Annotated in this window: 77 protein-coding genes (2 of these 77 running past the window's edge); 56 read left to right on the top strand and 21 right to left on the bottom strand. The window is 64.5% G+C overall.

What is annotated here, in order from left to right:
- The 4 genes in view from CH294_RS01450 to CH294_RS01435 are tightly spaced (at most 28 nt apart) and all read right to left on the bottom strand, a layout consistent with a single transcriptional unit that may run on beyond the window.
- On the bottom strand, positions 1 to 1,049 hold the 5' portion of the coding sequence (locus tag CH294_RS01450; RefSeq protein WP_094736774.1) for an extracellular solute-binding protein. Its footprint begins 73 nt before the window's first position; 1,049 of the gene's 1,122 nt are visible here — the first part of the coding sequence; its start codon is at positions 1,047 to 1,049; the stop codon falls past the left edge of the window.
- The gene (locus CH294_RS01445; protein WP_249304974.1) at positions 1,050 to 2,813 is read right to left on the bottom strand and encodes an iron ABC transporter permease; all 1,764 of its coding nucleotides are present in this window, start codon (positions 2,811 to 2,813) and stop codon (positions 1,050 to 1,052) included.
- On the bottom strand, positions 2,810 to 3,925 hold the full coding sequence (locus CH294_RS01440; protein ID WP_094736773.1) for an ABC transporter ATP-binding protein: 1,116 nt from the start codon (positions 3,923 to 3,925) through the stop codon (positions 2,810 to 2,812). The genes CH294_RS01445 and CH294_RS01440 overlap by 4 nt, the downstream gene beginning before the upstream one ends.
- 28 nt (positions 3,926 to 3,953) lie before the next feature.
- Complete coding sequence (locus CH294_RS01435) at positions 3,954 to 4,988, bottom strand: Ldh family oxidoreductase (protein ID WP_094736772.1); 1,035 nt, start codon at positions 4,986 to 4,988, stop codon at positions 3,954 to 3,956.
- Between the two features lie 173 nt (positions 4,989 to 5,161).
- On the opposite strand from CH294_RS01435, the gene CH294_RS01430 reads away from it, so the two are divergent.
- The gene (locus tag CH294_RS01430; protein ID WP_094736771.1) at positions 5,162 to 6,079 is read left to right on the top strand and encodes a LysR substrate-binding domain-containing protein; all 918 of its coding nucleotides are present in this window, start codon (positions 5,162 to 5,164) and stop codon (positions 6,077 to 6,079) included.
- 49 nt (positions 6,080 to 6,128) lie between these two features.
- Here the strand turns inward: CH294_RS01430 and CH294_RS01425 are convergent, their stop codons facing one another.
- Both CH294_RS01425 and CH294_RS01420 read right to left on the bottom strand, forming a co-directional pair.
- The gene (locus CH294_RS01425) at positions 6,129 to 7,157 is read right to left on the bottom strand and encodes a Glu/Leu/Phe/Val dehydrogenase dimerization domain-containing protein (protein ID WP_249304980.1); all 1,029 of its coding nucleotides are present in this window, start codon (positions 7,155 to 7,157) and stop codon (positions 6,129 to 6,131) included.
- 258 nt (positions 7,158 to 7,415) lie between these two features.
- Positions 7,416 to 7,895: an Lrp/AsnC family transcriptional regulator gene (locus CH294_RS01420; RefSeq protein ID WP_032376573.1), complete on the bottom strand. Its 480-nt coding sequence runs from the start codon at positions 7,893 to 7,895 to the stop codon at positions 7,416 to 7,418.
- Positions 7,896 to 8,029: 134 nt separating this feature from the next.
- Between CH294_RS01420 and pdhA the strand changes: the two genes are divergently transcribed.
- From pdhA to CH294_RS01400, 4 genes are read left to right on the top strand one after another with little or no spacing between them, the layout of a single operon-like run.
- On the top strand, positions 8,030 to 9,112 hold the full coding sequence (pdhA, locus tag CH294_RS01415) for a pyruvate dehydrogenase (acetyl-transferring) E1 component subunit alpha (protein WP_032404769.1): 1,083 nt from the start codon (positions 8,030 to 8,032) through the stop codon (positions 9,110 to 9,112).
- Entirely contained in the window at positions 9,109 to 10,128 is a 1,020-nt protein-coding gene (locus CH294_RS01410; protein WP_037176488.1) for an alpha-ketoacid dehydrogenase subunit beta, read from the top strand. Before pdhA ends, CH294_RS01410 begins: the two co-directional genes overlap by 4 nt.
- A 44-nt stretch (positions 10,129 to 10,172) precedes the next feature.
- Positions 10,173 to 11,474 (top strand): dihydrolipoamide acetyltransferase family protein, encoded by a 1,302-nt coding sequence (locus tag CH294_RS01405; protein ID WP_094736769.1) that lies wholly within the window; start codon positions 10,173 to 10,175, stop codon positions 11,472 to 11,474.
- Between the two features lie 60 nt (positions 11,475 to 11,534).
- Entirely contained in the window at positions 11,535 to 13,682 is a 2,148-nt protein-coding gene (locus CH294_RS01400) for a thiamine pyrophosphate-dependent enzyme (protein WP_249304973.1), read from the top strand.
- 1 nt (position 13,683) lies between these two features.
- On the opposite strand, the gene CH294_RS01395 is transcribed toward CH294_RS01400, so the two are convergent.
- Positions 13,684 to 15,153 carry an MDR family MFS transporter gene (locus tag CH294_RS01395; RefSeq protein ID WP_094736767.1) on the bottom strand — a complete coding sequence of 490 codons (1,470 nt, stop codon included), beginning with the start codon at positions 15,151 to 15,153 and terminating at the stop codon, positions 13,684 to 13,686.
- A 148-nt stretch (positions 15,154 to 15,301) separates the two neighbouring features.
- On the opposite strand from CH294_RS01395, the gene CH294_RS01390 reads away from it, so the two are divergent.
- Positions 15,302 to 15,919, top strand: coding sequence for a TetR/AcrR family transcriptional regulator (locus tag CH294_RS01390; protein WP_094608126.1), 618 nt, complete (start codon positions 15,302 to 15,304; stop codon positions 15,917 to 15,919).
- Between the two features lie 68 nt (positions 15,920 to 15,987).
- Here the strand turns inward: CH294_RS01390 and CH294_RS01385 are convergent, their stop codons facing one another.
- Both CH294_RS01385 and CH294_RS01380 read right to left on the bottom strand, forming a co-directional pair.
- On the bottom strand, positions 15,988 to 17,133 hold the full coding sequence (locus tag CH294_RS01385) for an FAD-dependent oxidoreductase (protein ID WP_094736766.1): 1,146 nt from the start codon (positions 17,131 to 17,133) through the stop codon (positions 15,988 to 15,990).
- Positions 17,130 to 17,636: an Lrp/AsnC family transcriptional regulator gene (locus CH294_RS01380; RefSeq protein ID WP_052058303.1), complete on the bottom strand. Its 507-nt coding sequence runs from the start codon at positions 17,634 to 17,636 to the stop codon at positions 17,130 to 17,132. The genes CH294_RS01385 and CH294_RS01380 overlap by 4 nt, the downstream gene beginning before the upstream one ends.
- 170 nt (positions 17,637 to 17,806) lie before the next feature.
- Here CH294_RS01380 and CH294_RS01375 point away from each other — a divergent pair, with 170 nt between their 5' ends.
- The 3 genes from CH294_RS01375 to CH294_RS01365 are packed head-to-tail and all read left to right on the top strand — an operon-like array spanning position 17,807 to position 19,735.
- Positions 17,807 to 18,379, top strand: a complete 573-nt coding sequence (locus CH294_RS01375) for an antibiotic biosynthesis monooxygenase (protein ID WP_094616422.1) — start codon at positions 17,807 to 17,809, stop codon at positions 18,377 to 18,379.
- 46 nt (positions 18,380 to 18,425) lie between these two features.
- Positions 18,426 to 19,193 carry a tyrosine-protein phosphatase gene (locus CH294_RS01370; RefSeq protein WP_094736765.1) on the top strand — a complete coding sequence of 256 codons (768 nt, stop codon included), beginning with the start codon at positions 18,426 to 18,428 and terminating at the stop codon, positions 19,191 to 19,193.
- Between the two features lie 17 nt (positions 19,194 to 19,210).
- Positions 19,211 to 19,735 carry a peroxiredoxin gene (locus CH294_RS01365; protein ID WP_032404779.1) on the top strand — a complete coding sequence of 175 codons (525 nt, stop codon included), beginning with the start codon at positions 19,211 to 19,213 and terminating at the stop codon, positions 19,733 to 19,735.
- A 15-nt stretch (positions 19,736 to 19,750) separates the two neighbouring features.
- On the opposite strand, the gene CH294_RS27960 is transcribed toward CH294_RS01365, so the two are convergent.
- The gene (locus tag CH294_RS27960; protein ID WP_254925592.1) at positions 19,751 to 19,873 is read right to left on the bottom strand and encodes a hypothetical protein; all 123 of its coding nucleotides are present in this window, start codon (positions 19,871 to 19,873) and stop codon (positions 19,751 to 19,753) included.
- An 81-nt stretch (positions 19,874 to 19,954) separates the two neighbouring features.
- Here CH294_RS27960 and CH294_RS01360 point away from each other — a divergent pair, with 81 nt between their 5' ends.
- Positions 19,955 to 21,082, top strand: coding sequence for a methyltransferase (locus CH294_RS01360; RefSeq protein WP_094736764.1), 1,128 nt, complete (start codon positions 19,955 to 19,957; stop codon positions 21,080 to 21,082).
- Between the two features lie 3 nt (positions 21,083 to 21,085).
- Here the strand turns inward: CH294_RS01360 and CH294_RS01355 are convergent, their stop codons facing one another.
- Positions 21,086 to 21,511: a hypothetical protein gene (locus tag CH294_RS01355; protein ID WP_032376583.1), complete on the bottom strand. Its 426-nt coding sequence runs from the start codon at positions 21,509 to 21,511 to the stop codon at positions 21,086 to 21,088.
- Between the two features lie 197 nt (positions 21,512 to 21,708).
- Between CH294_RS01355 and CH294_RS01350 the strand changes: the two genes are divergently transcribed.
- Complete coding sequence (locus tag CH294_RS01350; RefSeq protein ID WP_032404782.1) at positions 21,709 to 22,557, top strand: Bax inhibitor-1/YccA family protein; 849 nt, start codon at positions 21,709 to 21,711, stop codon at positions 22,555 to 22,557.
- A 64-nt stretch (positions 22,558 to 22,621) separates the two neighbouring features.
- On the opposite strand, the gene CH294_RS01345 is transcribed toward CH294_RS01350, so the two are convergent.
- On the bottom strand, positions 22,622 to 23,842 hold the full coding sequence (locus tag CH294_RS01345; RefSeq protein WP_037149544.1) for an acetyl-CoA C-acetyltransferase: 1,221 nt from the start codon (positions 23,840 to 23,842) through the stop codon (positions 22,622 to 22,624).
- A 71-nt stretch (positions 23,843 to 23,913) separates the two neighbouring features.
- A complete protein-coding gene (locus CH294_RS01340; RefSeq protein ID WP_032404784.1) occupies positions 23,914 to 24,927 on the bottom strand; it encodes an SGNH/GDSL hydrolase family protein in 1,014 nt (337 codons plus the stop codon).
- A 96-nt stretch (positions 24,928 to 25,023) separates the two neighbouring features.
- Here CH294_RS01340 and CH294_RS01335 point away from each other — a divergent pair, with 96 nt between their 5' ends.
- Entirely contained in the window at positions 25,024 to 26,409 is a 1,386-nt protein-coding gene (locus CH294_RS01335) for a cystathionine beta-synthase (protein ID WP_032376587.1), read from the top strand.
- Positions 26,410 to 26,502: 93 nt separating this feature from the next.
- Here the strand turns inward: CH294_RS01335 and CH294_RS01330 are convergent, their stop codons facing one another.
- Entirely contained in the window at positions 26,503 to 27,675 is a 1,173-nt protein-coding gene (locus CH294_RS01330; RefSeq protein WP_032376588.1) for an acyl-CoA dehydrogenase family protein, read from the bottom strand.
- Between the two features lie 81 nt (positions 27,676 to 27,756).
- On the opposite strand from CH294_RS01330, the gene CH294_RS01325 reads away from it, so the two are divergent.
- From CH294_RS01325 to CH294_RS01270, 12 genes are all read left to right on the top strand, one after another.
- Positions 27,757 to 28,929, top strand: coding sequence for a cystathionine gamma-synthase (locus tag CH294_RS01325; RefSeq protein WP_032376589.1), 1,173 nt, complete (start codon positions 27,757 to 27,759; stop codon positions 28,927 to 28,929).
- On the top strand, positions 28,926 to 29,702 hold the full coding sequence (locus CH294_RS01320; protein ID WP_094705542.1) for an aspartate/glutamate racemase family protein: 777 nt from the start codon (positions 28,926 to 28,928) through the stop codon (positions 29,700 to 29,702). Before CH294_RS01325 ends, CH294_RS01320 begins: the two co-directional genes overlap by 4 nt.
- Before the next feature lie 75 nt (positions 29,703 to 29,777).
- Positions 29,778 to 31,010 carry an MFS transporter gene (locus tag CH294_RS01315; RefSeq protein ID WP_094736763.1) on the top strand — a complete coding sequence of 411 codons (1,233 nt, stop codon included), beginning with the start codon at positions 29,778 to 29,780 and terminating at the stop codon, positions 31,008 to 31,010.
- 197 nt (positions 31,011 to 31,207) lie between these two features.
- Entirely contained in the window at positions 31,208 to 32,479 is a 1,272-nt protein-coding gene (gene mdo, locus CH294_RS01310) for an NDMA-dependent methanol dehydrogenase (RefSeq protein WP_032376592.1), read from the top strand.
- A gap of 83 nt (positions 32,480 to 32,562) precedes the next feature.
- Positions 32,563 to 33,600 (top strand): MoxR family ATPase, encoded by a 1,038-nt coding sequence (locus CH294_RS01305; protein ID WP_094608105.1) that lies wholly within the window; start codon positions 32,563 to 32,565, stop codon positions 33,598 to 33,600.
- Positions 33,597 to 35,114 carry a VWA domain-containing protein gene (locus tag CH294_RS01300; protein ID WP_094736762.1) on the top strand — a complete coding sequence of 506 codons (1,518 nt, stop codon included), beginning with the start codon at positions 33,597 to 33,599 and terminating at the stop codon, positions 35,112 to 35,114. The genes CH294_RS01305 and CH294_RS01300 overlap by 4 nt, the downstream gene beginning before the upstream one ends.
- Before the next feature lie 178 nt (positions 35,115 to 35,292).
- Positions 35,293 to 36,480, top strand: a complete 1,188-nt coding sequence (locus CH294_RS01295; protein ID WP_052057986.1) for an iron-containing alcohol dehydrogenase — start codon at positions 35,293 to 35,295, stop codon at positions 36,478 to 36,480.
- Entirely contained in the window at positions 36,477 to 37,832 is a 1,356-nt protein-coding gene (locus tag CH294_RS01290; RefSeq protein WP_037176504.1) for a histidine kinase, read from the top strand. The genes CH294_RS01295 and CH294_RS01290 overlap by 4 nt, the downstream gene beginning before the upstream one ends.
- A gap of 23 nt (positions 37,833 to 37,855) precedes the next feature.
- The gene (locus CH294_RS01285) at positions 37,856 to 38,509 is read left to right on the top strand and encodes a response regulator transcription factor (RefSeq protein WP_032405004.1); all 654 of its coding nucleotides are present in this window, start codon (positions 37,856 to 37,858) and stop codon (positions 38,507 to 38,509) included.
- Between the two features lie 120 nt (positions 38,510 to 38,629).
- Positions 38,630 to 40,810, top strand: coding sequence for a molybdopterin-dependent oxidoreductase (locus CH294_RS01280; RefSeq protein ID WP_094736761.1), 2,181 nt, complete (start codon positions 38,630 to 38,632; stop codon positions 40,808 to 40,810).
- Positions 40,811 to 40,844: 34 nt separating this feature from the next.
- Complete coding sequence (gene fdxA, locus CH294_RS01275) at positions 40,845 to 41,159, top strand: ferredoxin (protein WP_094736760.1); 315 nt, start codon at positions 40,845 to 40,847, stop codon at positions 41,157 to 41,159.
- Complete coding sequence (locus CH294_RS01270; RefSeq protein ID WP_032404637.1) at positions 41,156 to 42,145, top strand: NAD(P)/FAD-dependent oxidoreductase; 990 nt, start codon at positions 41,156 to 41,158, stop codon at positions 42,143 to 42,145. The genes fdxA and CH294_RS01270 overlap by 4 nt, the downstream gene beginning before the upstream one ends.
- Before the next feature lie 18 nt (positions 42,146 to 42,163).
- Here CH294_RS01270 and CH294_RS01265 read toward each other — a convergent pair whose 3' ends face one another.
- On the bottom strand, positions 42,164 to 43,189 hold the full coding sequence (locus tag CH294_RS01265) for a helix-turn-helix domain-containing protein (protein WP_080737350.1): 1,026 nt from the start codon (positions 43,187 to 43,189) through the stop codon (positions 42,164 to 42,166).
- A gap of 255 nt (positions 43,190 to 43,444) precedes the next feature.
- Here CH294_RS01265 and CH294_RS01260 point away from each other — a divergent pair, with 255 nt between their 5' ends.
- The 8 genes from CH294_RS01260 to CH294_RS01225 all read left to right on the top strand — a co-directional run bounded on the left by CH294_RS01260 (position 43,445) and on the right by CH294_RS01225 (position 52,917).
- On the top strand, positions 43,445 to 43,972 hold the full coding sequence (locus tag CH294_RS01260; protein ID WP_094736759.1) for a molybdenum cofactor biosynthesis protein MoaE: 528 nt from the start codon (positions 43,445 to 43,447) through the stop codon (positions 43,970 to 43,972).
- Positions 43,969 to 45,006, top strand: a complete 1,038-nt coding sequence (moaA, locus tag CH294_RS01255; RefSeq protein ID WP_249304971.1) for a GTP 3',8-cyclase MoaA — start codon at positions 43,969 to 43,971, stop codon at positions 45,004 to 45,006. The genes CH294_RS01260 and moaA overlap by 4 nt, the downstream gene beginning before the upstream one ends.
- An 18-nt stretch (positions 45,007 to 45,024) precedes the next feature.
- Positions 45,025 to 45,267, top strand: a complete 243-nt coding sequence (locus CH294_RS01250) for a MoaD/ThiS family protein (protein ID WP_032404638.1) — start codon at positions 45,025 to 45,027, stop codon at positions 45,265 to 45,267.
- Between the two features lie 41 nt (positions 45,268 to 45,308).
- Complete coding sequence (gene glp / locus CH294_RS01245) at positions 45,309 to 46,526, top strand: gephyrin-like molybdotransferase Glp (RefSeq protein ID WP_170944546.1); 1,218 nt, start codon at positions 45,309 to 45,311, stop codon at positions 46,524 to 46,526.
- Positions 46,527 to 46,658: 132 nt separating this feature from the next.
- Positions 46,659 to 47,669, top strand: coding sequence for a helix-turn-helix domain-containing protein (locus CH294_RS01240; RefSeq protein WP_094736757.1), 1,011 nt, complete (start codon positions 46,659 to 46,661; stop codon positions 47,667 to 47,669).
- Between the two features lie 153 nt (positions 47,670 to 47,822).
- Positions 47,823 to 49,088 carry an acyl-CoA dehydrogenase family protein gene (locus CH294_RS01235; protein ID WP_032404639.1) on the top strand — a complete coding sequence of 422 codons (1,266 nt, stop codon included), beginning with the start codon at positions 47,823 to 47,825 and terminating at the stop codon, positions 49,086 to 49,088.
- Positions 49,089 to 49,321: 233 nt separating this feature from the next.
- The gene (trpS, locus tag CH294_RS01230) at positions 49,322 to 50,362 is read left to right on the top strand and encodes a tryptophan--tRNA ligase (RefSeq protein ID WP_094736756.1); all 1,041 of its coding nucleotides are present in this window, start codon (positions 49,322 to 49,324) and stop codon (positions 50,360 to 50,362) included.
- Between the two features lie 206 nt (positions 50,363 to 50,568).
- Positions 50,569 to 52,917 (top strand): HNH endonuclease signature motif containing protein, encoded by a 2,349-nt coding sequence (locus CH294_RS01225; protein ID WP_170944545.1) that lies wholly within the window; start codon positions 50,569 to 50,571, stop codon positions 52,915 to 52,917.
- A 72-nt stretch (positions 52,918 to 52,989) separates the two neighbouring features.
- Here the strand turns inward: CH294_RS01225 and mftM are convergent, their stop codons facing one another.
- Entirely contained in the window at positions 52,990 to 53,817 is an 828-nt protein-coding gene (mftM, locus tag CH294_RS01220; RefSeq protein WP_094736815.1) for a mycofactocin oligosaccharide methyltransferase MftM, read from the bottom strand.
- A 294-nt stretch (positions 53,818 to 54,111) separates the two neighbouring features.
- Between mftM and mftA the strand changes: the two genes are divergently transcribed.
- The 5 genes from mftA to mftD (CH294_RS01195) are packed head-to-tail and all read left to right on the top strand — an operon-like array spanning position 54,112 to position 58,164.
- Entirely contained in the window at positions 54,112 to 54,225 is a 114-nt protein-coding gene (mftA, locus tag CH294_RS01215) for a mycofactocin precursor MftA (protein ID WP_080734238.1), read from the top strand.
- 2 nt (positions 54,226 to 54,227) lie between these two features.
- Positions 54,228 to 54,521: a mycofactocin biosynthesis chaperone MftB gene (gene mftB / locus CH294_RS01210; protein WP_032404642.1), complete on the top strand. Its 294-nt coding sequence runs from the start codon at positions 54,228 to 54,230 to the stop codon at positions 54,519 to 54,521.
- A gap of 34 nt (positions 54,522 to 54,555) precedes the next feature.
- The gene (gene mftC / locus CH294_RS01205) at positions 54,556 to 55,791 is read left to right on the top strand and encodes a mycofactocin radical SAM maturase (RefSeq protein ID WP_032404643.1); all 1,236 of its coding nucleotides are present in this window, start codon (positions 54,556 to 54,558) and stop codon (positions 55,789 to 55,791) included.
- 16 nt (positions 55,792 to 55,807) lie between these two features.
- Positions 55,808 to 56,986, top strand: a complete 1,179-nt coding sequence (gene mftD, locus CH294_RS01200) for a pre-mycofactocin synthase MftD (protein ID WP_094736754.1) — start codon at positions 55,808 to 55,810, stop codon at positions 56,984 to 56,986.
- Positions 56,983 to 58,164, top strand: a complete 1,182-nt coding sequence (gene mftD, locus CH294_RS01195) for a pre-mycofactocin synthase MftD (RefSeq protein WP_094736753.1) — start codon at positions 56,983 to 56,985, stop codon at positions 58,162 to 58,164. Before mftD (CH294_RS01200) ends, mftD (CH294_RS01195) begins: the two co-directional genes overlap by 4 nt.
- A gap of 13 nt (positions 58,165 to 58,177) precedes the next feature.
- Here mftD (CH294_RS01195) and CH294_RS27715 read toward each other — a convergent pair whose 3' ends face one another.
- Positions 58,178 to 58,504 carry a LuxR C-terminal-related transcriptional regulator gene (locus CH294_RS27715; protein ID WP_249304969.1) on the bottom strand — a complete coding sequence of 109 codons (327 nt, stop codon included), beginning with the start codon at positions 58,502 to 58,504 and terminating at the stop codon, positions 58,178 to 58,180.
- A 222-nt stretch (positions 58,505 to 58,726) separates the two neighbouring features.
- Between CH294_RS27715 and CH294_RS01185 the strand changes: the two genes are divergently transcribed.
- Complete coding sequence (locus tag CH294_RS01185) at positions 58,727 to 62,500, top strand: AAA family ATPase (RefSeq protein WP_094736752.1); 3,774 nt, start codon at positions 58,727 to 58,729, stop codon at positions 62,498 to 62,500.
- A 26-nt stretch (positions 62,501 to 62,526) separates the two neighbouring features.
- The gene (locus CH294_RS27160) at positions 62,527 to 62,721 is read left to right on the top strand and encodes a hypothetical protein (RefSeq protein WP_141215763.1); all 195 of its coding nucleotides are present in this window, start codon (positions 62,527 to 62,529) and stop codon (positions 62,719 to 62,721) included.
- Positions 62,722 to 62,724: 3 nt separating this feature from the next.
- Here CH294_RS27160 and CH294_RS01180 read toward each other — a convergent pair whose 3' ends face one another.
- The 3 genes from CH294_RS01180 to CH294_RS01170 all read right to left on the bottom strand — a co-directional run bounded on the left by CH294_RS01180 (position 62,725) and on the right by CH294_RS01170 (position 65,858).
- Positions 62,725 to 63,456, bottom strand: a complete 732-nt coding sequence (locus tag CH294_RS01180; RefSeq protein WP_037147786.1) for an aspartate/glutamate racemase family protein — start codon at positions 63,454 to 63,456, stop codon at positions 62,725 to 62,727.
- 10 nt (positions 63,457 to 63,466) lie between these two features.
- Complete coding sequence (locus CH294_RS01175) at positions 63,467 to 65,020, bottom strand: NCS1 family nucleobase:cation symporter-1 (protein WP_094608118.1); 1,554 nt, start codon at positions 65,018 to 65,020, stop codon at positions 63,467 to 63,469.
- Positions 65,021 to 65,132: 112 nt separating this feature from the next.
- Positions 65,133 to 65,858: a GntR family transcriptional regulator gene (locus CH294_RS01170; protein ID WP_032404649.1), complete on the bottom strand. Its 726-nt coding sequence runs from the start codon at positions 65,856 to 65,858 to the stop codon at positions 65,133 to 65,135.
- Positions 65,859 to 65,929: 71 nt separating this feature from the next.
- Between CH294_RS01170 and mftE the strand changes: the two genes are divergently transcribed.
- The 13 genes from mftE to CH294_RS01110 all read left to right on the top strand — a co-directional run bounded on the left by mftE (position 65,930) and on the right by CH294_RS01110 (position 81,979).
- The gene (mftE, locus tag CH294_RS01165) at positions 65,930 to 66,616 is read left to right on the top strand and encodes a mycofactocin biosynthesis peptidyl-dipeptidase MftE (RefSeq protein WP_094736751.1); all 687 of its coding nucleotides are present in this window, start codon (positions 65,930 to 65,932) and stop codon (positions 66,614 to 66,616) included.
- A 125-nt stretch (positions 66,617 to 66,741) separates the two neighbouring features.
- Complete coding sequence (gene mftF, locus CH294_RS01160) at positions 66,742 to 68,139, top strand: mycofactocin biosynthesis glycosyltransferase MftF (RefSeq protein WP_032405014.1); 1,398 nt, start codon at positions 66,742 to 66,744, stop codon at positions 68,137 to 68,139.
- Positions 68,140 to 68,172: 33 nt separating this feature from the next.
- A complete protein-coding gene (mftG, locus tag CH294_RS01155) occupies positions 68,173 to 69,666 on the top strand; it encodes a mycofactocin system GMC family oxidoreductase MftG (RefSeq protein WP_094736750.1) in 1,494 nt (497 codons plus the stop codon).
- 50 nt (positions 69,667 to 69,716) lie between these two features.
- Positions 69,717 to 69,854 carry a hypothetical protein gene (locus CH294_RS27335; RefSeq protein WP_165712752.1) on the top strand — a complete coding sequence of 46 codons (138 nt, stop codon included), beginning with the start codon at positions 69,717 to 69,719 and terminating at the stop codon, positions 69,852 to 69,854.
- Between the two features lie 108 nt (positions 69,855 to 69,962).
- Positions 69,963 to 71,258, top strand: coding sequence for a transcriptional regulator (locus CH294_RS01150; RefSeq protein ID WP_032376613.1), 1,296 nt, complete (start codon positions 69,963 to 69,965; stop codon positions 71,256 to 71,258).
- Positions 71,259 to 71,380: 122 nt separating this feature from the next.
- Positions 71,381 to 72,904 (top strand): aldehyde dehydrogenase family protein, encoded by a 1,524-nt coding sequence (locus tag CH294_RS01145; RefSeq protein WP_032376614.1) that lies wholly within the window; start codon positions 71,381 to 71,383, stop codon positions 72,902 to 72,904.
- Entirely contained in the window at positions 72,904 to 73,443 is a 540-nt protein-coding gene (locus CH294_RS01140; RefSeq protein ID WP_052057939.1) for a DUF779 domain-containing protein, read from the top strand. Before CH294_RS01145 ends, CH294_RS01140 begins: the two co-directional genes overlap by 1 nt.
- 84 nt (positions 73,444 to 73,527) lie before the next feature.
- The gene (locus CH294_RS01135) at positions 73,528 to 74,511 is read left to right on the top strand and encodes a cation transporter (protein WP_032404652.1); all 984 of its coding nucleotides are present in this window, start codon (positions 73,528 to 73,530) and stop codon (positions 74,509 to 74,511) included.
- 135 nt (positions 74,512 to 74,646) lie between these two features.
- Complete coding sequence (gene eat, locus CH294_RS01130) at positions 74,647 to 76,101, top strand: ethanolamine permease (RefSeq protein WP_032376616.1); 1,455 nt, start codon at positions 74,647 to 74,649, stop codon at positions 76,099 to 76,101.
- Entirely contained in the window at positions 76,098 to 77,510 is a 1,413-nt protein-coding gene (locus CH294_RS01125) for an ethanolamine ammonia-lyase subunit EutB (RefSeq protein WP_094736749.1), read from the top strand. Before eat ends, CH294_RS01125 begins: the two co-directional genes overlap by 4 nt.
- Positions 77,507 to 78,331, top strand: a complete 825-nt coding sequence (gene eutC, locus CH294_RS01120) for an ethanolamine ammonia-lyase subunit EutC (protein ID WP_080737352.1) — start codon at positions 77,507 to 77,509, stop codon at positions 78,329 to 78,331. The genes CH294_RS01125 and eutC overlap by 4 nt, the downstream gene beginning before the upstream one ends.
- A 53-nt stretch (positions 78,332 to 78,384) precedes the next feature.
- Positions 78,385 to 80,001: an AMP-binding protein gene (locus CH294_RS01115; RefSeq protein WP_094736748.1), complete on the top strand. Its 1,617-nt coding sequence runs from the start codon at positions 78,385 to 78,387 to the stop codon at positions 79,999 to 80,001.
- A 31-nt stretch (positions 80,002 to 80,032) separates the two neighbouring features.
- Complete coding sequence (locus tag CH294_RS01110; RefSeq protein ID WP_094736747.1) at positions 80,033 to 81,979, top strand: acetoacetate--CoA ligase; 1,947 nt, start codon at positions 80,033 to 80,035, stop codon at positions 81,977 to 81,979.
- On the opposite strand, the gene CH294_RS01105 is transcribed toward CH294_RS01110, so the two are convergent.
- Positions 81,955 to 82,389: a thioesterase family protein gene (locus CH294_RS01105; RefSeq protein WP_094736814.1), complete on the bottom strand. Its 435-nt coding sequence runs from the start codon at positions 82,387 to 82,389 to the stop codon at positions 81,955 to 81,957. The two genes, CH294_RS01110 and CH294_RS01105, sit on opposite strands and share 25 nt — an antisense overlap.
- 73 nt (positions 82,390 to 82,462) lie before the next feature.
- On the opposite strand from CH294_RS01105, the gene CH294_RS01100 reads away from it, so the two are divergent.
- From CH294_RS01100 to CH294_RS01085, 4 genes are all read left to right on the top strand, one after another.
- The gene (locus CH294_RS01100) at positions 82,463 to 83,920 is read left to right on the top strand and encodes an amidohydrolase family protein (protein ID WP_094705510.1); all 1,458 of its coding nucleotides are present in this window, start codon (positions 82,463 to 82,465) and stop codon (positions 83,918 to 83,920) included.
- Positions 83,921 to 84,015: 95 nt separating this feature from the next.
- Positions 84,016 to 84,441 (top strand): PPOX class F420-dependent oxidoreductase, encoded by a 426-nt coding sequence (locus CH294_RS01095; RefSeq protein ID WP_032376623.1) that lies wholly within the window; start codon positions 84,016 to 84,018, stop codon positions 84,439 to 84,441.
- A gap of 283 nt (positions 84,442 to 84,724) precedes the next feature.
- The gene (locus CH294_RS01090) at positions 84,725 to 105,634 is read left to right on the top strand and encodes a non-ribosomal peptide synthase/polyketide synthase (protein WP_249304967.1); all 20,910 of its coding nucleotides are present in this window, start codon (positions 84,725 to 84,727) and stop codon (positions 105,632 to 105,634) included.
- Positions 105,635 to 105,726: 92 nt separating this feature from the next.
- A protein-coding gene (locus CH294_RS01085; protein WP_094736746.1) for a non-ribosomal peptide synthetase crosses the window boundary here: on the top strand, positions 105,727 to 115,343 show its 5' end (the start). Its footprint extends 12,154 nt past the window's final position; the window shows 9,617 of its 21,771 coding nt (coding positions 1-9,617); it begins with the start codon at positions 105,727 to 105,729; its stop codon lies beyond the right edge, outside the window.

Genomic DNA, 115,343 nt, shown 5'->3' with positions numbered 1-115,343 from the left:
GTGATCCGGTGCACCTTGGGATCGGTGAAGTCGGGGAGCTGAGCACCGAGAATGTTCGGCGGATCGACATCGGTCCGTACCGAGTACTCACCGAGGTCGGTGAACACCCGCTGGCCGCGGGTGGAGAGGTTCCAGTTCATGAATACCTCTGCGGCAGCAAGATTGCGTGCGGTGTCGGCCACTCCCGTGTAGTAGTCGTACGAGGTGACTCCCTCGTCCGGTACGACGAAATCGACAGGAGCGTTCTCGTTGTTCGCAATGTTCACGCTGCTCACAACGACGGTGCCCGCGTTGATCTCGCCGCGGGCCAAGGCGTCGAGCTGGGCCCCGATGGAGTCGAACACTCGTGCCTCCGAGGAGTATCGGCGGAGGTAGTCGTCGCCCAGGACATCGCGCTGAAATCGAGTCAGAGCGAGCGCGCTTCCGCCCGAACCGGCCTGCGCGATACCGAGTTTGTCGTTCCAACGATCCTCGAGAAGAGAATTCCACGACGTCGGCGCGTCGGTGGGATCGACGACTGCGCGGTTGTACCCGAAGGTGTAGATCGGGTTGAACGTGCGGAAATATCGGTTGTCGTCGAACGAGACGTCATCCTGGAGATTGTCCGCAGTATCGGGCAGGTAGGGCTGGAACAGTCCGCGCTCGGCCAAACCCCGAACGAAACCCGGGTCGGAGATCCGGATGACGTCTGCATCGAGGCGACCGGTGCTGTATTCGGCCGTGAGGCGTTCGTAGAGCCGATTGGACGTCAAGCGAACGAGTTTCACATCGATACCGGTGTCGGCCTCGAACTGTTCGAGCACCTCGGATTCGGTGTCCTGCGTGTATCCGCTGTACAGCGTGATGGTGCCCTCGGATTCTGCGCGCGACCACAGATCCGGGTCTGCGATCTGCTCGCCGTCGATCACCAGAGCCCCACCTGGTTCGGTGATGGACGCGGCCGGCCGTGCCAGCGATGGGGCCTGCGGTGGTGGACTGCATGCGGTCACCGCGGCGACTGCGATGGCGCACACTGCGGCACCGAACCGCCGGATCGTCGATGTGGTCATCTACTTGGACTCCTTTGCGCCGAATCGGCGGGACAGTGCAGAAAGAACGCCGATCACGACGCAGTAGAGCAACCCGAGTTCGGCGGCCGATCGGATGGATCCGTTGTCGTAGGCGTCGAAGATCGCTATGGACAGCAACCTCGTGTCCGAAGTGAACAGGAAGAGAGCTGCCGTCAATTCGCGCATCGACAACATGAGCAGCAGCAGAAAGGTCGAGGACAGCCCGATTCGGAGCAGGGGCACTGTCACGAATCGGATGGCCTTCGCTCGGCTCGCGCCGAGCATCACTGCGCTGTCCTCGAGGTCCTGGTCGAGCTGAACGATGGAGGAGGACACTCCGCGGTATCCCTGCGGCAGGAAGACTGCGATGAATGCGACGACGAGGACGGCGAGAGTTCCGTAGATCGGCACGGGCAACGCCAACCAGGTCCAGAGCAAACCCAGCCCGAGCACGATCGCGGGAACTGCCAACGGCAGCATGGCCACGTACTCCAGCACCGATCGTCCGGGCGACCTGGTCCGGTACCGGGTGTACGCCAGCGCGAAGCAGAAAGTAGTGCCGATGGCCGCGGTCGACACACCGACGATGACACTGTTGAGTACAACGTTGTGGAAGTCCGGGTCCTGAACTGTTTGCCCCAGGCTCCACAAGGACAACGCGCCGGCATCGAACAACTCCCCGAATCGAGCCAGGTACGGGCTGGTCTGGAGCGACGCCACCACGAGTGCTCCCATCGGGAGTGCCACGGCGAGAACGAAGTACAGCCATGCGAGAGCGGCGGCCGGCCAACGCCAGCCCCGAAGCGGCACTTGCCGTGCGCGCACTCCCTTACCGCTCACAGTGGTGAATTCCTTGCTGCCGGTCACTCTGTTCTGCAAGGCCACGACGACCACGAGCAGAACGGTGAGGACGACGGCGATGGCTGCCGCGTCGTTACTGCGAGCAGGCGCAGCGTTCATGAGTCGATAGATGAGGGTGGGCAGGGTGTCCACGCCGCCGGGTACACCGATGACCTGTGCGACGGCGAAGTTCTCGACGGTCAGAGCGAATACGAGTATGCCGGATCCGATCGTGGCAGGAAGCACGAGCGGAAAGGTGATCTTGCGGAGCATCTGGGTGAGCCCTGCCCCGTGGAGGCTGGCCGCATCTTCCAGATCCGGACTCATCAAAGACAACGCCGAGTGAATCATCAGGAACGGATAAGGAGCGTAATACAGGCCGAGAACGAAGATCATTCCGGCGAAACTGTAGATGTCGACGAATCCGGGGAGTCCGAGTGCAGTCAGGGCCAGATTGAGGTAGCCGGTTGCGGGGCCGGCGAGCAGAGCCCACGCCAGCGCACCGACGAGCGACGGCAGAAACAGCGGGGCAATCCCGATGCCGTAGATCAACTTTCGACCCGGGATGTTGGTTCTGGCGGCCAAGAACGCCAGTGTCGCACCGATGAGGAGGGCGAGAATCGACGATCCGATTCCGACGATCGCGGAGCTCCACATCGCCTCCTGAGCCGACGGGCGTCCCAGTAGAGCGAAATTGTCGAAGGTGAAATTACCGAAGTCGAAGACGTTGCTGCGGTCGGGATTGTCGGTGAAGGCACCCATGACGATGAAGAACATCGGGCACAGGACGATGAGCGTGAGAAGCGCGAGTTGGACGAGTGTCGGAAGGCTTCGCCGGAGCCGTGGGTTGCGTGTGCGTGACACCGAGACACCCGGCGTCGGTGCCGGTGCTTGCCGTGGACGGTCGGTGGTCGGGGCGCTCACGAGAGAGCCCCGACGAGCTGCGTGCGGTCGTCGACGAGAAGCTGTGCGGCTCCTGGTGTGACGTCGACGTCGACTCGTTCTCCGACGTGCAGCGCCCGTTTCGAGGCTCCGGTGGCGAGCGCCTCGATATTCGGCCCTCCGTCGAGAGTGATGCGGTAGCGAATGGACGCGCCCTGGTAGCTCGCGACGTCGACACGCCCCGCCCAACCCACTCCCGCAGACGTGTCGTCGTGCACAGGCGTGACGGTCAGGTCCTCGGGACGCAGACACACGAGCAGTCGGTCCGCATTGTCGGGCACGGTGGCATCGACTCTGATCGTGAAATCGTGGTCGGTGAGCGTCACTGCTCCAGACATGCCAGGAGTGGGTGAGCACGCGAACAGGTTGCCCACGCCGAGGAACTCTGCGATCGACCCGCTCGCGGGCGCAGTGTAGATCTGATCGGGTGCGCCGCTCTGGACGATGCGACCGTTCTGCATCAGCGCAATGCGGTCGGCCAGGGCAAATGCTTCCACCTGATCGTGAGTGACGTAGATCGTGGTGAGGCCGAGTCGCAGTTGCAGTTCACGCAGTTCCATTCGCAGGCGTTCGCGCAGGCGCGCATCGAGATTGGACAGCGGCTCGTCGAGCAACAGGACGTTGGGGCGCATGACCAGACTCCGTGCGAGGGCTACCCGCTGCATCTGCCCACCGCTCAACAGGCTGGCTCCGCGCTCGGCCAACTCACGCAGCCCGACCAGATCGAGTGTCTCGTGCACGCGAGAGACGAGTTCGTCCTTACCGACTTTCTGCATCTGCAGCGAGAACGCGACATTCTCGAACACGGTGCGATGAGGCCATACCGCGTACGACTGAAACACCATTCCGACGTTGCGCTTGTTCGGGGGTACGGTTCGACCGCTGGAAGAATCATGCATCACGTTGTCGCCGATTGTGATTCGGCCTTCGTTCGGACTTTCGAGACCTGCGACGCAACGCATGGTGCTGGTTTTGCCGCAGCCCGATTGACCGAGCAACACGAGGGATTCTCCGTCGGCAATCTCGAGATCGAGGTCCCGGACGACGGTGTTCTTGCCGTAGGCAAGGGTCAAATTCTCTATCGATACTTTCATGGAAATTCCTTCGGCTTGTCGGTTCTTCTCAGACCCGAGACTCGACGAGCTGATGCAACGCTCGAATATCACTGTCGTCGAGCGTGATCCCGTCTCGGATCTGCTCGTGGTACCGCGCCATCTCGTATTCGCCCGGTAGTCGAACGGGATCGGCGGGATCCGTCGCCGGAACCGAATGCAACCGATCACCGAAGTCCTGGACGCGCTCGTGCAACCCGGGCCCGGAGAGCAACAGTTCGGTGTTGACAAGGATGAAGAAATGACCCAGGTTCTGGGCCCGCTCGGGTGAGACACTCCATGAGCTGACCTTGTCCAGATACGCTGCACCGGAGAGTAGTCCGGCAAACAGGTCGACCATCACCGCCAGCCCGTATCCCTTGTGGCCCGCGATGGGTTGCAGGAACCCCGAGAGCGCAGCGCTCGGATCGGTCGTAGGTCGGCCTTCGCTGTCGGTGGCCCAGGTGGCGGGAATGGAGCGGCCATCGTTTTGGGCGGCTCGAATCTTTGCTCTCGCTGCGACGCTCAACGCGATGTCGAGAAAAATGGGGTCGCCTCCCGGATTGGGGACGCCCCATCCCATCGGGTTGTTGCCCACTCGCGTGGCCTTCCCTCCGGACGGTGCGATCGTGGTCGTGGCATTGCTGGCGATGATCGCCGCGAATCCCTCCGAGGCAGCCTTGAAAAGATAGGGCATGACCGGGCCGAAATGGTTGCTGTGCCTAGCGAAAGCCGCTCCCACGCCGCATGTTCGGGCACCGTCCATGGCTGCAGCGAGTGCAGCACTACCGACCAGAGGTCCCACCGCATTGGCGCCGTCGACCAAAGCCAGAGCCGGTGCCGGCCGGGTGGTGGTCACCACCGCGCACGGATCGATGCCCCCTACGGTGGCGCGATCGAGGTACTGCGGGACCCGTTGTATTCCGTGCGTATGAATGCCGAACAGGTCGGCCAAGACGAGGACTTCTGCGATGGTCCGAGCTGACGCCTCGGACATACCGCAGGTGATCAGTGCTCGCGATGCCAGATCTTCGAGGTGGGCGGCGGGAACCGTAACTGTCGACATGGTGCCATGGCTTTCTGTGCAGTCGAGGGAGTGCCGAGGACGTTCACGGAACAGGTCCGGCGAACGGTGGCCTATGGCCTGGATCACTCTCGAAAGTCACTATGGCAGCGCCAGCCGATAAGTAGTAGTCAAGGTTTCTTGAGTCTGACATAAGAGATGCTAAAGTGAGGTCGATGAAGGCGGACTTGACCCGGTTGCAGATCTTGTCGGCTGTCGGACGACACGGATCGATGGCCGCTGCAGCCGACGAGCTGAGCTACACGTCTTCAGCTGTCTCGCAGCAGATCAGCAAGTTGGAGTCCGAACTCGCCGTCGAGCTCGTCGAGCGACATGCCCGCGGTGTGCACTTGACCGAGGCCGGGCGAGCGGTTGTCGCGAGGGCGCGCGCCATCGACGAGCAACTCGACGGGATGAGAGACGATCTCCGTGAGCTCGCCGGAGGCTTCACCGGGACTGTTCGCTTCGGAGTCTTTCCCACGTTTGCCGCGTCGTTGTTGCCCGACGTCGTCATCGGTCTGCGTGAGACCCACCCGGGAATTCGCTTGTCGGTACACTCGAGCCGAATCGCGCCCCTGCGGGAGTTGCTCGAGACGCGGCAGCTCGATCTGGCGCTGACGTGGGACTATCCATGGAATCGAACCGTGGACGAAGGTCTGACAGTTCGCGAAATACTCAGCGACCCAACGGTGTTGATCGTTCGACGCGATCACGAACTCGCGCACGCGGATACGGTCGAGCTCTCGGATCTGAGTGACGACGACTGGATCGTGCGAGCGGGTGGTCACCCCACTGCAGAGCATCTCTGGCGCTGCGCCCGTACTGCCGGCTTCAGACCGACGGTGGTGGTGGAAGCGAGCGACTACCAGGAAACGCAGGCCATGGTCGCTGCAGGTCTCGGAGTCACGTTGTGCCCCCAACTGGCCACCAGCTACGTACGCGGCGAGGTCGTCGTCAAGCGACTCGCCGCGTCCGTGCCGGCACGGCGTATCTGTACGGCCCGTCCGTCGGACGTCACACCGTCCGTTGCCAGTCTCCGCTTGGAGGCGCTGCTTCATCAGGTCGTGAAGGGATACAACGCTTCTCGGGGGTAGGCGTCCGACGGTTCGGCGTCGGTGCAGGATGTCGGAGTGATGCCTCCGCTCAGCCCTGGGCAGCCGCGATCCGGTCCTCGGCCAGACGATCGGCTGCGGCTCCCAGCAGAATGCCCTCGGTACGCGCGATGGCGAAGATGCCGGAGACGGTGTCGCGGATCTTCCCGATCGTGGCCATCACCTGGGCCGAATCCTTACCGCGCAGTTCGCCTTCCACCTGGATCAGTCCGCCGGCGTTGGCTACGTAATCGGGTACCCAGACGATTCCGCGCGCCGCCAACATCTCTTCGACGTCGGGTGTGAGCAGCTGATTGTTGGCCGCGCCGCAGACGATGGACGCCGTCAATCGGGCTACCGAGGAGGCGTCGAGGGTGGCACCCATGGCGCACGGTGCGTAGACGTCGATGTCGGCACCGATGATGTCGGATTCGATGGTGACCCCGGGGAAGTCCAGGGCGATGCGCTCGAGTGCGGGTGCATAGGAGTCGCTGACGATCACGTCGGCACCGGCATCCCGAAGAAGGGCGACGAGGTTGTATCCGACCTTTCCTGCACCTTCGACGGCGACACGCTTACCGGTCAGATCATCTGAGCCCCAGACCGATTCGGCTGCCGCACGGAGCGAAAGAAGGACCCCGAGTGCGGTCTGCGGACCGCTGTCGCCGGTGCCGCCTGCAGTGGTGTTCTTGCCGACGACGTGCGCGGTCTCTTCGGCGATGATGTCGAGATCGTTGCTGTTGGTGCCCACATCGCCTGCGGTGACATAGGTTCCACCGAGCGACTCGACGAACCGGCCGTATGCGTTCAGCAGCGTCGGGGTCTTGATGGCGGTGGGATCGCCGATGATCACGGCCTTGCCGCCGCCGAGGTCGACGCCCGCGACGGCTGCCTTGTAGGTCATCCCGCGGGAGAGCCGCAATACATCGGTCAACGCATCCTGCTCGGATGCGTAGGGGTAGAAGCGAGTTCCGCCGAGGGCCGGCCCGAGAACGGTGGAGTGGACGGCGATGATCGCGCGCAGCCCGGTATCGCGGTCCTGGCAGAACACGACGCGTTCGTGTGCGGAGTCGCGCGGCATGTCGGGACGGTCGAAGACGCCTGCCGTCGAGGAGAGGGAGCGGGGCGGGGTGCTGGCTACGGCGGCGGGGTGGTCGGCAACGACGGACACAGGCGGTCTCTTTCGGTGATGAGGCGGCGGTACCCGGAAATGGGTGGTATCCGGGAACATGTCCGTCGAAGAGTGCCGTGAACGTGCACGCTGGTCAACCGCCGTCGCCGAGATCATGCATCTTGCACGGTGGAGGCTGAATCGGTCTGGCAGAGCTGGTCTGCCTGCTCAGCGTCGGCCGTCTTCGGCGAGCTGTTCGAGCAACGGCTTGGTGCGGTACTGGATCAGTTCCGACATGGCGATGGACATGTTGGTGCGCTCGACTCCTGGTATCTCGAGAATCAGACCGGCGATGCGGTACAGGTCGTCGGCGTCGACGGCGGCGATGCGGATGTGCATGTCTGCAGCTCCGGACAGCCCGAACACCTCGAGTACCTCAGGGATGGTGCGGAGATTCTCGGTGACCGCCGCCAGCATGTGCTGATTGACCCGTGCGGTGACGAACGCCTGCAGCGGTCGCCCCAGCGACTTCGGCGGGATGCGGTGATCGATCGGAGTGAGTGAGCCTTTGTCGTCCCATCGGCCGAGACGCGCCTGGACGGTGTTTCGCGACAAGCCCAGTGTCGTGGCGAGTTCGACCCCGGTGGCGCGAGGCTTCGAGCAGAGGGCGAGGAGAAGCTTGGCGTCGGTCTTGTCCAAATCGGTCATTGCGCACTTCCTGTAGCTCGGTCGTTAATCAATATTGTGCACGTTGCGCAGTTTCGAAGTCATCACTTGTGCAGTCTGGATGTCGGTGGTGTCCTTGTGAAGGACATCACATCAGGACGGAGAGTGCCAGGACCATGAACACCAACTCGCTGGTTCAGCTGATCAAAGAATCGGGAACCGTGGTGCGCAACGAGACCTACTCGCCTCTCGTCGCCGATATCGACACGGCCGCGATGATGGAGATGTATCGCGATCTCGTCGTCGTCCGGCGCATCGATTCCGAGGCCACCGCGTTGCAGCGGCAGGGCGAACTGGGTCTGTGGGCACCGCTGCTCGGTCAGGAAGCGGCGCAGGTCGGATCCGCTCGTGCACTCGACACCGAGGACTTCGTGTTCGCCAGCTACCGCGAGCACGGCGTCGCTTACTGTCGCGGGGTAGACCCCACTCAGATGCTGCGGTTCTGGCGCGGATCGACGCTATCGGGCTGGGACCCGTACGAGTACCGGATGACCACACCGGCGATCATCGTCGGATCGCAGGGTCTGCACGCGACCGGGTACGCCATCGGCATGCAGCTCGAGGGTGCCGAAGGTGCGGCCATCACCTACTTCGGTGACGGCGCGACCAGTCAGGGCGACATCTCCGAAGCGCTCGGTTTCGCCGCCAGTTTCCATGCGCCGGTGGTGTTCTTCTGCCAGAACAATCAGTGGGCGATCTCCGAACCGGTGACGGTACAGACCAAGACGACGATCGCGGCCCGCGGCGAGGGCTTCGGTATTCCGTCGGTGCGCGTCGACGGCAACGACGTTCTGGCCGTCCTGGCGGTGACCAGAGCAGCGCTGGCGCGCGCCCGCGAGGGTAGTGGCCCGACGCTCATCGAGGCCGTCACCTACCGGATGGGCCCGCACACCACGTCCGACGATCCGACGCGATACCGCTCGGGTGCCACCGACGACGAATGGCGTGCGAAGGATCCGATCGATCGAATCGAGAAGCTGCTCCGTCGAATCGGCGTGTACGACGACGCGTTCGCCGCTTCGGTGAAGCGCACCGCCGACGACGTCGCGGCGGAACTCCGCCGTGGGTGCCTCGAGACCGTCGAGCCGGAAGCGATGTCGGTGTTCGACAACGTCTACGCCGATCCACACCCCCTCCTGGACGACGAGCGAGCCCAATTTGCCTCGTACCAGGCCGGATTCGAAGGAGCCACGTCATGACCACCATGGAAAGTATTGCGCCGCAGCGGCCCACGAGTCTTCCGTTGGGCAAGGCCATCAATGCAGGTCTGCGACGAGCGATGGAGAACGATCCCAAGGTTCTCCTCATGGGCGAGGACATCGGCAAGCTCGGTGGCGTCTTCCGCATCACCGACGGCCTGCAGAAGGACTTCGGACCCGGTCGTGTTCTCGATATGCCGCTGGCCGAGTCCGGCATCATCGGCACCGCAGTCGGACTCGCGATGCGGGGATTCCGGCCGGTGTGCGAAATTCAGTTCGACGGCTTCATCTATCCGGCCTTCGACCAGATCGTCTCGCAGGTCGCCAAGCTGCACTACCGCACGAGTGGCAACGTGAAGATTCCGATGACGATTCGCGTGCCCTACGGCGGCGGAATCGGTGCCGTCGAGCATCACTCTGAGTCGCCCGAGGGCTACTTCGCGCAGACCGCGGGCCTTCGCGTCGTCACCTGTAGCAATTCTGCAGACGGCTACTCGATGATCCAACAGGCTATTGCCAGCGACGACCCCGTGTTGTTCTTCGAGCCGAAGCGTCGGTACTGGGAGAAGAGCCCGATCGACCTGGACTCCACCGATCCGGGCGCGTCGTACCCGCTGCACCGGGCGCGGGTGGTCACCGAGGGCACCGATGTCACACTCATCGCCTACGGCCCGCTCGTCGCCACCGCCCGCAAGGCCGCCGAAGTGGCTGCCCACGAGGGAATCTCGATCGAGGTCATCGATCTGCGCTCGCTGTCCCCGATCGACTTCGAGACCATCGAGGCCTCTGTGCGCAAGACCGGACGTCTGGTCGTCACACACGAGGCACCGGTGTTCATGGGTATCGGCTCCGAGATCGCCGCACGGATATCCGAACGGTGTTTCTACAACCTGGAGGCACCGGTGCTGCGCGTCGGCGGCTTCGGGACCCCGTACCCCGCGTCGAAGCTCGAGAAGTTCTACCTCCCCGACGTCGACCGGATCCTCGACGCCGTCGACCGCTGCCGCTCCCACTGAATTTTCGCTCACTGCCTACGACAGACACCGAACAGGATTCGACGATGCCCACCATCCAGAGTTTTCCGTTGCCCGACCTCGGGGAGGGTCTCACCGAGGCCGACCTGCTGACCTGGCTCGTCGCCGTCGGTGACACGATCGAGTTGAATCAGAACATCGCCGAGGTCGAAACGGCCAAGGCTGCCGTCGAACTTCCGTCACCGTTCGCGGGGGTGGTTGTTGCGCTGCATGTCTCGGAGGGCGACACCGTCGAGGTCGGGGTCCCGATCATCGACATCCGAGTAGGCGGCGACACCCAGGAGGAGGTGACTGCCCCGCCGAGTGTCGAGACAGCCACCGACACGGACGAGGCAGCCCCCGGAGAAGACAACGACGAACGGATTCCGGTTCTCGTCGGCTACGGCGTGGCGAAGGAAGGATCCAGTCGACGCGGCGGCCGGGGACCAGCTCCGGTCACCGCGACATCGAGTGGTCGGAACGGCAAGCCGTTGGCCACACCGCCGGTGCGAAAGATCGCCAAGGACAACGCCGTCGACCTGGCCGAGGTGCCCGCAACCGGAAGCCACGGTGACGTCACGCGTGAGGACATCGAGACTTACCTGAAGGGTGAGGAGCCGGCGGAGGCGCGGGCCCCGCACCGGACCGGCCGCGAAGAGCGCACGCCGATCAAGGGGGTGCGCAAACATACGGCGGATGCGATGGTGCGCAGTGCATTCACCGCTCCGCACGTCACCGAATTCGTGACCGTGGACGTCACCGAGACCCTGGCTCTGCTGGAATCCCTCCGGTCCTCGACCCACTTCGCGGACGTGCGGCTGACTCCGCTGGCGTTGGTTTCCAAGGCAGTTCTGGTAGCACTGAGATCGAACCCGTCCCTCAACTCGTCCTGGGACGAGGCGGCTCAGGAGATCGTCACCAAGCACTACGTCAACCTCGGCATCGCCGCAGCGACCCCGCGCGGCCTGATGGTGCCGAACATCAAGGACGCGCACGAACTTTCGTTGGTGGACATCGCGCGTGCACTGGCAGATCTGACGCGGACCGCGAAAGAAGGCAAGAGCAGTCCGGCCGACCTCGCCGACGGCACGATCACGATCACCAACGTAGGAGTGTTCGGAGTCGACGCCGGGACGCCCATTCTCAATCCCGGTGAAGCGGCCATCTTGTGCTTCGGTTCGATCCGCCGTATGCCCTGGGAACACGAGGGTGCCATCGCACTGCGTTCGGTGACGACGCTGTCACTGTCGTTCGATCACCGTCTGGTCGACGGCCAGCAGGGATCACAATTCCTCGCCCTCGTCGGTCGGCTGCTCAGCACTCCGATGGATATGATCGCCCTGAGCTGATTCCGCGGCTCGATGGAGACAGGTCGATGGAGACAAGTCGATAGAGACAAGGGTGCGCGCGTGGCCGAGGCAATCGACGAGTACTTCCTGAAGCAGGTTCGCTTCGCCCGGCCCGGTGGGTCGGTCGTCGCGGATCCGGATCGACTGCTTCGGTACTTCGACGCGCAGCTCGCCAGCAGGCATCTCGACTTCGCGGCCCGTTGGTTGCAGTCCGAGGGCTTCGGTTACTACACCATCGGATCGTCGGGGCACGAAGCCAACGCAGCCGTCGGGGCAGCGACCGAGGTCACCGACCCGGCGCTGCTGCACTACCGCTCCGGTGGTTTCTATGCCGCACGCGCACAACAGCATTCGGACTCGAACCCGATCCGGGACGTACTGGCGAGTCTGGTCGCCTCGACTCGAGATCCCATGTCCGGCGGCCGCCACAAGGTGTTCGGGCATCCGGCTCTGGGCATCGTCCCGCAGACGTCGACCATCGGGTCCCAGGTTCCGCGGGCGGTCGGTCTGGCGTTCGCGCTCGGTCGGGCGAAGGCGATGCGTCATCGAACCCCGTGGCCCGAGAACGCCGTTGTGGTGTGCAGCTTCGGCGACGCCTCGGCCAACCATTCGACGACGGTGGGTGCGCTCAACTCGGCTGCTTATTGTGCGCATCAGTCCGTTCCGATGCCGATCCTGTTCGTCTGCGAGGACAACGGCATCGGGATCAGTACCCGATCGCCGCGGGGGTGGATCGCGCAGTCGCTCAGCCGATTACCGTCGATCGAGTACGTGCGGGCCGACGGCAACGATCCGATCGCACTGATGCGCACCGTCGACGCCGCCGTCGCTACAGTGCGCAATCGGCGGCGTCCGGTAGTGCTCCACCTCGAGACGGTGCGGCTGATGGGTCACGCCGGATCGGATGCCGAACTCGCCTACCGCTCCAGCGCAGACATCGTCGGTGACTACGAGCGAGATCCGTTGGTGGCCAGCGCTCGTGCGTTGGTCGGCGCCGGGATCTTGACTGCCGCCGACGTCGAAGGCCGATACCAGGCGATGCGCGAGACCGTCATGGGCGAGGCCGAGGCGACGGTCGACTCGCTGCGCTCCGGGGAATCGTCGCGCCTCGCTACCGCAGAGGCGGTGATGGCTCCGCTCACCGATAGGCGACCGACCGCCGTGGCTGCTACCGAGAGCAGTCTGCGAGGTGCTCACAACGAAGGTCGGCTCACGCTGGCCGCGATGATCAACCGAACTCTCACCGACATCATGACGACGCGACCGGACGTGCTCGTGTTCGGCGAGGACGTTGCCGTCAAAGGCGGCGTCTACGGCGTCACGAAGGGCTTGCGTAAAAAGTTCGGCGCAGCACGAGTTTTCGACACTCTGCTCGACGAGCAAACTGTGCTCGGCACCGCCCTGGGTGCGGCGCTCGCTGGATTCGTCCCGATACCCGAGATTCAGTATCTGGCGTACCTGCACAATGCCGAGGATCAGCTGCGTGGTGAGGCCGCGTCGCTGAAGTTTTTCTCCGACGCCCAGTACACCAACGGGATGGTGGTACGCATCGCTGGTTTGGCGTATCAACGCGGTTTCGGCGGACACTTTCACAACGACAATGCGGTCGCTGTTCTGCGCGATATTCCGGGCATCGTGGTTGCGGTTCCGAGTTCGGCGGCCGAGGCCGCCGGTCTCTTGAGAACCTGTGTGGCACTGGCCGCGGAGGAGGGGCGAGTGTGCGTGTTTCTGGAGCCCATTGCGCTCTATCACCGCACCGATCTGCTCGACGGCGACGGTGCACTGCGCTGTGCCGACAATTCATCGGGCGATTTCGGCACCGTCGCAAGCCATCTCGACGGAGATGATCTGGTGATCGTCACGTTCGGTAACGGAGTGGTGATGAGTCGACGCGCCGCGTCGCGGTTGAGCGAACGCGGGATCGCGGTGACGGTCGTGGACCTACGTTGGATAGTTCCCCTGCCGGCCGAGGATCTGTTGCACCGGCTGGCACGCTTCGATCGAGTGCTGATCGCCGACGAGACCCGGCACGACGGGGGAGTGGGTGAGGGCGTCGTGACCGCTCTCGTCGAGGGCGGCTACGACGGTGCCATCGCGCGAGTCTCCAGCGCGAATTCGTTCGTCCCCCTCGGCGGCGCGGCCGATCTCGTCCTTCTGTCGGAAGACGAGATCGTCGACGCGGCCGTGCGGATGATGGACGCCGGGTGACCTAGTGAACCGGTTGTGCGGGGGCGAGCGCCTCGCTGTCGGTTCGTGCCGGTGCCCGGATGAAGAACGACGCCGCCACTGCGACCAACGACACGGCCCCGCCGTAGAGGAAGGCTGTGTGTATTCCGGCCTCCGAGCCGCCCACAGCAGTTGCGCCGTCGGCGATTCTGGCTGCTGCGGTGTTGGACATCACGGTGACGAACAGTGCGGTACCGGCAGCACCGGCCAACTGCTGGACCGTGCTGAAGATGGCACTACCGTGCGAGTACAGCTGGGTGGGAAGCGATCCCAGCGACGAGGTCATGAGCGGCGTCATGATGAGTGCCAGGCCCGCCGAGAGCAACATGTGGATACCGATCACGAGCGGCAGTGCAGTCTGCGCGTCCAGCACGGTCATCGACCACAGCGCGCCGCTCACCACCACGGCACCGGGAATGACCAACGGACGCGGCCCGATTCGGTCGAAGATGCGTCCGACGAACGGGGCGAGCAGACCCATCAACAGTCCGCCGGGAAGCAACATCAGTCCGGTGTCGAGAGTGTCGAGTCCGCGGACGTTCTGTAGGTACATCGGTAGCAGGATCAGTGCGCCGAACAGGGCCATCATCGAGATCGCGATCATACCGAGTCCGATACTGAAGGTGGGAGTGCGGAACGGACGCATGTCCAGCAGAGCGCCGCCGCGATCCTGACGCGAGATCTGCCGGAGAACGAACACCACGAGGGCGACGGTACCGACGACCAGCGGCAGCCATACCGGCACCATGGACTCCTCGGCCGAATGCCCCAGGCTGCTCAGGCCGTAGACGATGCCGCCGAAAGCCAACGCGGACAACACGACCGATACAGGATCGAACGACGGCCGACTGGTCTCGGTCACGTTCTTCACCAGAGTTGTGCCGATGGCGAACGCGATGAGTGCGATCGGAAGGACAAGCCAGAACATCCAACGCCAGTTGAGCGAATCGAGGATGATCCCCGAGATCGTCGGACCGATCGCGGGTGCCACAGCGATGACGATGGAGATCACGCCCATCATCGCGCCGCGTTTGTGCGCTGGAACCACGGTCAGCACCGTGGTCATCAACAGCGGCAACATGATCGCCGTGCCGCTGGCCTGGGTGACGCGCCCGAGCAGGAGCATCTCGAAGCCCGGAGCGGAGGCAGCGAGCAGCGTGCCGACGGTGAACAGGGTCATGGCTGCCACGAACACCTGACGCAGAGTGAAGCGCTGGAACAGGAATCCGGTGATGGGGATTACCACCGCCATCGTGAGCAGAAATCCGGTGGTGAGCCACTGTGCGGTGGTCGCCGTGATGCTCAGGTCGACCATCAGGGTAGGCAGCGCCACGCTCATGATCGTCTCGTTGAGGATCATGACGAAAGCCGCGATGACGAGGATGCCGATCAGTAACTTGCTGCCCGGCGCGAGCTGCGCGTCGGGTGCGTGGTCGGTCTCAGGTGTGGTCATGTGTCGAGAACTTTCGGGTATCGGTGCAACGTGTGGAGCAATTCTTGTGTGTAGACAGCTTGAATCATAATGACAGTGACTGTCAACTTGAATCTTGCTGGTATGTTGACAGTCAGACGTTAGAGGAGTGACCGATGGATGGAGGACGATGAGCGATCGAGTACCGGATCTGCGAGAGCGACGTCGTCGGGAAACCCTCCTCGACATCACCCGTGCTGCGCTCGATCTGTTCGAGACGCAGGGCTGCGCCGCAACGACGGTCGACCAGATCGCACGTCGGGCCGGTGTATCGCCCAGCACGTTCTTTCGTAGCTTCGCATCCAAGGAAGAATCGGTTCTCGGGCTCGCCCCGGAGTTCGAGCTCGATATCGACGCCTGGCTGGCATCGACGGCCCCCGCGGACATCACCCTCGCTGCTATCGAAGCACTGTACGAGCGATCCGTCGAACGATTATCCGCTGCACCGCACGAGGCGCGAGATCGACTCCTGCGTACCCGACGGCTGATCGGGCGCGACGACCACCTGCGGGCCGCCGCCTTCGCGACCGACGCCATGACGCTCTGTCGCGTCACCGACTCGGTTGCCGCCAAGCTCGGTGGTCACGAATCACGTTCGTACGCACGGTTGCTGGTCGAGGGTGCCGGCATGGCCATGCGGATCGCCTTCGACGACTGGGCCGAGCGCATCGACGCCGGGCAGGACGCCGACCTGGTGGACATCTACCGAACTACGCAGCGCGATCTACGACGCGTGGTCGCCGGATGACTGCACACGTCGTGCGCGGAACTTCGTAGCAGGGGTCGAGTTTTCGTGCACGTGGCGCGAAGCGCCTCTCACCTGAAGCGGCTGGGCGACAGGTCCGCTTCGTCGAGCCCGCGCAGGGTCACATCGACCGGAAGTTGTTGCCGCCGTGCCAGAGACGCGCCGACCCGGGCCAGCGCTGCGCACGTCTGGATTCCGTACCCACCCTGACCGGCGCACCAGAAGAAACCCTCGATATTCGGATCGAATCCGACGACCGGAGTTCGGTCGGGCACGAAGCTGCGCAAACCGGCCCAGGACGACCGGACGTGCCGCGCCGTCAACGTGGTCGCCTCGGCAATGTCGTCGAACGCTCGGGCGATCTCCAACTCGTCCGGGCGGGCATCACTCGGCTCGGTGGGCGTCTCGTCCGCAGGCGAGCACAGTAGTTGTGTGCCTTCGGGTTTGATGTAGAACTTCTCGTCGATGTCGCTCAATGTCACCAGGTGCGCGGTATCGAGGTCGTCGGGTGCGGCCACCATGAACACCGAGCGACGCATGGGCACGAGTCCGGTGGGCTCGGCTCCCGCCATTGCCCCGAGAACATCCGCCCATGCGCCCGCGGCGTCGACGACGAGTGGAGCAGTGTGTGTCGACCCATCGGTGGTGTGCGCGTGCCACAGTCCGTCGATGCGCCTCAGTGACCTCACCCCGGTCCCGGTGTGGACGCGCCCGCCCCGCGCACGGAGCCCTCGCACGTAGCCCTGATGCAGGGCGTGCACGTCGACTTCCATCGAATGCGGCTCGTACAGAGCGCAATCGATCAATTCGGGGCGCAGCGGCGGAAAGAATGTGCGCGCGTCGGCAGGCGAAACCAGTTGTGCGTCGGGCGTCAAGCGGCTGACGTCGGCGTACATCGCTTCGAGCGCGTCGCCTCGTCCGGTGGACGCGAACTGGAGCAGGGGGCGCGGGGCGAGCAGTTCGGATCGAAAGTGCTCCGGCGGGTTCTCCAGGAAGTCTCGGCTGGCCGTCGTCAGAGCACGAATCGTGTTGTTGCCGTAGGTTTCCAGAAACAGCGCGGCCGAGCGTCCGGTGGTATGGAAGGCCAGGGTCTTCTCGCGCTCGAGCAGGGTGACTCGGTGATCGCTCGCGAGTTCGTATCCGAGCGAGACACCGCCGATTCCGCCGCCGACAACTATTACATCGGTGGTAGGCGTGTCGTGAACGGATGTGCTCATGGAGTTCTCCCGTTCCTCGGCTGGGTGATTTTCGGCTGGGCGGTCCATTGAGCGCCGGGGCCGACCGCCTCGTCGAAAATCAGCCAGGTTCGGGTCGACAGTATCCCGTCCAGCCCCTGCAACTTGTCCAGCACCAGATGCCGCAGCGCCGATGTGTCAGGAGCACGGACCAGAACGAGCGCATCGAAATCACCGCCCATCAAGCTGACGTGCTCGACGAACGGATAGGTACTCAGGTCGTCGGCGACGGCACGCCACGAATCCTGCCGAATGGACAGAGCCACATAGGCGGATGCGCCGACTCCGGCCTTCTCGTAGGCGATGCGTGCGGTGAACCCCTCGATGACGCCCTCGTCGAGGAGGCGGTCGACGCGTACGTAGGCGTGTGCCCGGGAGATGTGGGTTGCCTCGGCCAATGCGCGCATGGACATTCGGCCGTCACGGCTCAGCTCGGTGACGATGCGTCGATCCACGTCGTCGAGCTCGTACTCGGTCTGTGCCATCCGTCCACTCCAGGTCGTTCACGAGAGGTCTGTATGGACAGACTGTCACATCAGTCGCGCTTGGGGGCCATACATCTACATCTGGGCCCCTGATTTGAAAGCTGGTCCACTGGCCCGCACTCTGTGTAGAACAGAAAGGCCGAGACGAACACGTGCAGAAGGGGTACCGCATGACCACGACGGACACGCTCGATCACGTCACGACCTCGGTCGCACGGCGCGTTCGCGAGGGGTACGAAGCAGATTTCGTCGAATGGACCGATCGCGGTATCGATCTCGTCCGAACTTTCCCCGGCTTTCTCGGTGGCGGCTGGCTGCGCAGTTCCGGCGGATCCAACGACTACCACGTGGTGTACCGGTTCGAGACCCACGACAACCTCGACGCGTGGCTGCACTCGGATTCTCGACGCCGCTGGCTCAGCAGCGGCAGGCCCATCGCCGACGACGTTGCAACACATCGTCTTTCCGGCGTGGAGGGATGGTTCGAGCCGCAGTCCAACCTGACCGACGCTGTTCGAGTGATCGGCGGCCCGCCACCCCGGTGGAAGCAGGCGATCTCGATCGGTGTGGCGTTCTATGCCGTCAGCTTGCTGGTCAACATCGTTCTCACACCACATTTGACGGGGTTGAACGTCGCCCTGCGAACGGCGGTCGTGGTGATGATGTGCACGCCGTTGATGGTTTACGTGGTGATGCCGTTCGTCACCTCCCGGCTGCGGAAGTGGCTCGTACCCCGCGTCTGAGCCCAGCCTCGCTTCTCCACAACCTCGCTTCTATACAGTCGGGATCATGCCCGACGCCCGTGTGCACAACCAGTTCGCTCTCGACGGGGCCTGGAACTTTCGAGACCTCGGCGGTGTTCGCACTGTCGACGGCTCGAGGATTCGGCCCGGAAAGTTTTATCGCGCATCGGAATTGAGTGCTCTCACCGAGCGTGGTCAACGCGCCGTGGTCGATCTCGGGATACGCACGGTGTTCGATTTTCGCAGTGACTCCGAGATCGCACGAAGTGGTGTCGACAGAGTTCCCGACGGCGTGCAGTCGATCTCGGTGCCGTTCCACAACGACATCGGTGAGCGCGCTCCGCACGAGGTACCGACCCACGAAGAACAGAGTCAGGTCGACTACCTGCTACGCGCGTACGCGTCGTTTCCGGTGCTGGATGGGGCGGCGCACGCGATCAAGCAGGTGGCGGAGGCTATTGCCGCTCGACGAGGCGGAGTTCTGGTGCACTGCGCCGCGGGTAAGGATCGGGCGGGGTGGACCGTCGCGACTGTGCTGCGTGCCGCCGGAGTGAGCGAGGACGAGATCCTCGCCGACTACCTCGCCAGCAATGCTGCAGTGGAGCCGCTGCTCGCCCATGTGCGCCGGATATGGGCAGGTACCGATGACGTCGAAGAGCCCGGGGAGGCGTTGTTGGGAGTCCGCGCGTCCTATCTGGAGCGCGGAATGCAGGCTGTGACGTCGAATCACGGGTCGTTCGAGGCGTACCTGAGTCACTTGGGTATCGATGAACATCTGCGCGGACGGCTCGTGGCCGAATTGGTTCAGGACTGAGCGGTAGCCTCTGCGTCATGCGAATCGGACAGACGGCCCCGGATTTCGAGCTCCCCGATCATTCGGGTGAATCCCGTGCGCTCTCCGAGCTGACGGCATCGGGCCCGGTGGTGCTGTTCTTCTATCCTGCGGCCAACAGCCCCATTTGCACCGCCGAGGCCTGCCATTTCCGGGACCTCGGAACAGAATTCAGCAGATTCGGCGCGCAGCGAGTAGGGATCAGCACCGACACACGCGACAAGAATCAGCATTTCGCTCTGCAGAGGTCCTTCGACTTTCCACTGCTGTCCGATTCCGACGGCGCGGTGGCCGAACAATTCGGAGTGCGGCGAGGTGGGTGGTTCACCCGGCGGCGTCGGCTTCGTGAGCTCGAACGCGGGCGGGCGCATGCGGCCAACCGTGGGTACCTGCGGCAGCTACTGTCCGTGAAGCGGACGACATTCGTGATAGATCGGCACCGAGTGGTGCGGATGGTGGTGCAGAGCGAACGCGGTCACGTGCACGCGACCAAGGCCTTGGAATACCTGCGTTATCTGTCTTGACGCCGAAGTGCGCCGCTATTCGTTCGCGCCGCTGAACAGGGCGGTGTAAACGGCAGGCTTGGAAGCCTCGGCATGCGCATCGGTCGACGCGTCGTCGGGATGGCTGAAGAGTGCCTCGTTCTTGTCCTTGTGTTCCATTCCCCGAGCATGCCCCTAGTCGACCGCAATAGCCACTCGCCGCGCGGAACGCATGCGTGTGACGGGTGGGATACTGCTCGGGTGCCTGATGAAACTCTGTTCGACACCTTGCGTCGCGAGCCCGACGCCGAGGCACCCAACCTCCATGCCGTCGACGCCGCGGACCGTCTGGTACTCGACACCGTCGACGAGCGTCCGGGAGTCGAGAGAACTGCACCGATCGCGGTGATCGGCGACCGGTACGGTGCCCTCACCCTCGGTGCCGTGGCGTTGGGCTTCACCGATGTGCGGGTTCATCAGGACGCCGTCACCGCCGTGCGGGCGCTCGAACTGAACGCTGCGCGGGTTGCCATGAGCGGTTCGTACACCCAGCACAGGCTCGGTGCCGAGCTGTTCGACGGCGTCGGCACGGTACTGATGCAGTTGCCGCGAGGTCTGGCCGAGCTCACCGAGATCGCCGAGCACATCGCAGCGCACGCAACCGCGGACGTCGTCGTGTTGGCAGGTGGGCGAGACAAACACATGACCCCCGCCATGAACGACGTGCTGCGACGGTCCTTCACGACGGTCACGGCGGGCCGCGGTCGGCAGAAGGCCCGAGTGCTGACCGCGGCCGGGGCGGTGGCGTCGGCCATGACGTATCCGGTGAGCAAGCGGATCGCCGACCTGGACCTGACTGTGGTGGCGCACGGTGCGGTGTTCGCGGGGGCCGGTCTCGACATCGGAACTCGATACCTGTTGGAATACGTTCCGAAGATGCTCCCGCGAGCCCGCGTTGCCGTCGACTTAGGCTGTGGCACAGGAATTCTCGCGACCGAGCTGGCCCGAACGAGGCCCGATCTCGAGGTGATCGCCACCGATCGTTCGGCTGCAGCGATCGCGTCGGCAGCGGCGACGGCGGAGGCGAACGGGACGAGTGTCGCGGTGATCGCCGACGATGCGATGTCGACCTTCGAATCGGAGTCGGTCGATCTGGTGGTCTGCAATCCGCCGTTTCACGAGGGTTCTGCCGTGCATACGGGCGGAGCGAGCAAACTGTTCGCTGCCGCCGGTCGGGTGCTGCGGCCCGGCGGTCAACTGTGGACTGTGTTCAACACTCACCTGAACTATCGACGCGAACTGGCCGACGCCGTGGGTCCCACCGACCTCATGGGGCGCAACGGCAAGTTCACCGTTGCTCGCTCGGTGCGGCCGAGCGAGCAACGGTGAGTGTCAGGTGACCGGGCCGCCGTCTTCGGGGGAGCCGTCGATCTGGCCGCGGTTGCGCCCGCGGTCCTCGACGAGGGTTCCTTCGACGATTTCCGCCTGACGCTGGCCTTCGGCGTAGTCGATATCGGGATCCTCGTCGGATTCCTCGACGACGTGGTCGACCAGTTCCTCGGTCAACTCGTCGTCGGGGGTCTCGGTGATCGGGCGGTCGAGCTCCTCCTCGACCGCGATGTCGGGTTCTTCCTCGCTGAGCTTGAGGTCCAGGCTCTCGCCCTCGGCGGCCTCACGGGCTGTGGTGCCGAAGCTGTTGGCCTCGCTCCAGTGGTCCGGGGGATCGACCACGGTGTCGCCGTCGTCGTTGCGCACCTCGTCGGAGTCGACGCTTTCGCTGGGGTCCAAAGTCTGGTCGGGTCCGTCTTCGATTGCCATTTCCTCATAGTGCCCGTTTCGATTCGGTGTCACACACGCGGTCGTGTCCGCGTTTGGAGGGCGTACCCGGTAGAGTCCGTTTTGTCCGTCGTAGAAGTTCTCCGTTCGGGAACTTTTGTCCGGATATCAGACGTTCTACTGGTGACCGGCGGGGAGATCCCCGGTGGGGATCAGAACTTACGAAGGGAAGAGACACGGTGCGCACCTCCAGCAACCCGGTGTTCCGCAACCTGCCCAAGCAGCAGGGCGGCGGCTACGCCACATTCGGATCTGCGACGGCTGGAGCCTCGCAGGCCGCAACCTTCGGCCAGCATCCCGGAACGCAGGCCGATCCGTACACCACGCAGCCCGCTCAGCGGGCCATGACGATCGATGACGTCGTCACCAAGACGGGCATCACCCTCGGTGTGCTGAGCGTGACGGCGATCATCTCGTACCTGCTCGTCTCCAACAACACCGACTTGGCCATCCCGTTCGTGATCGGCGGTGGCTTGATCGGCTTCGGTTTGGTCATGTTCGCGACCTTCGGTCGCAAGATGGACAACAAGGCCATCGTCCTCGCCTACGCCGCCGCAGAAGGCGTGTTCCTCGGCGCACTGTCGCTGATGTTCACCGGTGTCGAGTTCGGTGGGGTCGGCGGATCCGCCCTCATCGGTCAGGCAGTGCTCGGCACGTTCGGCGTGTTCTTCGGCATGCTGATCGTCTACAAGACCGGCGCCATCCGCGTCACCCCGCGCCTGACCCGCATGGTCGTCGGTGCCCTGATCGGTGTCGTCGTGCTGATGCTCGGCAACCTGGTTGCCAGCTTCTTCATGGAAGACGGCTTCGGACTCCGCTCGGGCGGACCGCTGGCCATCATCTTCAGCCTCGTCTGCATCGGTATCGCCGCGTTCAGCTTCCTGCTCGACTTCGACCAGGCCGATCAGCTGATCCGTGCACAGGCACCGGAGAAGGCAGCCTGGGGAGTCGCCCTCGGACTGACGATCACGTTGGTCTGGCTGTACGTCGAGATCCTGCGTCTGCTGAGCTACTTCCAGAACGACTAGTACTCACGCGAAAAGCCCCGCCACTCCTTTCGGAGGGCGGGGCTTTTCGTTGTGGTGTCTCGGATCAGCTGAGACGTTCCAGCACCATGGCCATACCCATGCCGCCGCCGACGCACATGGTCTCGACGCCGAACGTCTTGTCGTGGGTGGTCAGGTTGTTCAGCAAGGTGGTGGTGATGCGGGCACCGGTCATACCGAACGGGTGGCCGATCGCGATGGCACCACCGGAGACGTTGAGCTTGTCCTCTTCGATGCCGAGGTCGCGTGCAGAGCCGAGGACCTGGACCGCGAAGGCCTCGTTGATCTCGAACAGGTCGATGTCGGAGATGGACATCCCCGCAATTTTCAGCGCCTTACGGGTGGCCTCGATGGGGCCGAGGCCCATGATCTCGGGGGACGTGCCGGTGACTCCGGTGGAGACGATGCGAGCCAATGGCGTCAGACCCAGTTCCTTGGCCTTGGTGTCGCTCATGATGACGAGTGCTGCTGCGCCGTCGTTGAGCGGGCACGCGTTGCCCGCGGTGATGGTGCCGTTCGGACGGAAGACCGGCTTGAGCTGGCTGATCTTCTCGTAGGTGGTGCCGGCGCGAGGGCCGTCGTCGGTGTTGACGACGGTGCCGTCGGGCAGGGTCACCGGGGTGATCTCCCGCTCGAAGAAGCCGGCGTTGATGGCCTCTTCTGCGCGGTTCTGGCTGCGGACGCCCCAGTGGTCCTGATCCTCGCGGGTGATGCCGGTGAGCAGCGCCACGTTCTCGGCCGTCTGGCCCATCGCGATGTACGCGTCGGGGAGCTCGCCGTTCTCACGGGGATCGGTCCAGCTGTCCGCGCCCTCTTCCTGTGCCTTCTTGGTACGGGCTTCGGCGTCGGCGAAGATCGGGTTGTGGCTCGCGGGCAGCGAGTCGGAGCTGCCGTGAACGAAGCTGGACACGCTCTCGACACCGGCGGAGATGAACACGTCGCCCTCGCCTGCCTTGATCGCGTGCAGCGCCATCCGGGTGGTCTGCAGCGAGGACGAACAGTAGCGCGTGATCGTCGTTCCGGGGAGCGAGTCGTAACCGAGCTGAACCGCGACGATGCGGGCGAGGTTGTTGCCCTGCATGCCGCCGGGTAGACCGCAGCCCAGGAGGAGATCGTCGATGTCCTTGGGGTCGAGCGAGGGCACCTTGGCCAGCGCAGCGGCGACCATCTGAGCGGTGAGGTCGTCGGGACGAATGTCCTTGAGCGACCCCTTCATCGCCCTGCCGATCGGTGAGCGCGCGGTGGCGACGATGACTGCCTCTGGCATGAGATCTCCTTCGAATCGATACTGCTTACCTGCTCTGTTACCGCCGAGTAGGCGATGTCTCCTGACCGAACTTACAACCCCGCCCGACCGCCGCCGCCACGACGTACGAGATCCTCCGACGCAGTGCCGATCTCGGCGTCGAGCTCAGCGGTTCTCCTGCGCAGGAAGCGGTCGAGTGCGGCCGTGGCGCGGGGGATGGGCTTGCGTGATTCGACGGCTGCGGACACGGTCGGCAGTTCGGGCAGTGGGCCGCCGTGCCATACGCCCAGCGCGGACGCGAGTACCGGCAGAATTTGCTGGGCGGCGAGTTCGTAGCCCGCGGCCGACGGGTGAAAGCGATCCGCCGAGAACATGGTGTCGGGGGCCGCGAGAAACTCGGGGGACAGTAGATCCGCCAGAGCCACCGGATGTCCGCCCGCGCTGAGCGTTCGGGCCGTCTGGGCATGGGCCAGCCGCCGACCCCAATTGCGTACGACGGTGCGCAGCGGCTGCGGAATGGCAGTCACGACACCGAGATCGGGGCACGTCCCCACGGCGACCACACAGCCCTTGGCCGTCAATCGCTCGACCGCGTCGCCCAGTCTTGCCGCCGATGCGGGAATGGAGAACTTCTTGGTGACGTCGTTCGCGCCGACGAAGATGACCGCAGCATCGGGCGGCGGACCGGCGACGAACATCGCATCGACCTGGCCTTCGAGTCCCTTCGACGTGGCACCGGCAATTGCTTTGGTGCTCAAGCGAATTCGCTGACCGGTCTCCTCGGCCAGGCCGCGGGCGAGCAGAACGCCCGGGACTTCGTCGGCAACGACGCAGCCCACGCCCGCGGCCGTGGAGTCGCCGAAGATCATCAGATGAATATCTGCTGAACTTCCCAATCGCCACCGTTCGGGGGCCGCGCAGCCCGCTGTGTAGACGCCGTCGGCCTCCGGTGGCTTGGCGGTGGTACGCCCGATGACGCCGCGGGCCGCAGCGGCCTGTCCCATGAGATGTCGGTAGGCGGCCCAGGACGCAGTCCCTGCTCCAGAGCCCGCAAGTACCGTCGCGGCGCTCGCTTTCGCAGCGGTGCGCCATCCGCTCGCCGTCACAGATCGATCCCTCTCGTCGCGCCGTCGACACCATCGTAGGCGGGCGTCGACGGCAGTGGCCGAGAGTCGAATACCTGCATCTGGGAAGATGGTGCAATGCGCATCGCTCAGCACATCACCGAACTCATCGGCAACACCCCGTTGGTGAAGTTGTCCACCGTCATCGGCGACGGTGCAGGCACGGTCGCGGCCAAGATCGAGTACCTCAACCCGGGTGGTTCGTCCAAGGACCGCATCGCCGTGAAAATGATCGACGCGGCCGAGGCGTCCGGCGAACTGAAGCCCGGCGGCACCATCGTCGAACCCACGTCCGGCAACACCGGCGTCGGTCTCGCGCTCGTCGCACAGCAGCGCGGTTACAAGTGTGTGTTCGTGTGCCCAGACAAGGTCGGCGAGGACAAGCGCAACGTGCTGCGCGCCTACGGAGCAGAGGTCGTCGTCTGCCCGACGGCTGTCGCACCCGAGGACCCCAACAGCTACTACAGCGTCTCCGATCGACTCGTTCGCGAGATCGAGGGAGCCTGGAAGCCCAACCAGTACTCCAACCCGGCCGGACCGGCCAGCCACTACGAGACCACCGGCCCCGAGATCTGGGCCGACACCGACGGAAAGATCACGCACTTCGTCGCAGGCGTCGGCACCGGCGGCACCATCTCCGGTACCGGCAAGTACCTCAAGGAGGTCTCCGGCGGCAAGGTCAAGGTCATCGGCGTCGATCCCGAGGGCTCGGTCTACTCCGGCGGCACGGGACGCCCGTACCTCGTCGAAGGTGTCGGTGAGGATTTCTGGCCGACGGCCTACGACCCGTCCATCCCGGACGAGATCATCGCCGTCTCCGACGCCGATTCCTTCGACATGACCCGTCGCCTCGCCCGCGAGGAAGGCCTGTTGGTCGGCGGCTCGTGCGGAATGGCCGCCGTTGCCGCGATCCAGGTTGCCGAGCGCGAAGGTCCCGACGCGTTGGTCGTCGTCCTGCTGCCCGACGGCGGGCGCGGCTACCTGGCAAAGATCTTCAACGACTCGTGGATGTCGTCGTACGGATTCCTGCGTTCGCGTCTGGACGGCACAACCGAGGAGACCTCCGTCGGCGCAGTGCTGCGCGGCAAGTCCGGAGCCCTGCCGGATCTGGTGCACACTCACCCGTCCGAGACCGTGCGTGACGCCATCGAGATCCTGCGCGAGTACGGCGTTTCCCAGATGCCGGTGGTCGGAGCCGAGCCACCCGTCATGGCAGGCGAGGTTGCAGGCAGCGTCACCGAGCGGGATCTGCTCAGTGCCGTGTTCGAGGGTCGCGCTGCGTTGGCCGACCCGGTCGCCAAGCACATGAGCGAGCCGTTCCCGCTGATCGGTGCGGGCGAAACCGTCTCCGACGCCACCAAGGCACTCGGCGAATCCGATGCGCTGATGGTCGTCGAAGAAGGCAAGCCCGTCGGCGTCATCACTCGCCACGACCTGCTCGGATTCCTCAGCAAGGGAGCCTAGGCATGTGAGTGGAACCTCGTAGCCTGCTACGAGACGGGAGTGGAGTCTGCGGAACGACCCGCAGGCTCCACACTCACATGCGGCGCAGCCGCTCTATCGCACCGCGCTCGAGCCGGTCAGCGCCTGCCCGATCACCAGTTGATGGACCTCGGACGTGCCCTCGTAGGTGAGCACGGACTCGAGGTTGTTGGCGTGACGGAGCACCGGGTATTCGAGCGTGATTCCGTTGGCCCCCAGGATTGTTCGGCATTCTCGAGCAATCTTTATGGCCTCACGCACGTTGTTGAGCTTGCCGAGCGACACCCGCTCGCCCGGCAGCTGACCCTTGTCCTTGAGCCGGCCCAGGTGCAGTGCGAGTAGCTGTCCTTTACCGAGTTCGAGGGCCATGTTCGCGAGCTTGGCCTGGGTGATCTGGTATCCGGCGAGGGGCTTGTCGAATACCGCGCGGGTCTTCGAGTACTCGATGGCCGATTCGATGCAGTCCCGAGCTGCGCCCATCGCGCCGAAGACGATGCCGAAGCGGGCCTCGTTGAGGCAGCTCAACGGTCCGCTCAGGCCGCGGGCCTCGGGCAGCATCGCGTCGGCGGGCAGTCGTACGTCGTCGAAAACCAACTCACCGGTGATCGAGGCACGCAGCGAGAGCTTCTTCTTGACCGTGTTCGCGGTGAATCCCGGTGTGTCGGTCGGTACGACGAAACCACGGATCTTGTCGTCGGTCTGCGCCCAGACGACGGCGACGTCGGCGACCGGCCCGTTGGTGATCCACATCTTGCTGCCGTTGAGGATCCAGTCGTCACCGTCGCGCTTGGCGCGGGTGAGCATGCCGCCGGGGTTCGATCCGAAATCAGCTTCGGTGAGACCGAAACAGCCGATAAGTGAACCCTCGGCCATTCCCGGGAGCCACTGTTGCTTCTGCTCCTCGGAGCCGTACTTCCAGATCGCGAACATCGCCAGCGAGCCCTGCACCGAAACCAGCGAACGGATGCCGGAGTCGATGGCTTCGAGTTCGAGGCAGGCCAGGCCGTATGCCGTCGCGGACGTTCCGGCGCAGCCGTAGCCCTCGAGGTGCATGCCGAGCAGGCCGAGCGAGCCCAGTTCCTTGGCGAGTTCTCGCGCCGGCACCGTGCCCTCGTCGAACCAGTCGGCGATGTGCGGACGGATGCGCTCGTTGCCGAACTTGCGGACGGTGTCCCGGATCTGGCGTTCCTCGTCGTCGAGGAGTGAATCGATCGCGAACAGTTCGTCGACGCTCTGGGAGTTGGCCACGGTGCCTCTTTCCGCTGGGGGTTGTCTTCGCAGGTTACCCACGCCCCCGCCGGGCGACGCAGGCCGATTAGGGTGGAGGCCATGAGTGAGCAGCGCAGCAAGGCAGACAACACCTCCTGGCAGGGCTTTTCCACCAAGGCGGTCCACGCCGGCTACGAGCCGGATCCGCTGACCGGCGCAGTGAACGTGCCGATCTATGCCAGCTCCACCTTCGCCCAGGACGGCGTCGGCGGTATGCGCAGCGGATTCGAGTACGCGCGTACCGGCAACCCGACGCGTCGGCCGCTCGAAGCCAATCTCGCGGCCATCGAGTCCGGCACCTACGGTCGGGCGTTCTCCTCGGGCATGGCGGCGACGGACTGCCTGCTGCGTTCGGCGCTGCGTCCCGGTGACCATCTCGTCATCCCCAACGACGCCTACGGCGGCACGTACCGATTGATCGACAAGGTGTTCACCCAGTGGGGCATCGAGTACTCGGTGGCCGCGGTGTCGGACGTCGACGAGGTGCGCGCGGCGATGCGCCCGAACACCAAGCTCGTCTGGGTGGAGACGCCCACCAACCCGTTGCTCAACGTCGGCGATATCGAGGCGCTGTCGGGCGTCGCGCACGAGGGTGGGGCCAAGCTCGTCGTCGACAACACCTTCGCGTCGCCGTACCTGCAGCAGCCTCTGAGTCTCGGTGCCGACGTGGTGCTGCACTCGACCACCAAGTACATCGGCGGACACTCCGATGTCGTCGGTGGCGCGTTGGTGACCGACAGCGAAGAACTCGATACGGCGTTCGCGTTCCTGCAGAACGGAGCGGGCGGAGTTCCGGGGCCGTTCGACGCGTTCCTGACCTTGCGCGGCATCAAGACCCTCGCGCTGCGGATGGAACGGCACAGCGACAATGCCGAGAAGATCGTCGAATTCCTCGACGGGCACCCGGCCATCTCGCAGGTGATCTACCCCGGACTCGAATCGCATCCGTCTCACGCGGTCGCCGCGAAGCAGATGCGACGCTTCGGCGGCATGGTCTCGGTTCGCCTGGCCGGCGGCAAGCAGGCGGCACTCGACTTCTGCGCCAAGACCGAAATCTTCACTCTCGCAGAGTCTCTCGGTGGCGTCGAATCGTTGATCGAACATCCCGGTGCCATGACCCACGCGTCGACTGCCGGTTCGTTGCTCGAAGTTCCCGACGACCTGGTTCGGCTGTCGGTCGGTATCGAGGACGGCGCCGATCTGGTCGGTGACGTCGAGCAAGCGCTGGCATGATCGTCGCACTGATCGACTCGGGCCTGGGAATGGTCCCGACGGCTGCGCGGCTGCGTAGCCTACGTCCCGAGCTCGATCTGGTGCTGATGATGGACCCCGACAACGCCCCGTGGGGACCCAAGCCGGACCGGTGGGTCATCGACCGGGTGGTCGGTACCGCGCAGCATGCCGTCGACCTCGGTGCCGAGGTGGTGGTGCTCCCGTGCAATACCGCCAGTGTGACGGCGCTGAGCCACGTGCGGGCCGCGCTGGGCGATTCCGTGCCGGTGGTGGGGACCGTACCGGCGATCAAACCTGCTGCGGCGGTGAGTGATCGGATTGCGATCTGGGCGACGGCAGCGACGACGGCAAGTGCATATCAAGCGCGCTTGATCGAGGATTTCGCGTCGCATCGGACGGTGACGAGTGTGGCCTGCCATGGTCTTGCCGATGCGATCGACCGAGGAGACGCGACTGGCATCAGCGCAGCGATCACCGCTGCAGTGGCGTCCACTCCCGACGACGTCGAGTCCATCGTGATGGGGTGCACGCACTACCCGCTGGTTCTCGACGAGATCGTGGCGAAGCTGCCCACCCGGGTGACGATGTTCGACAGCGCCGAGGCCGTTGCCAACCAGACGGTTCGACGCGTCGACGAGGTCGGATCGGCTGTTTCCGGAACCGGTCGCGTATCGGTGTGGCTCAGTGGAGTCGAGGGCGAACTGCCTGCGAGCGCGCAGCGTTACCGTGAGGGACAGCTGCTGCTCGACAGCGCAGGAGTGCACCGATTCTGAGTCGTCGGGAATGTAAGACCTTCCTACGCGTTGTCCTTCACTGAGGTAACGGTCGCTGCAGTGGAGGGACAACACATGGTCGACGTGGACGTGCGGAGTAGCACCGGAAGGACTGCGGTACGGATGCCGCACCGGTACGCCTTCTGGGTGGTCGGTGTCGCCTTCATCGTGCTGATGGCGTCCTCGGCAGCACCGTCCCCGTTGTATCCGGTCTACCAGCAGTCCTGGGGATTCAGCGCGATCACGCTCACGGTCATCTTCGCCGTCTATGCACTTGCTCTGCTGTTCACGTTGCTCACCGTCGGTAGTCTGTCGGACCACATCGGGCGCAAGCCGATTCTGATCGCGTCGCTGCTGTTGCTGATCGTCAGCCTGGTGCTGTTCATCGTCGCCGACAGTGTGCCGCTCCTCATCGCGGCTCGCGTCGTGCAGGGAATTGCTGCAGGCGCGGCCACGGGTGCCATGAGCGCAGCGGTCATCGATCTGCAGCCGAACGTATCCACCGGGCCGTTGCTCAACAGCATCGCGCCTTCCCTCGGGTTGGCGGGCGGGGCACTCGGTGCCGGGTTGCTGGTGCAGTTGGCACCGGCACCGGAGATCCTCGTGTTCGCTCTGTTGGTCGGCGCGGCGCTCGTCCTCGCGGTGTCGCTGCTGTTCGTGCCTGAGACGTCGGCGATGCGCGGCTTCGATTCCCGACGTCACCTCGCGTCGACACTGCTGCCGCGAGCGTCGATTCCGAAGTCCGTACGGGCACCGTTCCTTCTCATAGCGCCGGCTCTGTTCGCCACCTGGTCACTGGGCGGGTTTCACCTTTCGCTCGGTCCGTCGATCATCGGCAGTGTCTTCGGTGTCGACAACCACATCGTGGGCGGGTTGGAGATCTTCGCACTGTTCGGTTCCGGTTCGATAGCAGCTGCCGTGGTGCGCAACGGATTTCCTCGCAGGGTGATGATGATCGGCGCTTCTGTGCTCGCAATCGGTGTGGCGCTCACCTTGGTATCGGTCGAGATCGGCTCGATCGGGCTGTATTTCGTCGGTGCTGTCATCGCCGGGTCGGGCTGGGGAGCAACTTTTCTCGGCGCGATGCGCACGCTCGGTGCGCTTGTCCCCGCAGCCGAGAGAGGCGGAGTGTTCGCCACGACTTTTGTCATCAGCTACCTCGCGTTCAGCGTGCCCGCAGTGGTCGCCGGGCTGGCGGTGCACCGCCTCGGTCTGAGCACGACGGTGGAACTGTACGGAGGATTCGTCATCGCGCTCGCGCTCATCTCGGTTCTCGGATTCTCGGTGGCTCGACGTCGAGATCGCTAGTGCAGCAATCTCGGTCGAGTGGCCCCTACCGAGGATGAGCGAGGAGCCCTGCCCGATCGGGTAGTTCGGTGCGTCGTTGGCAGAGTTCACCCGGCTGGGTGTTCCCATCGCGGTGCCGGGCAGTGGAGTGTGGTCACCAGTGAGACGCCGATCACAGAGGAAGGCGTCTTCGACTCACACTCACCGAGGAGACACCGATGGTTATCGAGCTCAATCAGATCTGGGAATTCCCCATCAAGGAGTTTCATCCGCTGCCGCGCGCCAAGCTGGGAGTCGGTGCCCACGACATGATCGGTGTCGAGGCCAAGGAACTCGGGTTCAAGCGCTCGCTGCTCGTCACGACCGGTCTGCGCGGATCGGGCATCATCGAAGAACTGATCGGCAAGATCGAGTACCAGGGCGTCGAGGTGGTCCTCTACGACAAGGTCGAGTCGAACCCCAAGGACTACAACGTCATGGACGGTGCCGCGCTCTACCAGAAGGAGAAGTGCGACAGCGTCATCTCCGTCGGTGGTGGCTCGAGCCACGACGCAGCCAAGGGCATCCGCGTCGTCGTCGCGCACGACGGCCGCAACATCAACGAGTTCGAGGGATTCTCCAAGTCCACCAACAAGCAGAACCCGCCGCACATTGCCGTATCGACCACTGCCGGAACGGGTTCGGAGACGTCTTGGGCCTACGTCATCACCGACACCTCGGACATGGAGAAGCCGCACAAGTGGCTCGCCTTCGACGAGGCGTCGACACCGACTCTGGCACTGGACGATCCGCTGCTCTACTACACCTGCCCCCAGCAGTGGACCGCGTTCTGTGGCTTCGACGTTCTCGCACACGGTGCCGAGCCGTACGTCTCGCGTCTCGATTTCGCGCCGTCGCTGGGTAACGCGATCTACTCGATCGGCTTGGTGTCCAAGCACCTCCGCGAGGCCGTGTACGACCCGGGCAATCTGAAGGCTCGCGAGGGCATGATGAATGCCCAGTACATCGCCACGCAGGCATTCAACTCCGGCGGACTCGGTGTCATTCACTCGATCTCGCACGCGATCAGTGCGTTCTACGACAGCGCTCACGGCCTGAACAACGCCATCGCTCTGCCACGTGTGTGGGAGTACAACCTGCCCTCACGCTACGAGCGCTATGCGGAGATCGCCGTGGCCATGGGCGTCGACACCAAGAACATGACCACCGTTCAGGCCGCCGACGCTGCCGTCGAAGCCGCCATCCGCCTCGCCAAGGACGTCGGCATTCCCGACAACTTCGGATCGATTCGCTCGGCGACCTACGACAAGAACCGGATGAACACCGGCAAGTACGCCGGCAAGGGCGACGTGATCAAGGGCGACGAGAAGTCGGTTCTGAAGATCTCCGAGCACATCCAGGAAGACTGGTGCACCCCGGGCAACCCCCGTGAGGTCACCGTCGAATCGATGATCCCCGTCGTCTCGCACGCGATCAACGAGTCGTACTAACCGCCACCCATGTGAGCGGAACTTCGTAGCAGGGTACGGAGTTCCGCTCACATGCGGCGCAGCCGCCTTCCGAAGGGAAACACATGACCTCGCTGTCGACAGTGCGTAGCGACGACACCGGCACCGTTCGATTCACCGACGCCGCCGATCTGCAGCGCGCGCTCGGGGAGCAGGACTACATCGCCGACGACGACCTCGCCACCGTGGTGCATCTGGCGACAGCGCTCGATCGCCCGCTTCTTCTCGAAGGCCCTGCGGGAGTAGGCAAAACGGAGCTGGCGAAATCCCTTGCTGCGGCGAGCGGTCGCAAGCTCGTGCGCCTGCAGTGTTACGAGGGTCTCGACGACAACCGAGCACTGTACGAGTGGGACTACGCCAAGCAACTGCTGCACGTGCAGATGCTGCGCGAACACATCGGCGCGCTCACCCAGCACGTCACCGACATCGACGACGCCTCGAAGATGCTTGCGGCCAAAGACTTCGGCTTGTACTCCGAACCGTTCCTGTCGGTGCGTCCCCTGCTGGAATCGGTGCTGTCCGAGGAGCCGGTGGTTCTGCTCGTCGACGAGGTCGATCGCACCGAGGAGTCCATGGAGGCACTGCTGCTCGAAGTGCTCGCCGAGAAGCAGGTGACCATTCCCGAGGTCGGGACCTTCACCGCACGCAGCGATCCATGGGTGATATTGACCTCCAACGACACTCGTGAGCTGTCCTCGGCGCTCAAGCGACGCTGCCTGCACTTCCATCTCGATTACCCGACGGCTGCGCGTGAACGAGAGATCGTCACCGCTCGCGCTCCCGAGGTGCCCGCGCACATCGTGGCCGAGATCGTCGATTTGGCAACCGAACTGCGCGAACTACCGCTGCGCAAGAGTCCGTCGATCTCGGAAGTGATCGACGCGGCTCGTATCGCTTCGGTTCTCGGTCATACCGACGAGACCCGCAAGTACCTGCTCGCGGCCCTGGTCAAATATTCGTCGGACATGAAGATCGCGATGGCGGGACCGATCGCGGAGACAACTCACGCACCGACATCGCTTGGGGCGATAGTCAACACGACCGCGACCGCATTTCGTGGGCACGGCGGACGCGACAAGGGTGGCATCGGAATACGACGATGACTGTGCAACAGACATTCTCGGCATCTGTGGTACTCGATGTCCTCGCCGCAGTGTTCGGGCGGACGCTGCGCCGCTACGGTGTCGCTGCGTCGCCGGCCGAGGTCATCGAAGTGCGACGCGTCCTCGGCCTTCTCGGTGCACGTGACCTGACGGTTCTGCGCGCGGCGTTGCGCGCGACGTGTGCGAAGTACGACCATGAACAGCATGGTTTCGATCTCGCGTTCGAGACTTTGTTTCAGGACGTGGCAGAAAGCGTTGTGGACGAGCATCGTTCGTCGGTCGGCGCGCAAGTGGCAGGCGGACTTCCCACGGACCTGGACGTGGGAGCGGACCAGGAGGCGGCGAAGTACGCCGAGTACAACGAGCGAGCCGTCGAGATCGGCGATCTGCTCGACGCTCCCGAAGCAGACAAGGGCTTCAACCCCCACAAGGACGACGACGACATCAGTCTGTCGTCCGAGGATCACGATCTGTCCATCGACACCGACGGCGACATGGGCCGACGGGGCGTCACCTACACAGTGGACCTCGAGCGTTCCGGGTCGACGGCGGCCGGGGAGTTGGCGTCGAGCACGAGTGGAGCCGTTGCAGGACAGCTGAACTGGGAGGATCCGGCCGGAATCCTGGCGTGGTTCGACGCGTACGATCCGAGCAGCGTCTACGGTGACGGCGGCGATTCCGGCGAGCTGAGTGCGGCAATGTTGGATCGGATCACCGATGCCGTCGAGGCATTCGTTGCGGCGCTGGGAGATGTGACCGGGACGATGTCGTCACCGGTGCCGGTCGACGGTGCGGTGCAGGCGATCGGCCGGCATGCCGAGATCGAGCGTGCGAGTCACGAAGTTCTGAAGCACATGCGGGGAACTCCGCGCCCCCGACCACGCGAACATTCACGCGGCCCACTCGACATGCGACGCACCGTACGTTCCAGTCTGCGTACCGACGGAATTCCCTTCCGTCTGATGACGAAGACACCTGTACCCGACAAGGTGAGACTGCTCGTACTGGCTGATGTTTCGCTCTCGGTGCGGCCGATCACCGCATTCACGCTCAGACTCGCGCAGGCCATGCATTCGCGCGCGCACCGCTGCACGGTGATGGGCTTCGTGGACGCGCCGGTGGACGTGACGACCACCTTGCTCGGTAGCACGGGCGACGGCGCACTGGCTGCCGTACTCGCAGACGCCCGACTGGACCTCGAAGCCAGCAGCGATTACGGCAAGACCTTCGCCGACCTTCTGGATTCGCATGGGGACGTGCTGAACAAGCGCACTGCCGTGATCATCGTGGGGGACGGTCGATGCAACGGACGGCCGTCCGGACTCGACGCGTTGGAGAAAATTCGGTCCAAGGTGCACCGCATCGCATGGATCACCCCCGAAGCCCGCCGTTACTGGGCGCAGGCCGCGTGCTCGATGGAGGACTACGAGCAGATCTGCGACCGGGTTGTGGTCGCGCGGGATGGGGAGCAGTTGACGGCCCAGGCGGCCGAACTGGGGCATGCGCTGTCCTGACCTGATCGCACCGGTACCTACCCGATCGGGTAGGTACGAACCTGGCCCGGTGCTGGTGGGATCGCACCCGTCTCGCTCGTAAGGTTGTAACCTGAATCACAGGTCCGGATAGTGTGGACCGAAGACAGCGAGGGTGTGAACGGTGGACCAGGCAGCTACGGCGAACGTCGGCAAGGCGCTGCACGACCTCGATGCGCAGCGCAGCAGGGCCGAGACACCGCGAGTGCTCAAGTTCCATGCGCCCGAGATCGTGTTCGGTCCGGATTCGCTGGGCGAGGTCGCGCACGCGACGCGCCGCCTCGGCGGGGTCCGGCCGATGCTCGTCACGGACTCGGGGTTGATCGACAGCGGCTGGGCAGGGCAGCTGGTCGACCTACTGGTTGCGCAGGGACTCGAGCCACAGGTCTGGAGTGCGTTGACACCCAATCCCAAAGATGTCGAGATCGAGGCCGGGCACGGTTACTACGCAGACTTCGGCTGCGACGTGTTGGTGGCCATCGGCGGCGGGTCGGTCATGGATGCGGCCAAGGGGATTGCCATCCTCGCGGGCAACGGCGGCAGAATCCTGGACTACGAGGGGGTCGATCAGGCCACTCGGCCGATCCCGCCGCTGGTGATGGTGCCGACGACATCCGGCACCGGGGCCGACGTCTCGCAGTTCTGCATCGTCACCGATACCGCACGCTCGACCAAGATCACCATTCTCGGCCGTGCCCTTGTTCCTGACATCACCGTGATCGATCCGATGTTGCTGACCACGATGCCCGAATGGCTCAACGCGGCAACCGGTTTGGATGCCCTGACGCACGGAATCGAGGCATTCGTCTCGCTGGGTCACAACCAGCTCACCGACCACCATGCTCTCCGAGCCATCACCATGGTGATGTCTCAGTTGGCTCGCACCATCGACGAGCCAACCGACATGGCGGCGCGCGGGTCCATGGCACAGGCAAGCCTGGAAGCCGGCCTGGCATTCACGAACGCCATCCTCGGCGCCACGCATGCCATGAGCCATCAGGTGGGAGGACTGCTCGACCTCCCGCACGGAGTGATCAACGGGGTGCTGCTACCGCACGTCATCCGCTTCAACGCCGCGGAGGATCCGTTGCCGTACGTGGCCATCGCCACGAGCCTCGGATTGCCCGAGGGCAGGGCCAGGCCGGAGGAGGCCGCCATGGCCGTGGCAGACCGAGTCGACCGCCTCGCGCGTCAGGTCGGTGTTCCTACCGGTCTTGCGGAGATCGGTGTGAGCGAATCCGATCTGGATGTGCTGGCCACCAATGCTTTACGTGATGCCTGCATGTCCACCAATCCGCGCTCGGCCACACACCGCGAAATGGTCGATCTGTTCAGGAGTGCGCTGTGACATCCGGGCCCGATCTGTCTCTGCTCACCGGGCTCCGCTCGGGCAAGAACACGTTCTACCCCCAGTATCGCGGCGCGGCAGAACGTTTGGAACGGGTTGTCTATGCGCTGGAACTGATCTCACGGGCGCTGGTGCGCACGGTAGACGGTCCGGAAACCCTGGTGTGCGCTGTGGCCGAGGCCGCCCGCGCGCACCTGAGTGCGCGCTGGGTCGTCTTCGCCCTCGCCGACGGCGCGTTCCCCGATGCCGGACCGCGCCGACTGGTACTCGGTCCCGACGCCACACCGTTTCTGGTGGACAACGTCGAGGGGCCACCGCTGCCGGACGACGTCGTCGATTGTCTCGAGTCGATCCGGCAGTCGACGTGCGGTGACGGGCTGACCCCTGTGATCTCTGCTCATCATGCCTTCGTGCCGATCGCGTTCGACGGTGGCGTCGTGGGCGCCTTTGCGGCCTGGACCGGTGAGCAGCGGGTGCTGGACGCCACCGATGCCGCGGTATTGAGCATTCTCGCCAGCCAAACTGCTGTGGCCCTGCAGAATTCGGCTCTGTTTCAGAGTCGGCGGCAATTGCTCGAGCGCACCGAGAGTGCCTATGCCGAGGCGAATCGAACAGCGGCCGATCTCGCAGCCCGCAATGCCGAACTGTTACTGACACAACGGCAGCTGGGTGCCGCGCATCGCCATCAGGTGCTCGACGACGAACGCCACCGCATCGCTCGCGAACTGCACGACAGCGTTACCCAGGCCGTGTTGTCCGCGGGAATGCAGATCGAAGTGTGTCGAAGCGACATCTCGGCCGAAGAGCGCAGTGACAGGCTGGATCTGGCCAAGGATCTGACTCGTCGAGCTGTGGATCAGCTGCGGTCGGCGATCTACGCGCTCAATCACCCGCAGGACGCCGATCGGACGTCGCTTCCCGAAATGCTCGAACAGCTCTCGGTGGTCCACATGCCCGACGAATTGCAGGTCTCGCTGCGCGTGGAGGGAACTCCCGTCGAGCTGAGCAGCGAATGCGAGCACGCATTGCTCCGGATTGCAGGCGAAGCGCTGTTCAACACAGCGGTGCACGCGCATGCCTCGAGAGCAATTCTCCGTTTGACCTATTCGCCCGATCAGGTGCAGCTGTCGATTGCCGACGACGGTGACGGTGATCCGGCCCACTTACGCATGATGCTGCACATGGCCGAATCCACCGACGTCGACGGCCGTCACCGCGGACTGGCGAACATGGCGGCCCGCACCCGCGAACACGGCGGGGTCCTCGAGATCCGCCGAGCCCGAACTGGGGGAGTGCGCGTTGCAGTGCGTATTCCGTTCCAGAACCAATCCGAGAAGGGCGAAACACAGTGAGCGTTCCGACGGTTCGCACGGGCATGGGGCAGGTGGCGGCACCTACGGTGCGCATCGTGCTGGTCGACGACCACGCAATTCTGCGGGACGGGCTCCGCTCGGTACTCGAACGCGAGTCGGATCTGACGATCGTGGGGGAGGCGTCCACCCGGGAGGAGGGGTTGGCCGTCGTGGCGCGGGTCGAGCCCGACATCGTGTTGATGGACCTCAAGCTCTCCGCCAGCTCGGACTACGAGGGGCTTGCTCTGTGCGCGCAACTGGCGAAGGCGCACAACGGAATCGGTCTGCTGGTGCTCACGACGTTTCTCGACGACCGACTCGTGGTGGAGGCCGTGCACGCCGGGGCGCGTGGATACGTGGTCAAGGATGTCGACACCACCGAGTTGGTTCGTGCGATCCGCGCAGTCTCGCGCGGTGAGAGCGCCTTCGATTCACGCAGTGCCTCCGCCGTCGTTCGATCACTCAACGGCACACCGAGCAGCATCGAGCGTCTGACCGAGCGTGAGCTCGAAGTGCTCCGGCTGCTCGCGACGGGCCTGTCCAACAACATGATCGGAACCCGACTGTTCATCTCGGCAACGACGGTGAAATTTCACGTCAGCAACATCATGCGCAAGCTCGCGGTGTCCCGGCGAGCCGAGGCGGTGTACGCAGCGAGTAAGCAAGGCTTGATCTGACTGCAGATCCTTCGGGCGCAGAGTGCAAAGTAGACGGCGCTCGGTGTCCTGTCGAGAGCGTCTGGGCGGTGCAGGCTACGGATAAACACACACCAGTGATATCCATGCCGAGGAGTACCCATGACGACTGTTCAGGACGACACGCGCCCACACGACGCTGCTGCTGGCCGCCCCAAGGAGCTCACCGTTCTCGGGGCGTGCGGGCAGGACTGTCCGGATTCGTGCTCGATGGTGGTCACCGTCGAGGACGGCGTGGCGACGAGTGTCAGCGGAAGCGAGACCAACCCGTACACCAACGGTGGCCTGTGTGTGAAGGTGGACAACTACCTGGACAAGGTCTACAGCCCCGAGCGAGTTCTGTACCCGCTCAAGCGATCCGGACCCAAGGGCTCGGGAATGTTCGAGCGGATCTCGTGGGACGAGGCCGTGACCACCATCGCCGAGAAATTCACCTCCATCGCCGAAGAATTCGGACCCGAGGCGATCATGCCGTGCAACTACCTCGGCACCCAGGGGATCACGCAAGGCCTGAACGTGGGGGATGCGTTCTTCAACCGAATGGGGGCGACCGTTGCCGAGCGTACTTATTGCGACGCGGGGTCCTGTACTGCCTACGCAATGACGGTCGGCGACACGGCGGGTGTCGATCCCGAAAGCTTCGTCCACTCCAAGTTCATCCTGATCTGGGCGTCGAACATCATGAGCACCAATCTGCACCTCTGGCCGTACGTCGCCGAGGCCAAGAAGCGCGGTGCCAAGGTGGTGGTGATCGATCCGGTCAAGACCAGAACCGCGAAAGCTGCCAGCTGGTACATCCCCATCCGTCCCGGCACCGACGGCGCGCTCGCCCTGGCGATGATGCACGTCATCATCGACGAGGGTCTGACGGACGCGGATTACATCGAGCGCCACACGATCGGTTTCGACGAGTTGGCGGAGCGGGTGCAGCGGTACACCCCGCAATGGGCGTCCGAGGAGACGGGCATTCCGGTCGAGGACATCTACACCCTGGCGCGGGAATACGCACAGAGTCAGCCGGCCGTGATCCGCATCGGCGTCGCGATCGAGCGGAGCGCCGGTGGTGGACAGAGCGTTCGGGCAATCTCGTGCCTGCCGTCGCTGGTGGGTGCCTGGCGTAAGCCCGGTGGCGGAATTCTCCAGCTACCTCTGTGGGCGTTCCCGGTGAACTGGCCAGAATTCCTGCAGACGGACCTGCAGACACCTGGCACTCGCGTGATCAACCTGTACCAGCTCGGCGAAGCACTGACCGGCGGGTTGAACCTGGACACGCCGCTCAAAGGTCTGATGGTCTACAACTCGAACCCGGTGGTGGTGTGTCCCGATCAGAAACGAATGATCGACGGGCTCGGTCGCGAGGATCTGTTTACCGTCGTCAGTGACCATTTCATCACCGACACAGCCGATTACGCGGACATCATCCTACCTGCCACGACCCAGCTGGAACAGGACGACATCAACTTCTCCTGGGGCCATCTGTTCGTCACGTACAACAATCGATCGATCGAGCCGCTCGGTGAGGCAGTCCCCAACACCGAGTTGTTCCGCCGGTTGGCCGCGGCGATGGGCTTCACCGAGCCGGTGTTCTCCCGCACGGACGAGGAACTGATCGCACTGTCCTACGACTGGAATGCCCCTGCAATGGAGGGTATCTCGATCGAGTCGCTCAAACAGCTCGGGTGGCAGCGGCTCAATCTTCCCGGACCTGACGAGTACGCACCGCACGCAGAAGGAAACTTTCGGACCCCGTCCGGCAAAACGGAGTTCCTGTCCTCGGCAGCGGCGGGCGGCAACTTCGTGCTTCCTCTGTTCCGGCAGGGGTCGAACGATCACCAGCCCGGGCAGCCGGTGGATCCGCTCCCGCACTACATCGCGCCACGAGAGTCGTCACGAACCAATCCGGTCCTGGCAGAGAGGTATCCGCTGAACCTGCTCACGCCCAAGTCGCATGCGTACTTGAATTCGAGTTTCGGAAACCTCGACATGCACCGCAAGGTGCAGAAGGAGCCGACGCTGTTGATCAATCCTGTCGACGGTGAACACCGGGGAATTTGCTCGGGTGATGTGGTGCGGGTCTTCAACGATCGCGGCGAGTTCACCGTTGTTGCCAAGCTGGACAAATCCGTCATGGTGGGCGTCACTGTGTGTGCGATGGGTGCGTGGCGCAAGAACATGCTGTCGCTCTCGACCCCGGCGTCGCTCAATCCGACAGTGTTCGCGGACCTCGGAAACGCTCCGACGTTCTCCGACACCCTCGTCCAGGTCGCAGCGCTCGACGTCTGACAACCCTTACTCCTACGAACACGAGGATTTCGCCATGGCTTACGTCGTTACCGAAGCGTGCATCGACCTGCTCGACAAGGCATGTACCGAAGAATGCCCCGTCGACTGCATCTACGAGGGCGCTCGGATGATGTACATCAATCCAGACGAGTGCGTCGACTGCGGAAAGTGCATGCCCGCCTGCCCGAACGACGCCATCTTCTGGGAACACAAGATTTCGGACGAGCAGAAGCGATTCGTCGATATCGCAGTCGAATTCTGTGAGGACGCCGACGCGTCGGGAGGGGCGGAGGACCTCGGCCCGGTCGGCCACGACCATCAGGCCATCGACGATGTGGCGAAGAAGTGAGTGGTGCAACGGTTTCCGAGTGTGACCTGATCATCGTCGGCGCTGGTCCTGCCGGTCTGTACGGTGCCTACTACGCAGGTTTCCGAGGACTGACGGTCACCGTCATCGACGCCCTACCGCACCCAGGTGGTCAGCTGGCCGCGTTGTATCCGGAGAAGAAGATCTTCGACGTCGCAGGCTTCCCGGCGATCAAGGCACAGCATTTGGTCGACGCATTGGTGGAGCAAGCAGAGCAGGCGAAGCCGACGTATCTGATGGGACACGTCGCGACCGAGCTCGAAGAATCCGAAAACTGCGTTCGGATCACGACGGACAAGGGTGTCACCGTGGTCGGGAAGGCCGTGCTGGTGGCAGCGGGGATCGGGAAATTCACGCCGAGACCGTTACCGACGGGATCGGAGTTCCACGATCGTGGGCTCCGCTACTTCGTGCCGAGACTGAACGAGCTGGCGGGCGAACACGTGATGATCGTCGGGGGCGGTGATTCGGCAGTGGATTGGGCTCTGAGTTTGGAGCCGATCGCGAAGTCGGTGGTATTGGTACACCGCCGCAACGAGTTTCGGGCTCATGCTCACAGCTTGGGACTGTTGGAGCGGTCGAGTGTCGATGTCCTGACTCCGTACGAAGTCGAGGAGATCGCGGGATCGGGAGCCGTCGAATCGGTGACGATCGTCGACGGTGCCGGAACCGAACGCCGTCGACTGGCAGTATCGAGTGTTGTTGCTGCACTGGGGTTCAAAGCAGCGCTCGGTCCCATCGGGACATGGGGGCTGGACAAACACCAGCGCGATATCGCCGTCGACCGGACGATGCGAACCAGCCGGCGGCGGGTGTTCGCCGTCGGTGATGTTGCCGGGCATCAGGACAAGGTGAAGCTGATCGCGGTCGGGTTCGCCGAGGCAGCGACCGCGGTCAATCACATAGCACCGCTGGTGGACGGTTCGGCACCGATCGTGCCGGGCCATTCGAGCGATTCGATCCACTGAATCGAATCGCTCGTCGGATCAGTACCTCTGTTCTCGGTCGGTCGGGCGCGTCGAACGCGTCACCGCACGTGGGTCGTCCGACCGGGCGCAGACACTGGCTCGGTACTGCCGCGGACTCATCCCGTACTGCTCCCGGAAAGCGCGGCTGAACACGGCGAGGTCCGCGAAGCCCCATCGCCGACTGATCTGCCCGAGAGATCGGTCGAGGGTGATGCTGCCGATGATCTCGCGACGACAGCGCTCGAGTCGTTTGGTTCGGATGGTGCGGGCCACCGTCGTGCCGCTCGAGGCGAACACTCGATGCAACTGACGGGTCGATACCAGCATCGCCGACGCGACGGACGTGGGTGAGAGTTCGGTGTCGGCGAGGTGGTCGTCGATGTACCGTTGCGCTGCTCGCACCAGCGCTGCGCCTGGTGAGTCGATGGTCGAGTTCGAGGTGGTGTTGCGGGCGATCACACTGACGAGGTCGCCGACCTCGTCGGCTATGGCCTGCGCTCCGCTGATGTCCAGTGACGAGCGCGTCGAACCCAGGTCGTGGAGGAATCGCGCCAGGAGTCCGCTGAATCCGGCAGATCCGTCGAACGCCATCGCCGTCATGTCACTGGATTCGCGTGCATCGAGCCGAAGCATGTGACGCGGCCAGGTGAAGACTTCCAGTTCCCACTGATCGTCGTCGGGGTGGCCGTCGATGATCCAGTCGAACGGGCGCGAGGTGTCGTAGATGGCGAAGTCGCCGCGCGTCAGAGTGCATTCGCGGCCGTCCTGCACGACGACTGCCGACCCACGCCTGATCATCCCGATCTGGACGTACTCGATGCGATCCTGCTCGATCAGCGAGTCGGTACGCGCGATGTGCTGTGTGGTGGATCGGACACTCGAAACCTGAAGGTGCGCAAGGGACATGGACCGAACAGCTCCGGTGAATCTGCTGTCGGCCACGTCCGCGACGTCGAGTGCGACGAAGTGTTCGTTCAACATGTCGCACCAGTCGCCTCGGCTGGTCGTCCGAGTCGGGATCGAGAATCCGGATCGAGACAGCATGGGAACCCCTTGTCGTAGACGCTCACGGCGATGCAGGAGCTTTCTTCGAGGTTAGCGCGCAATGTTTCCGGTTGATGCGCTGTTCGTAACAATGCCGGAAAGTCGGATCACATCTGCATGCGGCAGTCTCTGCAGGTCAACTAACGGTCGCTGGCGGTCAAGTGACGTGCACATGTCTCGACCATCCTGAGGTCGGACGAACGAAAGGGGTGCGCCGTGGGCGAAGTCGACACTGTCCTACACAGGGACGAGAAAATGAACGGCAGCGAATCCCGTGCGGCTGGCGTGCATGTCGTCGTGACCTCCGACGTGCTGTCGGTCGAGGCCGCGATCGAGTGGGCAACACTGCCGCGGTGCGGAGCGGTGGTCACCTTCACCGGGGTGGTTCGCGAGTACTCGAAGGACATTACGGGTCTGCGTGCAAACGGGGTCGTGGCGATCGACTACCAGTCCTACGAGTCGGTCGCGCGTGCACGGCTACTGGAGATTGCGGAGGTAGCCCAACAGCGTTGGCCCGGAATCGGACGTATCGCCCTGCTGCACCGGATCGGATCCGTCGCAGTCGGTGAGGCCAGCGTCCTGGTCTGCGTGTCCTCGGGCCATCGCGTGGACGCATTCCTGGCGGCTCAGTTCTGCATCGACATTCTCAAGGCGTGCGTTCCGGTGTGGAAGCTCGAACAGCGCGCCGCTGCCCAATCCTGGGTGGAGACAGGTGTGCAGATCGAGACTGTCGAACAGGCAGCCTCGCAGTGGTCGCCGCTCACGTGCGGGGTCGCTTCGTGAGTGACTCCGTGAGTGACGTCGAGGCCGGCACGAGAGACGTTCGGGGGCGACAACTTCGGGATCTACGTATTTCCGTCACCGACCGGTGCAACTTCCGCTGCGTCTACTGCATGCCCCGGGCCGAATTCGGTCCGGACCACGAATTCTTGAACACCGGGAAACTGCTGTCGTTCGACGAGATCGAGAGAGTCGCCCGCGCCGCAGCCACCATCGGCATTCGGAAGGTGCGCCTGACCGGTGGCGAACCTCTGCTCCGCGCCGGAATCGTCACGCTCGTCGAACGATTGAGTGCCATCGACGGTATCGATCTGGCGATGACCACCAACGGTTCTCTGCTCGGTGCCCACGCTGCAGCCTTGGCCGACGCGGGTTTGGTGCGCGTGACCGTCAGCCTCGATTCGACGGATCCTGCAACGTTCGCTCGGATGAGTGACACCCGGGTGCCCGTGCAGACCGTGCTCGACGGAATCGATACGGCGGTGCGGGCCGGAATGTCGCCGGTGAAGGTCAATGTCGTGGTGCGTCGCGGTGTCAACGAAGGTTCGATTCTGGCTCTGGCCGAGCGGTTCAGAGGCACCGGCGTCGTGGTGCGCTTCATCGAGTACATGGACGTGGGGGCAACGAATCGGTGGGAGTTGTCCGAGGTCGTCGACGTGAATTCGATAGTGCAGACGATCGGACAGGTCTATCCGCTGGCACCGGTCGACGCGGAGTACGACGGCGAAGTAGCGATTCGGTACCGGTATCTCGACGGTGGCGGCGAGATCGGTGTGATCGGGTCCGTCTCGGAACCGTTCTGTGGATCCTGCACTCGTGCACGGTTGTCCGCGGATGGAAAGGTGTACACCTGTCTGTTCTCCTCCACCGGCACCGACCTACGTGCGTTGCTGCGCTCGGAGGCGTCGCAGGACGACCTCGTCGAACGCCTGTCCACGCTGTGGCTGCGACGCGATGATCGCTATTCGGAACTCCGAGCGGGAACGAACGACGGGCCGGTGCGAGATCGCATCGAAATGTCCTACATCGGTGGATGATCGGAGAGTGGTGATCGTATGGCCGAATTGGTGATGTTCGCTGCGGCACGTCAGATCGCAGGTGAGGCGTCTCGAGAGATTCCCGGATCGACGGTCGGGGAGGTGCTCGACTCCGCCATCGGAAGGTACGGCGCATCCTTTGCGGATGTGCTTGCTGTGTCCAGGATCTGGATCAACGGGCAGTCTCTCGCGCGGGCAGAGGATTCACCGTGCTGCGACACCGATGAAATCGCGGTTCTACCTCCGATCTCCGGCGGATGATGTCGACGGCGGTCGACATCGTTCCTGCCCCTCTCCGAACGGTGGACCAACATCGCTGTGCGATAGGGAAACTGGGAATATCGGCGAAGGCGCGTTCCGTACCGATCGGCGACGCGATGGGCGCGGTGCTGGCCGAGGATGTCGTTGCCGAACGCGCGCTGCCGGCATTCGACAATTCGGCGGTCGACGGATTCGCCGTTCGCGCTGCCGATGTCGTCGGTCCGGAATGTCTACCCGTGCGGTTGCTCGTCTCCGCGTGCAGTGTCGCAGGGAGACAGCCGGCACCGCTGTACGTTCGTTCGGGCGAGTCGGTACAGGTCATGACCGGTGCCGTAGTCCCGCTGGGGGCGGACATGGTCGTTCCGGTCGAAGTGACCAGCGGGTTCGTCGAGTCGTTCGGAGTCGAGGAGGTGACGATTCACTCGGTCGACTCCAAGAGCAACGTCCGCAGTCGTGCGTCGGACTTCGAGGTAGGCGACGTTGCCGTCAAGGCCGGCACTGTGGTGACTCCGGCGCAGGTCGGTGTATTGGCGGCCCTCGGCCGCACTCGTGTGCTGGTCGAGTCGGCCCCGGTCGTGGCGGTGCTCTCGACAGGATCCGAGATTCGAGCCGTCGGGACAGAACTCGTGCGGGGCGAATGCCACGACGTCAACTCGGCGATGCTCGTCGCCGATCTGCTTCGGTGCGGTGCCGACGTTCACCTCGAACCGGCCGTTGCCGACGACGTGGACGCGTGTCGGGCGGCACTGGCCCGATGCGCCGCGGTTGCCGACGTCATCGTCACCACCGGTGGGATCAGTGCGGGTACCGAAGAGGTGATTCGGCTCGCACTGCGGGGTCATGATGTCGAATTCGTCTCGGTAGCAGTCAAACCGGGCAAACCGCAGGCCTGCGGGAAGGTCGAGGGAACGCCGATCGTGTGTCTGCCCGGAAACCCAGTCAGTGCGTTGGTCTCGTACGAATTGTTCGTCCGGCCGGTGATCGTGGCGGCATTGCGAAACCCACAGGCGGACAGGACGATGAGAACGGTCAGGGTGGATGGGGAGACGGTTCCCGCCTCGCCGATACCTCGGGTGATGTTGGGCGTCGTCGACGGTGAAAGCGCCGCGATCATCCGATCGCACTCGGTCGGTGCGCTCGCCCATGCCAACTGTGTGATCGTGGTCCCGCCCTCCGACGGCGGCCTGGGTCCGCCGGGTGAGTACCCCGCCTGGATGCTGGACTCGGTCGCGTCGACGCGGCGAGGTACCTGCATCTGAAGGCGCGGGGAACCTCTCCGCGCCTTGCACGCCAGTGTGAGGAGAGTGCACGCATTTCGTAACGCAAATGCCTCGGATGGCTTACGCCCAAGGCCTACGGTGGGTGCACTCGAACCTAGCGCGGAGTGCATCATGACGTCGTATTGGACAACCAGTGGACTCGGTCCGGCCGATCAGATGAGCTATTGGGCCGACGTCCTGTGCCAGGCATTCACCCCGCTTGCGCCGTGGCGATCCCGGGACCACGTCGAACACAGTTCGACACGTTCCGGACTTCCCGGATGGGTGCGCTCCGCGGCGATCGGGGGTGGCAACGCAGCGGAGATCGCCTCCTGCACACAGCGAATCGATCACGGAAAGCGCGAGGTCGCCCGCGCGGACGAGGACGTCGTCTTCGTCAATCTGCAGCTCGACGGACACTGTACGACCACTCAGGACGGGCGGCAGTGCACCGTCTCCCGAGGCGAGTTCGCCATCGTCGACTCGACTCGCCCGTACCGGCTCGAGTTCGTCGAGCCCGGTAACCACGAACTGTGGCGAGTGCTGTCTTTCCGACTGCCGCGCCCTCTGCTGGCAGATGTGGTCGGCCCGTCGGCAGCGACCACTGCGCGGCGTTTTTCGAGCTCGTCGGGTTCTGCTCGCTTGCTCGGCTCGTTGATGGTGGAGACCTGGCGGACCGATTCCTCGCTGCAGACCGCGGAGCGGCAGATGATCGGTGCTGCCCATGTCGATCTGCTCCGTGCGGTGCTGGGAGGGACGTCCGAACGGGGTGCCGGATGCTCTGTGCAGACCGACGAAGTACTCCGGGTGTCCGCAATTCGATACATCGATTCCCGGCTTCCCTTCGGCCGAGTTCCCGCTACCGATGCGGCCCGCCACGTAGGGGTATCGGTTCGCACCCTTCATGCCCTGTTCGAGAGGACGGGAACCACTTTCGGTGCCGTCGTACGTGAGCATCGCGTCGAAGCGTGTCGCCGTGAGCTTGCCGATTCACGTGACACTCGATCGATCGGAACGATCGCTGCAGCGTGGGGATTCTCGGATTCGGCCCATCTGGCCAAGACCTTTCGATCGCGTTTCGGATGCAGTCCGGTCGAATACCGCGCGTCGGTGAAGACAGGGGAAATGCCGCAGTTGGCATAGGGGGACTCTCTGTTCGGGAGTGCAGAACGGTACCGATGACGGCGCAGTCCGGTACAAGACCGGGATGCGTCGGGCCGTGAAACATGGTGTGAGGGCAGCGTCGCCCGATTCCGTTCTTCACCCCCCACCAGGACAGACATCGAGGAGTCTCACATGACCCTGAGTTTCGAGCTCAGCCCCGAGCAGATGGCAGTGCGCATGCAGGCGCGGCAAGTGGCGGACGACATTCTGAGCGAAGTAGCGCCCGCTATTTCCTCCATACCGCGCCCCGAGGATCGCTTCTACGCACTGCAGCCGGTCTACAAGCAGCTGGCCGGTCTCGGATTCGTCAAGGGACTGGTTCCCGATCAATACGGCGGCGCGTACTTCGACAATCTCACCTTCGCGCTCGCGGCCGAGGAACTCGCTCGGGTCGACATCAACACTCCGACTGCATTGCTGGGCACGGGATTGGGACTCAACCCGATCATCAACTTCGGTACCGAGGAGCAGAAGAATCGCTGGCTCCCGTTGTTCTGCGACGGCGAACCCCGATTGGCTGCGATCGCCTACACAGAGGTGACCGGCGGAGCGAATTACGACTCGGAAGACCCGACCGTCGGAATTCGGACCTTCGCGCGTCGCGAGGGCGACGAGTGGGTCATCAACGGTGCCAAGCACTACACCACCAACGCCTCGGGCTGGGACGGTCAGGGTGCCGACCTGATCAGTGTGGTCTGCCGTACCGATCCTGCACTGCCGCCGTCGGAGTCGCTCGCCGTCATCGTCGTGGAGAAGGGGACGCCGGGGGTCGAGATCACAGACATGATCGACACCATCGGACATCGCGCCACCAATTCGCCGCGGGTGGAATTCCGCGACGTACGGGTGCCGGTCGGCAACCTCATCGGCAAGCCGGGCGACGGGTTGGACATCGTCGCCACTGCCTTCTCCTGGACCTGCTCGTCCATCGCTGCCGCGTGCGTGGGCAGGATGCGAGCTGCATTCGACTACTCACTGCACTTCGCCAAGACCGACCATCGGTCCGGTCCGGTACCGGTCATCGAGTATCAGAACGCCGGGTACATGTTGGTGGACATCAAGACTCGTATCGAGGCGGTCCGCTACTTCGCATGGAAGGCCGCCGACCATTTCGACCGCACCGGCGGACGCGATCGCGAATTGGCGAACGAGGCAAAGATTTTCGCGTCCGAGACGGCCGTGCAGGTCGTGTACGACGCGATGCGTCTCGTCGGTGTCGATGCGTACACGAACCTGACACCGATCGCCGCGATCATGGAGGACGTCCTGTGCTTCCCGGTCTACGACGGCGGCAACATGGGGGTCCGACGGCGCAACGTCCACAATCTGCTCAAGGCAGACGGATTCGACTCACTCGCCGCTGCAGAGAATCGACTGTCGGTACCCGAGCACGCCTAGACCCACAGAGGCAGTGGTGTCAGGATCCATTGCGATCCTGACACCACATCGGTCGCTCCCGTCGATCCGAGTCTTGGTAGCCTTTCGAGATGATCGACACTCGACAGGCTTGGTGGTGGCTGCGCTAGCAGCCCGGTCGATCATGTCCCGCGGGCTGTACTCAGCCCGCCGATGTCCTGAATTCGGATCGAAGCGCGGTCGGTACAGCCCTTCGTTCTTTCAGGAGGAATTCGATGGACACTTACTTGTCCAGCATCGGCCGCAGCGAGGCGCTCGCCTCCGACATCGCTGCTGATCCAAGTAGCTACACAACGTTGACCGGTGAACGACCAACAGGTCCACTGCATCTCGGTCATCTCTTCGGGACAATTCGAGAGCGAGCTCGGCTGCAGGATCTAGGGGTCCGGACAATGGTGGTCTTGGCCGACTATCAGGTGATCACCGATCGCGACGCAATCGGGCAAGTGCGGCAACATGTGTACGACGCTGCGTTGGACAATCTGGCCGCGGGTATCGACCCCGAGAAGTCCATAATCTTTACCCATTCTGCGGTACCCGCCCTCAATCAGCTGATGCTACCGTTCTTGAGCCTGGTGACCGAGGCGGAACTCCACCGAAACCCCACTGTCAAAGCAGAACTCGCCGCCAGTGGCCGCGCACTGAGTGGGCTGTTGCTGACGTACCCGGTGCACCAGGCGGCCGACATCCTGTTCTGCAAAGCGAACGTGGTTCCTGTCGGCAAAGACCAACTTCCGCACATCGAGATGGCGAGGACTATCGCGCGGCGATTCAACTCCCGTTACGGCGCGGTATTCGAGGAGCCGCAGGCGCTGCTGACGTCGGCCCCTGCGGTGCCGGGACTCGACGGTCGCAAGATGTCCAAGAGTTTCGGAAATGCGATCACGCTGTCGATGACTCCGGACGAGACAGTGGCAATGGTGCGTCGAACTCCTACCGACTCGGATCGATACATTTCGTACGACCCGGCTGCACGGCCGGGAGTATCGGCACTGCTCACCATCGCCGGCTTGTGTACGGGGCGAGACCCCGGGGTAATAGCTGTCGACATAGGTGGTGGGGGAGCCGGATCACTGAAAGACTGTGTGGCCGAGTCGGTCAACTCTTTTCTCGCAGAACATCGTCGTCGGCGTGCCGACTTGGCCGCGGACCCCGACTATGTGCGGTCGGTGGTGCGTCATGGAAACGAGCGGGGCAACGAGATCGCTGAGCAGACGTTGAGCGAGGTGCGCGCGGCGATGGGCACCGTGTATTAGGCCCACCGGCTCGAGACGGTCGTCGATGCGATCGATAGAGGTTCAGGTCACGACGTCCGGAGTTCGACCCCGGCCGATCGGTCCTGCTCGGAGAAGGCAACACGACCTGCCGAGCTTGCGCTTCGGTTTCTTGTCGGTGGTCCGGGTTACTGTTCTTCTTGTTCGAACAGGCGTTCTTGTTTCGGGTCACCGGGGGGTGAATGGGGATGGCAGTACCGATCGTGTCGCTGGAGGCATTGACTGCTGCTGCGTGTGCAGAAAATCGTCACGCTGCCCGGAAGGTCGCTGCCTGCTATCGGGTGCACTGCGAGTGGATCGAGAGCGACACCGAGCACAAGCACTACAGCCGGTACGGGCGCACCGAAATGGCTGTGGCGTTGGGGTGCTCGAACGCCGTCGCCGAGGCGTATGTGTCCGTCGGCGTTGCGTTGCATACCCGGCTACCGCTGGTGAAGACCGCGTTCGACGCCGGGGAGATCGACCTTCCGCGTGTGCGGACGGTGTGCCGGATCCTCGACAACCTATCCGACGAGATCGTGAAGTCCGTCGAGGACGAGATCGTCGAGGCGGCCCGACGTCATTCGCCCGGTCCGCTGGAGAAGGAGATCTGGGACATCCTGCTGCGGGTCGCGCCGGAGGAAGCAGCGGCACTACGGGAGTTCGCGAAACGGTTCCGCCATGTTTCCTACAGCCCGGCCGGTGAGTTGGCGCGGATTCGGGCGGAATTGACTGCCCCCGAGGCCGCGGCGGCATGGCAGCTTCTCGAGGAGATGGCCGATACCGTCTGCCCGAAAGATCCTCGCGGCAAACAAGATCGCTTGTGTGATGCGTTCATGGCGCGCATGCACGGCGAACCCCGCCTGACATGCCTGTGCCGACGCGCGGATTGCCCGAAAAAAGATGCAGAGCTGCCCGATCGCCGGGTGCCGTTGACGATGATCACCGTCGATATCGCCACCCTCATCGGGTTGCTCGCGAACCCGGCGTATCTGGCCGGCCACGGTTCGATCGATCCGGATCTCGCGCGGGAACTCGCACGCAACAGTCAGTGGCAGGTCCTGCTCACCGAAGCTGTCACCCTCGCAGAGAAGCTGGGACTGGCGGTGCAGAACCCGGAGACCGGGGGATGGGAACGACGCTCGGACAGTGAGAAGACAGGGGCTGCAACAGGACCCGAGGCGGGAACAGCGACGGAACCAGACGCCGACAGGGATACAGACACAGACGCCGACGCAGACAGAGACGAAGGCGTGGACTCGGCTGCTGATGCCGATGCTGCAACGGCTGCTCACGGCGATGGGGGAATGGGGGCGGCCACGGATTCGGGCAGGGAGGCTGATTCCTCGACCGAACCGAATTCGTCCAGTTCGTCTGCTCCTGCTCCTGCGCCTGGGAACACTTCGGCACCAGCGGCACCAGCAGCACCGGCAGATGAGGTCGGCGAGACCGACCATGCCGAGGAGAACGACGAGTCCGCACCCGTACCTGCGAGCGTCCCATCGACAACTCCCGACCTGGACGCCGCCGATCCTGTCCGGAAGCATGCAGCAACACGCGCGACGGCAACGGCGACGGACCCGCGAGGGGACGCAACGCCGGACACCGGCCCTGCTGCACAAACCGAACCCGAGTCAGCTCCACGATCACCTGCGCGACAGACGTCGCCGGCACCTGATACCGGACCGAACTGTCCGGAATCACGCTCTTCCACAACGGCATCCGGCTCCACAACGCCATCCGGCTCCACAACAGCCGGTCCGACGCCAGGACCTGAACCAGCGACGGCCACCGTGTCATCGCCCACTCCGAAGCCGCCAGCCGAGCAAGGTTCAATACCGGATCCAGTCCCAGCAGAGGCTGGTCCGACCGACCCGGCACCGGGCGACGGTCGACCTCAGCGTCGTGTGGGATCGCTGACCTCCGCTGCAGCCCTGTTCTGCACCCACACACCAGTCGGCAGGGGCACACGGCACAGCTCTGCTCTCGACCTGTCCTCCGTAATCCGGCGCAACAACCGAACCATCCGCACACCTGCCGGCCTCTACCTCGGAAACGCATCGCTGGCCGCGGCACTCGAAGCCGCCATCGCCGCCGACCCCACCCTCGGAAAATCCGTCGCGCGCGATCCCCTGACCGACCGAGCCCTGATCTACCGACCCGACACCCTCACCACCGCAGCAGTCCGCCTCCGCGACCGACACTGCCGCTTCCCCGACTGCCACACACCAGCCGACCGCTGCCAACTCGACCACGTGATCTCCTTCGATCACACCAATCCCCTCGGCGGCGGCTGGACCACCGTCAACAACCTCCAATGTCTCTGCGAGTTCCACCACACCGTAAAAACCGCCGGATACTGGAAAGCCGTCATGCTCCCCGGCGGCGCGATTCTGTGGACCTCCACCTCGAAGACCACCCGAATCACTCTGCCCGCCAACGGAACAGCCGTACCCATCATCGGCAACGACCTGAGACCGCACATCCCCACCAAACCCAGACGATCCGGCATCATCGCCTACCCCGACCCGCCCGCGAGCCCGGAGCCGGAAACCTAACCAACCGCCGAAGAAACCGACGAGCCGCCGTTCTAGGTTCGTTCGGGTGCGACGCCCGGGCTCGAAGCCTGTTCAGGCGAACTGGGGTGTCGAGGTCTTGTCGATCACGAGCCATCCGCCGTGGTGCTCCGATGTCTCGAACTGCGCACCGGACGACCGACCGAGCTCGACCAACGATGCCTCGTCGAACGTGCGGACGTGTCCGTGGCAGGCGGTGGTCTCGGTCTCGAAGGGCACGGCCACCACGACACGAGTGCGCGCGATGCGTAGTGCTTCTTCCACTATGTGGGAGCCGGTCTCGGCGTCGACGTGCTCGAGGAGATGTAGTGCAGTCACAGTGTCGACACTGCCGTCGGCAACTGGAACATTCGCCGCGTCGCACACCACGGTGTCGAGCGTGATCCCGAGGTGCGGGGCAACGGTGGCGAGCAACCGCATGGTGCCGGCCGACAGATCCGTCGCAGTCACCGAGTGACCCTTCATCGCCAGGCGTAGCGGAAAGAAGCCGAAACACGAACCCATGTCGAGCACCGATCCAACGACCAGTTTCTCGGCGCGTTCATGGACCGGCGCGAAATCGGCGGTGCCCGAGAGCAGCTCGTCCAGCGAATTTCGGTAATAGGTCGCCCATGCGTCGACCGGATCGGCGACGGTGGTGCGGACGATCCCGACCAACACCAACTCGAACTCGCGCTGAGAAAGACCCACATGACGTGCCTGCGCGGTCACGATCGGAACGAGGCACTCACCGATCTCGGCCGACGTCAGGCCATGACAGACCTGGACCGTCGAGCCCACACGGACAGCGTCGAATTCGAGTCCACGCATGTGCCGAACCACCACGTTCTCGTGAGCCCAGACTCCATCGGGGCTCGGCGCGAGTGCATCCAATTCAGTCATCGGAGTCATTTCTGCTCGTCGTGTGCCGGTCGTTTGTCAGGGCTGTCCCCTCGGTGAGGTCGAGCGTCCCATACACAGCGGGTGATTCGGCGTCTGTGACCGAGGTCGGCCCGCCCGGGCACCGTCGACCCCGCGCGCCGGACGGGCCGGTACCTACCCGAACGGACGGTTGATCGCGACGGCCGACCAGTTCCGATCGCCATGCCGGTTCATGGACCGTGTGGGCCGTTAGCGTGGTGATCCGAGACACAACCAATTGGATTGTGACCGAGCAAATTTCGTAGGAGGTTTCAGATGTCGAAGAAGAACGAGAACGCTGTGGTCGGTGCGGCTGTCGTCGAATCCGATCTGGTCGAGGAGTCGTTGGTCGAGGAAGTGTCGATCGACGGCATGTGCGGCGTGTACTGATCATGACCACTGCAGTGCGCGAGGACCTCGACGAGTTCGATTTGGATGTGCCGTGGGCTCTGCATCCGCAGGTGGCGTTGCGTCCGGAGTCGTTCGGGGCGTTGCTGTATCACTTCGGAACTCGCAAGCTTTCGTTTCTGAAGAACCGCACGATCGTGGCGATCATCGAATCGCTGCCCGATCACCCGGACATGCGTTCGGCGATCGCAGCCGCGGGGATCGCCGAATCTGCGTCGGCCCCGTATGTGAAAGCACTCACCACGCTGGCTCACTCGAACATGATCACCCGCCCGTAAAGCCCTGACCTACTGCAGAAGAGGACTTCCTCCCATGACCTCCACCCTCGAAAGACCAGCTCCGGTAGGAAAACTGGTCGATCAGTTCGAGCTCGGGCTCGACGCACCGATCTGTCTGACGTGGGAGTTGACCTACGCCTGCAACCTGTCGTGCGTGCATTGCTTGTCCTCGTCGGGTCGTCGTGACCCGCGTGAGTTGAGCACCGAGCAGTGCAAGTCGATCATCGACGAGCTGCAGAAGATGCAGGTGTTCTATGTCAACATCGGTGGCGGTGAGCCGACGGTGCGGTCGGACTTCTGGGAGCTCGTCGATTACGCGACGGCGCATCAAGTGGGGGTGAAGTTCTCCACCAATGGCGTCAAGATCGACAAGAAGGTCGCCGCGCGTCTGGCCGCGTCTGACTACGTCGACGTACAGATCTCCATCGACGGCGCGACCGCAGAGGTCAACGACGCAGTCCGCGGGCCGGGTTCGTTCGACATGGCCTGCCGCGCTCTGGAGAACCTGAAAGAGGCCGGCTTCCGGGACGCGAAGATCTCCGTCGTCGTTACCCGGCACAACGTCAGCCAGCTCGACGACTTCAAGGCTCTCGCCGACAAATACGCTGCAACACTGCGTATCACCCGGTTGCGGCCATCGGGACGCGGCGCGGATGTCTGGGACGATCTGCACCCGACGGCCGGTCAGCAGCGCGAGCTCTACAACTGGCTCGTCGCGAACGGTGAAGGCGTATTGACGGGGGATTCGTTCTTCCACCTGTCGGCATTCGGTGACGCTCTGCCCGGGCTCAACCTGTGCGGTGCAGGCCGTGTGGTGTGTTTGATCGACCCGATCGGCGACGTGTATGCGTGCCCCTTCGCCATTCACGAGAACTTCCTCGCCGGCAACATCGTCCGCGACGCGAAAGACGGAATGGGCGGATTCCAATCGGTCTGGCAGACATCGGAATTGTTCCAGGAACTGCGCTCGCCGCAGACCTCCGGCGCATGCACCAAGTGCGCCCATTTCGATTCATGCCGAGGTGGATGCATGGCAGCGAAATTCTTCACCGGCCTGCCCATGGACGGTCCGGATCCCGAATGCGTCATCGGTAACGGCGAAATGGCGTTGGCGGCGGCGGGGGAGATCCCGAAGTCCAGTGTCGATCATTCGCGGACCGGGCAGCGCAAGACCCCTCGAAAGTCGGTGCCGTTGACGTTGATGATGCGTCCGCCGGCGAAGATCTGCGACGAGAATCCGCTCGCAGGAATGGAACAGGAACAGTCATGAAACAGAAGGCACAGTAATGGCCAAGAGTGAGTGGTTCGAAACCGTTGCCGAAGCGCAGCGGCGTGCAAAGAAGCGTTTGCCGAAGTCCGTGTACTCCGCGCTGGTGGCCGGGTCCGAACGCGGGTTGACGATCGACGACAACATGGCGGCGTTCGGCGAGCTCGGCTTCGCCCCGCATGTGGCGGGGTTGTCGGACAAACGTGACTTGTCGACGACGGTGATGGGGCAGACGCTGTCGTTCCCGGTCATGATCTCCCCGACGGGTGTGCAGGCCGTGCACCCGGACGGTGAGGTCGCCGTCGCGAGAGCGGCTGCAGCGCGGGGGATTCCGATCGGATTGTCCTCGTTCGCCAGTAAGTCCGTGGAGGAGGTCGCGGCGGCCAATCCGCAGACCTTCTTCCAAATGTACTGGGTGGGTTCGCGTGAGATCCTGCTGCAGCGGATGGAGCGGGCCCGTGCCGCGGGAGCTGTCGGGTTGATCATGACCCTGGACTGGTCGTTCTCGAACGGCCGCGATTGGGGCAGCCCGTCGATCCCGGAGAAGATGGACCTCAAGGCCATGGTTCAGTTCGCCCCGGAAGGCATCATGCGACCGAAGTGGTTGTGGGAGTTCGCCAAGACCGGCAAGATCCCCGATCTGACGACCCCGAATCTGACACCGCCGACGGGTGGTCCGGCTCCGACGTTCTTCGGGGCGTACGGGGAATGGATGGGTACTCCGTTGCCGACGTGGGAGGACGTGGCGTGGCTGCGGGAGCAGTGGGGCGGGCCGTTCATGCTCAAGGGCGTGATGCGCGTCGACGACGCCAAGAAGGCTGTCGATGCGGGCGTGACCGCTATTTCCGTGTCCAATCACGGCGGCAACAATCTCGACGGCACCCCGGCTCCGATCCGGGCGTTGCCTGCGATCGCGGAGGCGGTCGGTGATCAGATCGAAATCACCCTCGACGGCGGAATCCGGCGCGGCAGTGACGTCGTGAAGGCACTGGCGTTGGGTGCGCGGGCGGTGTTGATCGGGCGGGCGTACCTGTGGGGTCTGTCTGCCGGTGGTCAGGCGGGTGTGGAGAACGTGCTCGACATCCTGCGCGGCGGAGTCGATTCCGCGGTACTCGGGCTCGGGCACACCTCGGTCCATGACCTCTCACCCTCGGATGTGGTGATGCCGGCCGGGTTCGACCGCAGGCTGGGTGTGTGACCGACTGGTTCGAGACTGTCGCCGAGGCGGAGCGGCGTGCGAAGAGGCGTCTGCCGAAGTCCGTCTATTCGGCACTGGTCGCGGGCTCGGAGCGGGGTCTGACGGCGTCGGACAATACAGCGGCATTCGGTGAACTCGGGTTTGCCCCGCATGTGGCAGGTTTGTCGGACCGCCGTGAGTTGTCGACGACGCTGATGGGGCAACCGCTGGCGTTCCCGGTGATGATCTCCCCGACGGGTGTGCAGGCGGTGCACCCCGGCGGTGAGGTCGCGGTGGCGAGAGCAGCAGCGGCGCGGGGCATTTCGATGGGATTGTCGCTGTTCGCGAGCAAACCCATCGAGGAGGTCGTCGCAGCGAACCCGCGGGCGTTCTTTCAACTTCATTGGGTGGGTTCGCGAGAGTTGTTGCTGCACATGCTCGATCGTGCGCGCAGTGCGGGTGCGGTCGGGCTGATCGTGACGATGGACTGGTCGTTCTCGGAGGGCCGTGACTGGGGGAGTCCGGTGATACCGGAACGCCTCGATGCGAGGGCGATGATTCGGTTGGTGCCGGAAGTGCTGGTGCGCCCGCGATGGCTCGCCCGTTGGGGACGTGCGGGTGCGTATCCGGATCTGACTGCCCCGAATCTTGCTCCGCCTGGTGGGCCTGCGCCGACGTTCTTCGCGGCGTACCGGGAGTGGAAGTCGACGCCGTTGCCGTCGTGGGAGGACATCGCCTGGCTGCGTGAGCAGTGGGACGGGCCGTTCATGCTCAAGGGGATTTCGCGGGTCGACGACGCGTTGCGGGCCGTGGACGCCGGCGTTACCGCGATCTCGGTGTCCAATCACGGTGGGAACAATCTCGACGGTTCCCCGGCGTCGATAAGGGTATTGCCGTCCATCGCCGAGGCAGTGGGGGATCAGGTGGAGATCACCCTGGACGGTGGCATCAGGCGGGGAAGTGACGTGGCGAAGGCGCTTGCTCTCGGTGCGCGGGCGGTGTTGATCGGGCGGGCGTATCTGTGGGGTTTGGCGGCGAACGGTCAAGCAGGCGTGGAGAACGTTCTCGACATTCTGCGCGGCGGTCTGGACTCCGCGGTCCTCGGTCTCGGACATGCATCGGTGCACTCGCTGGGCCCAAGCGACGTCGTCGTACCGCCAGGCTTCGCTCGCTCGACTCAGCCCGCCCGGCGCAGTTGATACGAACCGACAGTCACCATTCGGACAGGTGAGTATGACCGTCCTGGAGCGCCCGAGCGAACAGAGCGGCCTTCGTCGGAGCGCTGCGTCCGACCGCCGCGTATTTCTGCCGAATACGGGTGATGTGCGTGTTGATCGTGCCGACCGAGATATAGACGGACCGAGCTGCAACCGTCTTCGAGTCCGAGGCGAACCAGGCAAGCATGACCTCGATCTCGCGTGCGCTCAGCGCAGGCTTGCGGTGAAGAGGGTCGAGCCGCGCCGGGCGTGCAACGAGTGCCGGCTGTACCGGCGTCCGGAACGAGTGATGCACCGCCGACGTCAGCATCTGTTCGAGCATGAATTTCCCCCTCGACTTTCGACCGATCTCTTGTACTGCAGCGTCCATCGTCGAAGAAAATTCGGGGCGGATCCAGCGGTGCACCGAACTCCATACAGGGTCAATACGGACGACCTCGGATTCGATACGACCGTCATTCGAACGGAGTAACTTGCTGTTTCTGCTGCTCAGCGAAGCGTTCGCGCGCATCTGTAGGTGATTTACCGGCTCTATAGTGCGCTCATGACCACTGAGCGCCCGGATCCCTCGTCGATCTCGGACCGCAGCGAGTTCGCGGCGGCACTGCGTTCGATCAGGATCGATGCGGGTGCAACAGTTCGTGAAATCGTCGAGCGTTCCGGTGGTCTGCACGGCACCATCAGCGGCTGGTTTTCCGGTCACCACCTTCCGACCAAAGCCAGCGCCGAGATGTTCTCGGCCGTCCTCGTCGCGTGCGGAGTCGACGACGAAGGCGAGCGCGCACGGTGGTGGAATGCGGTGTCGAGGGTGCGGTCCATCCCGGGCAGGCGGACTGTCGATCCGGTGAAGGGCGACCCTCCGTACAAGGGCCTGGAAGCGTTCGAGTCCGCCGATGCAGAGTGGTTTTTCGGACGAGACGATGTGATCGAGCGACTCGGCGTGCGCGTCCGTGACGCCCTCGACTCCGGCGGCGGCATTGTCTTCGTGGTCGGCGCTTCGGGCTCGGGTAAGTCCTCGCTCCTGCGCGCTGGATTGGCATCGAGGTTCCCTCGCTCGCAGGTCCATTCCGGCGTCGGCGATATTCGGGCATTCCCCGAGCGAATGGAATCGTTCGCGCCGGGTTCTGTTCTCGTCCTGGATCAAGCCGAGGAGCTGTGGACGCTGGCGTCAGCGGGTGAGCGCGAGAGCTTTCTCCGTGCGGCATCGTCGCTGCCGAACTCTGATTCGGTTCTCGTGGTCGGCCTGCGGGCCGACTTCTATCAGGACGCCGTGTCGGAGGATGCGCTGCTTGCCGGACTTTCGGACAACCCGGTTGTCGTCGGGCGTCTCACCGAAACGCAACTGCGTGAAGTCATCGTGTCGCCTGCCGCGAAGGCCGGCTTCACCGTCGACGACGCCCTGGTGCAGGTGTTGGTCGGCGAATTGGGTCCGCGTGGATCGCAATTCGCCCACGACTCCGGTGCCCTGCCGTTGCTCTCGCACGCGCTGCTGACGACGTGGCAGGTGTCGAGAGGCAGGACGCTGACCGTCGCGGACTATCTCGCGACCGGCGGGATCGGAGGTGCGGTGGGGCAGAGCGCCGAGGAAGTGTTCTCGGCCCTGACCGCCGAACAGCAACGCGAAGCACGACGCATCTTCATGCGTCTGGTCAATCTCGACGACGACGTGGTGACGCGTCGCCGCGTCGATCGTGTCGGGCTGTTCTACGGAAACGAGAACGCAGACGCCGTCACCGACGTCGATGTGGTGGTCGAGCGGTTTGCCGCGCGCAGACTGCTGACCGTCGAAGAAGAGACGGTCCAGGTGACCCACGAGGCGCTGCTCACGGCGTGGCCGCGGCTCGGTGAATGGCTCGACGACGATCGTCAGTGGCTCGTCGAACACCGTCGACTCACCCAGGCGGCAGAACTGTGGAACAACAACGACCGAGACGACGGTTCGCTGCTGTCTGCGTCGAGGCTGCTGCTGGTGCAGGAATCCATCGGCCCGGTGCGTCGGCGAGACCTCAATTCCGTCGAGAGGCTCTACCTGGAAGCGAGCGCGGAACGAGTCGAGCAACAGAACCGAAGCGATCGTCGCCGTCGGCGCACCCTCGAGACGCTTGTCGCAGCACTCGCGTTTCTGACCGTGCTGGCCGTGACACTGGCGGTAACCGCGTTCGTTGCCCGATCGGATGCGAACAGTCGGCGGGTCGACGCCGAACGCGCCGAAGCCGAGGCCGTCTCTCGTCAGATTGCTGGTGTCGCAAACCAATTGAGGTACCAAGATCCCGGTCTGGCGGCGTACTTCGCGTTGGCGTCGTACGAGGTGGACCGAACGTCCGAGGCGCGATCGGCACTGCTCGATTCCTCCGCGATCCACACGCCGGTGCGGTTACTCGGTGTGGAGGGCGGGGCGGTGACTGCCGTCGACCCTCGCGGAAGCATCGTGGCAACAGCGGGTTCCGACGGGCGCGTGCGGATGTGGTCCCTCGCGGACGGACACGCGCATCTCGGCGAGATCGTTTCCAGGGACGTGTCCGCGCTGGCGTTCGATCCGCGGGGTGGCGTTCTCGCCGTGGGTGGGTTCTACGGCGTCGAACTGTGGGATGTGTCGGATCCGACGGCACCGATAATGCTGTCGCGCAACGATGTCGACGAGGTGCGAAGCCTGTCCTACTCTCCTGATGGCCGCTTGCTTGTCGTCGGTACCGGGGCCGAGTCGTTGCCTCTGCTCGACGTCGCCGACCCCGCGCGGCCGACTGCAGCGGCCGAAGTGGCTCAACCCGGTTCGCCGACAGCGACCGAATTCAGTCCCGATGGTCGGTACCTGGTGACGGTCGGCCCCGGGCGCGCGATGCGGTTGTGGGACGCGAGCAGGCTGACCGCGTCTCCAGCAGCCGCCGCTGTTCCGCTGATCGACATCCCCTCGGACGGATCGACCTACACCGCGCAACAGCTGGCCTTCTCTCCCGACGGCACCACACTGATCGCGGGTACTACAGGTCGCGAGGTTCTGCGGTGGGCTGTCGACGGCGGCCGGTTGTCGCCTCTGCCGGCGTTGACGGGATTCACCAGCTATGTCAACGATGTGGCGTTCAGTGGGGATGGGACTCTGATCGCTGCGGCGAGTTCGGACAATTCATCGAAAGTGTGGGACGCGGCCTCGGGAAAGCCAGAACTGACGCTTCCCGGTCCTTCCGAGGTGAGTTCGCTCGTATTCACGCCGGATCGCTCGTCGATCGTCACTGCCAGTGGCGATGGCATCACCCGAATCTGGCCGCTTCCTGGGCCGGCCCTCGCCGACGCCGGCGACACGATCTTTCAGAACCCCATCGGTGCATCGGGCACCCGTTTGCTCGCCGGAGCAGGCACCCGAGCCTCCGCCACGACGCTCTGGGACGTCTCGGACGTCGAGCATCCGGTGGCGTCGGCACCGTTGGTAGTCGGTGACGGTATGGACCAGACGGGTGCGGTGGCGCTCACCGTCGACGGCAATCAGGCTGCCGTCGGTACGACGACCGGCGGTTTCCAGCTTTGGGACACAACCGATCTCGCTGATCCGGTGGCGCTCGGTACCGTTCGGACGGCAACTACCAGCTTGACTGCTGTGTTGCTCTTCGACCGCACCGGGACCCTGCTGGTCGCGTCCGGCCAGAACTCGAACGACGTGTCGTTGTGGTCGCTGGCCGAGCCCGCAACCCCACGGGCGTTGTCGACCCTGGAGGCGGGGAACTACCCCGCGGGAATGGCGCTGTCGCCCGACGGTTCGGTACTCGCGATCGCCAGTGTGGGGGGCGTGGTCGAACTGTGGGATGTCGGCGACCCGAGCGATCCGCGCCGGACGGCCGTGCTCGGCGGTTTCGGAAGTAGCGTCCAGGCCGTGGCCATCTCACCGGACGGGCACACTCTTGCCGCGGGCAGTGCGGATCGCTCGATTCGATTGTGGGACATGGCGAACTCGGCCGAGCCGCAGCACCTGGCTCGCATCGTCGGGCCGTCCAGCCCGATCTACTCGCTCTCGTTCGATAGGTCCGGTGAACGGATGGCTGCCGGTGACGGGGGATCGACGCTGTGGTTGTGGAACGTAGGCGACCGCACCGCACCCGAGCAGTACGCCGCCCTCTCCGCGTACGGTCAGCGCGTCAACGATGCGGGTTTCGCCGCAGACGGACGCGTGGTGTTCGGCGGTGGTACGGCCCGTGACGTTCGCATCTGGCGCACCGAGCCGGAGGAGGTGCGCAGTCGCCTGTGTGGATCCGGAGGATCGGTGGTCACAGAGGCCGAATGGGTCCAGTACCTGCCCGGCGTTCCTTACCGAGAGTTGTGTAGCGGCTGACCGGCTGAGGATGGTGTACTTGCGCAATGACCGAAAGGTTTCCGAGAAGCGCTTCGACGTCTGCTCTCGTCGCACTCGTGGCGTCCTGCGTGGTGATCTACGTCGGGTTGTTCGAAAACTCGATGTCCACGGCCCTGCAGGTCGTACTGCTGCTCGTCGGCGTACTGGTTGCCGGCGCAGCAATCGGTTACACCGTCGCCAAGCTGGGTCGGTCCAGGTAACGCTCAGGGCCTACTGAATCCGTCGAGCATCCCTGTGTAGAGCTTGGGCGGCGGGGCGGCGAATTCGCCGCGCTTTCCGGTGCGCAGTCCGAGGGTTACAAGGGACTGCACGAACAGTGTTCCCGCGGCCACACCGTCGACGACGGGTACACCGATCTCGGCCGAAATGTGTTGGCAGAGATCGGCCATGCCCGCGCAGCCGAGAACCACAGCATCGCTGCCGTCGGTCTCGACGGCGACGCGACACGCTTCGGTGACGATCTTGCGGGCGTCGGGGTCGGTCTCGAGATCGAGGACCGGCAAGTCGCAGGCATGGATGCCGAGGCAGTGGCGGCCGAAGCCGTAGTGATGCGCGAGATCCTGTGCCCGGCCGACGGTGCGGCCGAGGGTGGTGACGACACTGAATCCGCGGCCCAGGAAACTCGCGGCATGCATTGCCGCTTCCGCGATACCGATGACCGGTCCGGACGCAGATTCGCGGGCCGCGTCGATGCCGGGATCGCCGAAGCAGGCAATGACGTAGCCGTCGACCCCCGCAGCTTCGCCACTGGCGATCTCGGCGAGAATGCCGGGGACACTGAGGGCCTCGTCCACGTGGCTTTCGATGGATACCGGCCCCATCGAGGGACTGACCGCATCGATGACGGTGCCCGGGCCAACTACGGCCCGGGCACAATCACCGATCGTTGCGGTCATCGAACCGGTGGTGTTCGGATTGATGACCTTGATGAGCACGTACGAAATCCTATGCCTTGGCTGGAACGTCGAAGTTGGTGACAGCGAGCTTGGTCTTCGTCGCCAGATAGAAGTACATGACGAAGCCGATGCCGCAGCCGATGAACCAACTGTACTTCGAGGCCGTCGACATACCGGCGATCTCCATGCCGTCGATTGCTCCGTTGAAGAGCACGGTGAACATGGCTACGAGCGCGCCGACGACGGTCGAGTACACCGCTGCCGGGTTGTAACCCTTCGAGTACCAGTACAACCCGGTCGGCGACATCGAGAACAGTTCGTCGACAACGACTTTCTGCTTGCGGACGAGGTAGTAGTCGGCGATCAGGATGCCGAACAACGGTCCGATGAACGCACCGAGAGTTTCCAGGGTCAGGTGAATGACCTCGGGATTGTTGTACAGGTTCCACGGGGTGATGAGCACCGAGCCGATGGCCGCGATCATGCCGCCGGCACGCCAGCTGATCTTCTGGGGGCTGACGTTGGAGAAGTCGAATGCCGGCGAGATGAAGTTGGCGACGATGTTGATGCCGATGGTGGCGATTGTGAAGGTCAGAGCACCGAGGACGATCGCGAACGTGCTGTCGATTCGGGCGACGGTCTCGACCGGGTCGGTGATCAGCTCACCGAACACCGGCAGCGTCAGCGAGGCAGTGACGACGACGAGAATCGAGAACACCAGGAAGTTCACCGGCAGGCCGAGGAAGTTGCCCTTCTTCACTGCGGCATAGGACTTGCCGTAACGCGAGAAGTCGCCGAAGTTGAGCATCGGACCGGAGAAGTACGAGACCACGAGCGCAATGGCACCGAGCATCACCGGGATCGAGCTCAGACCCGTGTGCTCGACCTCGCCGAGGTTGAGGTCGATCGCGCCCCAGCCGGCTTTCCAGATCAGGTAGCCGCACAGCATGAACATCACGACGTAGACCGCAGGGCCGCAGAAGTCGATGAACTTGCGAATGGACTCCATGCCACGCCAGAAGACCGCGGCTTGCACGACCCAGAGGAACAGGAAGCTCGCCCAGCCGAGCAGCGAGAGTCCGACGAAACCGTAGTCCGCAGTCACCGCGTACGGAGCCAGTGACGGGAACAACTTGATCAGCACGATATCGAGTGCGGCCGAGGCCAGGAACGTCTGAATGCCGTACCAGGCCACCGCGATCAGACCGCGGATGATGGCCGGGATATTGGCACCGAGGACGCCGAATACGCTGCGGCAGATGACCGGGTACGGAACCCCCGACACCTGACTGGGCTTGGCGACGAGGTTGCAGAAGAAGTAGACGATCGTGATGCCGACGAGGAGTGCGATCAGCACCTGCCAACTGGCCAGCCCGAGCGCGAACAGGCTGCCCGCGGTCACGTAGCCACCGACCGAGTGCACATCCGACATCCAGAAGGCGAACAGGTTGTACGAGGTCCAGGTCTGCTTCTTCAGCGGAGCAAGATCCTCGTTGGTCAGTCGCGGGTCGTAACTGTCCTTGATCAGTCCGCCACCGACGGGGTGGCCCGCGGCTTCCACAAGATCTCCCGTTTGGGCGGGACCGTGCGCTGTATCTGTCATCGATGCTCCTGACGGCATGGCGTATGAGGTGGACGAAGGAGATGAATGAGGAAAAGTTAGCGGCGAAGTGTTGCGCGCTCGTGACGTAAGCGATATATCTTTGGCGGAATTTCTATCGCGTCTGGTCGGGTGGCGGATCGGCGAACAATCCGTGGTCGTTCGACAATGTCGAAATGACCGAATTGAGACGCGTGTGATGATGCTGCGCGGCTCGCAGCAGGCCCGCGGAATCGCCGGCGAGAAAGGCCGTGAGCATATCTGCGTGATCGCTGTGCAGTGATGCCCTGTCCGATCCGGCCACGTGAACCATCGGCTGTATGGGTTCGGTTATGTTCCAGGCGGATTCAAGCATGTGAAGCAACCGATGCATCCGGCACGGGCGGGTCAGGGACAGGTGGAATTCACGCGAGAGCCGATGGTATTCACGTGAGTCGTCCTGGGTGAGTGAGGCCTCGAGCAGGCGATTGACCTCGATGAGGTGGGCGCGGTCGTCTTCGGTGGCGAGATCCACCGCGACCGGAAGGGCTGCGGTCTCCAGAACCTCTCGCACGATGTACATTTCGCGAAGCTCGGCCGCGGTCAACTGAGCGACCGTGTAACCGAGATTCGGTCGATGATCGACCAATCCCTCACCGATGAGTGTCTTGAGAGATTCGCGCACCGGGATTCTGCTCACCCCGAAAAGTTCCGCTACCTCGTTGAGTGGGATCGGCGTATTCGGTGGCGCATCGCCGGCGAGAATTACTCGGCGTAACTCTCGAAGAATTGTCGGCTGTGGACCACCCGGCGTCGTTATCGACAATTGCGAGAGAAATATCGACCGGCGACGGGGTGGCACGAACCGAAGGTTAGCGGCGCAGTGTTTCGACGGCGTGACGTTCTCGTTCCATACCGATAGCATCGGCACCCATGGCCACGGACCCCCTCGGTACGCAGTACTGGCCGGACGTCGATGGGTCCAGGACCCTCGTGGTGCCGGTCGGCTCGATCGAGCAACACGGACCGCACCTGCCGCTCGATACCGACACCCGGATCGCCACCGCCGTTGCGCACACCATCGACAACGCGCTCGTTGCTCCCGCGATCGCGTACGGGTCCAGCGGCGAGCACGAGGGATTTCCCGGCACCGTGTCGATCGGCGCTGCAGCACTCGAGACGGTGCTCGTGGAATACGGGCGCTCCGCGTGCCGGTGGGCCGAACGGGTGGTGTTCGTCAACGGGCACGGCGGCAACGGGCCCGCCCTGCGATCTGCAGTGCTGCTGCTGCGCTACGAGGGGCGTGACGTCGTCTGGTTCCCGTGCGCGGTGCCCGGAGCAGATGCTCACGCTGGGCGCACCGAAACGTCGATGCTGCTGCACCTTTCGCCCGAGGTAGTGGATATGAGCAAGGCGGAGGTGGGCAATGTGACCGACATCGCCGCCCTACTTCCTGCGCTGCGCGCCGACGGCGTCGCATCGGTCGCTGCAAACGGTGTGCTCGGCGACCCCTCCGGAGCCGATCCGGAGGAGGGGCGTCGGGCGTTCGAGCTACTTCGAGCCCGCGCCGGCGATGCGGTGCGGAGATGGAGTCCCTCCGAGCATGGAGTGATCGCGTGACCGACCTGGGCGAAACGCCTGTTCAGCGTCCCGCGATCGAATCCGAAGAAACGGGCAGCAGGTATGTTCCGTCCGATTTTGCGGGTGGCCGACACACCAGAGGCTTGTCCGCTTACGATCTCCTGATGGGTGAAGGTCGGTTGCCTGATGGCTTCGGGGTGAGAGTCGATCCACGCGTACGCACATTCTCCGAAGGACGCGTCCTGATCGGTGGTTCGCCGACACGGATGCTCACACTCGCACCGACGGCGGCCGCGATGATCGGCGACGGTTTCATCGAAGTGACCGACTCGCAGTCCGCACTCGTCGCACGCAAACTTCTCGACTCGGGAGTCGGCAACCCGCGCCCGATGTCGATCCCGTCGCCGTCCGACGTCACCGTCGTCGTTCCGCTCAAGAACAACGAGGCCGGGCTCGAGCGTCTGATCACGGCGTTGCACGGGCTGCATGTCATCATCGTCGACGACGGGTCCGACATCCCGGTCGCAGTGCCGCGGATGGCGTGCAGTGTGGGCAGTGTGACGGTGCTCCGGCACGAGCGCTCACGCGGACCGGCTGCGGCGCGAAATACCGGATTACGCTGCGCTACAACTGATTTTGTCGCATTTCTGGATTCGGACGTCGTGCCGCGCAAGGGCTGGCTCGAGGTGATGCTAGGTCATTTCTCGGATCCTGCTGTGGCGTTGGTGGCACCCCGCATCGTCGCGCTCGAGCCCGAAGGCAGTGCGCTGGCCCGATACGAGCACGCACGCTCGTCGCTCGATCTCGGTCGCAGAGAAGCGGCAGTGCGGGCCGGGAGCTCGGTGTCCTACGTACCCAGCGCCGCGATGTTGCTGCGCCGGTCCGTTGCGATGGACTGCGAAGGATTCGACGAGTCGATGCACGTGGCGGAGGATGTGGACCTGTGCTGGCGGCTGCAGGAGGCAGGGTGGCGGTTGCGCTACGAGCCCGTCGCCCACGTTGCTCACGAGCACCGCGTCACCTTCGTCGAATGGTTCGCTCGCAAGTTGTTCTACGGAACCGGTGCCACACCGTTGTCCGCTCGTCATCCGGGAATGGTGCCGCCGATTGCGATGTCTCCATGGACGCTCATCGCGTGCCTGCTCGCTGCGAGTCTGACGAGGATCGGACTCGTCGGCGCAGCTGCGACACTCGGCGTGACGGTTGTTCGACTTCGCAAGATGTTCGTCGGCTTGGACCAGCCCACTCGCATCGCGGCGATTCTTGCCGCGGAAGGTTTTGTGGCGGGGTTGTGGCAACTGGCGTCGGCCTTGTGCCGACATTATTGGCCGATCACCCTTCTCGCTGTATTGCTGTCGAGTCGAATTCGAAAGATCGCACTCGGATTGGCTGTCGCAGAGGCATTCTCGGATTGGAGTAAGCACCGCGAACTCGGCGGTCTCGATCCGGTGCGCTATGCCTTCTTCAAACGAGCCGACGATATTGCCTACGGTGCGGGGTTGTGGAAAGGCGCTCTGTCGGCCCGAAGCATCGATGCGCTCAAGCCACGCTTGGACGGCTGACGCGGTGCGAACCCGGCCCGATCCGTCGATGGTGTGAACCGGATCGAGTACGCGGACGTCATAGTCGTCGGCGGCGGCTCCTGCGGCTGTGTCGTTGCCTCTCGGTCGAGCGAGAATCCCGATCGATCGGTGTTGTTGCTCGAAGCCGGACCCACGTTCTCTGCTGTCGCCGAAGTCCCGGCCGACCTGACCGACGCATCGATGCTTCCCATCGGACCCGGCAGCGAATGGGTGGGAACGTACTCGGCCGAACTCACCTCCGGCGTCGGCCGAACGATTGCTCGAGGCCGGGTGCTGGGCGGCTCGGGCGCAGTGAACGGTGGTTACTTCGTTCGTGCCACGCCCACGGACTTCGACACCTGGCCGCAGTCGCTGTGGTCTTTCGAGCAGGTGCTGCCGTTCTACCTCGGCTCCGAAACAGATCTCGATGCCGGGATGCAGAGGCGGTGGCACGGATCTCGCGGACCCATGCCGGTCGCGCGCACCCCGGTACACGCTCGACATCCGATCACGACGGCATTCGTCGATTCTGCAGTGAATGCAGGATTTTCGATGCAACAGGACCTGAACTCTCCCGGAGCGTCCGCCGGGGGAGTCGGTGCTGTGCCGTTGAACATCCGCAACGGCACCCGCGTAAGTGCAGCTCTCGCATATCTTTTGCCGATCCTGGATCGGCAGAACCTACGCGTGCAGGGAAATTCGACGGTGACGTCGTTGATGTTCCACGGCAGCAGGGTGATCGGCGTCGAGATGGTCGTCGACGGCGTGCGCAGTATCGTGAGGTCCGACAAGGTGATTCTGTCTGCCGGTTCTGTGCACACCCCGGCACTGTTGCTTCGATCAGGTATCGGTCCAGCTGATGATCTTGTTGCGCTGGGGATTTCGGTCGTGGTCGACAGCCCTGGTGTGGGTCGAGGTTTCAGTGACCATCCCGAGGTTGCCGTTCCCGTCCTCGGGAAGAACGAACGTCCGTCGAAATCGCCTGCGCTGGAGGCGGTTCTACATGCAGGCGCTGTGGAAATCAGGCCGTACACCAGAAAGTTCGACCGGCTGATCTCCGGTCTCCAGCCCGGGCCGCACGTAGTCGGCGTCGGCCTGATGCGATCGACGAGTCGCGGGAGCATTGCGCTGCGCAGTACGGACCCGTTAGCGGCTCCGGACGTGCGGTACCACTATCTCGAATCGGAGGTCGACCGGCGCGCTATGCGCGAGGGCGTCGAACTCGCGCGCGATCTGCTGGCGTCGCCGATCATGTCGGAGACCGTGACTGTGTCCACGATCGAGAATCCCCTCGCAGCGCTCGGCACATCACTGCACCTGTCCGGTAGCGCCAGGATGGGGCCCGAGTCGGATCCGAGTTCGGTACTGGACGATCGCTGCCGGGTGCGCGGCGTCGACGGACTCTTCGTCGTCGATACCTCGGCATTCCCGGTGGTGCCCAGCCGTGGGCCACACGCGACGGCCGTCATGTTCGCCGAGCGTGCTGCTGCCTTGATTGCAGACCACGATCGGCGCGGGGAAGCGTAGCGTTCGTGGTCTGGGGACCGTTCAGGTTCCCCAATAGATGGGTTACTGCCATGTCGGACAAATCGCCCCGCAACACGATGACCAAGAAAACCGGCAAATCTCTCAAGGACAAGCGCGCAGACAAGCGGGCGAAGTCCAGTGGTGACACCAGCAACGACATCATCACCTCGGCCGTCAAGAAGAAGTAGCCACTCGCGGTCGACGTGACCGGGCCCACCGCTCGCGTCGACCACGGCTGTATCCTTGCTTGTGAGCTGGGTTACAGCAATGTGGACAGGTCACGGAGGAAGCGTCGAATGGCAAGCCGATCGGACAGTGGCGGCAACCCCTGGGTCGCAGTGCGCCCGGGCGAGGACGTCGCCGTTCTGGCGCGCCAAATGTCCAGTGCCCATCAATCTTTCGTCGACGACATCCGTACGCACGGTTCGACGGTTCGGTCCGTCGTGCTCGATTCGTGGATGCGCAGTCGCACCAAGGGCGTCGATCCCGACGGTGGAAACGACACTCCGATTCTGACCGGGCCGGATCTCGAGCGCTACCGCAACGGTCATCCGATGGCCATCATCCGCCCGGTCATTCGCAAGCTATTGGTCGAGGACGCTTCCGATACGGGATTGCTCGTGGCGATTTCGGATGCGGAGGGACGCCTGCTGTGGGTGGAGGGTGATTCTGCGGCGAAGGATCGGGCGCTCACGATGGACTTCGCCGAAGGCGTCGACTGGAGCGAGGAGAGCAAGGGCACCAATGCTCCCGGTACCGCGCTCGCGGTCGACCACAGTGTGCAGATCTTCGCGTCGGAGCATTTCTCTCGGTCGGTGCACGAGTGGAGCTGCTCGGCGGCACCGGTGCACCACCCCACCAGCGGTCACATTCTGGGAGCCATCGACATCACCGGTGGCCCGCGGGTGGCGGTGCCCGAGGTGCTCTCTCTGGTGCGTGCCACCGTCGCCGCGGCCGAATCCGAGTTGCGTCTGCACTTGATGAACTCGCCGAAATCGTTGGGCGACACGGCTCCTCGACTCGAAGTTCTCGGATCCGGCCGACCGGGGGTGGTTCGCGGATCCGGCCGTGTGCCGCTTTCCCAGCGACACGCCGAAATCTTGCTGCTGTTGGGTGAGCATCCGGAAGGGCTCAGCTCGGACCACCTCGCGGTGCTCCTCGACGAGCAGGAACTCGATTCCGTCACCATCCGCGCCGAGATGTCGAGACTGCGCAAGACCTTCGGCACGGCAGGTCTGGCTTCGCGGCCCTACCGTCTGGTCGGCGAGTTGACCTCCGATGTCGGCGACATCCGGCGCGCGCTGGACCGCGGCGACGTCGACGCTGCTCTACGGATCTACTCCGGCCCAGTACTCCCGGGGTCGTCCGCGCCCGGCATCGAGAGCATCCGGGAGGAACTGCGGTCTCGTATGCAGGCCGCGTTGCTCCGGCTCGGAGACCCGGTGCTGCTTGCGCAATGGACCTCGTCCATCCACGGGCGCACGGACGTCATCGCTTGGGAGGCCTACCGGGCCACTCTGAGCAGGGATTCTGCGCTCTACGGTCAGGTGAGCGCGCGCATCGATCTACTCGATCGCGAACTCGGAATCTGACGCACCCGTCGCGCCCCGCCGGTGCGAAATATCGGCAACGTACTTGCAACGTTGCACGGCCTAGTGTCCTGAATCACACACCGCATCAACTGTGAAGCACGTGTCGATCAGGAGGATTATCAATGTCCGTCTACGCCCGTCCAGGTACCGCCGATTCCGTCATGTCGTTCCAGTCGCGCTACGACAACTGGATCGGCGGCGAGTGGGTACCGCCGGTCAAGGGCCAGTACTTCGAGAACCCGACTCCCGTCACCGGTGAGAACTTCTGCGAGGTCGCCCGCTCCACGTCCGAAGACATCGAACTCGCACTCGACGCGGCACACGCCGCAGCACCAGCGTGGGGCAAGACGTCCGCCGCCGAGCGCGCAGTGATCCTCAACAAGATCGCCGACCGCATCGCCGAGAACCTCGAGTCCATCGCGCTGGCAGAATCCTGGGACAACGGCAAGCCGATCCGCGAAACCCTCAACGCCGATATTCCGTTGGCCATCGATCACTTCCGGTACTTCGCCGGCTGCATTCGCGCGCAGGAGGGCTCGCTGTCCGAAATCGACAGCGACACAGTGGCTTACCACTTTCACGAGCCGCTCGGCGTAGTCGGACAGATCATCCCGTGGAACTTCCCCATCCTCATGGCCGTGTGGAAGCTCGCGCCTGCACTCGCGGCGGGTAATGCCGTGGTGCTCAAGCCCGCCGAGCAGACCCCCGCGTCGATCCTGCACCTGATTTCGATCATCGGTGACCTGCTGCCCCCGGGCGTGATCAACATCGTCAACGGCTTCGGTGTCGAGGCAGGAAAGCCGCTGGCATCGAGCCCGCGTATTTCCAAGATCGCGTTCACCGGCGAGACCACCACCGGCCGCCTGATCATGCAGTACGCCTCGCAGAACCTGATTCCCGTGACACTGGAGCTCGGTGGCAAGAGCCCCAACGTCTTCTTCTCCGACGTGCTGCAGGCCAACGACGATTACCAGGACAAGGCCCTCGAGGGCTTCACGATGTTCGCCCTCAACCAGGGTGAAGTATGCACGTGCCCGTCGCGCTCGCTGATTCAGGCGGACATCTTCGACGAGTTCCTCGCCCTCGCTGCCATCCGCACCAAGGCTGTGCGACAGGGAGATCCGCTCGATACCGAGACCATGATCGGTGCCCAGGCATCGAACGACCAGCTCGAGAAGATTCTCTCGTACATCGAGATCGGCAAGGGCGAAGGCGCGCAGGTCGTCACCGGCGGCGAGCGCGCACAACTCGGCGGCGACCTCAACGGTGGCTACTACATGCAGCCCACCATCTTCACCGGCAAGAACAACATGCGCATCTTCCAGGAAGAGATCTTCGGACCGGTCGTCTCGGTCACGTCGTTCACCGACTACGACAACGCCATCGAGATCGCCAACGACACCCTGTACGGTCTCGGCGCAGGCGTCTGGTCTCGCGACGGCGGCATCGCCTACCGCGCCGGCCGCGATATTCAGGCCGGTCGCGTGTGGACCAACACGTACCACCAGTACCCGGCGCACGCCGCGTTCGGTGGCTACAAGCAGTCCGGTATCGGTCGCGAGAACCACAAGATGATGCTCGATCACTACCAGCAGACGAAGAACCTGTTGGTGAGTTACGCGCAGAAGGCACAGGGCTTCTTCTGATGCTGGACGCTCGGCCGCCTGCGCGGCTGAAGACCACCGTCGAGGCGATGGACTTGCTCCGTCGCCTCGGCGGTATCCACGGGGAACTGATGATGCATCAGTCCGGTGGATGTTGTGACGGATCGTCGCCGATGTGTTATCCCGCAGGCGAATTCATCGTCGGTGACCGCGACGTCCTGCTCGGGTTCATCGACCTGAGGCTCGGAGTGGGTGAGGTTGCGACGAGTCTGCCCGAGGGGGCCGACGGGGTCGCGGTCTGGATTTCGGGGTCGCAGTTCCAGGCATGGAAACACACCCAGCTGGTACTCGACGTTGTGCCCGGCCGCGGTGGTGGGTTCTCGCTCGAGTCCCCGGAAGGGGTTCGCTTCCTGAGCCGAGGCCGCGCGTACACCGCCGAGGAGAACGAGATGTTGGCCGAGCACCCGCCGCTCGTCGGCGTCGACTGGGAAGAGGGTCGACGGCCCGAGGTTCCCGACGAACCTCTGGTTGTCGCCGAGGCTGTCGACGCATGTCCCGTCCCGGGGATGCTCCAAGGCTGAGTGCGGCTGCGCCGCAGTGGCGCGGTTGAATGCCGCAGGTGGCACTCGACCGCACCACTGCGCGGAGCGCATACAGTGCGAACGATGAAGAGCTCATCGAAATCCGACGCGGCCGAGGGCGGCGAGAGCCTGCGCACGGTGGTGATCGCGTTCGTCGCCAATCTCGGCGTCGCGATCGCCAAGACGTTCGCAGCGGTGTTCACCGGATCGGCGTCGATGGTCGCCGAAGCCGCGCACTCGTGGGCCGACACCGGTAACGAGATCTTTCTGCTCGTCGCCAATCGTCGGGGTTCACGCGGGCCGGACGATCGTCGGCCGCTCGGCTACGGACGCGAGACCTACTTCTGGTCGACACTCGCAGCCATCGGGCTCTTCGTCGCCGGTGCCGCGGTATCGGTGTGGCACGGCATCACCTCGTTGCTTGCCGGCGAATCGAGCAGTGAGAACTACCTCGTCGCGTACGTGGTGCTCGCCATCGCATTTTTGCTCGAGGGAGTCTCGTTCCTGCAATCGGTTCGGCAGATTCGCGGTGAAGCAGCCGAATACGACAAGGACTTTCTCGATTACGCACTCGAGACCTCGGACCCGACGCTGCGCGCAGTGTTCGCAGAGGACAGTGCAGCGTTGATCGGCATCGTGATCGCCGGTGCCGGAATCGGATTGCACCAACTGACCGGTAACGCCGCCTTCGACGCCATCGGGTCCATTCTGGTGGGAGTACTTCTCGGAATCGTCGCGTTCGTACTGATCGATCGAAACCGCCGATTCCTCACCGGTGAACCGGGATCGAGAGCATTATGGAATGCGGTGGTGCAGCGAATCGAGCAACTCCCCGAGGTGGCGTCGGTCCGGTTCGTTCGCATCGAGTTCGTCGGTCCCAAACAGATCTACGTGGTGGCGAGTGTCGATCTCGTCGGTGATTTCGCAGAATCACGCATCGCGCACACGCTCCGGCGGCTGGAGCGTGAGTTGGAAACCAACAGAGCTGTGGTGGACGCGGTACTGACAGTCGCCGAACCGGACGAGGGCGACATCGGTGACATCAACGCGGTGGGGCACCAGGCGTAATTCGCCCGTCATTCATCGATGACGCGGCGCTTACATCACGGGCCTATCGTGAACCGATTCGCGCGCCACACGTGTTGTGAATCGTCCCCTCGGGCGTGAACCCGCTCCGAGCGCAACGGCTACGAGAGGCTTGCAATGTCCGTAGTAGACCCCCAGTCGTCTCATCCGAAAACCGGCTCGCACGAGAGCACACAGTCGCACGTCGAGGGCGGTGACTACCTGGCCAAGCGCACCCTGAAGAAGGGGACCGCGGGCTGGGTACTGCTGGCCGGCCTCGGAGTCAGCTACGTGATCTCCGGCGACTACTCGGGGTGGAACCTCGGTCTCGCCGAGGGCGGTTTCGGTGGCCTTCTGATCGCGGCGATCATCATCGCGGGTATGTACCTCGCCATGGTCCTCGGCATGGCAGAGATGTCGTCTGCCCTGCCCGCGGCAGGCGGCGGTTACACCTTCGCCCGCCGGGCCATGGGACCGTGGGGCGGATTCGCCACCGGTACAGCGATTCTCATCGAGTACGCGATCGCGCCTGCCGCGATCGCGACGTTCATCGGTGCCTACGTCGAATCGCTCGGACTGTTCGGGATCACCGACGGGTGGTGGGTCTACCTGGTGGTCTATGCGGTGTTCATCGGAATCCACCTCTCCGGCGCGGGCGAAGCCCTCAAGATCATGTTCGTCATCACCGGCATCGCCTTGGTCGGACTCGTCGTGTTCGCCATCGCAGCCATCGGTCAGTTCGACGCGAGCAACCTGACCGACATCGCGCCCACCGACGCTGCCGGGGCCTCGGGATTCCTGCCGTTCGGATACCTCGGCATCTGGGCGGCCGTGCCGTTCGCCATCTGGTTCTTCCTCGCCATCGAGGGCGTGCCGCTGGCCGCGGAAGAGGCCAAGGATCCGACCAAGAACGTCCCGCGCGGCATCATCGCCGCCATGGGTGTTCTGCTCGTCACCGGTGCTGTCGTCCTGTTTCTGGTGACCGGAGCAGGCGGGGCCGACGCCGTCAAGGAATCGGGAAACCCGTTGGTGGAAGCCCTCGGTGACGGAACGGCGAGCAAGATCGTCAACTACATCGGCCTGGCCGGATTGGTCGCGTCCTTCTTCTCGATCATGTACGCGTACTCGCGCCAGCTCTTTGCGCTCTCGCGCGCGGGATACCTGCCGAAGACACTGTCCATCACCAACTCTCGCAAGGCCCCGACTCTCGCACTGATCGTGCCCGGCGTCATCGGCTTCCTGCTCTCCCTGACCGGTCAGGGCGGAATGTTGCTCAACATGGCCGTCTTCGGTGCGGCACTGAGTTACGTTCTGATGATGGTCAGCCACATCGTGCTTCGCCGCAACGAGCCGAACATGGAACGGCCGTACCGAACCCCCGGGGGTGTCGTGACCACCGGATTCGCGTTGATCATCGCGGCACTCGCCGTTGTCGCCACCTTCGTCGTCGATTCCACTGCGGCACTGTGGTGTCTGGCCGTGTTCGTGGCGTTCATGGCGTACTTCGGCATCTACAGCAGGCATCACCTCGTCGCGAATTCGCCGGACGAGGAGTTCGCCGCACTGGCCGAGGCCGAGGCCGAACTGGAATGACGATCTACACCCAACAGGTCTCGGGTACCACCTACACGTTCGACGGTCTGGTGGACCTGATGGCCAAGGCGACCCCGCTGCGGTCGGGTGACGAGTTGGCCGGTTGCGCAGCCGAATCGGATGCCGAACGGGCTGCTGCGCAGTGGGCATTGTCGGAGGTTTCACTCGATGTCTTCCTGCACGATCTGCTCGTTCCGTACGAGAGCGACGAGGTCACTCGGCTCATCATCGATTCGCACGACCGCATCGCATTCGGGGCCGTCTCGCACCTGACCGTAGGAGGTCTGCGGGATTGGCTGCTGCAGGTGACCGCAGGGCCCGACCCAGCAGCGACACTGCGATCGGTCGCGGCAGGATTGACGCCCGAGATGGTCGCTGCCGTCAGCAAGATTATGCGAAACCAGGATCTGATCGCAGTGTCTCGGGCGGTGCAGGTGACGTCGGCGTTCCGGACGACGATCGGGCTACCCGGAACCCTCACCACGCGTTTGCAACCCAATCACCCGACGGACGATCCGCGTGGAATTGCGGCGGCCACGCTCGACGGTTTGCTGCTCGGATCGGGCGATGCGGTCATCGGGATCAATCCCGCAACCGACTCGCCTCAGGCCACAGCCGACCTGCTGCATCTGCTCGACGAGATTCGACAGCGCTTCGAGATTCCCACGCAATCGTGCGTGCTCTCGCACGTGACGACGACGATGGAACTGATCGACAAGGGAGTTCCCGTCGACCTGGTGTTTCAGTCCATCGCAGGCACCGAAGGAGCCAATTCGAGCTTCGGCGTGAACATTCCGCTTCTTCGGCAGGCTAACGAGGCCGGCCGATCGTTGCACCGCGGAACCGTCGGGAACAACGTCATGTATCTCGAAACCGGTCAGGGCTCGGCGTTGTCGGCGGGCGCGCACATCGGCACCGGTGACCGACCGGTCGATCAGCAGACCCTCGAGACACGTGCGTACGCGGTGGCCCGCGATCTGGAGCCGCTGCTGATCAATACCGTTGTCGGATTCATCGGGCCGGAGTACTTGTACGACGGCAAGCAGATCATCAGGGCCGGACTGGAAGATCACTTCTGCGGCAAGCTGCTGGGACTGCCGATGGGCGTCGACGTCTGCTACACCAACCACGCCGAGGCCGATCAGGACGACATGGACACGTTGCTCACGCTGCTGGGTGCGGCCGGAGTTGCATTCGTCATCGCGGTGCCGGGAGCCGACGACGTCATGCTCGGATACCAATCTCTGAGCTTTCACGACGTGCTCTACGTCCGACAGGTCCTCGGCCTGCGGCCCGCACCGGAGTTCGAGTCATGGCTCTCGCGCTTGGGCATGGTGGACGCGGACGGTCGAGTTCTGGACGTCGATGCTGCGGGATCACCACTTCGAGCGTTGATGAGTGCGCGATGACAGACCCATCGGGCGCAGTGCCCGCGGAACGGCAGGAAGTGGCAGGAGTGGAGCCTGCGGAACGACCGGAAGGCGAGTTCTGGGGCGAGCTGCGAGCGATGACTCAGGCCCGAATCGGGCTGGGGCGTATCGGTGATTCCTTGCCGACCACCCGGGTGCTGGAGTTTCGCTCGGCGCACGCTGCCGCCAGGGATGCGGTGCACATGCCGCTCGATGTCGAGGAGTTCGTGAGCCGGGTGGAGCAGGTGGGGCTCGGTGCGCCGGCCGTGGTGACGTCGTTGGCGACCAGTCGTGCGGAGTATCTACGACGGCCCGATCTCGGTCGGCAACCCGAGGATCTGTCGGCGGTGGTGAACTCCGAGGACGAGATCGGAATCGTGTTGGGTGACGGGTTGTCCCCCCGCGCACTCGCCGATCACGGTGTGCCGATGCTCGAGGCGTTGAAAGCCGAACTGGCCGATCGGTATTCGATAGCGGCTCCGGTGATCGCGACCGAGGCGCGGGTGGCGCTGGGCGATCACATCGCCGCGGCGATGGGAGTGCGGACGGTACTGGTGCTGATCGGGGAGCGCCCTGGGTTGTCGGTTGCGGACAGTCTCGGCATCTACCTGACGCATCTGCCGAAGCCGGGCTGCACCGATGCCGACCGCAACTGCATCTCCAATATCCATCCGCCCGAGGGACAGGGATACGCACAGTCGGCGCGAATAGTAGCGGGCCTCCTGGCCGGGGCAAGAAAGCTCGGACGGTCCGGAGTGGCGCTCAAGGACACCTCACGCGCCGATGTGCTCGAGGCGACCGAAGCCCTCACGCTGGAGTGACATCCCCCTATTCGGGGGTGGCTGCGCGTGACGGCGGTCACTACCGTGGGGGCATGGACAGTTATTCTTCCGGTGCGTCGGACACAGCAGTTCTGGACGACACGATCGGCGCGAATCTGGATCGCACTGCGGCGCGGTACTCGGATCGTGATGCATTGATCGATGTTGCCTCCGGGCGGCGGTGGACCTATTCGGAGTTCGTCGCCGACGTGGATCTGTTGGCGGCCGGATTACTGGTGGCCGGTGTCGCGGTGGGTGACCGAGTGGGGATGTGGGCACCCAACTGTCCCGAATGGGTTCTGGCGCAGTATGCGACAGCGAAGATCGGGGCGGTGCTGGTCAACATCAACCCTGCGTATCGGTCACACGAGTTGCAATTCGTACTGAAGCAAGCCGGGGTGTCGGTGTTGTTGTCGGCCGAGGACTTCAAGGGCTCGGACTATGCCGCGATGATCGAGAACGCGCGACCCGAGGTGCCGTCGCTGCGTGAGGTTCTGTTCATCGGCAGCATTCAATGGGAAGCGATGACCGATCGTGGGCACCGTGCCTTGGCGAAGACTCCGAACATGATCACCGACGTCTCCGAACAGCTCCGTGCCGATGACGCGATCAACATTCAATACACCTCGGGCACGACGGGTTTCCCGAAGGGCGCGACGCTGAGTCACCGGAACATCCTCAACAACGGCTTCTTCGTCGGCGAGCTCTGCCACTACACCGCCGAGGACCGAGTGTGTATTCCGGTGCCGTTCTATCACTGCTTCGGCATGGTGATGGGCAATCTCGCGTGTACCTCGCACGGCTCGGCGATGGTGATTCCCGGACTCTCCTTCGATCCGGTCGCGACACTGACCGCCGTGGAATCGGAGAGATGCACGTCGCTCTACGGCGTCCCGACGATGTTCATCGCCGAACTGGCGCTCGAGAACTTCGACGACTTCGATCTGAGCAGTCTGCGTACCGGAATCATGGCCGGATCACCGTGCCCCACCGAGGTGATGAAGCAGGTGATCGAGCGCATGGGGATGACGGAGGTGTCGATCTGCTACGGCATGACCGAGACGTCCCCGGTGTCGCTGCAGACTCGAAGTGACGACTCCATCGAACAGCGAGTGTCCACCGTCGGTCGTGTGGGTCCGCATCTCGAAGTGAAGATCGTCGACCCGATGGAGGGCAGCACCTTGCCGCGCGGGGAGGCGGGCGAGCTGTGCACGCGCGGCTACTCGGTGATGCTGGGCTACTGGGAGCAGCCGGAGAAGACCGCCGAAGCCATCGACGTCGAGGGGTGGATGCACACCGGCGACATCGGGGTGATGGACGAAGACGGCTACGTAGCCATCACCGGACGGATCAAGGACATGGTGATTCGCGGCGGTGAGAACATCTATCCCCGCGAAGTCGAGGAGTTTCTGTACACCCACCCCGACATCCTCGACGCACAGGTGATCGGTGTTCCCGATCAGAAGTACGGCGAGGAGCTCATGGTGTGGATCAGGATGAGAGACGATGCCGCGCCGCTGGATTCGGACACGCTGCGCGCGTTCTGCGATGGCCGGCTCGCGCACTACAAAATTCCGCGCTACGTGCACGTCGTCGACGAGTTTCCGATGACGGTCACCGGCAAGGTACGCAAGGTGGAAATGCGGGAACGGTCGCTCGGACTGATCTGACGACGATCACTCGGCTGACATACTCGCATGCATGGACAGTGCGCTGTGGACGCCGACGGGTTCCGATCTCGCCGAGGCTCGGGTGACCGAGTTCGCGCGGTTCGTCGAGCAACGTCACCCTCTGACGTTGCCTGACTATCAGGCGCTGTGGCGTTGGTCGACGACCGAGCTGGAACTCTTCTGGCGAGCAGTGTGGGATTTCTTCGAGATCCGCTCGGCCGCCGAGCCGACCATCGTGCTCGGTGAACGCGGAATGCCGGGCGCGCAGTGGTTTCCGGGAACCGAGCTGAACTACGTGGACCAGGTGATCAGGCATGCTCGCCCCGATCGCGCGGCCATCGTCCATGCTCGCGAGGACGGCTCCGTCCGGACCGTGACATGGGCGGAGATGATCGAGCAGGCGGGCGCGCTCGCGGGGACGCTCACAGACAAGGGGGTTCGGCGCGGCGATCGCGTCGTCGGCTATCTCCCGAATGTTCCGGAAGCAGTGATCGCTTTCTTGGCGACCGCGAGCCTGGGCGCTGTGTGGTCCGCCTGTGGGCAGGACTATTCGGCCTCGGCCGCGCGTGATCGTCTGGGACAACTCGAACCCACGGCACTGATCACCGCCGCCGGGTACACCTACGGAGGGAAGTTCCGAGACAAGGCCGCCGATGTCGATGCTCTCGTCGAAGGCCTTCCGACTCTGCGGGCAGTGGTGACGATCGGCGAACCGTCGGGAACGGCGCAGAGTTGGTCCGACGCCACCGCCGACAGCCGAAACCTGGTACCGGTGGCCGTCCCGTTCGATCACCCACTGTGGGTCGTGTTCTCGTCGGGCACCACAGGTCTACCCAAGGGGATCGTGCACGGTCACGGCGGTGTGGTGCTCGAGCACCTCAAATCTGTTGCCCTGCACTCCGATCTGGGTCCCGAGGATGTGTTCTTCTGGTACACCAGCCCGAGCTGGATGATGTGGAACTTCCAGATAGCCGGCCTGCTGACCGGTGCCACCATCGTCTGTGCGGACGGTAATCCGTCGTTCCCCACGCCGGATGCGCTGTGGGACATCGCAGCCAGGCTGGGTGTGACGTACCTCGGTACCAGCCCCGGCTATGTGCTCTCGTGTATCAAGGCCGACACGCATCCCGGTACCGATCACGACCTGTCGGCTCTGCGAGCGGTCGGTATCACCGGGTCCGCGATGCCTGCATCCTCATCGATCTGGTTGTCGGAGAACATCGGTGCGCAGATACCGGTCTTCTCCATCTCGGGCGGTACCGACGTCGTGTCGGCGTTCGCCGGGGGAGTGCGAACCGCCCCGGTATGGGCCGGAGAGCTCTCCGTGCCGTTCCTCGGCGTTGCGCTCGACGCCTTCGACGAGGACGGCAACTCGGTGCGGGGGTCGGTCGGTGAATTGGTCGTCACCGAGCCGATGCCGTCGATGCCGCTGTACTTCTGGAACGACGCCGACGGAACTCGCTACCGCGACGCTTATTTCGACACCTACCCGAGAATCTGGCGTCACGGCGATTGGATCACCATCACCGATCACGGCAGTGTTCTCGTGCACGGTCGATCCGATTCGACCCTGAACCGCAATGGCATTCGAATGGGGAGCGCCGACATCTATCAGGCCGTGGAGTCACTGGACCAGATCACCGAGGCACTCGTTCTGGGCGTCGAGCTGGCAGACGGTGGTTACTGGATGCCCTTGTTCGTGGTCGTTCCGGACGGTCTCACCGACGAACTGCGCGGACACATCGAATCGATCATCAGAACGCAGGCGTCGCCGCGGCACGTTCCCGACGACGTCATCGCGGTGCCGGCAATCCCGCACACGCGAACCGGGAAGAAGCTGGAGGTGCCACTCAAGCGACTCTTCCAAGGTGCCACGGCGACAAGCACTCTCGAATCCAGCGCCGTCGACGATCCGGCTGCGTTGGCGTGGTTCGTCGACCGGGCGGCCGAATATCAGCGAGTCCAGCGGGCGAGATAGGCCTTCTCTTCCGGCGCGATGCGGCGCAAGGTCTCGGCACCGACGTCGACCATCGCCATCCGGGTGGTCGCCACCACCGCCGGTGGCGAATCCGATGCCGCGCCTGCTGCCCGCACCTCGTACCCGATGGTGAAGTCGACGGCTCGCACCTTCTCGAACCACAGTGTGACGTCGAGGGGACCGTCCGAGTGCCGGAGCGGCTTCTTGTATGCGATGGCCACATTGGCGATCAACGCACTCTTGATCAAGGTCTCGTTCGCCTCGCCCTCACTGAGCAGCCATTCGATACGCGCCTCTTCGAGCAAGGTGACCATCCGGGCGTGATTGATGTGCGCAAATGCGTCCATGTCCGACCAGCGCACTGTGACGGTCGCGTGATATCCGACGGGTCCGGTCGGCTCTGTCTGCATCGCACCAGGCTCTGTTTTCATTGCTAGAGGATGGCATGCGCGCCTACGATGACGACGCTCTAGAGTCCCAGGGGTGATTATCGCCAACGTCGCACTGGATGGTTCCGGCGTGCTCTTCGACATCGAACTCGTCGGCTCGGTCATCGCGTCGATCGTCCCTGCCGGCAGTCCACGCGGTACCGGCGTCGAGGTGCTCGACGGGGGAGGTGGGGTTGCCCTGCCCGGGTTCGTGGACAGTCACGTACACCTGACTCAATGGGCGGCGGCGCGTCGGCGTATCGATGTCGGGCCTGCCACGTCGGCGGCCGATGCCGTCGCGCTGGTGTACCCCTATGCGCGGACTGCAGGCGATTCGGTGGTGCGCGCCAACGGCTTCCGGGACGCGCAGTGGCCCGAGGAGCCGCACAAGGATCTGCTCGAGAGTGCACTGCCCGGTGCCCGCGTGGCCATGACGAGCATGGACCTGCACACGCTGTGGCTGAGCCCGGCGTTACTCGCAGATCTGGGAATCGATCACCCCACCGGGGTGCTGCGCGATGTCGACGGCCTCGAAGCGGTCATGGCACTCGAGGAACAGGAAGACCCGGCGGAACTCGATCGGGCCGTACTCGACGCCACCGCAGCGCTGGCGGTCCGCGGAGTCACCGGCGTCGTCGATTTCGAGTTCGCGGACAACAGGACGGTCTGGGATCGACGCCTGTCGGCCGGTTCTCCCGCAGTACGCGTCGACACGACGGTATGGCCGCAGTGGCTCGACGAAGCGATCGAACGCGGCGAGCGGACCGGCGACGTCTCGGCGCTCTCGGAACTGATCAGGCGCGGACCGCTCAAGGTGATGCTCGACGGTTCGCTCAACACCAGAACGGCGTGCTGCCACGACCGGTACCCGGGCATCGACGGGGACGACGCCTACGGTCTGTTGCTCGAGACTCGGGAGAGTCTGTTCGAGCTCGTCTCGCGGGCCTCACGCAGTGGCATCGTGCCGGCGATCCATGCGATCGGCGACCGCGCCAACAGCATCGCACTCGATGCTTTCGAGCGGGCCGGCTGCGGTGGTCGAATCGAACATGCTCAGCAGATCCTGCCGGAGGACATCGGACGTTTCGCCGCACTGGGTGTCGCGGCATCGGTGCAGCCGCAGCACGCCATGTCCGATCGCGACATCGCGGAGGATCTGTGGTCCGGGCGTCGCTCGGTCGCCTACGGCTACGGAACGCTCCACCGCAGCGGGGCGAGACTGCTCTTCGGCTCCGATGCCCCGGTCAGTCCACCCGAACCGCTGGCCGGAGTCGCCGCCGCGGTGTTCCGAACCGACGACGACCGACCCCCGTGGCACGTCGAGGAAGCAGTGCCCCTCGACGCCGCGCTGCAGGCCGCGTGTGGCGGTCGCCGGGCCCTCCGAGTCGGGGACGCGGCGGACATCGTCGTGCTCGTCGAGCATCCCGAGCACCGCACGGTGCACGATCTCCCAGAAACTGAGATCAGGGCCACGATCTGTGCAGGCGCGCTCACCCACGCGGCTGCTGTGTAGGCGCATCCGGCCTGGCGCGCGGCTCGTACCAGGAAGGACACACAGCGCGCGCGGGGTGATCGATGTTGTCGGTGTGGCCGCGTAGCGTAACTGCGATGACGTCGATCACCGATCCGCGTGTGCGCGAGTTTCTGTCTTCGGGAACCCGCACCGGCAAGCTCGGGTACCTCGCCTCCGACGGGAGGCCCCTGGTGGCACCCATCTGGTTCCTCGTCGAGGGCGACCAGATCGTGTTCAACACGGGAGCAGACACGGCCAAGGGCAAGTCGATTCGCCGTGACCCCCGCGTGGTCCTGACCGTCGATCTCGAGCAGCCGCCGTACGGTTTCGTCCAGGTGCAGGGCATCGCATCCGTCGACGAGGACCCGGCGGAGCTGGTTCGCACCGCAACCGAGATCGGGGCCCGGTACATGGGCCGCGAGCGCGCCGAGGAGTTCGGCACCAGGAACGGTGTTCCGGGCGAATTGATCGTTCGGGTGACGCCGAACAAGGTGATCGCCGCTTTCGACATGACGGCATGACGACCGACGATCTCTCCGCGGTCGGCACTGTAGATTGACCGGGTGCCGAATCGAGTCGGAGTGTGTCGGGTGAGCCCGAAACGGGTACCGACTTGTAACGGTCCTGTACATACGTACGGATATGTACTGAAAGGTAACTTCGAGTTGTCGCCGGTGAGAAAATAGAGATCGAAGTAAGCAACTTGCTCGACGTGTTCGGTGCCCACCGATCGCTGCTGGTTCAGCAGCCGGTGGGGGCGCGTGTGATTGTGGGAAAGAGAGGCATCGATTGGACCCGCTAGGTGTGGAAGGTGCTGGACACGACGACGGAGTCGGCAGTCCTGAGCATTCGTCGTTCCCCCTGTCACCGGCCCAATTGGGAATGTGGTTCGCGCAGCACGTGGACCCGGCGGTACCCGCGAACATCGCCCAGTACATCGAACTGCACGGTGATCTCGATGTGGAGCTTCTCCGCCGGGCCTCGTCCCAGGCTGCGCTCGAGCTGCAGTCCGGATTCGTGCGTCTCCTCGAGGTCGATGCCGAGCCTCGGCAGACCGTCGACCCCACTCTCGACGACTCCCTGAACTGCTTGGACCTGCGCGGTGAAGCCGACCCGCGCGCCGCCGCTCTGAAGTGGATGCACGACGACTACAGCGCGCCCATCGACATCCTCCGAGACCGGTTGATCGCCGCCACCGTTCTGCGCCTGGACGACGATGTGTGGTTCTGGTACGAGCGCGTTCACCACGTGGTGCTCGACGGTTTCGGTGCCGTCACCTTCATGAACCGCGCGGCGGAGCTGTACACGGCAGAAGTGGACGGCGTCGAGCCGACCAAGAATCTGGCGTCGGATCTGACCAAGGTCTACGACATCGACGTGGCCTACCGAGACTCGACCCGCTTCGAGGCCGACCGCGAGTACTGGGCGTCGCGCATCGAGGGCATCGACGGGGTCACCACCCTGGCCGGTCACACGGCACCGCCCGCGGCGAAGAGTCAGATCGACAGCACAGCTCTGTCCGCCGAAACCATGGAACGGCTCGAGGCCCTGCGCGCCCGGACCGACACGACCATGGCCACCATCGTCATCGGTGCTTTCGCCGCCTACCTCGCTCAGATGACCGGCCGCGAGGACGTCGTGCTCTCGCTCCCGGTGACTGCGCGTACCACCGCGGTCCTTCGCCGCTCCGGCGGAATGGTCTCCAACGTCGTGCCTCTGCGGCTCGATGTCGCAGGCGACACCACCGTCGAAACCCTTCTCGGACGCGTCAACGCCGAGGTCTCCGGAGCCCTGCGGCACCAGCGATACCGGCACGAGGACATTCGCCGTGACGCGGGCGGTGCCAGCGGTCAGGCATCGTTCTTCGGCCCGTGGGTCAACATCATGCTGTTCTTCGGCGAGGTACGCCTGGGTTCGATGGTCGGCGGCATCAACATCCTCTCCACCGGCCTGATCGAGGATTTCGGGCTCAACCTGTACACGAGCGTGGCCGGTTCCTCGACCCACATCGACTTCGAGTCCAACCCCAACTTGTACGGGTCGGAGCAGTCCGGGCGAAACCACGAACGGTTCGTCGACTTCATCGGTCGGTTCGTGGCGTCGGCGCCGAACGATCGGGTGTGGGATCTCGCGCTGACGGACGGTGACGAGCGTGAGTTGGTCGTGGCGCAATGGAACGCCACCGATCACGAAACCGACCCGCTCACGCTGCTGTCGGCCTTCGAAGCGGCAGCTGCAGCGAATCCCGGCGCAACAGCGCTCGTGTACGAGGGCGAGGCGCTCACCTACGGCGATCTCGCGGCGCGAGTGAACGTGCTCGCTCGACACCTGATCGAGATGGGCGTAGGCCCCGAGACGCTCGTCGGACTCTCGATCCGTCGTTCGTTCGACCTCGTCGTCGGCATGTACGCCGTCGTGGCGGCCGGCGGTGCCTGGGTGCCGATCGATCCCGACCACCCCGCCGAGCGCACGGCGTACATCCTGGACTCCGCGCAGCCGCGCTGTGTGTTGATCTCCTCGTCCGACGACGTTGCCCTGCCCGATGGAACCGAGACGGTGGCAGTCGATCTTCTCGACTACGCCTCGCGGTCCACCACGCCGATCCGCGACGCCGAACGTACCGCGCCACTGCGTCTTTCGAACACCGCATACGTGATCTACACGTCCGGCTCGACCGGACGACCGAAGGGCGTGGCGGTCGAGCATCGGGCGATCCACAACCAGATGGAGTGGATGCTCGCGGAGTACCCGATGGACGCCTCCGACGTCTATCTGCAGAAGACGGCCACCACCTTCGACGTCTCGCTCTGGGGGTTCTTCCTTCCGTTGCGGGTCGGCGCGACGATGGTGCTCGCGACACCCGATGGGCATCGCGATTCGGTGTACGTGGCCAACAAGATTGCCGAACACCGAGTCACCGTCACCGATTTCGTGCCGTCCATGTTGACGGTCTTCGTCGCCAATGCGCCGGTGCACACGTGCAGTTCGCTGCGACACGTGTTCGTGATCGGTGAGGCGCTGCCGGTCGAGACCGCCGCGTCGTTCCGGGCGATATCCCCTGCGGGACTGCACAATCTCTACGGCCCCACCGAGGCTGCCGTCTCCGTGACGTACTACCCCAGCGGCCCGCAGGACAGTCGGACAGTTCCGATCGGTGTGCCCGAATGGAACACGAAGGCGTTCGTTCTCGACAGTCGCTTGCGCCCCACACCGATCGGCGAGTCGGGTGAGCTCTACCTCGCCGGAGTGCAGCTCGCGCGCGGGTACGTGGGCCGGCCGGATCTGAGTTCGGATCGCTTCGTGGCCAATCCGTTCGGCGTCGGCGGCGACCGGATGTACCGCACCGGCGACCTCGTGCGCTGGCGTAGTGACGGAGTTCTGGATTACATAGGACGCACCGATTTTCAGGTCAAGTTCCGCGGCCAGCGCATCGAGCTCGGCGAGATCGAGACGGTTCTGCTCTCCCACGAATCCATCTCGCAGGCAGTGACTCTGGTGGCGCAGACGGTCACCGGTGACCAGTTGGTGGCCTATGTGGTCGCGGCTCCGGGGCGATCCATCGAATCCGCAGCAGCAATCGAATTCGCAGGACACGCGTTGCCGTCGTACATGGTGCCCGCGGCGGTGGTCGTCCTCGATTCTCTCCCGCTGAACACCAGCGGAAAGCTGGATCGAAAAGCGTTGCCGGAACCCGTGTTCAGCAGCGCGAAGAAGTATCGGGCACCGAAGAGCCGTGCGGACTACGTGGTGGCGGGCATCTACGAGGATCTGCTCGGGGCCTCCAAGGTCGGTCTGGACGAAGACTTCTTCGAGCTCGGTGGCAACTCGCTGATCGCTACTCAGTTGGTGACCCGAGTGGGCAGTGCACTGGGAGTGCGGCTCGGCGTCCGGGAGCTGTTCGAGGCTCCCACCGTCGGCGCGCTCGCGGCCAGGGCGGAATCGGCGGCTCGGCTCGGCGCGGACGTACCGGTGCTGGAGGCCAAGGAACGGCCCGAGCGCATCCCGCTTTCGCCTGCGCAGCAGCGCATGTGGTTCCTCAACCGTTTCGACCCCACCACTGCGGTGTACAACCTGCCGTTCTCCGTCCGTCTGACCGGCCCCCTCGACGTGGTCGCCCTGTCGGCTGCATTCGCCGACGTCGTCGATCGACACGAGACGTTGCGGACCGTGTACCCCGAGGTGGACGGCTCACCCGAGCAGGTCGTGCTCGAGGCAGCTCGCACCCCGGCAACGATCCTGCCGGTGCGCATCGACCGCCGCGACCTGGGCGGCCGCCTGCACGAACTGGTCGGAAAGGGCTTCGACGTCACGGTCGACACACCCTTCCGAATCGCGCTCTTCGAGATCTCACCGACCGAGCACGAACTCGCCATGGTGCTGCACCACATCGCCGCCGACGGGGCGTCGTTCGGTCCGCTCGCACGGGACGTGCTCGTGGCCTACGCGAGCCGGATCAACGGGCGCGCACCGGAATGGACGCCGCTCGAGGTCCAGTACGCGGACTATGCATTGTGGCAGCGGGCTGTGCTCGGCCCCGAGACCGATCCTCTGTCGATGGCCTCCCGTGAAATCGCCTACTGGAGCGCGACTCTCGAGGATCTGCCCGATCAGCTGGCCCTGCCGTCGAGCAGGCCGCGCCCTGCGGTGTCCTCGAACGCCGGCAGCAAGCTGCGCGTCGACGTTCCGGCGGGGCTGCACGCCTCGTTGGCACACCTGGCGCGCGCGAACAACGCCTCGCTGTTCATGGTGATGCAGGCCGCGTACGCGCTGCTGCTCGCCCGACTGAGCGGCACCACCGACATCGCCATCGGAGCACCGGTTGCGGGCCGCGGCGAGCCCGCACTCGACGACCTGGTCGGCATGTTCGTCAACACCCTCGTGTTGCGCACCGACGTCGATCCCGCGTTGACGTTCGAGGAACTGCTCGAACGAGTCCGCGACACCGACCTGTCTGCGTACGCCCACGCGGATGTGCCGTTCGAGCGACTCGTCGAGGTGCTCAATCCGGTGCGCTCGACGTCGAGGCATCCGTTGTTCCAGGTTGCGATCTCGTTGGAATCTGCGATGTCGCGCGAGCTCGAAGTCGGTGGACTCCGCGCGGAAGCCGCCGAATTCGATGTTCCCATCGCCAAATTCGACGTCCAGCTGTGGCTGACCGAGCACCTCGACGACGGAGTGCCCGCGGGCATCGACGCGGTGTTCGAGTACGCCACAGATCTCTTCGATGCAGAACTCGTGAACAGTTTCGCGCGCCGATTCCTCGACATTCTGGACGCTGTCACCATCGACCCGACGGTTCCTGTCGGTGACGTCGACATCGTCGATGCCGCGGAGTACGAATGCGTGGCATCGCAATGGAACGCGTCGGGAGTCGACGTCTCTCGTGAGGTAACGCTGGTCGACCTCCTGAACGCAGCGGCGTCCGAGAAGCCGAACGCCGTCGCGGTGCGCTTCGGCGGCACGTCGATGACGTACGCCGAGTTCGACGCCCGCACCAATCGTCTTGCCCGAGTCCTGATCTCCCATGGCGTCGGCCCCGAGAGCCTGGTCGCCGTCGCCCTGCCGAGGTCGGCAGAGCTCATCGTCGCCCTCGTGGCGGTCGTCAAGGCCGGCGGCGGTTATCTTCCGGTGGATCCGAGCTACCCGCTCGACCGCGTCGAGTACATGCTCGACGATGCCCGACCCACCACCGTGCTGTACTCCGGTGCCGAAGGCGTCGAGTTGCCGGTGGATGTCGAATCACACACCGGCGCAACGTTGCTCGACATGGACACCGTCGATCTCGTGTCGATGGCGGACGGCGTCGTCACCGACGAAGAACGGACGCGTCCCCTGCGTCCCGACAACGTCGCCTACGTCATCTACACCTCGGGCTCGACCGGTCGACCCAAGGGCGTGATGGTGCCGCATCGCAACGTGGTTCGGCTGCTCGCCAACACCGATTCGGTCTACGGCTTCGGTGCCGACGACGTGTGGACCATGTTCCACTCCTACGCATTCGACTTCTCGGTGTGGGAGCTGTGGGGCCCGTTGCTCTACGGCGGCACATTGGTGGTCGTGGACTACTTCACCTCGCGATCGCCGGAGGCATTCCACCGACTGCTCGTCGACGAGCGGGTGACAGTGCTGAACCAGACGCCATCGGCGTTCTATCAGCTCTCCGAGGCCGATCGCGTCGCGGTGACCGACGGAGGTGAGCTGTCGCTGCGGTACGTGATCTTCGGCGGTGAAGCACTCGAGCAGCGTCGGCTCACCGGGTGGTTCGAGCGGCACGGGGACACCGCACCGCGGCTGATCAACATGTACGGCATCACCGAGACCACCGTCCACGTGTCGTACCGTGAGCTCGGTTCTGCGTCCGTGGGGACCAGTGCATCGGTGGTCGGCAAGCCGATCGCCGGTCTGCGCGTGTTCGTGCTCGATACCCGACTGCATCCGGTTCCGGTGGGTGTTCCCGGCGAAATGTACGTCGGTGGTGGACAACTCGCCCGCGGTTACCTGGGTCGCCGAGCGCTGACATCGACCCGCTTCGTGGCGAACCCGTTCGCCTCGGGGTCCGAGGATGGGGCGCTGCTGTACCGAACGGGTGACCTCGCGCAATGGAACGCCGGGGGAGAACTCGAGTACCTCGGACGCTCGGACGATCAGGTCAAGGTGCGCGGATTCCGCATCGAGCTGGGCGAGGTCGAGGCTGCGGTGACAGCGCAGCCGACGGTCACCCAGGCTGCCGTCGTCGTTCGTGAGGATTCGCCGGGCGCGGCGCGTCTGGTGGCGTACGTGGTCTCCGCTGCGGTCGAGGGTCGCCCGATCGTCGACATCGAAGACCTCAGGGCCGGTATCGCTGCAGCTCTTCCGGAATACATGGTGCCGTCTGCTTTCGTTGTGCTGGACGCCATTCCGTTGACGGTCAACGGCAAGCTCGATCGCCGGGCACTGCCGGCACCGGTGTTCGAGGTACGCGAGTTCCGCGCTCCGACCACGCCGATCGAGGAGATCGTCGCCGACGTCTTCGCAGACGTGCTCGGGGTCGAGCGGGTGGGGCTCGACGACGACTTCTTCGAGCTAGGCGGCAACTCGTTGATCGCCACCCAGGTGGTCTCACGATTGGGAGTGGCACTCGATGCCACTGTTCCGGTGCGCATGTTGTTCGAGGCCTCGACCGTCGCCCTGCTCGCGGTGCGGGTCGAGCAAGCCGCGGGCGAAGGTGGACGCACCGCGCTGGTCGCGGCGGTGCGGCCGGAGCGAATCCCGCTGTCGCTGGCGCAGCAGCGAATGTGGTTCCTCAACAGGTTCGACGCCGATTCCACCGCGTACAACATTCCGTTCGCGTTGAAGTTGACCGGCGAGCTGGATGTCGCGGCACTGCAGGTTGCGATCATGGACGTGATCGACCGGCACGAGTCGCTGCGCACGGTGTACCCCGATACCGCCCACGGCCCACAGCAGTCCATTCTCGACGCCGCTCAGACGGTGCCGAATCTGATGCCCATTCCGACGTCTGCGGCCGACATCCAGCGGCAGGTTTTCACGTTGGCTTCGACGACGTTCGACGTGACCGTCAATGTTCCGATTCAGGCCCGACTGTTCGAGATCGGCCCTCGTGAACACGTCATCGCCATGGTGGTGCACCACATTTCGGCCGACGGATGGTCCATGGGCCCGCTGGCGCGCGACATCATGATCGCGTATGCCTCGCGCACTGCCTGGGAGAACCCGGCATGGATGCCGTTGGAGGTGCAGTACGCCGATTACAGCCTGTGGCAGCGCTCGGTTCTCGGATCCGAGGACGATCCGGAATCGCTGATCTCCGGCCAGGTCGACTACTGGGCTCAGATGCTGGCCGGGTTGCCGGATCAGCTCGATCTGCCGACCGACCGACCTCGACCGAATCGCCAGTCCTACCAGGGCTCGTCGATCCGCTTCGAGGTGCCGGCCGAGGTCCATCGCGGCCTCTCTTCGCTGGCCCATACGCACAACGCGTCACTGTTCATGGTCGTCCACGCTGCTCTGGCGGTGCTGCTCGCGCGCCTCTCGGGCACCGAGGACATTGCGATCGGCACCCCGGTCGCCGGTCGCGGCGACGCAGCCCTCGACGACGTGGTCGGCATGTTCGTCAACACGCTCGTACTGCGTACCGATATCGAAGCGGGTCGCACGTTCTCGGAGCAGATCGGGCGCGCAAGAGAAGTAGCGCTCGGTGCGTTCGGGCACGCCGACCTTCCGTTCGAGCGCTTGGTCGAGGTGCTGAATCCGTCGCGTTCGCAGGCGCGGCATCCGCTCTTCCAGGTGATGCTCTCGTTCGAGAACCTCACTCGTACGCACGTGGACCTGCCAGGTCTGTCGGTGGACAGCGTCGCCCTCGATGCCGAGGTGGCGAAGTTCGATCTTCAGCTGACCGTCACCGAGTCGATCGGAGTGGACGGGCGCGGACAAGGCATGGCCGCCGAGTTGACGTACGCGACCGACCTGTTCGATGCGGAGACGGTGCGCGGCTTCTCCGATCGCTTCGTGCGGATGCTCACCGCAGTGGTGGCCGATCCGTCGGTGTCGGTGGGAGACATCGATCTTCTCGACGACGGTGAGCGCGCGCGAGTCGTGACGGCGTGGAACCACACCGAACACGACGTGCCGAAGCAGGTGACGCTCGTCGACCTGTTCGACCGTCAGGTCGCCGAGACTCCCGATGCGCCGGCGCTGGTGTTCGAGGGGGAGCGGCTGACGTATGCGGAGTTCGCCGCGAAAGCCAATCGCCTTGCGCGTTATCTGGTTTCGATCGGAGTCGAGCCCGACTCCCTCGTCGGACTCGCTGTCGGTCGAAGCCTCGACCTGTTCGTCGGCATGTATGCGATCGTCAAGGCGGGGGCGGGTTACGTTCCGATCGACCCGAAGCAGCCGGCCGACCGCAACGAGTACATCGTGGCCACGGCGGCACCGATTCGAGTGCTGTCCATCACGCGCGATCACGTGGAGTTCGCCGGAGTCGAAACGATCGACATCGACACGCTCGACGTGTCGACGCTGTCGTCGGCTCCGCTGACCGATGCCGATCGAATCGCCCCGCTACGACCCTCGAACACCGCATACGTGATCTTCACGTCCGGATCGACAGGCCGACCCAAGGGCGTCGGGGTGTCGCACGAAGCGATTGTCAACCGCCTGCTGTGGATGCAGCACGAGTACCGGTTGAATACCGACGACGTGGTGCTGCAGAAGACTCCGTCGACCTTCGACGTGTCGGTGTGGGAGTTCTTCTGGGCCCTGCAGAACGGCGCTTCCGTGGCCATCGCCGTCCCGGACGGTCACCGAGACGCGTTGTACCTGCTCGATGTCATTGCACGCGAGCATGTCTCGGTGGTGCACTTCGTGCCCTCCATGATGTCCGTCTTCGTTCCGGAGGTAGAACGGCGCAGGACGTCCGGTGCCTCCCTGCGGCTGGTGTTCGCCTCCGGTGAGGCTCTGGCTCCCACCACGGCCCGGGCACTGCGCCGCGCGATCGGGGGAGTGGCGCTGCACAACCTGTACGGTCCGACGGAGGCCGCGGTCGACGTGACGTATCACGCTGTGACGGACGAAGACTCGGATGTCATGCCGATCGGTGCTCCGGTGTGGAACACCGCGGTGTACGTGTTGGATTCGCGACTGAACCCCACTCCCGTCGGAGTCGCGGGTGAGCTCTATCTTGCGGGTACACAGTTGGCTCGTGGCTACGTCGGTCGCCCCGATCTGACCGCGGATCGATTCGTGGCGCATCCGTTCGCGACGGGTGGAGCTCGTCTCTACCGCACCGGCGACGTCGTGCGATGGAACCGACACGGCGAACTGGAATACGTCGGACGTTCGGACTTCCAGGTCAAGCTTCGCGGCCTGCGCATCGAACTCGGCGAGATCGAATCTGCACTGCTGGCGCAGCGTTCGATCTCCCAGGCGGTCGTCGTCGTGCGCCGCGAACAACTCGTCGGGTACGTCGTACCGTCCGGTGCCTCGGTGGACACCGGAGCCGTACTGGCCGCGCTTCGGGCACGACTGGCGGAATACATGGTGCCGTCGACTCTCATCGTGCTCGCGGAATTCCCACTGGGCGCGAGCGGAAAGCTCGATCGAAAGACGTTGCCCGATCCCGCCTTCGAGGTGACCGAGTACCGGGAACCGACGAACGAGATCGAACGTGTCGTCGCCGACGTCTTTGCTCAGGTGCTGGGTATCGAGCGGGTCGGTCTCGACGACGACTTCTTCGATCTCGGCGGAAATTCGCTCATCGCAACACAGTTGGTGTCCAGGCTGGGCGTCGCTCTGGATACCCGCATCGCGGTGCGGGAGCTCTTCGACACGTCGACAGTGGCCGACCTCGCTGCTCGGTTGGGCACGCTGGTCGCCACCGGTAGTCGCCCGCCACTGGTGCCGCAGGATCGGCCGGAACACATACCGCTGTCGTTGGCCCAGCAGCGGATGTGGTTCCTGAACAAGTTCGACGTGGAATCGGCAGCCAACAACATCCCGATCGCCGTGCGCCTGTCCGGTCTGCTCGACCGCCGCGCGATGCAGATCGCGGTGTCCGACGTCGTTGCTCGGCACGAGTCTCTGCGCACGGTGTTCCCCGAGACGGACGGCACCGCACATCAGGTGATCGTCGACGCGCAGTCGGCCACCCCCGACCTGACGCCTGTCGACATAGCCGCACACGACGTGGCGGACGCGATGCGCGAACTGGCCACCACCGGCTTCGACCTGTCCAAGGACCTGCCGTTCCGGACGAGGCTGTTCGAGGTCAGTCCCACCGAGCACCTGCTCGTGTTCGTCGTCCATCACATAGCGGCCGACGGATTCTCTCTGGGTCCGCTGACTCGTGACGTGATGAATGCCTATGCCGCGCGGTCGATGAACCAGGAACCGTACTGGTCTCCGCTGCCGGTCGATTACGCCGACTACAGCCTCTGGCAGCGCGAGGTCCTCGGTTCCGAGAGCGATCCCACCTCCATCGTCTCGCAGCAGATCGACTACTGGACAACGGCATTGGCCGGTCTACCCGACCAGTTGGATGTGCCGTCGGATCGTCCGCGGCCCGCCGTTGCCTCGAACAGCGGTGCGCTGGTGCGCTTCTCGATCGACGAGGATCTGCATCGCGGCCTGATCGACGCCGCGAGAGCCGAGAACGCCTCGCTGTTCATGGTGGTGCACACCTCGCTGGCGGTATTGCTGTCGCGCTTGTCCGGTGAAGCCGACATCGCGATCGGCACTCCGGTGGCCGGTCGTGGCGAGGCCGCTCTCGACGACCTGATCGGCATGTTCGTCAACACCCTGGTCCTGCGCACCGAGATCGATACGTCCCGGCGGTTCGACCAGGTGCTTGCCGACGCCCGAGAAACCGACCTGTCGGCTCTGGCTCACGTGGACGTACCGTTCGAGCGACTGGTCGAAATCCTCAATCCCGCCCGATCCACGGCTCGTCATCCCCTCGTGCAGGTGGTGCTCGCGTTCCAGAACCTGGGTCAGAAAGACCTGGAACTGCCGGGACTGTCGGTGTCCACCGTCGACTTCGAAACCGTGGTCTCGCTGTTCGATCTCCAATTCACCTTCGTGGAGAAGATCGGTCCGGCCGGTGCCCCACAGGGCATGGTCGTCGACGTCACCTACGCGACGGATCTGTTCGACGAGGACACCGTCCTCGTTCTGTGCGAGCGGTTGGTCACCGTCCTGGGTTCGGTCGCGGAGAACCCCGCGGCCGTGGTCGGCGAGATCGAGCTTCTCGACGACAGTGAACGCACCCGAGTCCTCCGTGAGTGGAACGACACCGAGCATCCCGTCGACCGCTCGCAGACCTTGGTCTCGTTGTTCGAGGCCCAGGTCGAGAAGACCCCGGACGCAACGGCTCTGGTGTTCGAGGGTGAGTCGCTGACGTACGCGGAGTTCTCGAGTCGCGTCAACCGACTCGCTCGCGTGCTGATCTCTCGCGGAGTCGGGCCGGAGACATCGGTTGCCGTCGCCGCTCGTCGGTCGATCGAGCTGCTCGTCGCCATTCATGCCATCGTCACGGCCGGCGGTGCCTACGTACCCATCGATCCGGACCAGCCTGCCGAACGTACGGGCCACATCCTCGACACCGCGGCTCCGGTCTGCATCCTGACGACCGACCGCGACGGGTTCTCCTTCGTCTCGGACGTCCCCGTTCTCGACATCGCCGAGAATTCGGCCGCGGGTCTCGACGTGTCGGACGCTCCGATCGGTGACGCGGATCGACGTGCCCCACTGCTGCCGTCGAACGCCGCGTACGTCATCTTCACCTCGGGTTCCACCGGTACCCCCAAGGGTGTTGCGGTGACACACATATCCATCGTCAACCGCCTGTCGTGGATGCGAGAGCACTTCCCTCTGACTGCCGACGACGTGATGCTGCAGAAGACCCCGGTGACGTTCGACGTCTCGGTACCGGAGCTGTTCTTCCCGTTGCAGATCGGTGCGACGTTGGTGATCGCGAAACCGGACGGTCACCGCGACCCCACGTATCTCGTCGATCTCATCGTCGAACGATCCATCACCGCTGCTCATTTCGTGCCTGCACTGCTCGAGGTGTTCGTCGGAGAGGACGGTGTTTCGCGCGCCGAGTCTCTGCGGATGGTGTTCGCGTCCGGTGAGGCTCTGTCCGCTGGCGTGGGCGCTCGACTACGGGCCGTGTTGCCGAACACGACACTGCACAATCTGTACGGTCCGACCGAGGCTGCGGTCGAGGTGACCTCGTACGACGTGACGGAGGCCGACGTCGACGTGGTGCCGATCGGTGCCCCGGTGTGGAACACCCACACGTACGTGCTGGATTCACGTTTGCGACCGGTTGCTCCCGGAGTCGCCGGCGAGCTCTACCTCGCGGGTGTGCAGTTGGCGCGCGGATATCTGGACCGTTCCGATCTGACCGCCGACCGTTTCGTCGCCGACCCCTACGGCGAGCGCGGCGACAGAATGTATCGCACGGGCGACCTGGTCCGTTGGCGTGACGAGAACCGTCCGGGCATCGCCGGATCGGGTGGGGTCCTGGAATACCTGGGCCGCACCGACTTCCAGGTCAAGCTTCGCGGTCTGCGCATCGAACTGGGCGAGATCGAAACCGTGTTGCGGCGCCATCCGGGTGTCGGATCGGCTGTGGTGCTCGTGCATTCGAGCGAGGTGACCGGCGATCAGCTCGTCGCGTACGTCGTGCCTACTCCTGGGTCGACCCTCGACCCGGCCGAGCTGACCGAGACAGCCGCGGGTTCATTGATCTCGTACATGGTCCCTGCGGCGTTCGTCGTGCTCGATTCCCTGCCACTCACACCGAGCGGCAAGCTCGACCGTCGATCGCTCCCGGATCCCGAGATCGTTCAGCGCGAGTTCCGAGCACCGAGCACGGCCACGGAAATGGTTGTGTCCGATGTGTTCCGCGAGATTCTGGGCGTGGACCGAGTGGGTGCGGACGACGAATTCTTCGCACTCGGTGGAAACTCACTGGTGGCGACGAGAGTGGCGTCGCGTATCGGCGTCGCACTCGACACCACCGTGTCGGTTCGCGCGATCTTCGAGGCCGCCACGGTGTCTGCGCTCGCAGCCCGACTCGACGAACAGACCGGTTCCGGTGGACGAAAGTCGTTGGTGCGCATCGAGTTGCCCGAGACGATCCCGCTGTCGCTCGCGCAACGCCGAATGTGGTTCCTGAACCAGTTCGACGTCGACGCCGCAACGAACAACCTTCCGGTGGCCATCGAGCTGACCGGCACGCTCGACGTCGAAGCCCTGGCTGCCGCCGTCGCCGACGTCGTCGAGCGCCACGAGTCGTTGCGCACGATGTATCCCGAGGTCGACGGAACTGCGTCGCAGGTCATCGTCGACGCCGCGCTGGTGGTTCCGGAACTGCACGCCCGTTCGGTCGCCGAGGCCGAGGTCGTCGGTGCGCTCACCGATCTGTTCATGGGCGGATTCGACGTTGCGACGGTACCGCCGCTGCGCGCAGCGTTGCTGCAGATCGAACAGGACCGTCACGTCCTTGCGTTCGTGACCCACCACATCGCTGCCGACGGCTACTCGATGGGACCGTTGACCCGTGATCTGATGATCGCCTACGGGGCCAGGTCTTCCGGCGCGGCACCGAACTGGGAGCCACTGCCGGTTCGCTACGTGGACTACACCCTGTGGCAGCTCGCGGAGCTCGGTTCCGAGGACGACCCGCAGTCGCCGATCGCGACGCAGATTCGGCATTGGTCGCACACGCTGTCCGGACTACCCGACGAAATCACGTTCCCCGGTGATCGGCCTCGCCCGGACACCGCGTCGTATCGCGGCGGAAACGTCGTCCTCACTGTCGGTGCTGTAACCCGGGCGAGCCTGGTGGATCTGGCCCGCGACCATCGGTCGTCTCTGTTCATGGTGCTGCACACCGCACTCGCCGTACTGCTCGCGCGACTGTCGGGTGAGCGGGACATCGCGATCGGTACGCCGGTCGCAGGCCGCGGCGACGCGGCACTGGACGATGTGATCGGCATGTTCGTCAACACCCTGGTGTTGCGCACGGACGTCGCGTTGGATTCGTCGTTCGTCGCTGCGCTGGAACATGTTCGGGAAACGGATCTGTCGGCCTTCGGCCACGCGGACGTACCGTTCGAGCGTCTCGTGGAGGCTCTCGATCCGGCTCGTTCGGCCGCGCGACACCCGTTGATCCAGGTGATGCTGACCGTGCAGAACATGGAGCAGACCGAACTCGAGCTGCCCGGACTGCACGTGCGCGGACTCGACCTCGACATCGTCACGGCCAAGTTCGATCTGCAGTTCACGTTCACCGACAATGCCGACGGCAGCACGCGACTAGACGTCACCTATGCTCGCGACCTCTACGACGAGGACACCGCCCGCAGCTTCGGTACCCGGTTGTTGCGCATTCTCGACACGGTCGCCGAGAACTACAGCGCTCCGGTGGGAACCATCGAGTTGATGGACACGGCCGAGCGTGACCACGTTCTGGCGCTTGCCCGTACGGCACCCGCCGTCGCGGATACGCCGGAGACGCTGGTGGACCTGTTCGCCGCTCGCGCCGCCGAGGCACCCGAATCGGTTGCCGTGGTGTTCGGCGATCGCAGCTCGACCTACCGGCAGATCGACGAGGCATCCAATGCTCTGGCCCGCCGCCTGTCGGCGGTCGGAGTGGGGGCGGAAAGCCTTGTCGCCGTGGTTCTTCCGCGGTCCACCGACCTCGTCGTCGGCTTGCTCGGCGTGCTCAAAGCAGGTGGCGGCTACGTCCCGATCGATCCGTCCTACCCGGCCGATCGCATCGAGTTCGTGCTGACCGACTCGCGTCCTGCCGCCCTGTTGACCTGGTCCGGGGTCGAGGTGGATCTGCCGACGACATTGCCGCGGGTAGAGATCGACTCGTCCGACGACGCGGTCGACACTGCGCCGTTGAACCCGACCGAACTGCGTTCACCGCGCTCCGACGCACACGTCGCCTACGTGATCTACACGTCGGGGTCAACCGGTAAGCCCAAGGGCGTGGTGATTCCGCATCGCAATGTCGTTCGCCTGCTCGCGAACACACAGAGCGAGTTCGACTTCGGTCCCGAGGACGTGTGGACGCTGTTCCATTCCTTCGCTTTCGACTTCTCGGTCTGGGAGCTGTGGGGGCCGCTCACCACCGGCGGCACCGTGGTCGTCGTGGACTACTACACGTCACGGTCACCGGAAGCTCTGCGCGAGTTGCTGGTTTCCGAGCGGGTCACCGTGCTCAACCAGACACCGTCGGCCTTCTACCAGTTGGACGAGGCCGATCGAACCGCCGCCACAGCGGCCGATTACGCGCTGCGGTTCGTGATCTTCGGTGGCGAGGCACTCGAGCTGCGCAGGCTGTCCGGTTGGTTCGCCAGGCACGGTGACAGTCGTCCGCGACTGGTCAACATGTACGGAATCACCGAGACCACGGTGCACGTGTCGCACCGCGAGCTCGATGTGACCTCGGCCGCGTCCGCCTCGGGATCTCTGGTGGGACGGGCGATTACAGGACTCGCGGTCTACGTACTCGACTCCCGGCTCGGGCTTCTTCCGGTCGGAGTTCCCGGCGAGATGTACGTCTCGGGCGGCCAGGTCGCGCGCGGATATCTCGGACGAGCAGGATTGAGCGCCACCCGTTTCGTGGCCGATCCGTTCGCTGCGGACGGATCGGTGCTGTACCGCACCGGCGATGTCGCACGGTGGTCCGGTTCGGGCGAACTCGAGTTCGTCGGGCGAGCCGACGATCAGGTCAAGATCCGCGGATTCCGGATCGAGCTGGGCGAGGTCGAATCCGCTGTCGTCGCAGCGGCGACCGTGGGCCAGGCAGCCGTGATCGCTCGCGAGGACACTCCGGGCTCGGCGCGACTGGTTGCATACGTGGTGCCCGCTGCGGGTGCTGTCGTGGACGTCGACACCCTGCGCTCGTCGGTCGCCGAGAACCTCCCCGACTACATGGTGCCGTCCGCGTTCGTCGTACTCGACACCATTCCGTTGACGGTCAACGGAAAGCTCGACCGGCGCGCGCTTCCCGCGCCCGCAGCTCAGCTTCGGCAGTTCCGTTCGCCGTCCACCCCGATCGAGGAGATCGTTGCCGGTGTCTTCGCCGGTGTGCTGGGAGTGGATCGCGTCGGACTCGACGACGACTTCTTCGAGCTCGGTGGAAACTCGCTCGTTGCAACCCAGGTGGTTTCGCGGATCGGTGCCGCCCTCGGCCGAAACGTGCCGGTGCGGATGCTGTTCGAGGCATCGACGGTCGAGTCGCTGGCGCACCGTGTCGAACGCAGCTCCGGGCCCGAGCGCCCTGCGCTGGTGGCGCGGCCGCGCCCGGACTTCGTCCCGTTGTCGCTCGCGCAGCAGCGCATGTGGTTCCTCAACCGGTTCGACAACTCGTCGACGGCCTACAACATCCCGTTCGCGATGCGCTTGAGCGGCAACCTCGACGTCGACGCGCTCGAGCAGGCTGTCCTCGACGTGATCGAACGCCACGAGACCCTGCGTTCGGTGTACCCGGACTCACCGGACGGACCACATCAGGTGATCGTGCCGATGTCCGAGGTGCGCACAGCACTCACCGTCGTGGACACCGATGCCGAATCCGTCGCTACCCGCGTCGGTGAACTGTTGGCGACCACCTTCGACGTCACCGCGTCGATCCCGTTGCAGGCGGTGCTCTTTCGGGTGTCCGACACCGAGTTCGTGCTCGGAATGGTCATCCACCACATCAGTGCCGACGGGTTGTCGACCGTTCCCCTCTCGACCGACGTGATGACGGCGTACGCCGCGCGCTCACGCCGGTCCGATCCGCAGTGGTCTCCACTGGCCGTCCAATACGCCGACTACGCGCTGTGGCAGCGGGAGGTACTCGGCGACGACGGCGATGCCGACTCGATCGCAGCGCAACAGATTCGGTACTGGACGGACGCGTTGGCCGACCTTCCCGAGCAACTGGATCTGCCGTTGGATCACCCACGGCCTGCCGAGCAGACCTTCCGCGGCAGCCGCATCGATTTCCACATCGATGCCGAGGTCCAGGCTGCTCTGGTCGCACTCGCGCGTACCCACAACGCCACGGTGTTCATGGCCGTGCACGCAGCATTCGCGACACTGCTGGCTCGCATCTCCGGATCGCAGGACATCGTGGTCGGTACTCCGATCGCCGGCCGCGGCGAAGCGGAGATCGAGAATCTCGTCGGCATGTTCGTCAACACGTTGGTGTTGCGTCTCGACGCGCGCGCCGATGCCAGCTTCGAGGACCTTCTGGTCGCGGCTCGCGAGACCGACCTGCAGGCATTCGCACACGCGGACATTCCGTTCGAGCGTCTGGTCGAGGTGGTGAATCCGGCACGTTCGACGGCTCGGCATCCGCTGTTCCAGGTGGGTTTCTCCTTCCAGAACTTCGTGCGCCGCAGCTTCGAGTTGGACGGTCTCGACATCTCGGCACTCGACACCGACTCGACGACGTCTCAGTTCGATCTGCACCTGATCGTCACCGACACGCCCGGATCGAGCGACCCCCAGAGCGGGGAGCACGGCGGGTTCGGGGCGATGTTGACCTACGCCACAGATCTGTTCGACGAGCGAACCGCCCGGACTCTGGTCGATCGGTTCCAGCAACTGTTGGCCGCAATCGTCGCATCGCCTGCGACCGCCATCGGCGATCTGGATCTCCTGCTCGGCGACGAGCGCGAGACCATCGTCTCGCGCTGGAACGACACGGATCGCAGCATCTCCGAGAGCACGCTGACCGACCTGTTCGCTGCATCGGCCGCGCGAGATCGCAGCGCCGTGGCTCTGATCCACGACGACGGCACACTCACCTACGGTGAGTTCTCCGATCGCGTCGCACGGCTGGCGCGTCACCTGATCTCTGTGGGGGTCGGACCCGAAGTACGTGTGGGCCTTGCAATTCGGCGCTCCGTCGATCTCCTCGTCGGCATGTACGCGATCTCGGCCGCGGGCGGTGCGTATGTTCCGCTCGACCCGGATCAGCCTTTCGAACGCAACTCGTTCGTCCTCGAGACGGCCGAACCCCTGTGTGTGCTCGTCGCCGCGAACGGTGCAGACGAGGACGGGATCGCCTCGGTCGCGACGGCCGTCGACATCACACAGCTGGACCTGTCCGGCTATGCCGCCGAGCCGGTGGCTCCGCACGAGCGGACGTCGTTGCTGCGCCCGGAGAACACCGCGTACGTCATCTTCACCTCCGGTTCGACCGGGCGACCCAAGGGCGTCGCGGTGAGCCACGGTGCCATCGTCAATCAACTCGAGTGGATGCGTGAGGAGTACGGCCTCGGTACCGAGGACGCGTCGCTGCTCAAGACGGCGGCAACGTTCGACCTCTCGGTGTGGGAGTTCTGGTCTCAGCCGACGTCGGGCGGACGAGTCGTCATCGCGGCTCCCGACGGGCATCGCGATCCGGATTACCTCCTGGCGGCAATCCGCGAGCACGAGGTGACGACGCTGCATCTGGTGCCGTCGACGTTGACGATGCTGACCACTGTCGCAGGCGGTTCCCTCGGACCCTCCTTGCGTCGTGTGCTGGCCATCGGCGAAGCACTTCCGGCTGCTCTGGCGCAGGACTTCCGGCGTCGGAACACCGCCGAGCTGTACAACCTGTACGGGCCGACCGAGGCCGCCGTGTCGGTGACGGCTCACCCGGTGACCGATGCCGACACGGTTGTCGTTCCCATCGGTGTGCCGGAAGCGAACACTGCTGTCCACGTTCTCGATTCGCGTCTGCACCCGGTTCCGGCCGGAATCACGGGTGAGCTGTACCTCGCCGGTGATCAGCTCGCACGCGGGTACTTCGGCCGCCAGGATCTCACTGCGGAACGATTCGTTGCGAACCCGTTCTCGGTGGACGGCGGGCGGATGTACCGCACCGGAGACCTGGTGCGGTGGCGTCTGGCGGACGGCGATTCCGAGGGTGCCGAAAGTGCACGACTCGAGTACGTCGACCGAGTCGACTTCCAGGTCAAGATCCGGGGATTCAGGATCGAGCTCGGCGAGATCGAAGCCGCCGTGCGCGCACTGCCTCAGATCGCCGAGACTGCCGTGGTGGTCCACCGGGACTCGGTGGTCGGTCAGCAGTTGGTCGCGTACCTGGTGGGTGTCGACGGATCGGCTCCCGACACGGCGGCGGCCGAGAAGGATCTCGCGCGCGTGCTGCCGTCGTACATGGTCCCGGCCGCGTTCGTTGTGCTCGAACGGCTTCCGCTCAACGCCAACGGCAAGCTCGATCGCGCGGCACTTCCGCACCCGCAGTTCGAGACAGCCGAGTTCCGGGCACCGGTGGGACCCGTCGAGGAGATCGTCGCGCAGACCGTCGTCGATCTGCTCGGCCTCGACCGCGCCGGACGAGACGACGATTTCTTCGCGCTCGGCGGAAACTCGTTGATCGCAACGCAGTTGGTGTCCCGTCTCGGACAGGCGCTCGATGCGCAAGTTCCGGTACGCGCTGTGTTCACCGCCTCGACGGTCGAGGGCCTCGCAGCTCACATCGCGCCCCTCGTCGGTGGGGGAGCCCGTCGGGAGCTGACCTCGGTCGCGCGGCCCGAAGTCTTGCCGCTCTCGGTGGCCCAGGACCGGATGTGGACGATCAACCGAGTCGATCCGGAGTCCGGCGCATACAACATCCCGGTGGCGGTCCGATTGACCGGCGAGCTCGACGTAGCTGCTCTCGCGGCGGCGTTCGACGACGTGGTGGCCCGACACGAGATTCTGCGGACCCGGTATCCGGAGGGCACGGACGGCCCGATGCAACTCATCGGATCGGTCGCCGACGTCGGGGTCGACCTGACCCCGGAGAAGGTCGACCGAGACGCGTTGCCTGCCCGCCTGATGGAAGTACTGGGAACCGGCTTCGACGTCACGACGGCGGTGCCGGTCCGTGCAGCTCTGCTCGAGATCGGTGCGGACGAGCACGTACTGGCCGTCGTTGCGCACCATATTTCTGCCGACGGTTTCTCCATGGGCCCGCTCATCCGTGACGTGATGGTGGCCTACACGGCCCGCGTCGACGGAGGCATGCCCGCGTGGGAGCCGCTCGACGTCCAATACGCCGACTTCGCGATCTGGCAGCGCGAGGTACTCGGCAGCGAGACCGACCCGGACAGCGCGCTCGCCCGACAGCTGTCCTACTGGACCGAGCGACTGTCCGGAGCTCCGGAAGTGCTCGAACTGCCGACGGATTCACCGCGTCCGGCTCGGCCGTCGATGCACGGCGCGGCCTATCGGTTCACCATCGGCCGGGATGTCGCCGGTCGCATCGAGGCGATCGCGCGCGAGCACGCGGCCACCACGTTCATGGTGGTCCACAGCGCGTTCGCTGTCCTGCTCTCGCGGCTGAGCAACTCCACCGACATCAGCATCGGCACGCCGAGCGCCGGCCGCGGTGAGCAGAAACTGGACGACCTGGTCGGCATGTTCGTCAACACCCTGGTTCTGCGAACCCGAGTGCAGCGCGCCGATTCGTTCCTGGATCTGCTGCAGCAGGCCAAGGAGACCGATCTCGCTGCGTTCGGCAACGCGGACGTACCGTTCGAGCGGCTCGTCGATGCGCTCGGTCGGGCCAGGTCCACTGCGTACACGCCGTTGTTCCAGGTGATGCTGACGTTCCAGAACCACACCACCGGAACGTTCGAGCTGCCAGGACTACGCATCGATGCGCTCGACGCCGGCGACGACCAGGCGAAGTTCGACCTGCAGTTGACCGCGGTCGAGTCGTTCGACGAGGCGGGATCACTCGCTGCGATCGAGGCGACGTTCACCTACGCCACGGCGCTGTTCACCGAGGCGAGTGTCGCGACCTTCGCCGAGCGCTTCGGAAAGATCCTCGAATCGGTCACGGCCGATCCGACGGTGGCCGTGGGCTCCATCGACGTTCTCACCGACGACGAGAAGGCCGAGTTCGCACCCAAGGCCACTCCGAAGACGATCGACGACCTGCCCGAGTTGGTGGCGCAGGCCGCTGCCGTGGCACCGGACGAGATCGCGTTCGAGCACGAGTCGACGCGAGTGACGTTCGCGGCGATGAACACCAGAGTGGCGCAGACGTCGGCGACGATGGGCGGTGCCATGAAGCCGCAGGCACTCATGACGGTGACATTGTCCGCTCTGGTGCCCGGCATACTTCCGGCCCTCGGTGCACAAGGGCTCACCACGGCTCTGGCATCGTTGATCGAACGTGCGGAGTCGGTGATCGCGTCATCGTGAGCGGCGGCGATCCCGGCGGCACGTATCCCCGCCGACCGCGCGGGGCCAACGAGAACGACACGGCACGGTTTTCGATCAGGAGGAATGGATAGATGGCGTCAGGCGGCCTCGGCGGTAGCTCTTCGACTATCGAGGATCTGCCTCGGCTGGTTCGGAGCGTCGGTGCGCTCGAACCGGATCGGGTGGCGCTGACGCACCTCGGTGTGGAGCTGACCTACGTCGGTCTGGATGCGGAGATCACCGCCCTCGACACGGCCATGGGCGGTGCCCTCGGACCCGACGCCCTGGTGCCCGTGGTGCTGTCCACCGCTGTCCCCGGTCTGATCGAGGCAACCGAGGGTGGCCTCGACGCCGTCGTCGCGGGCCTCCTCGACGATGCGGCGTCGGTGTTGGGACACGACACGGCAGCCGTTTCGGCCGCAGCGGCCGGGCCACGGAGTTCGGCCGAGGCCGACACGCTCTATCGGCGTTTTGTCGAGCAGGTCGAGCGGACCCCGCACGCTCCTGCCCTGACGTTCGCCGGCGAGACGCTGACGTACTCGCAGTTCGCGGATTCGGTGAACCGGTTGGCCCGACACCTGATCGAGCGCGGTGTCGGCCCCGACGCCCGAGTGGGCCTGTCGATTCGTCGATCGATGGACCTGCTGATCGGCATGTACGCGATCACCGCGGCCGGTGGCGCGTACGTTCCTCTCGACCCGGATCATCCATCCGATCGGTTGGGCTACGTCCTCGATATCGCCGAGCCGGTGGTGGTGGTCACGACCTCCACCGATCACCCCGACGTGCCGGCGTCCACCGAGACCGTATCGGTGGATACGGTCGATCTGTCCGGGTACTCCACCGGCCCGGTGACCGACGAAGACCGCCGCGCCCCACTGTCGTCCAGTGATCTCGCGTACGTCATCTTCACTTCCGGGTCGACCGGACGGCCCAAGGGCGTCGCGGTGGGGCACAGCGCGATCGTGGCCAACATCGCGTGGCGGCAGCGCGAATACGTCATGACTGCCACGGACGTCGTTCTGCAGAAGACGCCGTTCACCTTCGACGTGTCGGTGTGGGAGTTCTTCTGGCCGTTGCAGATCGGTGCCCGCCTGGTGATCGCGGAGCCCGACGGTCATCGGGATCCCGCGTACCTGGCCCGAATCATCGGTGAGCAGAGCGTCACGATTGCCCACTTCGTGCCGTCGATGCTCTCGGTGTACGTCGCCGAACCCGCTGCAGCACAGGTGACGTCGCTGACGACCGTGTTCGCATCGGGTGAAGCACTGCCGGCGCGCACCGTCAATGCCTTCCACCGAATCTCTGCCGCGTCACTGCACAACCTGTACGGCCCCACCGAGGCCGCGGTCGACGTCACGTACTACCGCACGCAGGATGTCGAGGAGGCTGCTGTCCCGATCGGTGCCGCGGTGGCCGACACCGAGCTCTACGTTCTCGACGAGTCGCTGCACCGGGTGCCCAGAGGCGTCGAGGGCGAGCTGTATCTCGCCGGTGTGCAGCTCGCGCGCGGCTATCTGCGCCGAGGCGACCTCACCGCGGATCGTTTCGTCGCCGACCCGTTCGGCGGGCCAGGCGATCGGATGTACCGCACCGGAGACCTGGTGCGCAGGCGCTCCGACGGGCTGATCGACTACATCGGCCGCACCGACTTCCAGGTGAAGCTGCGCGGCCTGCGTATCGAACTCGGCGAGATCGAATCGGCTCTGCTCGCCCAGCCGAACGTGAGCCAGGCTGCGGTACTGGTGCATGCCGACGAGGCCCACGTGGAGCTGGGGGAGCACCTGGTCGGCTATGTCGTCTCGTCCGACCCCGAGATCGATCACAGTGATCTCGCAGCTGCAGTACGGCGTCGCACACCGGATTACATGGTGCCGTCGTTGTTCGTCGTACTCGACGAGTTCCCGCTCAATTCGAGTGGCAAGCTCGACCGAAAGGCCTTGCCGGCTCCCTACTTCGGGTCACTCGTCCGTGAATACCGAGCTCCGGAAACCGAGACCGAGTCCGCGCTCGTCGAGATCTTCCAGAACGTCCTCGGGATGGACCGCGTCGGCATCGACGACGACTTCTTCGCGGTAGGAGGAAACTCTCTCAACGCCACCCGAGTCGTCGCGCGCGTCAACGCCGAACGCGGTGTGTCCGTGGACGTTCGCGCGTTCTTCGATGCTCCCACCGTGGCCGAGCTCGCCGCTGTGGTCGATACGGCGGAGGCGTCGAGTGGTGCACCCCGTGCGGCCCTCACCGCGCAGCCGCGGCCGGAGCGTGTTCCGTTGTCGTTGGCTCAGCAGCGGATGTGGTTCCTGAACCGGTTCGAGCCCGAATCGGCCGTCAACAACATCCCGGTCGCCATCTCGCTGTCCGGCGATCTCGATCTCGATGCTCTGCGTGCGGCAGTCTCGGACGTGTTGGGCAGGCACGAGTCCCTGCGGACGATCTATCCGGATCACGCCGGAGTGGGGTACCAGCAGGTGCTCGAACCCGACTCCGCCACAGTGGACGTGGAGTTCTCGGACGTCGATGAGGCCCGGCTGCCGGAGACGTTGCTCGAGTTCGCTCTTCGGCCGTTCGACGTCTCGACCGGCTTGCCCGTGCGCGCCGCCGTACTGGCGCTGTCTCCGACCGAACACATTCTGGCCCTCGTGGTCCATCACATCGCGGCCGACGGTTTCTCGATGGCACCGTTGACGCGAGACGTGGTGACTGCGTACGTTGCCCGCAGTTCCGGGCAGGAGCCGGCGTGGACGCCGTTGCCGGTCCAGTACGCCGACTACACGCTCTGGCAGCGATCGGTACTCGGAAACGAGAACGATCCGACCTCGCTGATCGCCGCACAGGAGGCCTACTGGCGCTCGCAGTTGGCCGGCGCGCCCGAACAGCTCGACCTGCCGACGGATCGACCGAGGCCGGCGGTGGCGACCACCCACGGCGGTACACATCTGTTCGAGATCGATGCGGACCTCGTCGCGGCGGTCGAACAACTCGGGCGCACCCACGGGGCCACGACCTTCATGGTGGTTCACTCCGCACTGGCGGTGCTGCTGGCGACGTTGTCCGGTAGCGACGACGTCACGATCGGGACACCGGTCGCCGGTCGCGGAGACGCCGTCCTCGACGACGTCGTCGGCATGTTCGTCAACACGCTCGTGTTGCGCACCACGATCGACCCCGCAGCCGGTTTCGCGGATCTGCTCGGACGAGTACGCGAGACCGATCTCGCCGCGTTCTCGCACGCCGAGGTTCCGTTCGAGCGACTGGTCGAGGTTCTCGCGCCCACTCGCTCGACAGCTCGTCATCCACTGTTCCAGGTCATGCTGACATTCCAGAACCTGGACGCCACGTCCGTGGAGATCCCCGGTCTTCGGGTGAGCGCACTCGATTACGAGGCCGATCTCGCGAAGTTCGATCTGCAAGTGACCCTGTGGAACTCGGTGGCCGAGGGGACCGATCCGGCCGGTTTGACCGTCGCATTGACGTACTCGGCCGATCTGTTCGACGCGTCGACGATGGCCGCATTCGGCGAGCGGTTCCTGCGGGTGCTCGACTCGGTGACTCGTGCGCCTGCCGCGCCCATCGCGGAGATCGATGTGCTCGACGCCGAGGAACGGTTGCAGGTGCTTCGAGCATGGAACGCCACCGGCCACGAGGTGTCGTCGGACCTGACGCTGGTCGAGATGTTCCGAGCGCAGGTCGAGGCCACACCCGATGCGCAGGCGTTGGTGTTCGAGGGCGACCGGCTGACCTATGCCGAGTTCGCCGCCCGAGTCAATCGTGTTGCACGAGAACTTGTCTCGCGTGGTGTCGGTCCGGACACGTTGGTCGCTCTCGCGATGGAGCGCAGCATCGAGCTGTTCGTGGGCATGTACGCGATCGTGACGGCCGGTGGGGCCTACGTGCCCGTCGATCCGAGCCAGCCGCGCGAGCGCAACGACTACATCGCCGAGACGGCGAATCCGGTTCTGGTGTTGTCCTCGACCCGTGATCACCTCGAACTCGGCGGATTCGAAACGATCGATATCGACGCGCTGGACGTCTCGGCACATTCGGCCGAACCTCTCGTCGACGCCGATCGCCGGGGATCGTTACGCCCGCACAACCTCGCCTACGTCATCTTCACGTCGGGGTCCACCGGCCGCCCCAAAGGCGTCGGCGTCTCGCACGAATCGATCGTCAACCGTTTGTCGTGGATGCAGCACGAGTATCCGCTGACCGCCTCCGACGTGGTGCTGCAGAAGACGCCCGCGACGTTCGACGTCTCGGTCTGGGAGTTCTTCTGGGCTCTGCAGAACGGTGCCTCGGTGGCCGTCGCTGTACCGGACGGCCATCGCGACCCCGCGTATCTGCTCGATATCATTGCGCGCGAACAAGTCTCGGTAGTCCACTTCGTTCCCTCGATGATGTCGGTGTTCGTACCCGAGGTCGTTTCGCGCGCCGAGTCCGCAGCAACCCTGCGGCTGGTGTTCGCCTCCGGTGAGGCATTGACACCGACGACTGCGCAGGCGCTGCGCCGGGCGCTGACGGCCATCGAGATCCACAACCTCTATGGCCCGACCGAAGCCGCGGTGGACGTGACGTACCACCGAGTCACCGACGACGACACCGCCGTCGTACCGATCGGTGCGCCGGTCTGGAACACGGCCGTCTACGTACTGGACTCCGCTCTGCGACCGGTGCCGGTCGGAGTGCACGGAGAGCTCTACCTCGCCGGAACGCAGCTTGCTCGAGGCTACGTCGGGCGACCGGATCTGACGGCGGATCGCTTCCTGCCCAACCCGTTCGGCGAAGACGGAGCCCGGATGTATCGCACGGGCGACGTGGTGCGTTGGCTGCCCGGCGGCGAACTCGACTACGTCGGACGTTCGGACTTCCAGGTCAAGCTTCGCGGTCTACGGATCGAACTGGGTGAGATCGAAGCGGCCCTGCTCGAGCAGCCGTCGGTGAGCCAGGCGGTCACCGTGGTCCGTGCCGATCGGTTGGTGGCCTATGTGGTCGGCACCGGGAGCGTGGACACGCAGGCTCTGCGTGGTGCATTGAGCGAGCGTCTCGCCTCGTACATGGTGCCCGCCGTGATCGTCGTTCTCGATGCTCTGCCCCTCGGTGGCAGCGGCAAGCTGGACCGCAAGGCCCTGCCGGATCCCGAGATCGAGGAAGTCGAGTATCGCGCACCGTCGAATCCCGTCGAGGAGATCGTCGCTCGGGTGTTCGCGGACGTTCTCGGAGTCGACCGCATCGGCGTCGACGACGATTTCTTTGCCCTCGGTGGCAACTCTCTCGTCGCCACCCAGGTGGTCTCGCGATTGGGTAGCGAACTGGATGCGACCGTTCCGGTCCGTGCACTGTTCGAGGCCAGTACGGTTGCGGCACTGGCGGTTCGGGTGGAGAGTCACCTGGGTGACGGTGCCGCGGCACCGCTGGTTCCCCAGGCTCGGCCGGAGACGGTTCCGCTGTCGATGGCGCAGCAGCGGATGTGGTTCCTGAACCGATTCGATCCCGAGTCGGCCGTGAACAACATTCCGGTGGCCATCCGGTTGCGTGGTTCGTTGGACGCCGACGCGCTGCGCGCTGCCGTGTCGGACGTCCTCGAGCGCCACGAATCCCTGCGCACGGTGTACCCGGCTGAGGACGGCTCGGGACACCAACTCGTGCTCCCCACCCGGACCGTCGTCCCGGATCTCGAGCCGGTCGCGGCAACCGCCGATTCGGTCGTGGCCGACGTGACCGCCTTCGTAGCCGCAGGCTTCGACGTCACTGCTGCAGTTCCGTTGCGCGTGAGGCTGTTCGAGGTCTCGGAGCAGGAACATGTCCTGGTGTTCGTGGTGCATCACATCAGCGCCGACGGTTGGTCGATGGGTCCGCTGACCCGCGACGTGATGACCGCGTATCTCGCACGAGTGGCGGGCGAGTCGCCGTCCTGGCAGCCGCTTGCGGTGCAGTACATCGACTTCACGCTGTGGCAGCGGTCGGTACTCGGTAGCGAGGCGGATTCGGCGAGCCTGATCTCCCGGCAGGCGTCGTTCTGGCGCGAGACGCTGGCGGAGATGCCGGCCGAGCTCGCTCTTCCGCACGATCGGCCACGTCCCGCCGAGTCCTCGGGGGCCGGTGGCCGCGCCGAATTCGAGATCGCCCCCGACGTCCATGCCGGTCTCACTGCCCTGGCCAGGGAGAGCGGCACCACGACGTTCATGGTGCTGCACACTGCCCTCGCGGTATTCCTTGCGCGCATGTCGAATTCGACGGACATCGCCGTCGGCACGGCCATCGCCGGACGCGGAGATGCCGCACTCGACGACGTGATCGGAATGTTCGTCAACACCCTGGTCCTGCGTACCGAGGTGAACCCGGGCAAGGGCTTCGACGGCATGCTTGCCGACGTCCGCGAGGTCGATCTGGCGGCCTTCGCGCACGCCGATATCCCGTTCGAGCGTCTGGTCGATCTTCTCGACCCCGAACGCTCCGCTTCGCGACATCCGCTGTTCCAAGTTGCGATCGCCTTCGAGAACCTGCCGCCGAGCACCTTCGCGCTGCCCGGGTTGGAGGTCTCGGCCGTCGATCTCGACGTCGAGACGGCCAAGTTCGATCTGTCGCTGACGTTGCGTGAGTCCGACGGCGGCGGTATGTCCGCGGCGTGGCTCTACTCGCGCGATCTGTTCGACGAGTCGACCATCGTGGGCTTCGCCGACCGCTTCCGCCGCCTTCTCGACGGTGTGGTGGCGGATCCGAGTACTCCGGTCGGCGACCTGGGGATTCTCTACGAGGACGAATACGACCGTTTGACGCACGTGCACGGAGACGAGGTGTTGGCAGGCGGCACTCTCGCCGAGATCTTCGCTGCCGGAGCCGCTCTCGATCCGCAGGCGATCGCTATCCGATACCGCGATCGCTCCATCACGTACGCCGAACTCGACAGCACGTCGTCTCAGCTCGCTCGTCTGCTCATCTCCAGAGGCGTGGGGCCGGAGACCGTTGTCGCGCTCGGGTTCCAGCGCTCCTACGAGATGGTGCTCGGGGTCTGGGCCGTGGCCAAGGCCGGCGGTGCCCACCTCCCGGTCGACCCGACATATCCGAGCGACCGCATTGCCCACATGGTCGGTGATTCCGGTGCGGTACTCGGCCTGACCGCCGCGGCACACCTGGCGTCGGTGCAGGGATCGAGCAGCGGTCCGGAATGGATCCGTCTCGACGACGACGACGTGGTGGCGGCGGTGCGCGATCACTCGGCCGATCCGATCACCGATGCGGATCGACTGCGGCCGTCGGTGTTCCAGAATCCGGCGTACGTCATCTACACCTCGGGCTCGACCGGTAAGCCCAAGGGCGTCGTGGTGACGCACGCCGGGCTCGGGGGCGTGCTCGATGCCGCCGGCGATCTGTACCACCTGACACCGTCGGCGCGATTCCTGCACATCTGCTCGCCGAACTTCGATCCGTCCGTCCTCGAGTGGATGGCGGCGTTCTCGGTAGGTGCAACTCTGGTGATCGTGCCCGCCGAGATCCTGGGCGGTACCGAGTTGTCCGAGCTGCTGAAGGCCGAGCAGGTCAGCCATTCGATCATCACTCCCGCGGTGCTCGGCACGATGGATCCGACGGGTCTCGACGCGCTCGAAGTGCTCTCGGTCGGCGGCGACGTCACCACACCGGAACTGCTCGCGCGATGGGCCCCTGGCCGCAAGTACTTCAACGGCTACGGACCGACCGAGACGACCATCATCTCGAGCTTCGCAGACCTGACTCCCGGCGAACCGATCACCGTCGGACGGCCCATTCACGGTATGTCGGCTCTGATTCTCGACAATCGATTGCGTCCGGTGCCGTCCGGAGTTGCCGGTGAGCTCTACCTGGCCGGCGGCGCTCTCGCTCGCGGTTATCTCGGTCGGCCCATGCTGTCCTCCGAGCGCTTCGTAGCCAACCCCTACGGTGTCGGCGGCGGCCGGATGTATCGCACCGGAGACGTGGTGCGTTGGACCGAGGATCTTCAACTCCAGTTCGTGGGCCGCACCGATTTCCAGGTGAAGGTGCGTGGGTTCCGTATCGAACTCGGCGAGATCGACTCGGCACTGACCGCGTACCCGAGTGTCGAGTTCGCCGTGACACTCGGACACCGGTTGCCCTCGGGGGTCACCACGCTCATCTCGTACGTACTCCCGGTCCGCGACGCATCGGTCGACGTGGGCGACCTGACGACGTTCGTCGGAAAAGCGCTGCCCAACTACATGATTCCGGCATCGATCACGGTGCTCGACGCGGTGCCGCTGACATCGGTCGGCAAGCTCGATCGGGCAGCACTTCCTGCTCCGGCGTTCGAGGCACGCGAGTTCGTCGCGCCGGCCACCGCGGTGGAGCAGAGCGTGGCGACCGTGTTCGCGGAGGTGCTGGGAGTCGATCGGGTGGGTGCCCAGGACGACTTCTTCGAGCTCGGTGGCAACTCGCTCATCGCGACGCAGGTGGTCTCACGTCTCGGTGCAATTCTGGACACCACCGTGCCCGTACGCATGCTGTTCGAGGTGTCCACCGTCGCAGCGCTGGCGGATCGCCTCGAGTCCGGCGTCGGTTCGGGCTCGCGTGCGCCGCTCGTGGCTGGACCTCGGCCCGAGCGTCCACCACTGTCGTTGGCGCAGCAGCGCTACTGGTTCCTCAACCAGTTCGACACGTCGTCGGCCGTGGACAACATTCCGTTCGCGGTACGTCTGACCGGTGCGCTCGACACGGCGGCATTGGCGGCCGCCGTGGGCGATGTGGTGGAACGCCACGAATCGTTGCGCTCGCTCTACCCGGACTCCGAACACGGACCGTTCCAACGGGTACTCCCGGCTGACGAGGCCACCCTGGACCTGTCGGTGCGGACAGTTGCAGCGGCCGACCTGCCGGAGACGGTGAGCCGCTTCTTCCTGCGCGGCTTCGACGTGACCCGCGAGGTTCCGGTGGACGCGATGCTGGTGCGAATCGACGGGGAGGACGTCGAGCACGTCCTTGCGTTCGTCGTCCATCACGTTTCCGCCGACGGTGCGTCGATGGGACCGTTGGCAACGGATGTGATGACCGCATACACCGCGAGAGCGGCAGGCTCGGCTCCGGACTGGGAACCCCTGCCGGTGCAGTACGCGGATTTCGCGCTGTGGCAGCGCACCGTTCTCGGCTCCGACGACGACGAGAATTCTGTTGCGTCGCAACAGGTTCGGTACTGGAAAGAAGCGCTGGACGGTCTGCCCGACCAGCTGGTGCTGCCCACCGACCGACCCCGCCCCCCGACCCAGAGTTTCCGGGGCGAGACGGTGCGCTTCACCGTGGATGCCGCGGTGCACGCTGCCGTCGCCGACCTCGCGCGGGCACGTCAGGCCAGCGTCTTCATGGTCGTCCACTCGGCCTTCGCCGCGTTCCTGGCACGTGTGGCAGGAACCGAGGACGTCGCCATCGGGACTCCCATCGCCGGCCGCGGCGAGAGAGCGCTCGATCCCATGATCGGCATGTTCGTCAACACGTTGGTGTTCCGGTCCACGGTGCACCCCTCCATGACGTTCGAGGAGTTGCTGGCACAGGCTCGCGAGCGCGACCTGTCGGCATTCGCCCACGCGGACATACCGTTCGAGCGTCTGGTCGAGGTACTCAACCCGGTGCGTTCCACCGCGCGAAATCCGCTGTTCCAGATCGGCCTGTCGTTCCAGAATCTGGCCGATCTCAGCTTCGAGTTGCCGGGGCTGACCGTCCGCGGTGTCGA

The organism is Rhodococcus sp. 14-2483-1-1, assembly GCF_002259335.1.
Taxonomy (GTDB): Bacteria; Actinomycetota; Actinomycetes; order Mycobacteriales; family Mycobacteriaceae; genus Rhodococcoides.
This window is presented reverse-complemented; position numbering and strand designations above follow the sequence as displayed.

What these genes read in the sequence shown, in the direction of transcription:
- CH294_RS01390 (WP_094608126.1), top strand. Translation starts at nt 15,302, where the DNA reads ATGAGCGATCGAGTACCGGATCTGCGAGAGCGACGTCGTCGGGAAACC.
- eat (WP_032376616.1), top strand. Translation starts at nt 74,647, where the DNA reads ATGTCCGTAGTAGACCCCCAGTCGTCTCATCCGAAAACCGGCTCGCAC.
- CH294_RS01240 (WP_094736757.1), top strand. Translation starts at nt 46,659, where the DNA reads ATGACGTCGTATTGGACAACCAGTGGACTCGGTCCGGCCGATCAGATG.
- eutC (WP_080737352.1), top strand. Translation starts at nt 77,507, where the DNA reads ATGACAGACCCATCGGGCGCAGTGCCCGCGGAACGGCAGGAAGTGGCA.
- CH294_RS01285 (WP_032405004.1), top strand. Translation starts at nt 37,856, where the DNA reads ATGGGGCAGGTGGCGGCACCTACGGTGCGCATCGTGCTGGTCGACGAC.
- fdxA (WP_094736760.1), top strand. Translation starts at nt 40,845, where the DNA reads ATGGCTTACGTCGTTACCGAAGCGTGCATCGACCTGCTCGACAAGGCA.
- CH294_RS01175 (WP_094608118.1), bottom strand. Translation starts at nt 65,020, where the DNA reads ATGACAGATACAGCGCACGGTCCCGCCCAAACGGGAGATCTTGTGGAA.
- mftB (WP_032404642.1), top strand. Translation starts at nt 54,228, where the DNA reads ATGACCACTGCAGTGCGCGAGGACCTCGACGAGTTCGATTTGGATGTG.
- CH294_RS01300 (WP_094736762.1), top strand. Translation starts at nt 33,597, where the DNA reads ATGACTGTGCAACAGACATTCTCGGCATCTGTGGTACTCGATGTCCTC.
- CH294_RS01250 (WP_032404638.1), top strand. Translation starts at nt 45,025, where the DNA reads ATGGCCGAATTGGTGATGTTCGCTGCGGCACGTCAGATCGCAGGTGAG.
- CH294_RS01440 (WP_094736773.1), bottom strand. Translation starts at nt 3,925, where the DNA reads ATGAAAGTATCGATAGAGAATTTGACCCTTGCCTACGGCAAGAACACC.
- mftC (WP_032404643.1), top strand. Translation starts at nt 54,556, where the DNA reads ATGACCTCCACCCTCGAAAGACCAGCTCCGGTAGGAAAACTGGTCGAT.
- CH294_RS01335 (WP_032376587.1), top strand. Translation starts at nt 25,024, where the DNA reads ATGCGCATCGCTCAGCACATCACCGAACTCATCGGCAACACCCCGTTG.
- CH294_RS01385 (WP_094736766.1), bottom strand. Translation starts at nt 17,133, where the DNA reads ATGAGCACATCCGTTCACGACACGCCTACCACCGATGTAATAGTTGTC.
- CH294_RS01410 (WP_037176488.1), top strand. Translation starts at nt 9,109, where the DNA reads ATGACCACCATGGAAAGTATTGCGCCGCAGCGGCCCACGAGTCTTCCG.
- CH294_RS27960 (WP_254925592.1), bottom strand. Translation starts at nt 19,873, where the DNA reads ATGGAACACAAGGACAAGAACGAGGCACTCTTCAGCCATCCCGACGAC.
- CH294_RS27715 (WP_249304969.1), bottom strand. Translation starts at nt 58,504, where the DNA reads ATGCTCGAACAGATGCTGACGTCGGCGGTGCATCACTCGTTCCGGACG.
- CH294_RS01375 (WP_094616422.1), top strand. Translation starts at nt 17,807, where the DNA reads ATGACCACGACGGACACGCTCGATCACGTCACGACCTCGGTCGCACGG.
- CH294_RS01105 (WP_094736814.1), bottom strand. Translation starts at nt 82,389, where the DNA reads ATGCAGACAGAGCCGACCGGACCCGTCGGATATCACGCGACCGTCACA.
- CH294_RS01430 (WP_094736771.1), top strand. Translation starts at nt 5,162, where the DNA reads ATGAAGGCGGACTTGACCCGGTTGCAGATCTTGTCGGCTGTCGGACGA.
- CH294_RS27335 (WP_165712752.1), top strand. Translation starts at nt 69,717, where the DNA reads ATGTCGGACAAATCGCCCCGCAACACGATGACCAAGAAAACCGGCAAA.
- CH294_RS01125 (WP_094736749.1), top strand. Translation starts at nt 76,098, where the DNA reads ATGACGATCTACACCCAACAGGTCTCGGGTACCACCTACACGTTCGAC.
- CH294_RS01185 (WP_094736752.1), top strand. Translation starts at nt 58,727, where the DNA reads ATGACCACTGAGCGCCCGGATCCCTCGTCGATCTCGGACCGCAGCGAG.
- CH294_RS01280 (WP_094736761.1), top strand. Translation starts at nt 38,630, where the DNA reads ATGACGACTGTTCAGGACGACACGCGCCCACACGACGCTGCTGCTGGC.
- CH294_RS01225 (WP_170944545.1), top strand. Translation starts at nt 50,569, where the DNA reads ATGGCAGTACCGATCGTGTCGCTGGAGGCATTGACTGCTGCTGCGTGT.
- CH294_RS01320 (WP_094705542.1), top strand. Translation starts at nt 28,926, where the DNA reads ATGATCGTCGCACTGATCGACTCGGGCCTGGGAATGGTCCCGACGGCT.
- CH294_RS01345 (WP_037149544.1), bottom strand. Translation starts at nt 23,842, where the DNA reads ATGCCAGAGGCAGTCATCGTCGCCACCGCGCGCTCACCGATCGGCAGG.
- mftD (WP_094736754.1), top strand. Translation starts at nt 55,808, where the DNA reads ATGGCCAAGAGTGAGTGGTTCGAAACCGTTGCCGAAGCGCAGCGGCGT.
- CH294_RS01145 (WP_032376614.1), top strand. Translation starts at nt 71,381, where the DNA reads ATGTCCGTCTACGCCCGTCCAGGTACCGCCGATTCCGTCATGTCGTTC.
- CH294_RS01305 (WP_094608105.1), top strand. Translation starts at nt 32,563, where the DNA reads ATGACCTCGCTGTCGACAGTGCGTAGCGACGACACCGGCACCGTTCGA.
- CH294_RS01370 (WP_094736765.1), top strand. Translation starts at nt 18,426, where the DNA reads ATGCCCGACGCCCGTGTGCACAACCAGTTCGCTCTCGACGGGGCCTGG.
- CH294_RS01140 (WP_052057939.1), top strand. Translation starts at nt 72,904, where the DNA reads ATGCTGGACGCTCGGCCGCCTGCGCGGCTGAAGACCACCGTCGAGGCG.
- CH294_RS27160 (WP_141215763.1), top strand. Translation starts at nt 62,527, where the DNA reads ATGACCGAAAGGTTTCCGAGAAGCGCTTCGACGTCTGCTCTCGTCGCA.
- mftA (WP_080734238.1), top strand. Translation starts at nt 54,112, where the DNA reads ATGTCGAAGAAGAACGAGAACGCTGTGGTCGGTGCGGCTGTCGTCGAA.
- CH294_RS01265 (WP_080737350.1), bottom strand. Translation starts at nt 43,189, where the DNA reads ATGCTGTCTCGATCCGGATTCTCGATCCCGACTCGGACGACCAGCCGA.
- CH294_RS01110 (WP_094736747.1), top strand. Translation starts at nt 80,033, where the DNA reads ATGGACAGTGCGCTGTGGACGCCGACGGGTTCCGATCTCGCCGAGGCT.
- CH294_RS01405 (WP_094736769.1), top strand. Translation starts at nt 10,173, where the DNA reads ATGCCCACCATCCAGAGTTTTCCGTTGCCCGACCTCGGGGAGGGTCTC.
- CH294_RS01395 (WP_094736767.1), bottom strand. Translation starts at nt 15,153, where the DNA reads ATGACCACACCTGAGACCGACCACGCACCCGACGCGCAGCTCGCGCCG.
- CH294_RS01115 (WP_094736748.1), top strand. Translation starts at nt 78,385, where the DNA reads ATGGACAGTTATTCTTCCGGTGCGTCGGACACAGCAGTTCTGGACGAC.
- mftF (WP_032405014.1), top strand. Translation starts at nt 66,742, where the DNA reads ATGGGTGAAGGTCGGTTGCCTGATGGCTTCGGGGTGAGAGTCGATCCA.
- CH294_RS01135 (WP_032404652.1), top strand. Translation starts at nt 73,528, where the DNA reads ATGAAGAGCTCATCGAAATCCGACGCGGCCGAGGGCGGCGAGAGCCTG.
- mftM (WP_094736815.1), bottom strand. Translation starts at nt 53,817, where the DNA reads ATGACTGAATTGGATGCACTCGCGCCGAGCCCCGATGGAGTCTGGGCT.
- CH294_RS01315 (WP_094736763.1), top strand. Translation starts at nt 29,778, where the DNA reads ATGGTCGACGTGGACGTGCGGAGTAGCACCGGAAGGACTGCGGTACGG.
- pdhA (WP_032404769.1), top strand. Translation starts at nt 8,030, where the DNA reads ATGAACACCAACTCGCTGGTTCAGCTGATCAAAGAATCGGGAACCGTG.
- trpS (WP_094736756.1), top strand. Translation starts at nt 49,322, where the DNA reads ATGGACACTTACTTGTCCAGCATCGGCCGCAGCGAGGCGCTCGCCTCC.
- mftE (WP_094736751.1), top strand. Translation starts at nt 65,930, where the DNA reads ATGGCCACGGACCCCCTCGGTACGCAGTACTGGCCGGACGTCGATGGG.
- CH294_RS01365 (WP_032404779.1), top strand. Translation starts at nt 19,211, where the DNA reads ATGCGAATCGGACAGACGGCCCCGGATTTCGAGCTCCCCGATCATTCG.
- CH294_RS01235 (WP_032404639.1), top strand. Translation starts at nt 47,823, where the DNA reads ATGACCCTGAGTTTCGAGCTCAGCCCCGAGCAGATGGCAGTGCGCATG.
- CH294_RS01150 (WP_032376613.1), top strand. Translation starts at nt 69,963, where the DNA reads ATGGCAAGCCGATCGGACAGTGGCGGCAACCCCTGGGTCGCAGTGCGC.
- CH294_RS01095 (WP_032376623.1), top strand. Translation starts at nt 84,016, where the DNA reads ATGACGTCGATCACCGATCCGCGTGTGCGCGAGTTTCTGTCTTCGGGA.
- CH294_RS01325 (WP_032376589.1), top strand. Translation starts at nt 27,757, where the DNA reads ATGAGTGAGCAGCGCAGCAAGGCAGACAACACCTCCTGGCAGGGCTTT.
- mdo (WP_032376592.1), top strand. Translation starts at nt 31,208, where the DNA reads ATGGTTATCGAGCTCAATCAGATCTGGGAATTCCCCATCAAGGAGTTT.
- CH294_RS01380 (WP_052058303.1), bottom strand. Translation starts at nt 17,636, where the DNA reads ATGGCACAGACCGAGTACGAGCTCGACGACGTGGATCGACGCATCGTC.
- CH294_RS01260 (WP_094736759.1), top strand. Translation starts at nt 43,445, where the DNA reads ATGAACGGCAGCGAATCCCGTGCGGCTGGCGTGCATGTCGTCGTGACC.
- CH294_RS01355 (WP_032376583.1), bottom strand. Translation starts at nt 21,511, where the DNA reads ATGGCAATCGAAGACGGACCCGACCAGACTTTGGACCCCAGCGAAAGC.
- CH294_RS01435 (WP_094736772.1), bottom strand. Translation starts at nt 4,988, where the DNA reads ATGTCGACAGTTACGGTTCCCGCCGCCCACCTCGAAGATCTGGCATCG.
- CH294_RS01425 (WP_249304980.1), bottom strand. Translation starts at nt 7,157, where the DNA reads ATGCCGCGCGACTCCGCACACGAACGCGTCGTGTTCTGCCAGGACCGC.
- CH294_RS01420 (WP_032376573.1), bottom strand. Translation starts at nt 7,895, where the DNA reads ATGACCGATTTGGACAAGACCGACGCCAAGCTTCTCCTCGCCCTCTGC.